The 115343-nt window shown below is 35.9% G+C and carries 96 protein-coding genes and 2 pseudogenes (2 of these 98 running past the window's edge); 61 read left to right on the top strand and 37 right to left on the bottom strand.

The window, feature by feature from the left end:
* Together DKL58_RS08640 and DKL58_RS08635 are read left to right on the top strand one after the other, a co-directional pair.
* Positions 1 to 1756, top strand: partial view of a beta-glucoside-specific PTS transporter subunit IIABC gene (locus DKL58_RS08640; protein WP_109586834.1) — the 3' portion only. Its footprint begins 218 nt before the window's first position; the window shows 1756 of its 1974 coding nt (coding positions 219-1974); its start codon lies beyond the left edge, outside the window; the stop codon is at positions 1754 to 1756.
* A 15-nt stretch (positions 1757 to 1771) separates the two neighbouring features.
* On the top strand, positions 1772 to 3217 hold the full coding sequence (locus DKL58_RS08635) for a glycoside hydrolase family 1 protein (protein WP_109586833.1): 1446 nt from the start codon (positions 1772 to 1774) through the stop codon (positions 3215 to 3217).
* A gap of 123 nt (positions 3218 to 3340) precedes the next feature.
* Here the strand turns inward: DKL58_RS08635 and DKL58_RS08630 are convergent, their stop codons facing one another.
* A complete protein-coding gene (locus DKL58_RS08630; protein ID WP_162542352.1) occupies positions 3341 to 5062 on the bottom strand; it encodes an ABC transporter ATP-binding protein in 1722 nt (573 codons plus the stop codon).
* A gap of 368 nt (positions 5063 to 5430) precedes the next feature.
* On the opposite strand from DKL58_RS08630, the gene DKL58_RS08625 reads away from it, so the two are divergent.
* Positions 5431 to 7578, top strand: coding sequence for a PTS sugar transporter subunit IIABC (locus tag DKL58_RS08625; RefSeq protein ID WP_109586831.1), 2148 nt, complete (start codon positions 5431 to 5433; stop codon positions 7576 to 7578).
* 327 nt (positions 7579 to 7905) lie between these two features.
* Here the strand turns inward: DKL58_RS08625 and DKL58_RS08620 are convergent, their stop codons facing one another.
* Positions 7906 to 8541 (bottom strand): hypothetical protein, encoded by a 636-nt coding sequence (locus tag DKL58_RS08620; protein WP_109586830.1) that lies wholly within the window; start codon positions 8539 to 8541, stop codon positions 7906 to 7908.
* Positions 8542 to 8736: 195 nt separating this feature from the next.
* Entirely contained in the window at positions 8737 to 9600 is an 864-nt protein-coding gene (locus DKL58_RS08615) for a helix-turn-helix domain-containing protein (RefSeq protein ID WP_109586829.1), read from the bottom strand.
* Between the two features lie 106 nt (positions 9601 to 9706).
* On the opposite strand from DKL58_RS08615, the gene DKL58_RS08610 reads away from it, so the two are divergent.
* The gene (locus DKL58_RS08610) at positions 9707 to 10951 is read left to right on the top strand and encodes an MFS transporter (RefSeq protein ID WP_109586828.1); all 1245 of its coding nucleotides are present in this window, start codon (positions 9707 to 9709) and stop codon (positions 10949 to 10951) included.
* A 570-nt stretch (positions 10952 to 11521) separates the two neighbouring features.
* Here the strand turns inward: DKL58_RS08610 and DKL58_RS08600 are convergent.
* The 3 genes from DKL58_RS08600 to DKL58_RS08590 all read right to left on the bottom strand — a co-directional run bounded on the left by DKL58_RS08600 (position 11522) and on the right by DKL58_RS08590 (position 13492).
* Positions 11522 to 11854 carry a type II toxin-antitoxin system PemK/MazF family toxin gene (locus DKL58_RS08600; protein WP_109586827.1) on the bottom strand — a complete coding sequence of 111 codons (333 nt, stop codon included), beginning with the start codon at positions 11852 to 11854 and terminating at the stop codon, positions 11522 to 11524.
* On the bottom strand, positions 11848 to 12099 hold the full coding sequence (locus tag DKL58_RS08595) for an AbrB/MazE/SpoVT family DNA-binding domain-containing protein (RefSeq protein ID WP_109586826.1): 252 nt from the start codon (positions 12097 to 12099) through the stop codon (positions 11848 to 11850). The genes DKL58_RS08600 and DKL58_RS08595 overlap by 7 nt, the downstream gene beginning before the upstream one ends.
* A 154-nt stretch (positions 12100 to 12253) precedes the next feature.
* Positions 12254 to 13492 carry an MFS transporter gene (locus DKL58_RS08590; protein ID WP_046332720.1) on the bottom strand — a complete coding sequence of 413 codons (1239 nt, stop codon included), beginning with the start codon at positions 13490 to 13492 and terminating at the stop codon, positions 12254 to 12256.
* 149 nt (positions 13493 to 13641) lie between these two features.
* Here DKL58_RS08590 and DKL58_RS08585 point away from each other — a divergent pair, with 149 nt between their 5' ends.
* Positions 13642 to 14559: a cytochrome C5 gene (locus DKL58_RS08585; protein ID WP_109586825.1), complete on the top strand. Its 918-nt coding sequence runs from the start codon at positions 13642 to 13644 to the stop codon at positions 14557 to 14559.
* A gap of 235 nt (positions 14560 to 14794) precedes the next feature.
* Entirely contained in the window at positions 14795 to 15118 is a 324-nt protein-coding gene (locus DKL58_RS08580) for a hypothetical protein (protein ID WP_109586824.1), read from the top strand.
* 111 nt (positions 15119 to 15229) lie between these two features.
* Here DKL58_RS08580 and DKL58_RS08575 read toward each other — a convergent pair whose 3' ends face one another.
* The 3 genes from DKL58_RS08575 to DKL58_RS08565 form a co-directional block, all read right to left on the bottom strand.
* Entirely contained in the window at positions 15230 to 15565 is a 336-nt protein-coding gene (locus DKL58_RS08575; protein ID WP_239386452.1) for a type II toxin-antitoxin system PemK/MazF family toxin, read from the bottom strand.
* A complete protein-coding gene (locus tag DKL58_RS08570; protein WP_109586822.1) occupies positions 15562 to 15840 on the bottom strand; it encodes an AbrB/MazE/SpoVT family DNA-binding domain-containing protein in 279 nt (92 codons plus the stop codon). The genes DKL58_RS08575 and DKL58_RS08570 overlap by 4 nt, the downstream gene beginning before the upstream one ends.
* Before the next feature lie 268 nt (positions 15841 to 16108).
* On the bottom strand, positions 16109 to 19096 hold the full coding sequence (locus DKL58_RS08565) for a TIM-barrel domain-containing protein (RefSeq protein WP_109586821.1): 2988 nt from the start codon (positions 19094 to 19096) through the stop codon (positions 16109 to 16111).
* 156 nt (positions 19097 to 19252) lie between these two features.
* Here DKL58_RS08565 and nagA point away from each other — a divergent pair, with 156 nt between their 5' ends.
* The 3 genes from nagA (at position 19253) to DKL58_RS08550 (ending at position 23238) form a co-directional block, all read left to right on the top strand.
* Positions 19253 to 20407: an N-acetylglucosamine-6-phosphate deacetylase gene (gene nagA, locus DKL58_RS08560; RefSeq protein ID WP_109586820.1), complete on the top strand. Its 1155-nt coding sequence runs from the start codon at positions 19253 to 19255 to the stop codon at positions 20405 to 20407.
* A gap of 215 nt (positions 20408 to 20622) precedes the next feature.
* Complete coding sequence (locus DKL58_RS08555; protein WP_109586819.1) at positions 20623 to 22266, top strand: malolactic enzyme; 1644 nt, start codon at positions 20623 to 20625, stop codon at positions 22264 to 22266.
* Between the two features lie 6 nt (positions 22267 to 22272).
* The gene (locus DKL58_RS08550) at positions 22273 to 23238 is read left to right on the top strand and encodes an AEC family transporter (RefSeq protein WP_109586818.1); all 966 of its coding nucleotides are present in this window, start codon (positions 22273 to 22275) and stop codon (positions 23236 to 23238) included.
* A gap of 102 nt (positions 23239 to 23340) precedes the next feature.
* On the opposite strand, the gene DKL58_RS08545 is transcribed toward DKL58_RS08550, so the two are convergent.
* A complete protein-coding gene (locus DKL58_RS08545; RefSeq protein WP_109586817.1) occupies positions 23341 to 23778 on the bottom strand; it encodes a GNAT family N-acetyltransferase in 438 nt (145 codons plus the stop codon).
* Positions 23779 to 24141: 363 nt separating this feature from the next.
* Between DKL58_RS08545 and DKL58_RS08540 the strand changes: the two genes are divergently transcribed.
* The 5 genes from DKL58_RS08540 (at position 24142) to DKL58_RS08520 (ending at position 27566) form a co-directional block, all read left to right on the top strand.
* A complete protein-coding gene (locus DKL58_RS08540) occupies positions 24142 to 24744 on the top strand; it encodes a rhodopsin (RefSeq protein ID WP_162542351.1) in 603 nt (200 codons plus the stop codon).
* A gap of 161 nt (positions 24745 to 24905) precedes the next feature.
* The gene (locus tag DKL58_RS08535; protein ID WP_109586815.1) at positions 24906 to 25610 is read left to right on the top strand and encodes a hypothetical protein; all 705 of its coding nucleotides are present in this window, start codon (positions 24906 to 24908) and stop codon (positions 25608 to 25610) included.
* A gap of 10 nt (positions 25611 to 25620) precedes the next feature.
* Positions 25621 to 26256, top strand: a complete 636-nt coding sequence (locus tag DKL58_RS08530; protein WP_109586814.1) for an ATP-binding cassette domain-containing protein — start codon at positions 25621 to 25623, stop codon at positions 26254 to 26256.
* Entirely contained in the window at positions 26246 to 26770 is a 525-nt protein-coding gene (locus DKL58_RS08525; protein ID WP_109586813.1) for a hypothetical protein, read from the top strand. Before DKL58_RS08530 ends, DKL58_RS08525 begins: the two co-directional genes overlap by 11 nt.
* A gap of 10 nt (positions 26771 to 26780) precedes the next feature.
* Complete coding sequence (locus DKL58_RS08520) at positions 26781 to 27566, top strand: hypothetical protein (protein WP_109586812.1); 786 nt, start codon at positions 26781 to 26783, stop codon at positions 27564 to 27566.
* A 48-nt stretch (positions 27567 to 27614) separates the two neighbouring features.
* Here DKL58_RS08520 and lepB read toward each other — a convergent pair whose 3' ends face one another.
* The gene (lepB, locus tag DKL58_RS08515; protein ID WP_034981125.1) at positions 27615 to 28271 is read right to left on the bottom strand and encodes a signal peptidase I; all 657 of its coding nucleotides are present in this window, start codon (positions 28269 to 28271) and stop codon (positions 27615 to 27617) included.
* A gap of 588 nt (positions 28272 to 28859) precedes the next feature.
* Between lepB and DKL58_RS09715 the strand changes: the two genes are divergently transcribed.
* From DKL58_RS09715 to DKL58_RS08495, 3 genes are all read left to right on the top strand, one after another.
* On the top strand, positions 28860 to 28949 hold the full coding sequence (locus DKL58_RS09715; RefSeq protein ID WP_081945396.1) for a putative holin-like toxin: 90 nt from the start codon (positions 28860 to 28862) through the stop codon (positions 28947 to 28949).
* A 1278-nt stretch (positions 28950 to 30227) separates the two neighbouring features.
* Positions 30228 to 31136: a hypothetical protein gene (locus DKL58_RS08500; protein ID WP_109586810.1), complete on the top strand. Its 909-nt coding sequence runs from the start codon at positions 30228 to 30230 to the stop codon at positions 31134 to 31136.
* Between the two features lie 562 nt (positions 31137 to 31698).
* A complete protein-coding gene (locus DKL58_RS08495) occupies positions 31699 to 33285 on the top strand; it encodes an ATP-binding cassette domain-containing protein (protein ID WP_109586809.1) in 1587 nt (528 codons plus the stop codon).
* 550 nt (positions 33286 to 33835) lie between these two features.
* Here the strand turns inward: DKL58_RS08495 and DKL58_RS08490 are convergent.
* Complete coding sequence (locus tag DKL58_RS08490; protein ID WP_109586808.1) at positions 33836 to 34516, bottom strand: hypothetical protein; 681 nt, start codon at positions 34514 to 34516, stop codon at positions 33836 to 33838.
* A 1077-nt stretch (positions 34517 to 35593) separates the two neighbouring features.
* Entirely contained in the window at positions 35594 to 36946 is a 1353-nt protein-coding gene (locus tag DKL58_RS08480; protein ID WP_109586806.1) for an FAD-dependent oxidoreductase, read from the bottom strand.
* A gap of 303 nt (positions 36947 to 37249) precedes the next feature.
* Here DKL58_RS08480 and DKL58_RS08475 point away from each other — a divergent pair, with 303 nt between their 5' ends.
* On the top strand, positions 37250 to 39559 hold the full coding sequence (locus tag DKL58_RS08475; protein WP_109586805.1) for a BspA family leucine-rich repeat surface protein: 2310 nt from the start codon (positions 37250 to 37252) through the stop codon (positions 39557 to 39559).
* A gap of 213 nt (positions 39560 to 39772) precedes the next feature.
* Here the strand turns inward: DKL58_RS08475 and DKL58_RS08470 are convergent, their stop codons facing one another.
* Both DKL58_RS08470 and DKL58_RS08465 read right to left on the bottom strand, forming a co-directional pair.
* Positions 39773 to 40153: a type II toxin-antitoxin system HicB family antitoxin gene (locus DKL58_RS08470; RefSeq protein WP_109586804.1), complete on the bottom strand. Its 381-nt coding sequence runs from the start codon at positions 40151 to 40153 to the stop codon at positions 39773 to 39775.
* A gap of 73 nt (positions 40154 to 40226) precedes the next feature.
* Positions 40227 to 40379 (bottom strand): type II toxin-antitoxin system HicA family toxin, encoded by a 153-nt coding sequence (locus tag DKL58_RS08465; RefSeq protein WP_338034151.1) that lies wholly within the window; start codon positions 40377 to 40379, stop codon positions 40227 to 40229.
* 261 nt (positions 40380 to 40640) lie between these two features.
* Here DKL58_RS08465 and DKL58_RS08460 point away from each other — a divergent pair, with 261 nt between their 5' ends.
* Complete coding sequence (locus DKL58_RS08460; protein WP_109586803.1) at positions 40641 to 41726, top strand: SLAP domain-containing protein; 1086 nt, start codon at positions 40641 to 40643, stop codon at positions 41724 to 41726.
* A 224-nt stretch (positions 41727 to 41950) separates the two neighbouring features.
* A complete protein-coding gene (locus DKL58_RS08455) occupies positions 41951 to 43060 on the top strand; it encodes an SLAP domain-containing protein (RefSeq protein WP_109586802.1) in 1110 nt (369 codons plus the stop codon).
* Between the two features lie 364 nt (positions 43061 to 43424).
* On the opposite strand, the pseudogene DKL58_RS08450 reads toward DKL58_RS08455, so the two are convergent.
* Both DKL58_RS08450 and DKL58_RS08445 read right to left on the bottom strand, forming a co-directional pair.
* A pseudogene (locus DKL58_RS08450) lies at positions 43425 to 43736 on the bottom strand (MazG nucleotide pyrophosphohydrolase domain-containing protein).
* A gap of 127 nt (positions 43737 to 43863) precedes the next feature.
* The gene (locus DKL58_RS08445) at positions 43864 to 44691 is read right to left on the bottom strand and encodes a helix-turn-helix domain-containing protein (RefSeq protein WP_109586801.1); all 828 of its coding nucleotides are present in this window, start codon (positions 44689 to 44691) and stop codon (positions 43864 to 43866) included.
* Between the two features lie 202 nt (positions 44692 to 44893).
* Here DKL58_RS08445 and DKL58_RS08440 point away from each other — a divergent pair, with 202 nt between their 5' ends.
* From DKL58_RS08440 to DKL58_RS08425, 4 genes are all read left to right on the top strand, one after another.
* Positions 44894 to 45157 (top strand): hypothetical protein, encoded by a 264-nt coding sequence (locus tag DKL58_RS08440; RefSeq protein ID WP_109586800.1) that lies wholly within the window; start codon positions 44894 to 44896, stop codon positions 45155 to 45157.
* Positions 45158 to 45184: 27 nt separating this feature from the next.
* A complete protein-coding gene (locus DKL58_RS08435; protein ID WP_109586799.1) occupies positions 45185 to 45439 on the top strand; it encodes a hypothetical protein in 255 nt (84 codons plus the stop codon).
* Positions 45440 to 45708: 269 nt separating this feature from the next.
* A complete protein-coding gene (locus tag DKL58_RS08430; RefSeq protein ID WP_109586798.1) occupies positions 45709 to 46335 on the top strand; it encodes an HNH endonuclease in 627 nt (208 codons plus the stop codon).
* A gap of 485 nt (positions 46336 to 46820) precedes the next feature.
* Positions 46821 to 47183, top strand: a complete 363-nt coding sequence (locus DKL58_RS08425; RefSeq protein WP_109586797.1) for a hypothetical protein — start codon at positions 46821 to 46823, stop codon at positions 47181 to 47183.
* A 59-nt stretch (positions 47184 to 47242) separates the two neighbouring features.
* On the opposite strand, the gene DKL58_RS08420 is transcribed toward DKL58_RS08425, so the two are convergent.
* Positions 47243 to 47521 (bottom strand): hypothetical protein, encoded by a 279-nt coding sequence (locus DKL58_RS08420; protein ID WP_046325577.1) that lies wholly within the window; start codon positions 47519 to 47521, stop codon positions 47243 to 47245.
* 214 nt (positions 47522 to 47735) lie between these two features.
* Here DKL58_RS08420 and DKL58_RS08415 point away from each other — a divergent pair, with 214 nt between their 5' ends.
* Positions 47736 to 49118: an MFS transporter gene (locus tag DKL58_RS08415; RefSeq protein WP_239386378.1), complete on the top strand. Its 1383-nt coding sequence runs from the start codon at positions 47736 to 47738 to the stop codon at positions 49116 to 49118.
* Positions 49119 to 49251: 133 nt separating this feature from the next.
* Here DKL58_RS08415 and DKL58_RS08410 read toward each other — a convergent pair whose 3' ends face one another.
* A complete protein-coding gene (locus DKL58_RS08410) occupies positions 49252 to 49590 on the bottom strand; it encodes a hypothetical protein (protein ID WP_109586795.1) in 339 nt (112 codons plus the stop codon).
* 171 nt (positions 49591 to 49761) lie between these two features.
* Here DKL58_RS08410 and DKL58_RS08405 point away from each other — a divergent pair, with 171 nt between their 5' ends.
* Both DKL58_RS08405 and DKL58_RS08400 read left to right on the top strand, forming a co-directional pair.
* Positions 49762 to 50427, top strand: coding sequence for a type 1 glutamine amidotransferase (locus DKL58_RS08405; protein WP_109586794.1), 666 nt, complete (start codon positions 49762 to 49764; stop codon positions 50425 to 50427).
* Between the two features lie 410 nt (positions 50428 to 50837).
* A complete protein-coding gene (locus tag DKL58_RS08400) occupies positions 50838 to 50930 on the top strand; it encodes a putative holin-like toxin (protein ID WP_081945322.1) in 93 nt (30 codons plus the stop codon).
* Positions 50931 to 51666: 736 nt separating this feature from the next.
* Here DKL58_RS08400 and DKL58_RS08395 read toward each other — a convergent pair.
* Both DKL58_RS08395 and DKL58_RS08390 read right to left on the bottom strand, forming a co-directional pair.
* Complete coding sequence (locus DKL58_RS08395; protein WP_109586793.1) at positions 51667 to 52143, bottom strand: nucleoside 2-deoxyribosyltransferase; 477 nt, start codon at positions 52141 to 52143, stop codon at positions 51667 to 51669.
* A gap of 23 nt (positions 52144 to 52166) precedes the next feature.
* Complete coding sequence (locus DKL58_RS08390) at positions 52167 to 52967, bottom strand: tyrosine-protein phosphatase (RefSeq protein WP_109586792.1); 801 nt, start codon at positions 52965 to 52967, stop codon at positions 52167 to 52169.
* Positions 52968 to 53108: 141 nt separating this feature from the next.
* On the opposite strand from DKL58_RS08390, the gene DKL58_RS08385 reads away from it, so the two are divergent.
* The 6 genes from DKL58_RS08385 to phnE (DKL58_RS08360) all read left to right on the top strand — a co-directional run bounded on the left by DKL58_RS08385 (position 53109) and on the right by phnE (DKL58_RS08360) (position 58713).
* Entirely contained in the window at positions 53109 to 53600 is a 492-nt protein-coding gene (locus tag DKL58_RS08385) for a universal stress protein (protein ID WP_046332660.1), read from the top strand.
* A 518-nt stretch (positions 53601 to 54118) separates the two neighbouring features.
* Positions 54119 to 55051 (top strand): phosphate/phosphite/phosphonate ABC transporter substrate-binding protein, encoded by a 933-nt coding sequence (locus DKL58_RS08380; protein WP_046332659.1) that lies wholly within the window; start codon positions 54119 to 54121, stop codon positions 55049 to 55051.
* A gap of 332 nt (positions 55052 to 55383) precedes the next feature.
* Entirely contained in the window at positions 55384 to 56310 is a 927-nt protein-coding gene (locus DKL58_RS08375; RefSeq protein ID WP_109586791.1) for a phosphate/phosphite/phosphonate ABC transporter substrate-binding protein, read from the top strand.
* 21 nt (positions 56311 to 56331) lie between these two features.
* Positions 56332 to 57105 (top strand): phosphonate ABC transporter ATP-binding protein, encoded by a 774-nt coding sequence (gene phnC / locus DKL58_RS08370; protein WP_045928672.1) that lies wholly within the window; start codon positions 56332 to 56334, stop codon positions 57103 to 57105.
* On the top strand, positions 57098 to 57901 hold the full coding sequence (gene phnE / locus DKL58_RS08365; RefSeq protein ID WP_109586790.1) for a phosphonate ABC transporter, permease protein PhnE: 804 nt from the start codon (positions 57098 to 57100) through the stop codon (positions 57899 to 57901). Before phnC ends, phnE (DKL58_RS08365) begins: the two co-directional genes overlap by 8 nt.
* Positions 57901 to 58713 (top strand): phosphonate ABC transporter, permease protein PhnE, encoded by an 813-nt coding sequence (gene phnE / locus DKL58_RS08360; RefSeq protein WP_045928670.1) that lies wholly within the window; start codon positions 57901 to 57903, stop codon positions 58711 to 58713. Before phnE (DKL58_RS08365) ends, phnE (DKL58_RS08360) begins: the two co-directional genes overlap by 1 nt.
* A gap of 59 nt (positions 58714 to 58772) precedes the next feature.
* Here the strand turns inward: phnE (DKL58_RS08360) and DKL58_RS08355 are convergent, their stop codons facing one another.
* Positions 58773 to 59339: a DNA-3-methyladenine glycosylase I gene (locus DKL58_RS08355; RefSeq protein ID WP_109586789.1), complete on the bottom strand. Its 567-nt coding sequence runs from the start codon at positions 59337 to 59339 to the stop codon at positions 58773 to 58775.
* A 200-nt stretch (positions 59340 to 59539) separates the two neighbouring features.
* Here DKL58_RS08355 and DKL58_RS08350 point away from each other — a divergent pair, with 200 nt between their 5' ends.
* From DKL58_RS08350 to DKL58_RS08315, 8 genes and pseudogenes are all read left to right on the top strand, one after another.
* Entirely contained in the window at positions 59540 to 60025 is a 486-nt protein-coding gene (locus DKL58_RS08350; protein WP_034978240.1) for a hypothetical protein, read from the top strand.
* Between the two features lie 52 nt (positions 60026 to 60077).
* Positions 60078 to 61475, top strand: coding sequence for a metallophosphoesterase (locus DKL58_RS08345; protein ID WP_109586788.1), 1398 nt, complete (start codon positions 60078 to 60080; stop codon positions 61473 to 61475).
* Between the two features lie 108 nt (positions 61476 to 61583).
* Positions 61584 to 63533 carry an asparagine synthase (glutamine-hydrolyzing) gene (asnB, locus tag DKL58_RS08340; RefSeq protein WP_109586787.1) on the top strand — a complete coding sequence of 650 codons (1950 nt, stop codon included), beginning with the start codon at positions 61584 to 61586 and terminating at the stop codon, positions 63531 to 63533.
* 19 nt (positions 63534 to 63552) lie between these two features.
* Positions 63553 to 64809 (top strand): carboxylate--amine ligase, encoded by a 1257-nt coding sequence (locus DKL58_RS08335; protein WP_109586786.1) that lies wholly within the window; start codon positions 63553 to 63555, stop codon positions 64807 to 64809.
* A gap of 188 nt (positions 64810 to 64997) precedes the next feature.
* Entirely contained in the window at positions 64998 to 66218 is a 1221-nt protein-coding gene (locus tag DKL58_RS08330; protein ID WP_045928664.1) for an MDR family MFS transporter, read from the top strand.
* A gap of 95 nt (positions 66219 to 66313) precedes the next feature.
* Positions 66314 to 68263: a M13 family metallopeptidase gene (locus DKL58_RS08325; protein WP_109586785.1), complete on the top strand. Its 1950-nt coding sequence runs from the start codon at positions 66314 to 66316 to the stop codon at positions 68261 to 68263.
* Positions 68264 to 68523: 260 nt separating this feature from the next.
* A complete protein-coding gene (locus DKL58_RS08320) occupies positions 68524 to 69801 on the top strand; it encodes a CPBP family intramembrane glutamic endopeptidase (RefSeq protein WP_109586784.1) in 1278 nt (425 codons plus the stop codon).
* Between the two features lie 216 nt (positions 69802 to 70017).
* Positions 70018 to 71410: pseudogene (locus tag DKL58_RS08315) on the top strand (IS3 family transposase).
* 132 nt (positions 71411 to 71542) lie between these two features.
* Here DKL58_RS08315 and DKL58_RS08310 read toward each other — a convergent pair.
* The 3 genes from DKL58_RS08310 to DKL58_RS08300 all read right to left on the bottom strand — a co-directional run bounded on the left by DKL58_RS08310 (position 71543) and on the right by DKL58_RS08300 (position 75245).
* Positions 71543 to 73573: a KUP/HAK/KT family potassium transporter gene (locus DKL58_RS08310; protein ID WP_109586783.1), complete on the bottom strand. Its 2031-nt coding sequence runs from the start codon at positions 73571 to 73573 to the stop codon at positions 71543 to 71545.
* A 121-nt stretch (positions 73574 to 73694) separates the two neighbouring features.
* Positions 73695 to 74141 (bottom strand): hypothetical protein, encoded by a 447-nt coding sequence (locus tag DKL58_RS08305; RefSeq protein ID WP_045928661.1) that lies wholly within the window; start codon positions 74139 to 74141, stop codon positions 73695 to 73697.
* 240 nt (positions 74142 to 74381) lie between these two features.
* Positions 74382 to 75245 (bottom strand): hypothetical protein, encoded by an 864-nt coding sequence (locus DKL58_RS08300; protein WP_109586782.1) that lies wholly within the window; start codon positions 75243 to 75245, stop codon positions 74382 to 74384.
* A 205-nt stretch (positions 75246 to 75450) separates the two neighbouring features.
* Here DKL58_RS08300 and DKL58_RS08295 point away from each other — a divergent pair, with 205 nt between their 5' ends.
* From DKL58_RS08295 to DKL58_RS08255, 9 genes are all read left to right on the top strand, one after another.
* Positions 75451 to 75669, top strand: a complete 219-nt coding sequence (locus DKL58_RS08295; protein WP_109586781.1) for a DUF1659 domain-containing protein — start codon at positions 75451 to 75453, stop codon at positions 75667 to 75669.
* Between the two features lie 43 nt (positions 75670 to 75712).
* Positions 75713 to 75961: a DUF2922 domain-containing protein gene (locus tag DKL58_RS08290; protein ID WP_109586780.1), complete on the top strand. Its 249-nt coding sequence runs from the start codon at positions 75713 to 75715 to the stop codon at positions 75959 to 75961.
* A gap of 528 nt (positions 75962 to 76489) precedes the next feature.
* Positions 76490 to 78385 (top strand): SLAP domain-containing protein, encoded by a 1896-nt coding sequence (locus DKL58_RS09540; protein WP_162542350.1) that lies wholly within the window; start codon positions 76490 to 76492, stop codon positions 78383 to 78385.
* Positions 78386 to 78527: 142 nt separating this feature from the next.
* Positions 78528 to 79370, top strand: a complete 843-nt coding sequence (locus tag DKL58_RS08280) for a hypothetical protein (RefSeq protein ID WP_109586779.1) — start codon at positions 78528 to 78530, stop codon at positions 79368 to 79370.
* A gap of 232 nt (positions 79371 to 79602) precedes the next feature.
* On the top strand, positions 79603 to 80094 hold the full coding sequence (locus DKL58_RS08275; RefSeq protein WP_109586778.1) for a sigma-70 RNA polymerase sigma factor region 4 domain-containing protein: 492 nt from the start codon (positions 79603 to 79605) through the stop codon (positions 80092 to 80094).
* A gap of 122 nt (positions 80095 to 80216) precedes the next feature.
* Positions 80217 to 81434 carry an SLAP domain-containing protein gene (locus DKL58_RS08270; protein ID WP_109586777.1) on the top strand — a complete coding sequence of 406 codons (1218 nt, stop codon included), beginning with the start codon at positions 80217 to 80219 and terminating at the stop codon, positions 81432 to 81434.
* A 44-nt stretch (positions 81435 to 81478) separates the two neighbouring features.
* Complete coding sequence (locus DKL58_RS08265; protein WP_109586776.1) at positions 81479 to 82663, top strand: SLAP domain-containing protein; 1185 nt, start codon at positions 81479 to 81481, stop codon at positions 82661 to 82663.
* A 162-nt stretch (positions 82664 to 82825) separates the two neighbouring features.
* Positions 82826 to 84655 (top strand): cation:proton antiporter family protein, encoded by a 1830-nt coding sequence (locus DKL58_RS08260; RefSeq protein ID WP_109586775.1) that lies wholly within the window; start codon positions 82826 to 82828, stop codon positions 84653 to 84655.
* Positions 84656 to 85033: 378 nt separating this feature from the next.
* The gene (locus tag DKL58_RS08255) at positions 85034 to 85822 is read left to right on the top strand and encodes an SLAP domain-containing protein (RefSeq protein ID WP_109586774.1); all 789 of its coding nucleotides are present in this window, start codon (positions 85034 to 85036) and stop codon (positions 85820 to 85822) included.
* A 196-nt stretch (positions 85823 to 86018) separates the two neighbouring features.
* Here the strand turns inward: DKL58_RS08255 and DKL58_RS08250 are convergent, their stop codons facing one another.
* Both DKL58_RS08250 and DKL58_RS08245 read right to left on the bottom strand, forming a co-directional pair.
* Positions 86019 to 86990, bottom strand: coding sequence for a Gfo/Idh/MocA family protein (locus tag DKL58_RS08250; RefSeq protein WP_109586773.1), 972 nt, complete (start codon positions 86988 to 86990; stop codon positions 86019 to 86021).
* Positions 86991 to 87140: 150 nt separating this feature from the next.
* Positions 87141 to 87911 carry a hypothetical protein gene (locus DKL58_RS08245; protein WP_109586772.1) on the bottom strand — a complete coding sequence of 257 codons (771 nt, stop codon included), beginning with the start codon at positions 87909 to 87911 and terminating at the stop codon, positions 87141 to 87143.
* A 500-nt stretch (positions 87912 to 88411) separates the two neighbouring features.
* Here DKL58_RS08245 and DKL58_RS08240 point away from each other — a divergent pair, with 500 nt between their 5' ends.
* Positions 88412 to 91582, top strand: coding sequence for a MucBP domain-containing protein (locus tag DKL58_RS08240; protein WP_109586771.1), 3171 nt, complete (start codon positions 88412 to 88414; stop codon positions 91580 to 91582).
* 100 nt (positions 91583 to 91682) lie between these two features.
* Here the strand turns inward: DKL58_RS08240 and DKL58_RS08235 are convergent, their stop codons facing one another.
* Positions 91683 to 92480, bottom strand: a complete 798-nt coding sequence (locus tag DKL58_RS08235) for a hypothetical protein (RefSeq protein WP_109586770.1) — start codon at positions 92478 to 92480, stop codon at positions 91683 to 91685.
* 158 nt (positions 92481 to 92638) lie between these two features.
* Between DKL58_RS08235 and DKL58_RS08230 the strand changes: the two genes are divergently transcribed.
* A complete protein-coding gene (locus tag DKL58_RS08230) occupies positions 92639 to 93331 on the top strand; it encodes a 2,3-diphosphoglycerate-dependent phosphoglycerate mutase (protein ID WP_046327646.1) in 693 nt (230 codons plus the stop codon).
* Between the two features lie 291 nt (positions 93332 to 93622).
* Here the strand turns inward: DKL58_RS08230 and lepA are convergent, their stop codons facing one another.
* The 4 genes from lepA to DKL58_RS08210 all read right to left on the bottom strand — a co-directional run bounded on the left by lepA (position 93623) and on the right by DKL58_RS08210 (position 97627).
* The gene (lepA, locus tag DKL58_RS08225; protein ID WP_109586769.1) at positions 93623 to 95437 is read right to left on the bottom strand and encodes a translation elongation factor 4; all 1815 of its coding nucleotides are present in this window, start codon (positions 95435 to 95437) and stop codon (positions 93623 to 93625) included.
* A gap of 1 nt (position 95438) precedes the next feature.
* A complete protein-coding gene (locus tag DKL58_RS08220) occupies positions 95439 to 96101 on the bottom strand; it encodes a TetR/AcrR family transcriptional regulator (protein ID WP_239386376.1) in 663 nt (220 codons plus the stop codon).
* A 123-nt stretch (positions 96102 to 96224) separates the two neighbouring features.
* Entirely contained in the window at positions 96225 to 97106 is an 882-nt protein-coding gene (locus tag DKL58_RS08215; protein WP_239386451.1) for an IS3 family transposase, read from the bottom strand.
* On the bottom strand, positions 97103 to 97627 hold the full coding sequence (locus DKL58_RS08210; protein WP_045929018.1) for a helix-turn-helix domain-containing protein: 525 nt from the start codon (positions 97625 to 97627) through the stop codon (positions 97103 to 97105). Before DKL58_RS08210 ends, DKL58_RS08215 begins: the two co-directional genes overlap by 4 nt.
* Before the next feature lie 71 nt (positions 97628 to 97698).
* Between DKL58_RS08210 and DKL58_RS08205 the strand changes: the two genes are divergently transcribed.
* Positions 97699 to 99104, top strand: a protein-coding gene (locus DKL58_RS08205; protein ID WP_369792500.1) for an IS3 family transposase whose coding sequence is annotated in 2 segments (ribosomal slippage) — positions 97699 to 98182 and positions 98182 to 99104 — 1407 coding nt in all. Because the reading frame shifts where the segments join, the coding sequence is not laid out codon by codon here.
* Positions 99105 to 99196: 92 nt separating this feature from the next.
* On the opposite strand, the gene DKL58_RS08200 is transcribed toward DKL58_RS08205, so the two are convergent.
* The 3 genes from DKL58_RS08200 to DKL58_RS08190 all read right to left on the bottom strand — a co-directional run bounded on the left by DKL58_RS08200 (position 99197) and on the right by DKL58_RS08190 (position 101070).
* Positions 99197 to 100165 (bottom strand): asparaginase, encoded by a 969-nt coding sequence (locus DKL58_RS08200; protein WP_109586767.1) that lies wholly within the window; start codon positions 100163 to 100165, stop codon positions 99197 to 99199.
* Positions 100166 to 100335: 170 nt separating this feature from the next.
* The gene (locus DKL58_RS08195) at positions 100336 to 100653 is read right to left on the bottom strand and encodes a carboxymuconolactone decarboxylase family protein (protein WP_045928645.1); all 318 of its coding nucleotides are present in this window, start codon (positions 100651 to 100653) and stop codon (positions 100336 to 100338) included.
* 3 nt (positions 100654 to 100656) lie between these two features.
* A complete protein-coding gene (locus DKL58_RS08190) occupies positions 100657 to 101070 on the bottom strand; it encodes a cupin domain-containing protein (RefSeq protein WP_045928644.1) in 414 nt (137 codons plus the stop codon).
* 198 nt (positions 101071 to 101268) lie between these two features.
* On the opposite strand from DKL58_RS08190, the gene DKL58_RS08185 reads away from it, so the two are divergent.
* The 8 genes from DKL58_RS08185 to DKL58_RS08150 all read left to right on the top strand — a co-directional run bounded on the left by DKL58_RS08185 (position 101269) and on the right by DKL58_RS08150 (position 113100).
* On the top strand, positions 101269 to 103071 hold the full coding sequence (locus DKL58_RS08185; protein WP_109586766.1) for an FAD-binding protein: 1803 nt from the start codon (positions 101269 to 101271) through the stop codon (positions 103069 to 103071).
* Positions 103072 to 103186: 115 nt separating this feature from the next.
* Complete coding sequence (locus DKL58_RS08180) at positions 103187 to 104077, top strand: LysR family transcriptional regulator (RefSeq protein ID WP_109586765.1); 891 nt, start codon at positions 103187 to 103189, stop codon at positions 104075 to 104077.
* A gap of 358 nt (positions 104078 to 104435) precedes the next feature.
* Complete coding sequence (locus DKL58_RS08175; protein WP_162542349.1) at positions 104436 to 105647, top strand: MFS transporter; 1212 nt, start codon at positions 104436 to 104438, stop codon at positions 105645 to 105647.
* Positions 105648 to 105842: 195 nt separating this feature from the next.
* On the top strand, positions 105843 to 106754 hold the full coding sequence (locus DKL58_RS08170; RefSeq protein ID WP_109586763.1) for a LysR family transcriptional regulator: 912 nt from the start codon (positions 105843 to 105845) through the stop codon (positions 106752 to 106754).
* Positions 106755 to 106958: 204 nt separating this feature from the next.
* Positions 106959 to 108443, top strand: a complete 1485-nt coding sequence (locus DKL58_RS08165) for an FAD-dependent oxidoreductase (RefSeq protein WP_045928638.1) — start codon at positions 106959 to 106961, stop codon at positions 108441 to 108443.
* Positions 108444 to 108473: 30 nt separating this feature from the next.
* Positions 108474 to 109694: an MFS transporter gene (locus DKL58_RS08160; protein WP_109586762.1), complete on the top strand. Its 1221-nt coding sequence runs from the start codon at positions 108474 to 108476 to the stop codon at positions 109692 to 109694.
* A 29-nt stretch (positions 109695 to 109723) separates the two neighbouring features.
* Positions 109724 to 111589 (top strand): FAD-dependent oxidoreductase, encoded by a 1866-nt coding sequence (locus DKL58_RS08155; protein ID WP_109586761.1) that lies wholly within the window; start codon positions 109724 to 109726, stop codon positions 111587 to 111589.
* A 65-nt stretch (positions 111590 to 111654) separates the two neighbouring features.
* Complete coding sequence (locus DKL58_RS08150; RefSeq protein ID WP_109586760.1) at positions 111655 to 113100, top strand: vinyl phenol reductase; 1446 nt, start codon at positions 111655 to 111657, stop codon at positions 113098 to 113100.
* A gap of 102 nt (positions 113101 to 113202) precedes the next feature.
* Here DKL58_RS08150 and add read toward each other — a convergent pair whose 3' ends face one another.
* Positions 113203 to 114222, bottom strand: a complete 1020-nt coding sequence (gene add / locus DKL58_RS08145; RefSeq protein ID WP_109586759.1) for an adenosine deaminase — start codon at positions 114220 to 114222, stop codon at positions 113203 to 113205.
* Positions 114223 to 114400: 178 nt separating this feature from the next.
* On the bottom strand, positions 114401 to 115343 hold the 3' portion of the coding sequence (locus DKL58_RS08140) for a threonine/serine exporter family protein (RefSeq protein ID WP_109586758.1). It continues 413 nt past the right edge of the window; the window shows 943 of its 1356 coding nt (coding positions 414-1356); its start codon lies off the right edge, out of view; it ends in the stop codon at positions 114401 to 114403.

Here is a 115343-nt window from a genome sequence, read left to right as displayed (position 1 = left end):
TGACACGCTGGTTAAAGTAGGCGGCTTTTCTGGTGGCGGCAGCGTGCCCGATGATTATGAAGATACCAGCAACATGAGTTTAGCAGATAAGTTTATTGATTTAATCTCTGGCATTTTCAATCCGATTTTAGGGCCAATGTGTGCTGCCGGTATGATCAAGGGCTTTAATGCCATGTTTCTGGCTTTTGGCTGGGAAGCACAAAATTCTGGTACTTACATTATTTTGAATGCCATTGGTGACAGTTTATTCTACTTCCTGCCAGTTATTTTAGGAATTTCAGCAGCTAAAAAGTTCGGCATGAACGGCTATCTAGGTGCAACAATTGGTGCTGCGCTTTGCTATCCTTCAATTGTCGCGATGGCTAGCAGTAAAACCACTCTGTTTACCGTATTTAAAGGCACTATTCTTCAAGCACCAATTCACATGACTTTTTTAGGAATTCCGGTAATTTCGATGAATTATACTTCATCAGTTATTCCGATTATCCTGTCAATTTGGTTTGCTTCTAAAGTGCAAAAATTGGCTAAAAAGATTATTCCTGATGTTGTCAAAACTTTCTTAGTGCCATTTATGGTTTTACTAATTACTATTCCTGTTACCTTTATTGTCATTGGTCCTGTTGCTACTTGGCTTGGTAATGCTATTGCAGCAGCTGTTAGTGGAGTTTACAACTTTAGTCCTGTTATAGCCGGCATTTTAATGGGCGCATTCTGGCAAGTATTTGTTATCTTTGGCGTTCACTGGGGTTTTGTGGCTGTCATGATGACCAATATTGCTGCTTTAGGTTATGATCCAATCTTAGGCTTATCTTTAGCAGCTTCATTTGCTCAAACGGGTGTCGTTTTAGCAATTATTTTCCAAACTAAAGATGAAAAAACCCGTAGTATTGCGATTCCAGCCTTTGTTTCTGGTATTTTCGGGGTTACTGAGCCAGCTATTTATGGTGTCACCCTCGAAAGAAAGAAGCCGTTTATTTTAAGTTGTATTGCCTCTGCAATTGGTGCCGGCATCATTGGCTTTTTCCAAGTAAAAGTATTCCAAATGGCCGGAATGGGAATCTTCTCAATTCCAGATGCAATTGGTAAAAACGGCTTTGATACTGGTGTTTATGGCTTAATTTTAGCAATGGTTATAGCAACAATTTTAGGCTTTGCTTTCCAAATGCTATTTGGTAAAAATAGCGTTGACGCACCGATAACTGAACAAGCTGCTTTAGCGACAGCTACAAATGCAGGTACAGATGATGCCGCAACAAACAATTCTGCAAGTTCCGCAAATGTAAAACCAGAAGTTTCATATAATAAAGAAGAAAAATTAGTAGCTCCCTTAAACGGACAGGTTGTGCCATTAAGCGAGGTTAAAGATGAAGTCTTTTCCAGTGGTTCAATGGGCAAAGGCGTTGCGATTGAACCACAAGAAGGCAAAGTTTGTTCACCTCTTGATGGTGAAGTGGTAATGGTTTTCCCTACCGGTCACGCAATTGGTCTTAAATCGACTAGTGGCGCCGAAGTAATGATTCATATTGGTATGGATACTGTTGAGCTTGATGGCAAAGGCTTTACTACTTTAGTTAAAAAAGGCCAGAGTATCAAAAAGGGCGAATCTCTTATTAAATTTGACCTTGAGGCTATTAAAAAAGCTGGCTTTGAAACTACTACACCAGTAATTGTTACTAATTCTAATAGTTACCATGAAGTTAATGCAGTTGCGAATGGTACAATAACTATCGGGGATCCATTATTAGACCTGAAATAACGAAAGGAGATAACAATGACTACAAATAATTTTCCTAAAGGATTTTTATGGGGCGGCGCTACTGCCGCCAACCAATTAGAGGGTGCTTACCAAGAGGGAGGTAAGGGCTTATCTTTGCCAGATGTTATGCCTGGCGGTAAAGACCGAATGAAAATCATTGCTTCACCTGATTTTGATTTTAAGATTAAGCCAGATTATGTTTATCCTAATCATATTGGCATTGATCACTATCATCATTATAAAGAAGACATTGCACTTTTTGCCGAAATGGGCTTTAAGTGCTACCGCTTTTCAATTGCCTGGTCCAGAATTTTTCCTAATGGGGATGAAGAAACTCCTAACGAAGAGGGACTTAAGTTTTATGACTCACTAATTGATGAATGTTTAAAGCATGATATTGAGCCTGTAATTACTATTTCTCACTATGAATTACCTCTTCATTTAATTACAGAATATGGCAGCTGGAAGAACAAGAAGCTGATTGACTTCTACGAGCGTTTTGCCCGCACTGTTTTAACCCGCTACCAAGACAAGGTTAAATATTGGATGACTTTCAACGAAATTAACAGTGCCGCTCACTTTCCAATTATGAGTCAAGGCTTAACGACAAGTAATGGCGCAGACGATAAGAAAAATATTTACCAGTCATGGCATAACCAATTTGTTGCTAGTGCAAAAGCTGTTAAAATTGGTCATGAACTTAATCCTGATATGAAAATTGGCTGCATGATTTTATACGCTACCACTTACAGCTATGACTCAAATCCTAAGAACCAGTTGGCTACCCTGCAAGATAATCAGGCTAATAACTTTTTCTGTGCTGATGTTCAAGTCAGAGGACATTATCCTGCCTATACTAAGAGTTTATTAGCTCGTCAAGGCGTGCAATTATCTGACATTGATTACACAGATGGTGAATTGGCATTGCTAGCTCAATACCCAGTTGACTATATTGGTTTTAGCTACTACATGTCATCTGTAGTTGATGTTACTCATGAAAACCAAGAAACTGCTGACGGCAATATGATAGGCGGCGTTAAGAACCCATTTTTAAAGAGCAGTGACTGGGGCTGGCAAATTGATCCGACTGGATTAAGAATTGCATTAAACCAATTGTCCGATCGCTACCAAAAACCTGTTTTTGTTGTTGAAAACGGTCTGGGTGCAGTAGACAAACCTGACGAAAATCATTATGTGGCTGATGATTACCGAATTGATTACTTGCGTGAACATATCGAAGCTATTTCCCAGGCAATAGACGATGGCGTTGATGTTATGGGTTATACTCCTTGGGGTTGTATTGATTTGGTCAGTGCCTCAACTGGTGAAATGTCCAAGCGCTACGGTTTTATCTATGTTGATGAAGATGATGAAGGCCACGGAACCTTTAAGCGCTACAAGAAAAAGTCTTTTGACTGGTACAAGAAGGTTATTTCCACTAACGGTGCTGATTTAGCGTAAATCTTGGCAAAGATAAGACTCGGCTCATGTGAGCAAAATAAACAAGAAAAAGCGTGCTATTAAGCACGCTTTTTGCTATGTCAATTTCTATTGCAATTTTTTCAAAACATTGATTGCTATAAACTAATTAGTCATAGTTAGGCTGCATAGATTATATAAATCACCTTTTTGCTTCATTAATTCTTCATAAGAACCTTCTTCAGTAATAGTGCCGTCTTTCATAAAAATTATCGCATCATATTTTTGTAATAAGTTGGGATTCAATTTATGTGTTACCACAATTGATGTTAAATCCTTTATTTCTAAAATGGCATTTTCAATTGCAGTAGTATTTTTTTGATCTAAAGATGACGTTGCTTCATCCATTAATAAAATAGGTGTTTTTCTAATTAATGCTCGCGCTATAGAAATTCTCTGCTTTTGGCCACCAGATAAAGCTTTGCCATTTTCGCCAACATTCAGATCAACGCCCTTAGAATTGCCGTCTACTAGCTTTCTTAAACCAGCCTTATTTATAGCATAATTCAGTTCTTTATCTGTAAAAGATTTCCCTAGCATTATATTATACGCAAGAGAATTATCAAAAATATAGACGTCCTGTTGGACAATATTTATTAGTTTATAAAGCGATGACAAATTAATGTTATTGATATTTACGTTATCTATACTGATGTTGCCATCCTTAGTCAATTTGTAATATCTCATTAGTAACTTTAATAATGTTGTCTTACCGTTGCCCGACATACCTACAAGCGCGTATTTTTTGCCTTTTTCTATTTGTAAATTGATGTGTGAAAGTACCCTCTTTCCCGTTTCACCATGCTGGGGATAGGAAAAACTAACGTTGGTCAATTTGATCTCATTTTCAAATCTGTTCAATTTCAAATAGTTGCTGTTATCTTTTACCGGATTATGCACTTTCTCCAGCAACTGATTCAAAGTTTTGCTGGCGGCTAAGCCAGCCTTTTTGTTATTCATTTCCAAGCCCAATTTGCTCAGTGGCATTACAATAAAATTAACTAATTGCACAATTGCTGTAACTCCACCAATACTGGTGTTTCCATTAATTACCATAAACATACCGAGTCCGTATGCAACCAGAAAAACTAAATAGCCAGAGAAATTCGAAATTGATACCGAAATATTATTAAGTTCTGACAGAGAAAACTCGCTATCAGCCCGTTTATCGTTACCGTTCTGAAATTCTTTGCTAATTTGCTTTTCAATATTAAAGCTTTTAATTACTAAAAAGCCTGAAAATGCGTCTTTTACCTTGGAGACATAGGCATTTTGTTGCGTCAAAGCCAGATTCTGTTTTGCCTGCATTTTCCCACCCAACAAACTCATAACAATAATTGGCACTAAACTTACTATTAGCACTGCTATTGACAGCTGCCAGTTAATCATAAACATCCCTATAATCGAGAAAAGCAATAATGACGAGTTAGACACAATACTAAAGAAAGATTTGATATATTTTTCCTCAATTGTCGAGACAGTATTGGTCATTGTTGCTAAAAAATCTCCGGTACTATTGTTGCTGAATTCATTTAGGTCACTTGCAATAATTTCATTAAAAATATGCATGCGATATTTTTTACTAAAATTATTAACAAACCTATTTTGGGTTAGTTCACTGGTAAAAACAGCAGCTGCCAAAAATATACATACTAATAAACAAACAAATATTGCATTTTTTAATTCATAAACATTCCTGGCAATCCCTGAGTCAATTAATCTTTTTAACACCAAAGCAAGCAGTAAGTTTACAAGGGGATAAACTATTCCCGAAAAAAAGAGCGCAAGATAATAATTTAACTTATCATATTTTTTATACTTTTCCATTAATATAAACATCCTTTCTATTCTAAAAAACGTAAGTAAAAGTATTTAATTATTTTAAATTCTTCTACGTCTTCTCACTATACGCTAAACATTTTATAATCTAAAGAACTATTTTAAAATAAAGTTATATTTTTTAAAATTATAAAATAATAGTTATTTTGATAGTTCTGCGTGAAAAATTATAGAAAGTTTTTTTAAAGATAGGCAGGTCAAGTTAGTATTAATTTGAAGGATATTAAGCATAGAAAAAAGTATTTCATTATAAATACAGAAAAAAATAGTTTTTACGAATCACAAAGGATTGTTTATATTTTGTCTTAATGAGAACATCTAATCTGGAGTATTTAAATAGATACAGGAGGAAAATAATGAAAGGAAAAATTTATGCTAAGGCGCAACAGGTTGGCAAGACATTCATGTTGCCAATTTCGTTGCTTCCGATAGCGGGATTATTTCTAGGATTGGGTGCTTCTTTTACCGGTCCGACTTTTATAAAGTTGTATCACTTGGAGAGCATTTTATCGCCAGGGATGCCGTTAAACAGGTTTTTAAGCATTTTAAATGACTGTGGCTCTGTAGTCTTTGACAATCTAGGCTTGCTATTTGCTGTCTCTATAGCGTTGGGAATGGCAAAAAGTGAAAAAGGGGTCGCTGCGCTTTCTGCGGTTGTAGGCTACTTTTTAATGTACGCTTCCTTAACCAGTTCAATTAAAAATCTCAGAAATTTAAATCAGCTCAAACAAGTTAATGGCTTAATTACAAATGTGTTGGGTTTTAACAACACAATGAACCTGGGAGTATTCGGGGGAATTATTATTGGGTTGATAGTCGTATGGCTACACAATAAGTACTACAATATTAAACTGCCAGATGTAATTTCATTTTTTGGCGGGACTCACTTTCCGCCAATAGCCGCCGCGGTTTCTGGCGTAATATTAGGAATTTTGCTTTCATATATTTGGCCTTATTTTGCTGCTGGAATTTCTGCTTTGGGCTTCTTTATTGCTAAATCAGGGGTAGTTGGTTCCTTTCTATACGGATTAATCTACAGAATGTTGATACCCTTTGGTTTACACCACATTTTCTACTTGCCATTTTGGCAAACAGCGGTAGGTGGAACGGCTGTTGTTGCTGGTCATACCGTGCAAGGTGCCCAAAATATTGTCTTTGCACAATTAGCTGCCGGCGGGAAAATTTCGTATGAAGCTGCCAGATTCTTTTCATTTCAGTTCCCAGAAATGATTTTTGGCTTGCCAGCTGCTGCCCTTGCAATGTACTCTGTAGCTCGTAAAGATAAAAGGAGTGAAATTAAAGGACTTTTAGTATCCTCTGCGGTAACTTCCATTTTAACTGGAATTACCGAACCACTTGAATTTACTATTTTATTTGCTTCACCATTTTTGTATTTTGGCGTTCACTGTGTACTTTTTGCTTTTTCTGCAGTCTTTGTAACATTGCTAAAAGTAGGAGTAGGCTTTACCTTTTCCGGTGGCTTAATAGACTTTATTCTTTATGGTGTGTTACCCGGAAATGCCAGAACTAATTGGGTTCCAATCATCTTCTTAGGTATTGCTTATTTCGTTGTTTACTATTTCTTGTTTAGATTTGTAATTACTAAGTTCGATCTCAATACGCCTGGTCGTAAAGATGATACTACTTTAAAAACCAAGAAAGATTATGTTGATAATAAGAAATTTACTGCTCTAACTAAAGATGAGCAAGTAGCTTATGAAATAGTAGCAGCTCTAGGCGGAACTGATAATTTAGTGAATGTTGACAACTGTGCCACAAGGCTGCGGGTGACAGTTAAAGACGGCAATTTAGTAGATAAAGAAACCTTAACCTCAACGGGAGCAGCCGGAACAGTAGTTAACGGTGCGTCTGTCCAGGTAATTTATGGCACTACTGTCGGCAACATTAAAACAAATGTAATGGATCTGATTAATAGCGGCAAAGCACCAAAAACTGTTGCAAATTCTGTTAAGCCAGCAAATAGTTCGAAGTTAGATTCAGAGGATAAAAAAGTTCAAAAGTCAGTTGAAACGGGTCCGAGTCAAAAAATTGCATTGTTTGCACCTGCTGATGGACAGCTGGAATCATTGCAAACCTTAAATGATGGGGTCTTTTCCAAAGAGATGGTAGGTAAAGGCTTTGCGATCTTACCAGAAAATGACAATATTTATGCTCCAGTTAATGGCACTATAACAACAATTTTTCCGACTAAACATGCAATTGGCATAAAAGATGAAAATGGCATTGAGTATCTTTTGCATATGGGATTAGATACTGTTGAACTTAAGGGCAAAGGCTTTAAGATTCTTTGCTCTGAAAAAGAACAAGTCCATCAGGGTGACAAGCTGGCAGAGATGCATATAACAGAAATTAAATCTGCTGGAAAGGCAACTGATGTTATCTTTGTAGCTACTCTGTCTGACCGATTATTAGATGTCAAAATTGCTGATAATGATAGAGTTACTGCTAATGATCAAGTAGCCGAGTTGTTGGTTAAAAAATAAACAGCTATAATGCCAGATTTCTATGTTAGAACATATTGCTTCAGCCAATTGCTGCAAGTAAAAAAGCCAAGCTTTTCGTTTAGAAAGCCTGGTTTTTTTTTACTCAAAAATTAAATTGATGGCAAATTTGAAATAGGGTTTAGTTGCCAATTTGCTTACGCTATATTTATTCACATTTTATTTTTACTGTCATAGATTCAACAAAAAATCGACTTTTTGTGGACAATACAATTGTGCATTGTCTACTTATGCAGAATCGTCTACTAACATTTTTTGCATATTTCAACAAAAAATTAAACAAGCTGTGCCTTTTTATCTATGATGCCACTATAGTGATGCCCACTTACCATTGTGAAAATGATTAAATAAATTTTTATTCTCTTTAAGCAGCCAAACTATCTGTTGTCTATCATAAACAGCTATTCCATGATTATTAAGTATAGTGACAATTTCTATTAAATCTTTTGCTTGAATATTTCCTAATTCTAATTGAATAACTTTTTTATTCACAGTCAAATTTAGTTTAAAAAAGTATGGGTTAAAATCAAGTGGACTGATTCGAACTTTTTTACGATATGTAATTTCAGCATTAGTGATATTCTCGAATAAATATGATTTTGTATATATTTTTTTGATATGTAACAGCTGCATAAGTTTCATTGCATCATTTGAACTATAACTCACTACAGTAATTCCATTTTTATCGATCAGCCAATATCCACTAAAACATGTTGGTAAAGTAATAAAAATTCCTGCCAAAATTGTGAATCCCAGTACCCACCATGGTTGATAGCCAAATCCAGTCATAAATAATGACACTAAAATGACTAAAATTATTCCTGTGATTACATGCAGAATGTTTACTTTATGTCCAACAGTCACACTTTTATTGGAGTTAGTAAAACCTGAATTATTTGAAGGATAGAGTTGTTGTCCTTCAATCATTTCTTCGTTTGACTTCATGATATTTACACTTTCACAACTTAGCAGTAACTGCTTTATTTTCATTTAATTATACTACGTCTTAGCTTTAGAAAACGTTTTTCTTGGCAGCAACGGAAAATTTTTGCTTTTTGTTGATCCCTAGACTATAGGAGTGTCTTAATCAAATTGATAATAAAAAGCTGGTTACCAGTGAATGCTGGAACCGGCTTCTATTTATACTAAATTGCCACCGGTCTTTTCTTGCACAATTTTTTGCAACTGCTTACTATATTCAGTCATGCCGATTAAGGCAAACTCTTCTATTTGCCTTGCGCAATTATCCAGATAAACCTGTTGGGGATCAAAATGATAGTCAATAATGTTTTCCAAAAATAATAGAGTCATCTTATTAAAGCAGGTTAGTGGCTGGGTGTGAATCTCATAGGATTTTTCCACCAACTGCTTTGCTTCCTGGTACTTGTCTTTTTCCAGACACATAATAATCATATTGATTAATATTCCCAACACTATAAATTGTATATTGTCATTATCGCTATCTTTAAATTGTTGAAAAATTTTATTAGTAATGATCATATCACTGGCAAAATCATAAAAAACCATGCAGTTCAGGAAAATTTTGATAGTTTTCCAGTCAAAATTCTCTTCATTAAAGAATTTATTTTTTAGTTGCTGGATTTCCGCAGCGCTCAATTTCTCTTTAGTACCATCTATAATAGCCAGGATCGAGTTCACACGTAGCGTTAACTCATTTTTACTAGCAAGCTGGCTACCTGCGATAGTCTGTTTGATTTCTTTTAGGCGCTTAATATCAAAATTATAATAAGCGTCTGTCATTTGGGCAACAATCTTCTTTTTGAGATTATCTTCACTTTCAGCCTGGTAATCAAGTTGCTTAAAAAAAGTAGCAATTTTCACGTGATTTTGCCGTAATAGTTCAATTAGGTCTGCCGCTGAAATACGGGTCAGATCTTTTTCTACTTTAGAATAAAAAGAGGGGCTGATAACGTCGCCAATCCATGCGCGTTGAGTTTTGCCAGCTTCTAAACGGTATTGTCTAAGTAATGCACCGATAGTCATAATTTAACCTCATTAAATTTTTTTGTTTCATATATGACACTTTTCTTTTCTCAATTTTAGCTCAAGTACAATTGAAAATAAAGAAAGCTAAAAAGGAGAAAAAATTATGACTATCTTTTTTAAAAATAAAGAATATCGCAAGTTTTCAATTGCCAGTATTTTATCCAGTGCTGGAGATATTTTATTCTATTTAGCGCTGATGACTTACGCTAGTCGGCTCAAAAACTATTCGCTGGCCTTATCATTAATTGCTATTTCGGAGTCAGTTCCCCGGCTGTTTTCCAGTGTTGGTGGCTATCTAGCTGACCGGACGCAGAACAAATTTCAAAAAATAGTCTGGATGGCCATGATCAGAGGTGCGCTTTATTTACTGGTTGGTTTTCTTTTTAGCCAGAATATTGCGGGTTGGAATCTGGTAATTATGGTGATTATCATCAACTTTATTTCTGATACGGCCGGAACTTATTCTGGCGGACTGACCACACCATTAATTATTAGTCTGGTTAAAAAGGATGAGATTGCTGAAGCTGAAGGTTTTACTAGCGGTGTTTCGCAAGTAATCACTTTGATTAGTCAGTTTGTTGGATCAGGACTTTTGTTATTCATGTCATATTCTGCGCTGGCTGTAATTAACGGTCTGACTTTCGTTGTGGCAGGGTTGATCTATTGCAATATTGCCAGGAGTAAACGAAAAAAGGGCATTTCAACTGTCACACAAGAAGTCGATGATCGTGGCTTTTGGTCCACCTTGGCCTTAGCATTAAAGCAAGTTAAAAAGGCTAGTGGCTTAATTACTACCTTACTGGTAATCGCCGTTTTAAACGGAGTTCTCAGCACGATAGAGCCCCTGATTTCTATTGTAATTGCGGGCAATCGTCAGGTGATGGTCATTGGAACCTATAGTTTTACAATTGCGTTAATCGGCGCTATGGCAGGAATCGGCGCTGCCTTAGGCAGCATTTTTGGTACTAATCTATTTAAAAATGTTAGCCTTTATATCATCATTATGTTTGCTTATATTGCTGGAGCAAGTGTCATAATTGCTATTTTAAGTAAACAAATTTGGTTCTGTTTAATAACTTATTGTATCCTAGGCTTCTTTGCAGGAACTGCTACTCCAAAATTAACCCAATGGATGGTAGGTGCAGTTGATCGTAAAATTTTGGCGTCCTCTGTTGGTCTGATTAATACGATTTTATTAATTGCCAGTCCCTTAATGACAACTGCTTTTACTACCTTATCGGCTGTGACAAGCGTCATCTATTCTCTTTGGGGTCTGTTTATCGTCAGTATTCTGCTCTTTGTAATTACCTTATTGGTGATGAGAAAATCCGCACAAAAAGCGCAATAAATAGCCATTTAGCTGGTAAACTTGCAGTTGCTTTTTGCCAGCATTTTTCTAAGCCAGATATAAAAAGCCACCAAGATAATGGTGTGAATCCCAAAATTAGAACACTTTATGGTTGTTAACTGAGAACTAATTGCCCTTATTTGATCGGAGTTAGTTCTTTTAGTTTGGTCTTAATTTGATAATTATGCCAAAGCTGATAGATTATAATTTTATCTTGTTTAGATAATTTAGACATAAAAAAGCCCCAAAAGTTGGATAATTTTTGAGGTTCAGCACAGTTTTTGTTTTTTAAAAAAATTGAACTTAAATTTTTCAAATTTTTTCATATTAGCTTCGTCTAATCTTACTTTGATATTACCTTTCATTCTCACAGTTGGATCTATTGCCCTAACATGCTGTAGTAAGGCTGCAGCATAGATTTCATCTAATAAATAAAGGTGATTTAACAAACTTTTCTGCTACTCTATATTTCTTTGGTGAAGATATAGGAACTATTAAAACCGTGTTAAAAAAAGGACCAATCATAGCTTCACAACATATCATTGAATTATCTACAGAAAGACTGCTTGGCTAATCTTTCTGAAAAACTACTTTTACAATTTTGAGTATCTTTTCCATATAGTCATCAGGTAGTTGCTCTAAATATTGAAATGATTGATTATGATAATCGATTGTAACTAGCTGATCTAGCATGACTACGCCTTTTGTTTGAGATGCAGCAGGTAATTCTTGATATAAGGGGTAGCGTCTTTTAGTAGTTGATATAGGAGCAAACACAGCAATATGAGCGTATTTTTCAACCCCTTTATAGCTTAAATATAAATAAGGTCGTTTGCCAGATTGTTCATGCCCCTGTTTAGGACTTAAATCCATTAATAGAATAGATCCTTGCTTAATTACCATTTTTCATTTCCTTTTCTCTCATCTGGTAACTTAATTTCGGTATCAAATTCTTCACCTGAATAATCTTTAAAAAGTTCTTCAAAAGTTAAATCAGGTGTATCATCTTGCTTTGACATTATTACTTTGTTGTCCTCAATTATAAAGTTTAACTGATCTCCTATAGTAGCGTTTAATGCTTGCAAGACTGCTTGGTTTAATCGGATGCCTTTAGAATTACCCCATTTAGATATAGTAGCCCGAATCATAATTTTCCCCCTATAAAAAAACAATGTATATCCTGAAATGTAATAAAATTATACAATGTTTATCTACGGAGATCAAGCAAAACAAAAAAGCATCCTGAACGAAATATGATGTGACCACCAAAATTAAGATACTTTATTAGTTGTAAGTTAGTTTTTATTTATTAGGACTTTTTCTCAAACTGAAAAAGATAATCAGAATAAAGTTAATCAGTAGAGTGAAGCCTGTAGTCCAGAAAACTGTAGCATAGTTGAACAGACCGGAAATGGTGGAACCCATAAGTGAACCAAACACAGAGCCAACTGCTTGGAAAGACTGATTGTAGCTAAAGATACGACCAAAACTTTCGGCCGGAGTGTTCAGTGTCAAAACAGTCTGTGCTGCCGGTAACATTGCAGCACTGGCAATTCCCAGCAGAAAACGCAATCCTGCCAGTACCCAAGGCGAATGAGTTAAGGCCATAGGTACGAAGAGAATCGCACCTACTATTAAACCTAGGCGTAATATTTTTAGTGGTCCAATTTCATCCATTTTGTGTCCGATTTTGGAAGCAGCCAGCAGCGTTCCGAGACCTGGAGTTGCGGCTACGATCCCCGCCACAAATGCGATGTTTTTGCTATTAGGCATCATTGATTTAACGTATAAAGAAACAATTGGATCAATTGACATATTGGCAGCCTGAACTAAGAGTGTGGTAAAGAACATGACCACAATTAATTTAACATTGGGTAGAGAGTGCATGATCTCTTTCATAGGCTTCATTTCTTCGCGGGAAATTGGGGTAAAGTTTTCATGAACTAAGAATGTCGACCCTAAGAAGACGAGCACCATCAAAAAGCCGGTGATGAAGAATGGAATCCGGTAGCCCCAGACGCCACCAAGCCAATTGCCGAAGAAATTTGACAAAACACCACCTAAAAGTGGTCCAACTAAGTTTCCTGCCGTACCGGCAGTCATCATTTGGCTCATTACCCAGCCACTTTTTCTGTGGGGAGTTTCTCCGGCGATGAGGGCGGTAGCATTGTTAATGTAGCCGGAAAAAGCACCCTGAATAAAACGCATGACAATTATGTAAATAGCATTAGGGGCAAAACCTGTAGCAGTAATAGTTAAAGCCATGACCCCAGATGCCCGCATGCACATTAATTTACGACCCTTGCGGTCAGCCAAGTTGCCCCAATAAGGTGAAACAATTGCCTGAGCAATAAATGTCATGGCAAATGCAAGACCGGAATACATACTAATCTGCAACTTGCTGTAGTGCCCCAGATCAGCGATAAATAGTGAGATAAAGGGCATTGTCATGGAATAGCCCATACCTGTGATAAAGCAGCCTAGCCATAAAGTGACAAAAGCTTTATGCCAGCCAGCCGGAAATTTTTCGGAAACTGTCAAAACGTCCTCGCTTTCTTTTTTAATGTTTTTCTAAAAAATATGATATCTTTTTTATTTTAGCACAATAAATTTGCTAAGAATTTGCTAAATAGATGATATTTTCATATTAAACATGTTAGGATATTATTTCTGAAAGGAAGGGTGTTGGTATGGGAAGAGATTCGCACTTAACTAGGCAGGAATACCGCCAAAAATCCCAGTCGCACACAAACAAGGTGCCAAAGGCAACGATTAGAGAAAATAATACTTCTCAAACTCGTGCTGACTATCGCCATTTAAAGTTAAATTTCTGGGATATATTTGCTGATCGACCATATGTTGCAGTGGCCATTGTTGTTTTGGCAATTTTCTTAGTTATGGCTAAACTCTGGTGGCTTCTTGCTGCACTGGCAATTGTGGTCGCAATTGGCATCTTTGTGATTGGCCGCAGTCATCATCCTAACCGTGTACTTAGCCTTGAATTTAAAATGAAGTCATCCCGGAAATTAAGCATGTTACGAGCTTTGCAATTTGGTGGCTCGATTATCATGTTTCTGGCCACTTATATGAAAAAAGTGGTAACAGTTAATTTTTCCACAGCTGGTTCGACTGATGGCTTGCAAGTCGTTCAGGGCATCCTGTCTAATCGTGGTGGCGTCTATGGTCAACAGGGATCATACTTCTTGAGTTTATTGAATACCCTAACTGGTGGACAGCTGTGGGGCAAATATCGTTATGCGGCTAACAGTGCGCAAATGATGAACAGTGGTGCAGGACGTTTGATTATTATGTGGGTTCTGCTCTTAATGATTGCACCAGCATTTTGCGTTTTAGCACAATTTTTTCGGGAACCATATTCGCGCAATACGGCTTTGGCTGCTTCAATCATTGCTACTGTCAGCTTTGTATTAACTCCTCGTTTATTGAGTAAGTGGATTGTAGAATACGCTGTCGAAAATCGTATGGCCAGTAGTCAAGCTCAGGCTGCTATTAGTGTCGGACCTATGGCCTATGTGGCAATGCTTTGCGCAATTTTAGTTTTAGTTATTTCAGTTTACCGGGTAATTAAAAAGGACAGATTCGTTTAAAAACCAGAAAAAGTTTTAAATCATAAACCAGCTTTTTGTGCTATAAGCTGGTTTTTTATTATTTTAAAAACTGCTTTGAAAAAGCAGTTTATTATATTTTGCATAGCAAATTTATTTTTACTTAATATTGTAAAAGTATAGGTTTGTCTTTAAAATTAAGTTAAACAGTAAATAATAAAATATCATCTGTTTAAAAATTTTTTTGACTTAAATTGTAAATAGGAGGGGATTATTTATGCTTAATGATATTGTTTTGATTTTGCTAATAGTTGATGCTATTTACTTAATATATCTAGTTTGCGTCAGATTAACACACAAAACACCGCAGAATTCTAAACTTATACAATTTTATCAGCACCAACATTTAAGGTGGACTAAAGTTAAGTACTTCTTCCTCGTAGTTCCTATTGTTTTATTTCTTCTACCATATGATAATAGCTGGAATAATTATGTAACATCCTTGTTTGTGCGCATTATTGGAATTGTTTTGTGGACGTTGATATTTGTGATTGGTGACTTTCTCGATGGGAAAATGTATCACTGGTTTTTCAAAAAATAATACGGATAAGTAAAAAAAACATAAGCACCTCAGGTTAAACCTGAGGTGCTTTTAAAGTGAAACTATTTTTATTATTTGAGTGACTAGAATTAAGCAACATTTTGATAAAAATTAACGCTTATCTAAAATTTGATATGCTTTAGATAGCAGGTTATCCAAGTCTTTATCACTAACATGTCCAACAATTTTACCATTTCGACCGGAAAAATCATAATTAGGCATTTGAAAAGTAACTACACTACCAGATATTCCACTGCTGATATCAGCAAGACGATAGTATAGACCACGATTATCTTTTTTAAGATCATGGGCAAGGAGCATACAGATAACGAATCTAGTTTTTTGATTATATGCATTATTTGATATAACTATCGCTGGTCTTTGAATATTGCTAGACTGAAAACTATGACCGTCTTCTTCTCGTCCTGCATGTGGTTCAGCATTTATCCGAATAATGTCTCTTGATTAGATGCTACATTTTCCTTACCAACCTGCATAGTATCAGGGTTACCTACTTGTTCAATTTCTTTTTTAAAACCAATATCGTCATATTCTCCATTAAACCACGGGTTAGAATCAATAGCCTTATAGATTAAAGTATCGTTATCTTCTTGTATCAATTCAAATCGTTGTCCAGGTTTAAATCCAGCCATACTCGGGACCGTGAGTGCTATAGAATTACCAACTTTTCTAGCAACAAAGTTACCCAGTTTCTTTTTCATTAATATTAGCTCCCTAATTTATGTTAGTACAAGTATACACCGCGCCCAAGGCGATTTCGATTTTAAGCAGCAATATAGTCTTAACAGCTATTTAGCATAAATAATAGAAGTCATAATCATATTTTCAATGCGATAAAGCCTTAAGACTAAAATATATAGACAAATCATGAGTCAAAAGCTTAATTATATGTCTAATATAATTTTTAAATAAAAGAGCCCCAAGTTATGACAACTTTTAAAGGCTCAGTACATATTGTGTTTATATTTATTATCTTTTTGCTCTGAAAAAGATAATTTCTCTTGCAGCAATGATCGGACCGGATGATTGATAGATAGTCAAATGCACTTTTTTTGCACGGACATCTCGCAGACCAACCACCTTGTTTTTCGTGTCAGCTTTCCACTGCAAGTGGTCTGCATAGGTAGTATATTGCTCGCCATCCGTTGAAACAGCAATTGAAACGACAAGAGGATCACCATTATGATCAATATTTCGTGGCACATAGACCATTCTGCTTAATTTCTCAACTTTTTCAAAAGTAAAGGTTAGTTCCAGTGGTTGTTCAGGTGAAATTGATTGATCCGTTTGCCATTCGCTTGCCAGTTTAAGATCAGTTAAATAAGACAGGGGATGATTTTCTTTGCTGGTATAGTTGCTAGTCACATCAATGTTTTCAATAGCATAATCTTTAGCAGCGTGCTTGGTAATAACGCCGAAAAGATCAGACCATTCAGAAACTTTATTTCCTATTACATACCGCATTCTAATGATATAGCGAGTATTGGGAGTTAATTCGTGAAAAGTGAAATTTTTGCCGGTAATGCCCACATAAAGAAGATTATTAACTTCTATCTGAACTGCACTTTCATGAGGCCAGGCAAGCTCGAACGAATGAGCTGAAATTTTACTTGAATCAACGGCCGGCAATTTAGGTGAAGGCAATACGCCACTGGTAATTTCATGTACTAAAACTTTCTTGCCATAATTAAAATTGTGCACTGTAATTTCTATTTTAGTTGTGGTAACGTCTCGACTTGCTAATTTTATTTGCAGGGCAGTTTGCGTGTTCTTGTGATATTGTTTAAATTCATCCAAGCCATAATTAGTATTGTAAAAAATGCCTTCACGAGCATGATTGAAAGCGTCAAGCGATCCGTATTCTTCCACTGGGACAACTTGATCGTTAATTTTAATAGTGATGCGATCAGGGTAAGAATCACACATAATAGTCATTTTAGTAGGCTGTTCAACATCTTGGCTTTCCCAGTTGCCTGCAACTGGTGGAATAGTTACCAGCAACGTTTCATTTTCAGTTTTATTGAAAATTTTTGTAGTGGAATTATTGGATTCAGCGGCTTGAGAGTTATCGTTGTAAATAGCTGTCTCACTTTGGTCCTGTGGGTAAAGCAGAAAATCACGATTGCCCCAGTCAAAAGTACTGCCTCCACGAACAAAGACTGGCAGGTGCCATAATGGAAAAGATAAATTGTTGTAGACCTTGCCACCGGCATATTTTTTACCTGTAAAAAGATCAATCCACATTGTCTTCTTCCCGGGTAAATACAGATTATCTTTGCGTGAATCTCCGTTTTCATCTTCGCGGCCATTAGTAATTGGTGCAATTAACAGATCGGAACCTAACATGAATTCATTTCCAAACTGTGCTGTGTAATTAGCCGGCTCGTCTGGAAAGTCGCTGAAAAGGGGACGCATGATTAAAGCACCATTTTCTGCCTGTTCATTTAGTGTATATAGGTAGTTAGTCAAATGCTGGCGTAATTTGAGGTAAGCCAAATTAATGTCGGTTATTTTCCTATTATAAGCAAACGGGTTTTTACTGAAGTTGCCCTGATCATCGAAGTTAAAGAGCAGTGGGGTAAAACATTTCCATTCAAAATCACGGACATTGATTTGTGCATTGCCACCGCCTTCTAGTCCATCAACCGCTGCACCAACTAAAGGTTGACCTGAAAGATTTGCTCCGAGCATACCAGCTACTTGTGTAGCAACATTGCCCCAGTTGCCGCCAACATCACCGAAGATCAGTGCGGCGTTTTTTTGCATGCCTGTACTGCCGCTATCAGCAAGCACTAGTGAACGCTTTGTTTGTGAATCACTTTGAAGCTGTGCTTTATCTTTAGTCGCTATTTCATTAGTAGTAAAAGTAAAAGCAGTTTTTTCCGGTAATTCAACTTCGCTTTGGTGCCAAAATCCGGGATGAACGTCTTGGTTTAACGCATATTCATTAAAGAAACTAAGAGCTTGTTGATTGTTGGCTTGAACACCATAATTGGGCACAAACCAGCTCAAAGGAAAATGCATGGCGTGATAGCGATCAATTAGTGCCCGCGCGGAAAACTGGTAGTTTTCTTCACCGTTAAGCGAAGCTTTGCCCGATGCGGCTTTTTCATCTTTTGTACGAGTATAATAATTATTGCCAATTTTACTGGCATTACGCTCTTTAGCCTGACTTGGCTGCCATAAGGTTGTACAGAAATTGCCGATATGACCCAGACCTAAGGCATATTTTGGCAATAACATCGGTTTGCCAGTCAAAGTATAGTAGCGCTGCAAAATTTCCTGAGGATTGGTGCCAAGAAGGTAAAATGCATCAAAGACTGCATCTTGGTGGGTGAGAACAGTGACTCCTCTCTTGGTTTTGCCAAAATCATAAGTTCCTGCTGCAGTAGTGTTTCTTAATTCGCCATAACCAGCATTCGACCAGAAAAAGGGAACAGGCATAATGACCCCGCCTTTACCGGTTATTTGATCATGCTTAATTGCGATTTTGTGTCCTCTGTGACTAAAGTAGCCATTTTGCAAGCCACCACCATAAAAAAATTCATTTTTATTTTCTGTTAAAAACTCACGGGTTTTGGTTGAACTAAGTTCAAGTGGCTGAGATTGGTGCATCCTGTTGTGGTGCAATGATTCATCAAAAATACTTATAACAGCTGGATTTTGCCCAAAAATAATTTGGTAATTGCCAGTATGAATAATTAAGGAATCATTGGTGGCTCTGACCTGCGACTTTGCAAAGGCAGAATTATCAAACTGGGTTAATTGAATAGTTTCCGTTCGATTTTCAGTAAAATTTTGCTCGGGATCAATTAAAAGACGAAAAATGCCGTCAGCTAAGACGTAAAAGTGCGCAATTTCGCCCGTAGCAAAATGTAATTCGTAATAGTGGTCACACTTGCTGGCACCAGTAAGTGCTCCTAGTTGATGTTGATTTGTTTGCGTATTTTGAATCATATTTCTTGTTTCCTAATTAGTTACCTATACCACTATTATAACTAAAAAATAAAAAGTTTCTGTACTATTTGAAATTGAACTGGTAAATACCAGTTGATTAAGCTAAAATTAAGCTATAAATACGAGTTTTATTTTAAAAAGAAAGGCAAAAATATTATGACTTATTATATTCATGCAGATAAATTCTTTCTTGAAAATGTGACAGAACAAGGTGGTTACCTAGAAGTTCAAGATGACGGCAAATTTGGCTTTTACTATACTGAAGATCAAAAACCTGAAGGCAAAATAGTAGACTATAAAGGCAAATGGATTGCACCAGGACTGGTTGACACGCATGTACACGGTTCACTAAAAGAAGACGTGATGAAAAGTGATTGGGCAGGAATCAACCGCCTGTCAGAAGGCTTTTTACGGTCCGGCGTTACCAGCTGGCTGCCAACGACTTATACTGCCGGTGCAGATACATTAAGCAAAATTTGCCAAATGTTTGGTGCTCATAAGGGTGAAGAAACTGGTGCGAAAATTCAAGGGTTGCATTTTGAAGGACCATACTTTACTGCAGAACATGCTGGTGCAGAAAACCCTAAATATTTGATTGATCCTGATATTAATCAATTTAATGAGTGGCGTGAAGAATCTAAAGGACTGCTAAATAAAATATCTCTTGCACCTGAAAGAAAAGGTGCCCGGGAATTTATCCGTGCTGTTGTCAATGAGGGCGTAGTTGTTTCTTTGGGACACTCCAGTGCTAACTTTGAGGAAGCTAAAGCCGGTGTTGAAGCTGGTGCAACCATGTTTACTCATACTTTTAACGGGATGCCTGATCCTTCACACCACGATACATCAATTTCCAACGCTGCGATGGCTCTGCATAATGTGACAGATGAGCTAATCTGTGACGGTCACCATGTTCAAAAAGAAATGGTGCGGGCATTGGTTCAGCTTAAAGGTGCTGAACACATTTGTTTAATCACAGATTGTATGGAAGCTGGCATGATGCCTGACGGTGACTATATGTTAGGTGAATTGCCTGTTTATGTTAAAGAGGGCATGGCTCGTTTGAAAGGTGGCAATAATTTAGCCGGCAGTATTTTGCAATTAAAGACTGCGGTCAAGAATGTTGTTGACTGGAACGTTGCTACTCCTGAAGAAGCTGTTATGATGGCTTCTTATGTTCCGGCTAAGAGTGCGCACGTACTCGATAAATGTGGTTCAATTGCACCTGATAAAGACGCCGATTTCTTAGTATTAAACCCTGACATGACTTTAAGTGAAACTTATTTAAATGGTGAGTCACGCTACCAGGAATAAAGCAGCTTATTAATTATTATATAGAATAAAAAGCCAATTCATTAACTTGAACTGGTTTTTTATTTGCACAATTTTTAATAAAAACTATATTTAATCACATATTATATACTATATGCTGTTAATATAAGCTTAATTTATTGCACTTTTTACATGCTGGTTATAGTCTAATCATATAGTACGTGCTAATAATAATTAAATAGACGGAGAGTGAAAAAATGGCTAAAACAGGACAAGATAGGTTGAATGACCCATTTTTGAATAAAGGGACTGCTTTTACAGAAGAGCAGCGAGAAAAGTATCAGCTGGCAGGGATGTTACCTCCTAAGGTGCAGTCATTAGAAGAGCAGGCGCGGGAAGTTTACCTGCAGTATCAGGAAAAATCAACTAATTTGGAAAAGCGCATTTTTTTGATGACCGTTTTTAATACTAATAGAGTACTGTTTTTTAAGGTCTTCAGTGAGCATGTTACCGAATTTATGCCGATTGTGTATGACCCGACGATAGCTGAAACTATCGAAAATTACAGTCATTTGTTTGTAAATCCACAATATGCCGCATTTTTGTCAATTAATGAACCTGATCAAATTGAAGATAGTTTGAAAAATGCAGCTGATGGCCGTGATATAAAACTAATAGTGGTTACTGACGGTGAAGAAATTTTAGGAATTGGTGACTGGGGTACACAGGGAGTTGACATTTCTGTTGGCAAGTTGATGGTTTATACTGCTGCAGCTGGTGTTGACCCGGCGTGTGTATTGCCAGTAGTGCTGGATGTTGGCACTAATAATGACAAATTACTTAATGATTCGCTCTACTTAGGCAACCATCAGCGTCGCGTAAATGGTGAACCATATTATCAATTTGTTGATCGCTTTGTGCAAGCTGTAGAAAAATTATTTCCGGGACTATATTTACATTTTGAAGATTTTGGTCGAGATAATGCTGATAATATTTTAAAACACTATCGTGATCATATTTTAACCTTTAATGATGATATTCAAGGTACCGGTGTCATTGTTTTGGCAGGTATCTTGGGAGCATTGAAGATTAGTGGTCAGAAATTAACAGATCAAAAGTATGTCTGTTTTGGTGCAGGAACAGCTGGCACAGGAATCGTGGAGCAAGTCTATGCCGAGATGCTGCAAGCAGGTTTACAACCTGATGAAGCACGCAAGCACTTTTACTTAGTTGACAAACAAGGTCTGCTCTTTGAAGACACCCCCGACTTAACACCAGCGCAGAAACCATTTGTTAGAAAACGCTCAGAATTCAGTAATGCTGACCAGCTTAAAGATTTAAAGAGTGTTGTACAAGCAGTTCATCCTGATATTTTAGTGGGAACTTCAACTCGTTCAGGTGCTTTCACTCAAGATATTGTGACGGAAATGGCAACCCATACCGAGCGGCCAATTATTTTCCCGTTGTCAAACCCAACTCAATTAGCGGAGGCAAAAGCAGAAGATTTAATTCATTGGACTAAAGGCAAGGCTTTAGTAGCTACTGGTATTCCTGCTGATCCAGTTGATTATGAGGGCACTAAGTATGAAATTGGACAAGCTAACAATGCTTTGGTCTACCCAGGACTTGGTCTTGGTGCTCTGGCAGTTAATGCTAAGATTTTAAGTGATGAAATGATTAGTGTAGCGGCCCACTCACTTGGCGGCATTGTTGATTCAAGTAAACCAGGCGCAGCAGTTTTGCCACCAGTTGAAAAACTAAATGTCTTTTCTCAAACTGTAGCAAAAGCTGTGGCTAACAAGGCAATTGCCGATCATCTTAACCAAAATGACTTTCAAGATGGTGACAAGGCAGTGGCTGCGCTTCGCTGGGCACCTGAATATAAAGATGAGCAGGAGTGAGAATAAATGCAAGCCTTTATTACTTCATTAACTAGCGTTGTTGAACTGTTGATTGTAATTGCTTTAGGGTATTGGCTGCGCACCAGTGGCAAGCTGGGCGATCAGTTTAAAGGTAATATTTCCTATTTAATTATGAATATTGCTTTACCAGCTTCAATTTTTGTTTCCGTCTTAAAATATTTAAACAGGCAAAAATTATTTGGCTTAACAGGTGGTCTGATCTATGCCATTGTCTGTTTTGCCCTAAGTTATTTGTTCGCATGGATATTATGTAAGGTTTTGCGGATCCGCAAAGGTCGCCGAGGTACTTTTATTAACGCCATTACGAATGCCAATACCATTTTTATTGGGCTGCCTTTAAACATTGCCTTATTTGGGCAAAAAAGTATGCCGTACTTTTTAATTTATTATGTGTTAAATACGGTTTCTACCTGGGCAATTGGTGTCTTCTTCATTTCTAGCGATGACCCAACTGAACAAAAAGGAAAACAGCAAAAATTCAACTGGAAAAAATTGTTGCCAGCACCATTAGTTGGTTTTCTAATTGCCTTAATTTGCTTATTAGTTGAAGTACCAATTCCTAGTTGGATTACGGCTGTGTTAAGTATGGTTGGTGGCATCGTCACACCGATGTCACTGATCTATATTGGTATTATATTGGCAGATGCTGGTTTGAAGTCAATTCACCTTGACCGTGATACTATTTGGGCATTGCTTGGCCGCTTTATCTTAGTACCGGCTTTAATGATGATTTTAATTGTTGTTGGTGCAAATTGGCTGCCATCCTTGACAGGTCTAGCTAAACAAACCTTAGTTGTGCAATCTGCTACTCCTGCTTTGGCAGTTTTGCCAATCTTAGTGGGTGAATCGCACGGGGATGTGCAATACGCTACCAACGTTGTGACTACCTCAACAGTTTTATTCGTAATAGTTGTACCAGTAGTTTTGGAAATCACGCAAATGCTAATATAATTAATAAAAATTCATGTTATAAAAACCCGTCTTTGATCATGTAGATAAGGCGGGTTTTTGTTTGGAAAATATTTTAAATTAAAGTGCTATATTATTAAGTTGTTAATCCAACTTTTTACCAAATCGTTTTTGCATTTTATTGCTGGTATAGCCCAGTTTTTCGTAAAATTTATGAGCACCTAAACGTGATTCTCCTGAATTTAACCTAATTTCTTTCATGCCTAAATTTTTAGCCTGTTTTTCCAAAGTATGCATAAGTTGACTGCCAATGCCTTTCTTTTGCACAGAAGAATCTACTGCTAAAGCTAAAACGTTGAACATGGGGTCAAAATAGGTTTCTTCAAAAACTTCTGCATGCAAATAACCTTCAACTTTTTTGGTACTATCATCTTCAAAGACCCAGAGATAATGATGCTCAGGATCATTTAGCAGCCTTTTAATGTTGGCAGCCGTTTTTTCTACAGGATAATCATAACCTAGTTCAATTTGATTGATTTTTTGAATAGCTGGACTGTCAGCAACTTCACATTTTCTAATCATGAAAATTCCTTTCTTATATTTATTGCTTTATGAGTTAAAGTTATTTTAGCGCTCTCAATAATAATTAGGAAGCTCTTTTGTATGTCTAGACATAATAAAAGCACTATTAAAGTTGTACTGCCAAATTTAATAGTGTTTTTTTAATTCTGAACAAGTGGTATCATTAGTGTAAGCTTTTTCATTTTTGACTAGTGCGAGTGTAAACAAATAAGGAGAGAACAATTGCATTCTAAAGCGGTAGACTCAAAAGCATCTCTTGTAAATTTATTTTGGGACCAATTTTTATTTTTGTGGCAACTAATAAAATCGCGCTTTCTTTTTTGGTTAGGCTTAATAAGCTTTGTAATACTGATGTTGAAATTAATGCCGAATTCTGCTATAGTTCCTATTTTTTTCATGGGTGTTGATTTTAACGCTGTTAAATCACGCCAAGTTATTTTGCCTGTTTTTTGGTTTGTTTATTTTGTAGTACCGCTATTAATAGTCTTAAGCGGTTTTAAACAATTGTGGCAAGCAAGGGGAATGCAATTGCGAGGACTCAGATACTCTTCTTTAGGTTTCGCTGCAGTTAACGTTGGATTAATGGGATTAATCACCATCATCTATGTGGTACTAACAGAAGGAATTATGGCTTTAGTGACTGATTATTCCTGGCTAAGAAATTTTAAGCTATTACAATTTCACGGATTACCAGCTTTATTAGTATTGTTTATTATCAATTTTTTAGGAATATTTCTGTTGTTGATAATTCAGGCCACTATCGGTCGCTTCAATGCTCCACTGGGCATAATTATTCCTTTTAGTTGGCTTATAATGACTGTTTACACCACTTGGAAATATAATCCGCTCAATAGTTTAATGTTGTTGCGGGTCAATAAGAACAATATTCTGCTGTTATTAGCTACAACGCTATTAATGCTAATTGTCTATTTAATTACTGACCGTTACAGTGAACCGGATTATTAAAAGTCTAATTCTACTATTTTTAATAATTCTAAAATGGTACTATGAACGTATAGAATTAAACGATAATTAAAAACTAAGAAACAAAAACTGGCTATTTATAATAGTCAAATTAATTTATCTTTATTGTTGCGGCTGTCCTCACTCTTAAAAAGAAGGTCTTTATGAAACGTCTGTTTTGGAATCAGTTACTATATTTATGGCAAATAATCCGCTTCCGTTTTATTTGCTGGCTAAGTTTGATCTGCTTTTCAATTATTTTTCTCAGTGCGCAGCTAATTAACAGTTCAAATACTTCTATATTTAATCTCTTCTTTGCCGATACCAGTCAAGGTGCATCTTTTAATTTTATTTTGTGGCTGGTCTATTTCTTAATACCGCTGCTTATTGTATTAAATAGCTTTAAACAGCTTTGGCAAACTACCATTATGCACCTAAGAGGATTACAAATTCCACCGAAAAATTTTACTGTTGTCACTATGTTGTTAATGGGAGTAATAGCTTTTGCCTATGTGTTTGTTACACTTTTAGTTATGTTGCTTGTTACGGCTTTACTTAAATTGCCCTCTTTGTCTTTTTTTAATTTAACTGACTGGCAGGCGATCCCACTACTTTTCATCAACAATTTTTTTGGAATATATCTGACGCTTCTTTTGCAAGGTACAATTGGAAAGTTTAATTCGGCATTGGGTCTGATTATTCCAGCTTCACTTTTGATAATGACATCTCTTTTAAAGTGGCAAGTAAATCCTTTGAATTGCTTGATAATTATGAGATTTAATTTCCCTGGTTTTTTATTATTATTGCTGGCAACTTTGATTATGGTGATTGTTTATAGGATTATTGACCATTTTTTTAGTGTAGAGTAAGGAGCAAACAATGAGTTTTATTGAATTAAATGAAGTAGGAAAAGTAGTGAAAAGACGGCCACTATTGCATGATGTTAGTGCAGATATTCCAGAAGGCAGTATCACTGTTTTAGAAGGAATAAATGGTTCCGGTAAAACGTTAATCTTAAAAGCAATTTTAGGCTTAATAAATACCAGTGGGGAAGTCATAGTTAATGGTAAGAAGATGAAGGTCCAAGAGCCTTATCCTATTAAAGCGGGAATTTTAATTGAAAATCCCAGTTTAATAGAAGAATTTACTGCTCATAAAAATTTAGAACTACTAGCGAAATTAGATCCAGATATTCAAGAAAAGCAGATTAATGATTTATTGGCATACTTTGATTTAACCAGGTTCCCTAAACAAAAAGTTAAGAAATTTTCACTGGGGATGAAGCAGAAATTAGGAATTGCACAGGCCTTTCTTGGAGCCTATCCGTTAATTGTTTTGGATGAACCCACCAATGCGCTGGATCATGAAAGTATTGGTAAATTAATCAGACTGATTGATGGGTATAACCATAAAGGTTCAACCTTTGTTATTGCTTCGCATGATCATGAATTTGTGAACAAAGTCGCCACGCAAAAGCTATATGTACAAGAAGGAACAATTAATCATGAAAAATAAAAAATTGCTATGGAGCTTCTTCGTGGTAATAATAATTGTAGTTGGGTGTGGGGGCTTTTATCGCTACCGCCAGGTAAACGCCCATCCTCAGCAGTATGGTGTGACTAAAGAACAGCTTTTTCACAAAAATGAATTGGTAAAAGCCTATCACGTTAACTTTATTGTTCATGAAGCTGCAGTTAAGAAAAGTAAAGATGTTGTACAAGCCAAAGTCAAATTTCATATACGTCAAACTGGCCGGCCATTCTATGGCGAGAGAAAAAACAATCCTAATTTTAGAGAAAATATGTATCTAAATAATCCTTATGGTACAAGCAGTCCCTCAATAAAATTGTATGACAAAAGTCACCACAGTATTAATCCTGATAAAGCATTAGCGCACGGCAAGCAGCCTTTTACAATATTTTTTACCATTCCGCGTTATTCATATGACATGCGCAATCAAAAATTACGTTTCAGTTTCTTGGTACCAACTAAGAAGCACTATGTCAAATATTCGCTTCTGCTAGAATAGGGAGAATAAAATGAAATTTTTGTGGTCACGTTTGAATAAATTATGGTTATTTTTAGCATTGGCAATAGGGTTAAGTATTAGCGTTGTACAATGTGCTGTTTCTGTGTCTAAAAATATTCCTGCGGCAAACTCACCTTATACTATGTGGATATCAATAGATGGATTTACTTTTGTACCTACTATATTTTTTATCTTGTTACCTTTAATAGCAAGTTTACCTGCCAGTACATTATTGAAAGAAGATTTTACCAACGGCTATTTTTATAAATTAAAGATGGAGAAGTCCATTAAACAAATCTTGTTAAGATACCTAGAAATCGCATTTATGACAGGTTTTATTGTAATTGCTGTTCCCTTACTGTTTAACTTTTTCTCTTGGTTTATGATATTACCTAATGTTAAGCCCGATAATTTACTTAATATCAATATTGGTGCTAGGAATTTTACTATGCTGTTTGTCTCCCTTTATTATTTCCATCCGTTTGTCCACGCTATTTTGTCAATTATATTTTCTTCTCTTTGGGGAGGATTGTTCGCTGTATTCGCAATGGTTACTTCTTTGTGGATTAAAAATAAGTTTGCTGCCATGTGTACAGGTTTAGTTTTGCAAATAGTTTTATTATTAATGAATGCAACTATCCATTTGCCATATTTTATAAGTTATTCACCTGCTGATTTCTTACGTGAACTCCCTGGAACTGCTAACATTTATGTGGTGGTGTTTATGACTGCAATATTATTACTTTATTGCATGATTATGTTTCATGTAGATGAAAAACGATTAGCAGAGTTATAAAAGGTGAAAGTAAAAAGGATTAAGTCCAAATGTAGAACTTAATCCTTTTTAATATGCTTTGATTCTGTTAAGTGGCCAATAGCGATACTTGACAACACCTTCAATTTTACTTCTAGGAATTGCTCCTATATAACGACTATCTTTTGAAACGCTCCTATGATCCCCCATTACAAAATACGAGCCTTTGGGAACTTTGTTAGTACTTTTCATTTCTTTTAATTGAGAAGGGGAATAAATACTTTTATATTCTTTTGTTCTTGCTAAAGAACGAATTGAAAAGTCAGCAGTGTAAGAATATTTTGTACCATAAAAACCGTCTTCATTATCCGTCAGCTTAAATCCTGGCTTTAAATAGTCTTGATTTATTTTTTTGCCATTAACATAAATCTTATTATTTTTTCCAGTAACAGTTTCACCCGGTAATCCTATAATTCTTTTTATATAAAAGGAATTACGTTCATCCGGAGCCTTTAAAATGACAATTTCATTTCGTTTCAATTTGCTATTGCGATTAGCTATAACTCTTTCTTGGTTTTCAAAAGTTGGTTGCATCGAGATACCAGACACGGAACATTTAACTATCAAATATTTTGTCAATAAAAAATTAATTAAAATAAAAATCGCAAATAAGACTATTGTATATTTTAAAAAATCATAAAATTGTTTTGTCTTCTCATTTTTTTCGTTATTCTGATTATTTGCCATAAGTAAGTCCTTACAAATAAAATTACATATTAATATAACTAGCCTGTGGTTAATAGATAAATTATAGGCAGATAAATAATTAAAAGTCAAAATAATCTAAAAACCAACCTAAAATTAAACAAATAACCTATTTAGATGATACAAACTTCTCCTAATTTTTGAGATCATAAGGCTATTTCTGTTTTTATTGTAGATAGCAAGTGATAGTTATAAAAAGTCTCAGTTAAAATGAACTCGAACAAAACAAAAAGGACTAGCTTCGTTAAATATCGGAAGTTAATCCTTAATTGAAATTTATTAAACAGAGTAAAAAGTATTTAGAATGGTTTCGTTAAAGCCAACTCACTATTAACTTTTAATTCATCAGCTGGAAGAAACCAACTATTCTGTTGCTTCTTTAAGGTGAGTGAAAGTTATTTACACCAAGCCGTTTAGTTAATTATCTGGCTCTTCTTTTATTCAATATGCAAACAGTATTTGTTATAATTAATTTAGAATTCAAGCAAATTGTTTTGAGGGCGGTTGGCTGTTGATCTGGAAAGGAGATGGTGCCTATGGCACGAAATCTTTTAGAAAGAGAAGCAGTCAATGAGCGTTTACCAGGCATTACAAATAATGTTGGCATTCGCCACGTTTATTATTGTGTTGTTGGATTATATCAATAATCACAAGAAATAAAAAAGACCGTCCCAATCATACTTTAGCAAGTTGGGGATAGTCTTCTATCTCTCACACAGCTAACCGCCTTTAGAGCGGCTGCTTGTTTTCAAAGAGGTCTTGTTAGCGCAAGGCCTCTTTTCTTTACAATTACATTATATCATGACTGAATTAATTTTGCACAACGGGCTGAGTAAAGGATTGCATGTTGCCATTTATAATCTTCTTTTTGACAGTTACAAAATAAGATTAAGAAAAAAAAGAATTCTAACGGGAAATTGTTCAGTATAAAATTAAAAGAAAATCAAAAAAATCGACTTGCTAATAAAGCCGCAAGGCAGTAAATATGCAACTGCTTCAGATACTTTCCAATCCTTGCAATTGACTGATGCTGGAGTTAGTCAGGGTAAACAGAAAATTTTTGCCAATGTTAACCTAAAAATTGATTCTGGGAAAAAGTTCTATTGCAAGCTCCATCAGGTTGGGGGAAATCAACTTTACTGAATGTCTTAATGGTTATGCTATCAATTAAGTAAAAAATAGAGTAGTTTGCGGGTATTGAATCTAACGTTCAAAACTATAGAGAACATGTTCATAGTAAATATAAATTAACTAAACGGGTTTGTCCCAATTTTTACTTCAGAAGAAAATCCAAAACGAAATGGTTTTTAAAAATTTTGGCACTCGTTTAATTTTGTTTTAAAATTAGTATTTTCTATTAGTTTAAATATTTTTTGCAGTAATGAAACAAAATATATAATAATTAATGAAATAAATCAATTGTTAAATTCATGCAAGAACATTAGTAAAGATGCCAATTAATACGAAAAAAGGCACATTATTTATGATGAACTATTAAAAATTTCACAATAACTAATTGAGAAAGTAGGAAATGCTTCTTATTAGATCAGGAAATTTGATAGATAAAATATTAATTTATAAAAAATATAAGCAAGTTTTTAATATATTTTTTATTATATATTTAATTATTAAAAACTATTTTTAAGTTAAAATGCTTTATTTGATAGAGATAGACAAATTTCTGATCGACCTTTTGACTAAAATTATAGTTAAATTAATTTTGTACGTGTCTTATTTTTACCACTTATTATTTTTAATACAAAATTAGAGATAAATTACTGTCAGTATATTTAATGAAAATTACATTTATTTGTATAGTCTTAATACTTTAATAAAATTTCGTTATTATGATATATTTATACTGTAGAATGTCGGTTCAAAATAGTTAAAATAATCAAATAATATACGATTAGTCATAATAAATGAAGGTTAAAGATTATGATCAAAAAAAAATCAGAATTTATTAAAATAGTTTATGCATTTATATATATATTTATCGTGTTATCAATTTCTTTTTTTCTTGTTTGGCTTTTGTATAAGTCTTTTATTTGGCTTTTGTATAAGTGTAAAGAATTAATCATAATTGCAATAATTGTATTATTAATTTATTTTTTTTATTACTTTTTTAAGAATTTATTAAAAATAAAGAATGTTATAAAAAGGCACAAAATAGTAGTGAGTTTCTTGTGCTTATTTATAGTAGGTTTTGTTTTGTTTCTATTTTACTCTGGTTTTTATAATAAAAGTACTATTATTAATTATATACGAGTATTATCTATAGCAATGCTAGTTTATTTATTAACATTGAATTTTTTGATGTTTTTAATTAGAGAAGTATTTATAAAAGGATTTGAGAGTATACCTAAATTTAGAATTGATGAATTTAATATGGTATTTTTTTCATATTCATTATTGATACTTTATCTGGTTGCAATATTATTATGGCAAATTTTTAAAAACTTTTTAAAATCTCCTTCAGAAACATTGGAAACAAATTTAACAATTTATATGTTTTCCGTCACCCTAACAATATGGCCTTGGTTTTTTAATTGCTGTTTCTGGAAATGCAAATCAGGTATTCTCTATAAAAAAATATCACCCAAATTTTGGACAAAATTGATTAAAGCTATACTTGTTGCAATTATAGCCTTTGTACTTGTACAAACTAATATTAGCGAAAATATACGAAGCTTTCCGTATCCGAAAAATGTTAATTTGTTATATTCAAATCGTTTTGCTAGAGAATTACTTTATGTTATTGCCTATGTCCTTAGTGGCACAGCAACTTTGTATTATCCTATGATAGATATGTATGAATATACTCGTAATGAACTTGATAAAGATTAAATAACTATTTCAGATTATAAAAAATAATAATTTTTTATTTTAGGGAAAAGTGCTAAGTCATATTTCTTATAATCCCCTATAGAAAACATTGAGGTTAGATTATTATTATACAAAAACTATCTAAGAAAAATATGGAAGAAAAAGCTATTGATTGTATTTAGGTAATCTTGTAGAACAAAGTTTAAAATATTTTAGTACTTGACTTACTCTTAAGATTTTTAAAAAGCTAGTTATTGGTTTCACTTTAAAAAATGTTGACTTTTTTATTAACCTGAAAAATTTTCTTGAAAATATATTTTCTCGAAGTTTTGAACTAAACAATTCCTAATTGCTTCTGCTAGTTAAATTTATTTTTAATGGCGGAAGCTTTTTAGTAATAACCACTTAGACACATAAAAATACCTCTTAGAAAATAAATATATACTTTAAAATAAAATTATGATTAAATTAAAAGAACAAATAGTAACGGAAAAAATTTAAACAAGATAAATCATATTGCTTCTATGGAGTTAAGGCCATTTTAGCAAAATATGTTAAATATAAGTGAAAGGTAAAAACAATTATGAAAAAATATTTTGATAACAAAAGCATAATCCTATGTTTTTTGTTGACCCTGATCGTAGGTCTTGCTACTCCTTTTAATACCTGGTCTTATTCGCAAATCTTTGCCATGGTTGAAGCTGGTGATAAAAGACGAGTAGTTCTAGAAGTCTGTTTGATTGTTCTGATTATTTTCTTATTAACCGTTGCCCGCTACTTTTACGAGAGGACGCTAAATCGGAACATCTACCTCTTCAATAAGAACGTGCGCAGTGATCTGCTATCTTCTGATTTTGTTAAACAACAAGGACCAGTTTCTGATAAGTTGTCATTTGTCACCAATGATTTAGAGTTGGTAGAAAATAATTACGTCAAAGAAGTATTTAATTTAATCACTTCTATTGTTAACCTGCTGCTATGTTTGGCTATGGCTATCAATGCGAACTTTATCCTGACTCTTGTTTTTATGCTTTTCTCAGTTATTTCAGCAATTGCTCCAAAAATTATGGCCAAACGGGTTATGGAAAGTTCTAAAGCCTGGAGTGCTAGTGTTGGCAAATACACAGGATTTATGTCGGATTATCTCAAGCACATTGACCTAATCTTGGATTATAATGCGATGCCGTTCTTTTTACTGAAAGGTAAGAAGGCAATTACTGAAACAGCTGAAGCGAAGCAGAAACGGGAAAATACGATTGCCATGAGCAATTTACTGGCTGGTATTTTGGCTTATACCTTATCATTTCTGCCCATTGGGATTGGTATTTTATTTGTTTTAGACAAGCGCTTGCCTCTTTCTTCCTTTATTATGGTTCAGTATTCCAGTTCTTGGATCGTAAATTCTATCTTGGCCATCAACCGGTCAATGACAACGATTAACTCGGCTAAACCTTTGTTAACAAAACTGACTAATATCAAGGAATTACCGCAGTCTACTCTCAGTGACGAGATGACGACAATAGATTTCAAAGACTTGCAACTCAATGGTGTGACTTTTGGCTATCAGGATAAGACTATTATTCAAAATGCCAGCTTGACGGTTAATCGTGGTGATAAAATTCTGCTGACTGGTCGCAGCGGACAGGGTAAGAGCACATTGCTCAGATTAATGGCAAATATTATCCAACCAAACAAGGGAACAGTGGAATTAGTTGAACCAAATGGTAAGGCTGTTTCTCCTCAGCCTGATTACTTTGGCGAAGTCAATCAGGATTCGAATATTTTTCATGATACCTTGCGCTTTAACCTGACTTTGGGACGGGACTTTTCAGACCAAGAGATTGAGCATGCCATTCAAGAAGCGGGTTTAACGCCATTAATGCAAAAGATTGGCCTTGACGCCGTAATTCAAGAAGACGGAACTAACTTGTCAGGTGGTGAAAAGAAACGTATAGAAATTGCTCGTGCCCTTTTATATAATCGCAACTTTTTATTAATTGATGAAGGCACCGCATCATTAGACCCACAAACTGCTCATGAAATTCATGAAATGATTTTGTCTTCCAACTTGACAGTGGTTGAGATTGATCATCATATTCCAGAGGACTTGCAAAGTAAGTTCACCCATGCCTACAAATTAGAAGATAAGCAGCTAATACCAATTAGTTAAAAGTTCAGAAATAAAATGATACCTGATTTTGATTGCTAATGCTGAAGAATTAAAAATTAGTCTTAAAAAACTTTCAAGCATGACCTGAATTCAAATATTTAAGATGAGCTTTTTAATAGTTAAATTCAACTTTCTTTAACTATTATGAAACATTTTTCTGAAATTGGTTAAATGATCGTTGAATCCCAAGAAACTATATACTTTAAAACAAAATTATTACTAAATTATGATAATAATGATTTGTGAGCATGATATCTAAATTTTTAGCCTTTGAAATTGATTTTAAAAGTCAAAAACATGCTATTTCTTCAAAATATAAAGAAAATATAAAGAAAAATTATGCGTGCTTTTTTATACCAGACGGAGAAATTTTACATATAACTAAAATTTTTGTGACTAGTCTATAAAGCATATTTAAAATTTAGGTAAATTGTAAAATGAAGTTGAACACTTGCCCTGATTAGAAAATGAAAAAAGTCCATTGGACTTCTCTGATAGAATGTAATTACCCAAAATTCTAGAAAGAAGTTACCAATGAACTCCCTTAATTCTACCATATCTGTTCACCAAAAGGGCCAACATCTTGCTTTGCAAGCTTTAACATTGCTGATTTTATTTTCTGATCTTTTTCAAATTCTGAAACATCTCTGCAGTAGTCATATCTATCGCAACTTCCGAGTTTATAGAACAATAGTGGGGGATTTGTCTTGGATTTGAAGAGAAGTGTCGCTCTTAGCTTGTATGCTTGTTCTTTAATGGCTCTTAACATGTGATGAGGTTTCAGTTTATATTTTCTACATCCATCAATAAAGTAGTAGAAAACTAGGGCAAGATTCCTTTCTTTATTGTCTTTTAAGGAAAAGATCTGATCATCGTCATTATAGAAAAGCATGTAATGGCCGTACTCACCATAATTTGTAACTTCATCTAAACCTTTAGCTAATCTATTTGCTTCTTTGTTTATTCTTTTGCCCAAAAGCAAATTGGGGAGTTTTACGGTTGAAATTGGCGCAAGGTTTATAGAATCAAAGTCAAACTTTTCTGTAGGGAAACTAGATACGTTGTCAATCTGCTTGCTAATCATATCGAAGATTACATCAGGACTAATAAAAGTGTCATCCTTTAAATGCTTATACGATTCTTGAATGATTAAGTTAAATATAAGCTTGGCAAAACTTTTAGAATCATTGTCTGATGATTCTATTCTGTATTGGCGATAATCATCGGCCATTATCCCTAAAACATAATCTTTAGCATCAACGGCTTTTGCTTTTTTAAAAAAACATCGAAAACCATAATTAGAACCTTTCTTCTAATCCATTTCTTTATCTTTTTGATCCTAGTCTTAATCAATATTTCTAAATACCTTTTGTCGAAAACCAAACTTATATTTAAGCCTAATTTTGGTTCACAGCTTTTATTGTAGATCAGCAAATGCTTAGTTTAAAAAGTGAGTAACTCGATTACGACATTATTAATTTTCTTTTTCTGATTCTTATGTTTGTGAATCTTAAATCGAGTATAATGCACAAGCTATAAAGCTTTATTTTATCAGCGTTTGGACGTATTTTATATGTTATAATTGTATTAACCAGAAAAGTTAATATGAGCGGTGGCACTTCAAAGGAAGGTGATGCCTATGGAAGTTTTAAATTCCTACGCAGATCTTACAATACTGAGGTGCAATTTACGTTGTGGCGTGGCTGACTGCTATCATGCTTGCTCTGCTTTCGCTTCTGTGGTTTGGTTACGAAAGCATTGTTGTGATGACAAAGATCACCAAGCAGGCTCAGAAGCTTATAAAGTCTTACCGCAAGCTGCGCAAAATGCTACACAAACATAAGTAAACAAAAACCGCTTTAACTTTTGGCGAGGTTAGCGGGTTTTGTAATCTATTAATATTAGCCACCGCTCTTAAAAGCGGCTCTGGGCAGGCGCTGTTTGCAGACAGCGCCTTTTTGTTTATACAAATTATATCACATCTTTGAGATTTTTGAGCAAATTCCACTTGTTCAGAGTAGTTTTTGATTCCGTTCAATAGGCTAAAGCCTGATTCCAACAAGTCTGGGGTGGCTTATTTTTTGTGTAAATTTATGTTTTAAAAACCGATTTATATTCGATAATATGTCACAAAGCTTGATAAATCAACAAATATTTTTGTTTTATTTTTGCAAAATATAGTTGACTTTTGTTTTGCCGAAAATTGCAATTTTAAGTTGAACACCCTACTTGATCTGATAGATGCAATCTAATCTTCTTTCATATAGTTCATCGGGTGTGTGGTAGGCTTAGTAATATCCAAAATTAATTAAAACTTGTGTAAACCTAACGCATGTTGTGCGGCTAAGTTTAAAATATTCCATTGCCGATCAAAACTTGGTGAGAAGAAGAAGTCTTGCTCAGCTAAATCTTCTAATGTTAATTTATGACCAATTGCTAAACTTAAGACATTGCCTTGAGCGGTGATATCATGCTTGGACATAACTGCACCTCCCAGAATCTGATGAGTATCCTTATTATAAGTTAAGGAAATATATCCTAACGGATTATCATCTGCAGGAATAAAGTCTGGACGCAAATGATCGATGTAGATGCTAGTTGCAGCATTAATGCCGGCAAATTCAGCAGATTTTTGTGGGAGGCCGCTAACTACCGCATGTACATCACCAAATTCTAGTAATTGTCCACCCACTAAACCTGGGAATGGGCGGCTTGGTTTTTCTTCAAACAAATGTTGTACTAAATAATTTGCTTCATGGCGAGCAGCAACTGCCGATGGAATCGGCATTCTTTTATTAGCCGGGATTGATAGTGGCCAAATAGCGTCACCCAAAGCATAAACGTCTTTTTGATTAGTCCTCAAATATTCATCTGTTTCAATATAACCCCGTTGGTTTAAATTAATAGTATCTTTAAGCCAGTCTGTATTAGCAACAATGCCTGCAGCAACGATGACTAAATCGGCTTTAATATCACCATGATCAGTTTGGACTAGGTGGTCATTGGTAAAGCCAATAACTTTTGTATCAAGCTTTAAATCGACTCCCTTGTCTCGCATTTCTTGTTCAAAAACATCGGTAAAGTCTTTTGAAAAATAATTAGCCAAAATATGGTTGCTGGCATCAACCAAAGTCATGTGTTTACCAGCTAAAACACCAGCTTCAACGGCAGCAATTCCGTTACCAGCACCCACCACAACGATATTTTTAATTTCATCATTATGAAGAGCTTCATTGATCTTTTTAGCCCAACTGTAGCCCCGCATTAAATAAACATAATCTAAATCTGCCCCTGGAATTGGTAATTGGAGTGGATCAACTCCTGGAGACAAGATTAATTTGTCATAATTAACTTCTTCAGTCTGACCAGTTTGGGTATTTTTAATTGTAACTTGCTTGTTTGCCGGATTTAAAGCAACTGCTTGCGAATTATTAATGACCTTACCACCTAATTTTTCCAAATCAGCAGGTGAAAAATTGCGTACATTGTCTTGTCCGGTAGTTTTTTCTTCTAAAAAGAGCTTCATTCCGCAAGACATAAATGAAACAAAGTCACTTGCTTCATAAATAGTGACATCAAGATCTTGATATCTGTCTAATAACTCGATAGCTGCTTCATGACCCGGATGGGAAGCACCAATGATAACTACTTTTTGATTCATAGAAAAAATCCCCTTTTTATCAGTATCTGAAAGCGTTTGTAGCACTTTCATTGTATTCTATGGTAACACAAGAAATGGATTAGTTATACAAAGATGCACTAGTATAGCTAACGCATTTATATAATAATTTTTTAAAACAGATTAAATGTTCCAGTATAAGTTAGTCCTTGAAATTTAACTTAGTACATAAATCTACTAAAAACAATAAATTACATATATATTTCTACAAATATATTTTATATTAAAGGTTATTTATGCTACACTTTGGTTAAGTAGAAGTATATTGCTTAAAGGAGACAAATAATGAATAAACACCATTTTAGGATTAAACTTACAACGTACTTAGCTATTATTGCTATGACTGTGGTAGGTTTAAGTATTATTAAACCGCAAACAATATTTGCATCGGCTTCACCTCCTGCAAATTCAGCAAAAGAAACGAAAATTGCAACAAGAGAAACTAAGACAGTTCCATGGGTCAGTACTGATATTGATGATAATAGTGAACTGTCACTTAGCTATGATTCGACCAGTAAAACGTTAACTATTCCTGGTAACTCCACAGCTTTTAATGACCCGAAACCGCTGGCAAATGCTTTATATAATGTAAGGCTTGATCCTGAAAATGTTAACCATATTGTTATTCAGGGTTCCTTGGCACTTAGCGGGTCAGTCAGGTATCTATTTAAAGGCTTTACTTATCTAACTAATATAGACGGCTTGGACAAGCTTGATACTAGTCAAATTACTGATATGACAAGCATGTTTTCATCATGTTATCGTTTGAGCGATGTTAATCTAAAAAACTTTAATACTGCCAATGTTACCACAATGTCAAGCATGTTTTATTCTTGCGTAAGTCTTAAAAATATTGATGTCAGTTCCTTTAATACCGAAAATGTTTCGGAATTAAGTGGCATGTTCGAAGAATGCAGAAGTTTAAATGCAATTGATTTAAGCAGCTTTAAAACTAGTAAGGTGACTAATACCAGTACTATGTTCCAGAATTGCTGGTCACTAAAAAGTATTAAGTTTGGTAAAGATTTCAAAACTGATAATGTCACTGATATGAACGGGATGTTTAACAATTGCTTTGTCTTAACTGACCTAGATGTTAGCGGCTTTTCAACTGCTAACGTTAAGACTATGTCATATATGTTTGGGGCCTGCCAAAGCTTAACAAAAATTGATGTTAGCAACTTTAATACTGATAAAGTAACTGTAATGAATAACATGTTTATGGACTGCGAGAATATTACAGAGCTTGATCTCAGTAAATTTAATACCGCGAATGTTTTTAATATGAAAGAGATGTTTCAGTATGATTTTCGGTTGCAAAGGCTTGATATTAGCGGTTTTGATATGAGCAAAATTATATACATTTCCGATATGCTAAATGATTTGCAAAGTTTAAACTTGTTAAAACTAGGAAAAGATAATATTGTCAAGGGTACTGGATTTGATGCTGATGGCACTTGGCGCAATGTTGCTGATGGTACACTTAATGATCCTAAAGGCAAAAATAGGTGGAGCTCAAAAGAGTTAATGACAAATTATGATCCAACTAAAGATGCCGATACTTATGTTCGCGAGGGTACACACTTTGATGAGCCTAAGCCACCAGTCAATCCGCCAACACCACCAACACCGCCGACTCCAACGCCAACACCACCAAGTCATTCATCTGGTACTATAGAGCCGATTGCAGGAGCTGAGGTCAGAGTTCAGTATAAAGATAAAAATGGCCTTAAATTGGCACCTGATAAAATCTTGAATGGTAATGTTGGAGATGGGTACATTACCCAAGAACTGAAATTTGCTGGTTATTTATTAAAGGCAAGGCCTTATAATGCGACAGGTTTCTTCAGCTACCAGCCTCAGACTGTAACTTTTACTTACCTTAAAGGGACTGAAAGAATGGTAATGCATAATTCGTATCTCTATGATATTGATGGTAAGCGGTTACCAGGCGAATTTATGTCAGGCCAGATAATTACTACCTATGATACCGAAAACATAAACGGTAAGAAGTATTATTTTTTAGGTAATAATACGTTTGTGAAGGCCAATAATATTACAGGCCAAAAGCGTAAGTTAAAGCACAAGGCTCTGATCTATAATCAAAAAGTAAAGAAAATAAGACATGCCATTCTGAAACGTGGACGCAAAGTTACAACATATGGCGGTGCAGTAAAGCGAAAAGGTCGCTATTACTATATCATCGGATTGAACCGCTACGTGAAGAAAGCTAACTTTAACGGGACTGAAAGAACGGTAATGCATAATTCTTATCTTTATGATATTAATGGTAAGCGGAAACCAGGCGAATTTATGTCAGGCCAGATAATTATTACTTATGGTACCGAAAACATAAAAGGTAAGAAGTATTATCTTTTAGGTAATAATACGTTTGTGAAGGCTACTAATATTACAGGCCAAAAGCGTAAGTTAAAGCACAAGGCTCTGATCTATAATCAAAAAGTAAAGAAAATAAGACATGCCATTCTGAAGCGTGGACGCAAAGTTAGAACATTTGGTGGTGCAGTAAAACGGAAAGGTCGTTATTATTACATCACCGGATTGAAGCGATATGTAAAGAAAGCTAACTTTTAGAATTTTTGGTTAAGATGCTCAGTAGTACAGTATAAATATGTTTATAACTGCTAAGTAAGAACGATTAAGAGAAAAATTCATAACTTAAATGCACCTAATAGTAAAAATCAGCTATTAGGTGCATTTATTTTGTATTATGCTATTTAACAATTAGTCCAAAAATTGTAAAAAGGTCCCGAAAGTTAATTAACTTCCAGAACTTATTTTTTCTAGTTATAAATTTAATTCTGTTTTTAAGGCTTTAGTTAGTACAGCAGAAAAATTTAAATTTTTCTCTTTGCCCATTTTTACCAGATATTCTGGTACAGTTACTGTTTTGCGGATTGTCTTGGAATTATTGCGTCTATAATCATCCATATCAATGGCAACAATAGTTTTAATATCATTGTCAGCAACATGGATACTTTCTAACTTAGATGGTTTAGGATAATTAGTCGTGTTTTCCAACATTAATCCAATCATATCAGAGGCCATTTCCAAAGCATTAGTTAAATCTTCGCCCTGAGTAAAACCACCTGTAATATCTGGAACTTCGACAGTATAGCCAGTGTCTTCAGGGTGAAGTATAACAGGGTATACTAAAAGCTTAGACATATTAATTCCTCCTAACATGTAAAAATTAGCTGAAAAATTCATTTTAATCCAGCTTCTTTTAGAATTCTTTGTTCTAATCCTTTTTTATTTCTTTCGAATGAATGAGAACAGGAATAGTAACATTTGTAATGGGGTTATACATTTTTAGCTGGGATCCGTTTTGAGACTTTTTCATAAAGCCTTGCTTTTTTAAAATCTTGATAATTTCTCTTGGCGTCTTCGCCACAAAGTAAACCTTCCATGTTTCTTATTATACGTATAAATACATATAAATTCAGCGAAGAAAGTTTAGAATTAAGTATTCCCCCTATATATTAAGATATTTGCCTAATTAAGCCCACCATTTTTTACCTTCATTAATTACTGAGAAAGGTTCAGAATTAATTATAGCCAGTATGTTTGCGCTATCATTTGTTTTGCATTTTTATAAAATAAGAGCGATGCAGTAACAACAGTGCCTGTCTTAAGAGAAAGGAGTAAAAATTATATGACTAAAAAGCCTTTTCGTTATTTAGCAGTTGCTATATTGGGCATTTCTGCAAGTCTGGTGCTTAACCAACAAACTAATACTGTAGAAGCTAAAAGTATTGTTAAAACCGTAATGCACGATGCCCATGCTTATGATTTATACGGTGATAAAGTAAAAGGAAAATATGCAGCTTACACTCAGGTTAAGTTAGATGATCAACCAATTCCATTTTCTTTTAAGCCGTTTGCACCCGCATATCAAATTAAAGGTAAAAAGCAATATATCAAGGCAAGTAACATTGACGGTGTTAAACGCAAGGTCAAACGAAACTCTTATGTATACGCTACAAGCTCTCGGAGGGCTGACTCCCGTTTGCTTAAAAAGGGCAAGACAATAACAACTTATGGCAATTCCTTCAAATTTAAGAACGGGCAACGTTACTACCGCATTGGTGGACCAAAAAAGCAATATGTGAAAGCCAGCAACTTAAGTAAGATTATTAGTTCTAATACAGAAGAAACAACTGTAAAAGTAACTGCAAAAGAAGGAGCTGGACTTTATGATTTTATTAAAGACGATACTTATTCCAAGAAAGCCAAAAGGGGTACAAAATTTACGGTAGACTATGCTGAAAATAATGGAGGGGATGAAGATGATCCCCAAATATTTACTTATCATATTAAGGGTACAAAATATTGGTTACTGAGCAGTGAAGTTAGAGCCAAAAAGAAAATGCCTGTACATTACTATGATTCTGAACATTATTCTTACATTAAGTTTTATAAAAATACAGATGTTTACAATGCAGACGGTACTATGCAAGATCATCACGGACAAAAGATCAGAAAACAAGGTGGGTTTTTAAAGGTAAATAAATTGCTTTATATTTGGGTACCAGCTGAAAAGAAAGCTGAATTATTTTACCACTTGAAGGGCCATGAATTTTACGCCTCTGCCTCACGAGACGGAGGAACTTCTGTAATAGATGTTGGTGATGGCTATGTTAAGCAAAAAGATGTTAGATTTATTGACGGCGTAAAACTAAGTCCGATCAATACAGCTGAAGAAGCAAGTCAAGCTGCTAAGCAAAAAACGACCAAATAAATTATTTTAAGAGAACTAAATAATTTAAATGCACCTAATAGTAAAAGCCAGCTATTGGATGCATTTTTTATTAAGATATTTGCCTAATTTAATTCACCATTTTTTACCTTCATTATTCCCTAAGAAAGGTACAGAATGAAATTATATAATTTCTTGTTTTGATTGCAGAAATTAGAGAATCAAAAATAGAGATAGCATTTTTTTGAGAAGAGAGGTTAAAACATATGAATAAGAAACTTACTCATTATTTAGCAGCTGGTTTTTTAGGACTTACTGCAATTTGGACATTTAATCATCAAGCCTATACTGTTCAGGCAAAGATTCCCAGCACTATAAGAACCGTTATGTATACATCACAAGCATACGATGAGGATGGACAAAAGGTAGACGCTAAATATCCAGCTTTTCGCCGGATTGAAGTTGATAAAAAGCCATTAATCCTAACTTTCAAGCCCTATGCCCCATACTATAAAATTAGCGGTAAAAAGCAATATATCAAGGCTAATAACATCGATGGCGTTAAACGTGAAGTTAAACATAATTCCTATGTTTACGCTACCAGTTCACGCAGGGCTGACTATCGTTTAATTAGAAAAGGAACCTCAATTACAACTTATGGTGGCACCGTCAAGTTTAAGAATGGTTTGCGCTACTACCGTATTGGTGGTCCCGCAAAGCAATATGTGAGAGCCAGCAACTTGGGCAAAATCACTGCTTCAAACACTGAAGAAACTATTGCAACAGTGACAAAAGACGGTGGGACTCCAATTTATGAGATCAATAATGGTCTCAAAACTACTAAAAAGGCTAAAAAAGGTACTACTTTTATAGTCGACCGAGCTCAAGAAGAAGGATATGCCGACGATATAACCAATATGGCTATACCAAATGCAGTTATTTATCGTATTAAAGGGACGAATAATTGGCTCAATTGCCTAGACGTTAAAGTTAAAAAAGAGCTTCCACATCATTTTTATAACTCTGAGCATTATTCTTATATTAGATTTTATCAAGATACAGACGTCTATAATGCCGATGGCACCAAGAAAGATATTAATGGACAAAGAATTAGGAAACAAGGCGGTAATATAAAGGTAGATAAATTGCTTTATATTTGGGTGCCAGCCGAAAATAAAGCCGAACTGTTTTATCATATGAAGGGTCATTGGTTTTATGCCACTAATAAGCCAGACGGAAGTGGCGGTAGTGAAGTAGATTTTGGCGATAGCTATGTCAAAGCAAGTGATGTTAGATTTATTGACGGCGTAAAACTAAGCCCGATCAACACAGCTGAAGAAGCAAGTCAAGTTGCTAAGCAAAAAACTGTCAAATAAATAATTTTTTAGAAATTAAATTTACAATAAAATGCACCTAATAGTAAAAGTCAACTATTGGGTGCATTTTTGTATTATAAAAAGGTTCCGAAATTGAGAAAATTTAGGACCTTTATCAAGTCAAGATTGTATTTTTCCAAAATAGCTATTTTTGAGTATTTCATTCGGTAAATATAAGAATACCAGACCAGCTTCCAGAGAAATAAGATCTAAACCGTTTTTAGGCTAATATATAAGTTCCATTAAAGTCATAAAAAGCATAACAAAACCTATTCAAAAATATCTGCCTATTCCTCAACTTTTGCAAGAATTGAATAAATAGCTGATAGTTTGACCATGCTGTTATTAAGCCAAAGCTATCGTTCTATTTATCTGTATTAGCAGGACCAAGTTTAACGCCATTTTTGTATATTCTTTTTTCGTTTATTTTCATTTTATTAACAATGTCTTCGCCCAAATCACTGTCAAGCATTTCCGCAATGCCTAATAAGAATATTCCCACATCCGCTAATTCTTCATTGATGTTTTATTTATCATTTTTGCGCCAGGCTTCAAATAGCTCGTTAGCTTCTCCATGTAATCGCAATAATTCAAACTCAATATCTGTGGTATTGAAACCGTGTTTTTTCTTATTTTCCATGACTGCTTTTTGCAGTTTCTTAGTGTCTATGATCAATTTGGACTCCTAAATAATGATTTTATTCTATTTTATATTTAATTTGTAAATAGGTACAATATCAATATCTGGTCAAGTTATAAAACTTTTATTGTGTATTTTTGATAACTTTAATTAAAAATAATTATTATTTAAAAAATTCTGCGATTTCCTGTTTTAAATGCCTTGCTAAATTATCAGCACCAATTTTTTCTAATAAACTAATCTGTTCTAGTGCTTCTAATTTGTGCTTTTGACAAATTGCAATTCGAGCATTAACAACAAGTAATTTCTCATACTGTCTTAGACTCTTTAATAAAGGTTTTAAACTATTTAAAGTAGTGACAGCTAACTTAAATTTGTGATGCGTCATTTGTATTATTGCCTGATTAATTAGCGTATTGGTTTTCAGAGTTTTCATAAACGGATAATGACTGTCTATATTTGCAATAATCTTGGCAATAATTTCGTTTGCTGTTCGATAATCAAAAGCAAATAAGATGGAATTAAGGATTGTAATATCTGTAACTGTGAAAACTTGGAGATCACTAAGGGAGTCGAACCAGATTGGTTGAACAAGTTCTTGTGCATGAGTAAATCCCTTTGGTTTATCAACTAATAATAGAGATTTAAGGATAATGGCAATACGTTTAATATCATTATCGTTTTTGACCCAAAGGCAATCCTCTAGCAAAGTTTTTATTTCGTCTTGATCAATGCTGCCGTCAAGGTTTAAAAAACGATGCAATAGCTGATTTTTGGTACTAATATGATAACCATTACTAATATATTCAAACTCATTAGGGTTTAGACCCAGTCGTTCTATTAATTTAAGTTCATTTTCGTAAGTCGTTGATAATTCAGCATTTTCAATTTTAGAAATTGTGCTGCGGTCAAACAAATCCTGTGCTAATTCTTGCTGGGTCATTTTACGTGTAGTTCTAAGTTTATGAATTGTTTTGCCAAAATTACTCATGGTTGCACTCTGTTTATACTTATTTATTCTTAGAATAATGTGCTGATTTTGCACATTATTAATAATGATTTAATGTTATTCTTAGTTTAGAAATAAATCAATAATTATATTTGGTTTATTTCGCTGATTAAAAAGTCGTTATCTTACATATAACGACGTAAGAATATGTCTTTTATACATTTATTTGGAAGGAGGATAATACATGACTGAAATTATAGCAACTACAGCTTTGATCATTTCATGTTGGTGTTTGGGTAAAATTTATGAAGATAAACCAATAATCAAATTTCTTAGAACTAATCGCGGAATGGTGTTGATATTAACCTCCGTTGCCTTATTAGCCTATGACTTAGTAATACATAATTTTCAATTTGGCAAAATTATACCGTCTTTTTATTCTCTAATAGTTTTGCTTATTCTGTTAGGCTTCTTTTATATGTTTAAAGATCGTCGATCAACAAAATAAACGATAAAGTATTTATGAGGTAAAAAAATGTTGTGGATTATGGTTTTACTTCTTGTATTATTTGCTGGAATGGAATATACAGGAAGAGAGCAACTGCAAGCTCTTAACAAAATTTTTGCGGGTGTAGCGGTTGCAATTATTGTTATACCCCCAGTTGTATCTTACTTGCTATTTAAGAATTTCACTGCTTTAAACAGTGTCAGCATTCTTCTTGGAGTAGTTCAGGTATGTGCACTAGCAGCAATATATTTTATATTCAGAAAAGTTGCTTTGAACGATTAGTTATTAAAAGCATAAAATAATTTGTAATAAGAATTTTAACGTTAAAGTGCTTCTATTAATAGATTAGTAATCTAATTATAAGAAGCATTTTTTTATGATAAAAATAAAGCTATTTAACTTTGATAAAAAATCAAAATAAGCGTTTTGAATACATGTATAGTAATAATATGCTATTATAAAAGTGAAAAAATAATAATCCAAATTTAAGAACAGGTGATAGCCATGATTCAGTGCAATAAAAAATTAATTTACTACACAAATTAAGGAATATGTCTTTTTCGAGTTTACCTTGTAGCAAGATTAAAGAAATTAATGACATTGACTTAACAAAATTTAATGCAATTGGCTATATGGGGAGGAATTCTTCTTATTTATATTCCACTCATAATGGCGAAATATTATGCACGAAATCCAGTAAAAGTCAAACTGCATCTCATGTAAAGCAAGTATTTGAAGATATTCAAGACTTTTCTACCAAAGCAGATTGTAAACTTCTTATTGTTGTTGAAGAGGATTACGTCTTAAAAGATATGCAAAAAGCAGACTTTGAAAATCAAAATACGATTCTCAATAGAATGAAAGAAAATGGCTGCAAAATTATTGGGGCAGCAGAATATCACAGCAGGTTTGGTTTTAAAGTTCCTAATAATACCCCGCCTTTAAATGAACAAGAAAAAAGAATTGTTTATTACTTATATGACGGAAAATGTGCTTATTGTAGTAAAGATCTTTGTTTTACTGATAGTCAAATAGATCACATTGTCCCTAAAAAAGAGGGCGGCAATGATTATTATAAAAACTGGGCATTAGTTTGTGAGCCTTGCAACGAAAAAAAGTCTAATAGGATTTTTGGCGATCCTGAGGAATATATCGGGGAGAAAGAAAAAAATACATAAGAAGGTTAAGTGAGTGCTATCACTTTTATAAAGCAAAAATAGATAATGACGAAAGATATAGCTTAGTTAGAGAGCAAAAAAATTTTGGCTTTAGAAAATACTTTACCATATATAAAAAAGTAAATAATAAATATGTAAATAGGGATAATAAAAACGGTGGGTATCAGTTCATTATAAATATAGTTAACAAAGATAATCTTGAGAAAATAAAAGAAAATGGGAACGAAATATCTGGAAAAGAAATAGAAAACGCGCTGGATCCTAACGGAACGGATATGTGTGGAACATCTAAGATAGATAATTGGCTGAGTTAAATTTGAAATTAATAAAATTTAAAGGAAATTTTTCTACTAATTAGAATAGCTTATCAATATATAGCTAAGGACTGGTTATCATTATGCAAATGATAGCCAGTCATTTTTATATGTTGCTTTTTTAATAAAATGAATTATTATTTGTTCAACATTATAAATGAGGTACCGACTATGACTAGAAAAGTAAAATTTGTTATATTCGCGTGCATTGTTGCCGTTTGTCTTTTTTTATTTTACTATTGGGCATCAGATGACTATGTACCTGACGTAGCACAATACCAGGTTAATCACATAATAAGAAATCACGATACCCGAGAAATTAACCAAGTAGCAACTAATAGGAAAACAGCGAAATTTTTACATTCTCTTAAAACTAGTGATCGTTGCCAGAAAATTAGCGAGTTTCAAGGTGGAACTGAAGAATGTGGCTATTATGTTGCAAGTATTAAAAATAAACCTGTTGGGATTTATATGCAAAAAAAATCCAATTCGTTTTGGAATTGGAAATTAAAAAGTATCATATGTTTTGATTGAGCTAACCCTATAAAAACGTAGGCTACTTCATATATCTATAAATAACAGGTTGCGAATTATTAAGATTTAGGCAACATTTTTACCAGATCACTTAAATCCAATCCGTAGTTTCTAATACAAATTTGAAACTCTAATTCAGGCTCAGGTAAATACGAGGTACTAAAAAAAGCACCTATTGCTCCAAGTAGTCCTAAAGCCCTGCGGAAATCCTCTTTCGTAAAAACTGATAAGTAAATGTTATCATCATAATCATCTACTCTAGCAGTGTATTCTGTTTCTAAATTTTTTAGAGTGCTTTTGAAAAGCTTCATTAAATTTTCTTGTTTTGTTTTTTCCATGATAATTGCAACTCCAATTTATGGTTATTGATCTGGCTAAAGTATAATTAAAAAATTATTCCTTGCTTTTTATGCTAGTTGACAAAATTTTGTATCATAAAATAATGTTCTATTCAATTACTTTTTCTTAACCAATACAACATATTAAGGTAGTATATTTATATTCGCTATATGTTGTATGCAAAAATAAAGACAAAAGAAATCGAGGATTTTAATGGTTAAAAATGGCAGACTCATCAAATCAATATTGGCAGTTGGAATACTTAGTTTTTTAGGGATTGTGATTGAAACGGCACTCAATATCGCATTCCCCCAGTTAATGATAGATTTTAATATGTCTGCCAGAACGATTCAATGGCTAACAACAGGTTATATGTTAGTATCTACAATTATTATTCCTTTTGGATCATATTTACAAAAGAGATTTAAAACTATTTCATTGTTTAGGATGGCCGTTTCATGCTTTTTACTAGGAACAATTTTGGCAGGAATTTCAGTAAATTTTAGTCTGTTATTGATTGGACGTCTTTTACAAGGAGTTGCTGCTGGCATTGGTTTACCGCTAATGTTCACGATCATATTAGAACAGTCACCTAAAGAACAGGTAGGCATGTATATGGGACTTGGCACTTTGGTTATTGCCTTTGCTCCTGCAGTTGGTCCGGTATATGGTGGAATAGTTTTAAAATTATTTCAATGGCAGACTTTATTTCTACTTATCATTCCAGTAATTATTTTGACCTGGATATTAGGTGAACATAGTATTAGCCAAACTAGTAAAACTCAAAAAATTCCTTTTGATTTTCAGGGTGGACTACTTTTAATTGTATTTCTAATGTCAGCTTTATTTTTGCTTTTAGGCTTTACAAGTGGCAACAACATTTATGTACAACTAATACTAACACTGATCACTATTATTACTGGATTCTTCTTTACTTTGGTTGAAAAGCATAGCAATCATGCAGTTTTAAAAGTTAGTTTATTTAAAAATTGGCAGTTTACTTTCTTTTTGCTGGCATTTTTTCTGTTGCAATTAATGTCACTTAGCATGTCATTTTTGATACCCAACGTCTTACAAACTGCTTTTGAACAAACAACGGCTACAGCTGGGTTACTGGTTTTGCCGGCTGCCATTATAGATGCTCTTGTCTCTGCGTTTGCTGGAATAATTTATGATAAGGTTAATCAAAAATTACCAATAATATTTGGAGTAGCAATAATTCTTCTTACCTTTATAATTGCTAATTTTTTGAATCCAAGTACTGCCAACATGGCCTTTATTTATATCAGCTTTATGTTTGGTTTGGGACTTAGCTATAGTAATATCATGACTTTCTGTTTATCTAATATCACTACTGATTTAAAAAATGATGGGAATGTCATTTTTATGACTGCCCAATCATATTCCGGGGCGATAGGTACGGCATTAACCGCTTCGTTACTAACATTAGCGCAAACAGGTCTAAAAAATAAGAAGTTAGCGGCCTTGAAAGGTCTAAAATTAAATTATGATGTGTTACTGGCTCTTTCTTTCATCGTAATTGTTTGCATTTTAGTATGCTTTATTTTTACTAGATTAAAAAATAAAGCATACTAAAATTTGTTTTAATTTTCAGAAACTTTTTTAATTCAGCACAATAATTACGATTATCGTTCAATGTACGCCTTCCAATATTAAAAATGAACATTGGCCTACTTTTTATCTACTACTTTTCCTGGAACCATGAGGGTCAAAAAATAATAAGAAATAAAGTTATATCAATTTGTGTAATATACGAAGTTCGATTAGTCCCATCAAAAAGTATTGCTAGCAGGTAAAATGCCAAAGTTGCTAAAAATAAGCACTTGAGAAACTTTTCTCCGCCATCCATATTAACCTTTTGAATAATTTTTACAGGGTTGGTGGTTTTAATGAAAATAGCGCCTAGCAGTAATATCATACCAAAGAAAAAATAAGTATATATAGTTATTTTATTTTTGTGATAATAAATAAGAAGAATACCAACTAAAAATTGTAAAATACCCATTAAGAATAACGCGATTTTTGGATTAAGTTTATATTTCAGCATGATTTGAACCTTTCAAATTAAATTTAATAAGGCTAAGCAATAAAAAATTAATCTTTTTACTGTATAGACTTAAATTTTATTTTATCATTAAATTATAATAATATTAAATTATTATTTGAATATTTTAGAAAAAATATTGTGGAGATGAATCATTTTAAAAGGAGCAAAATAATGAGAATTAATGTATTGCAACACACGCCAAACGAAGGCCCTGGTTCAATTCAGGAATGGTCTGACCTACATCACCATGACTTTTATGTATATCATCCCTACCAATTTGGCATTTTGCCTACTGCTGCCACAACAGATTTACTAGTTATTTTAGGCGGTCCTATGAGTCCAAATGATGATCTGCCATGGATTAAGCAGGAGCGCCAGCTAATTAAGCAACTACTTCAAGAAAAAAAGCCTGTTTTAGGAGTATGCTTTGGCGCACAACAAATTGTTAAAACTTTAGGCTATCAGGTTAAAAAGGCCCCAGTTAAAGAAGTGGGCTGGGGTCCGGTCAAGTTGCAGTCCAAATTAATTAGCGGTTTGCCTGAAAGTTTAGAAGTATTACATTGGCATGAAGAGATGTTTGAAATACCAGAAGAAGCTGAGGTCTTATTTGCCAATGATAATTTACAAAATCAGGGTTTTGTCTTAGGCGATCAAGCTGTTGGTTTGCAGTTTCATTTAGAACCAGAAACAGATAATATCAAAGAAATTGTGGTCAACGACGCGCAATATCTATCCGGTTCGGTGTTTAAACAAACAGCTAAGCAAATTATTGAGCATCCTGTTCCTAAGGAAAATAAAAGGGCAATGTTTCGCATTTTAGATTATTTGACAGAATAAATAATTTAGATATAGAAAATTTGTTTTAAAGAGTGTCGCTTTATTTGTTCCCATAACTTTAATTGCTATACTACGAGAAACGAACTATCTGCTGGGGCAGACCCTACTTCAAAATTATAAACGGCAGATACCATGGCAGAGGCATGATTAGCATTTGGGGCGTACATTAATTAGGTATTGTAACTACTGAAATAACCTTCAAAATAAAAACCAAGCCATTTTAATGGCGTGGTGTATATGATTATAGGTAATTTTCCTAAAATCCGGTTAATATTTGAGATTGGTTTGTTATAATTTAATTAGCGTAGAAAAGTTAAAAGGACGGTAGCTGCCGCTTTCATGAAGGAAGTGAGGCCTATGAACAATTTTTATTCATACTTCAGTCTCCCAAAAGAAAGGAGCAGCAGTTGATGAGCACTGCCGAAGCGTTAAGTTTAATGCTTAACTTTGGTATGTTTATCTTGACCTTGTTAATGTTTATTGACAAGCATCATGATAAATGAGCAAATCAAAAACCGTCCTAGATACTAGCTGGGCGGTTTATAAATTTAAAAAATTATAACTATAAGCGCAGTTACCGTCCTTTGTGGCGGCTCTACGTGAGGAAGACTTATTGGCGTAAGTCTTCCTTTTTCTTACACCTGTATTTTAGCATGAATGCTTTTATGGTGCAATTAAGTATTATAGAGCAGAATTCATAGCGCTAAAGTATATAAGGCATTTTTAAATTTCAAAACTAGCATTAATTTAACAACATGCAGTTAATTTTACGCACTAAGCTAAACTGCCTTGAACAGTCATATCTTGCTCACACAAAAACTGTTTCAACAGAAACAGTTTTTATTGACAAGCATCATGATAAATGAGCAAACCAAAAACCGTCCTAGAAACTAGCTGGGCGGTTTTTAATATTAAACAAAAAATATTATAAGCGCAGCTACCGTCCTTTGTGGCGGCTCTACGTGAGGAAGACTTATTGGCGTAAGTCTTCCTTTTTCTTACACCTGTATTTTAGCATGAATGCTTTTATGGTGCAATTAAGTATTATAGAGCAGAATTCATAGCGTAAAAGAATACAAGGCATTTTAATTTGCAAAGCTAGAGCTAATTTAGCAATATGCAGTTAATTTACGCACTAGGCTAAACCGCCCTGAAGAATCATAACTTGCTCACACAAAAACCGTCTCAATGGAAACGGTTTTTTGTCATATTTAGTTTTGCTTCGACAAAATGTTATTTTTAATAAACAGCACCATCATAAAAGCCAAAGCGAGGCTTATTAAAATCAAAATCTTTTAATTCGCTCACTTTAAGAGCAATGTCGCAAACGCCCCAGCTCATTAAATTAATTGGTTTGCCGTAGTCTTCATCAGGGATGACCAACACAATGTATTTTCCTTGTGATAAAGCATAGCCTAGTTCCATACCAAGACCTACGTCTTCTTCATCAGGCAGATATACCCCGATCATAACATCACTGGCTTTAATACCGGTTAAATCGCCACGGTAAGTTGCAGTTTCCCATTCACGATCACGCAGATATTCAGGATTTTCCTCAACGCTAATATTTTTATATTGATGATCCAAAGGAACATAACTGTTTTCCAGGTCAATGGTTGGGTTTTCTTCTAAAGCTTTCATTGCCTTTTTGTAAGCATCGTTTTGCTTATCGTTAAACCAACCGGCACCAAAATAAACAGTTTTTGTTTTAGTCATAAAATTTCTCCTTACCATTAAACCTAATTTAAATAAATTTCACGCAACTTACTGATTTCATCATCAGTTAATCTCATAATATCACGTAAGTAGTTTTCAACGCTACCATAATTTTTATTTATAGTTGTAAGCACAAAGTCAATGTATTCAGAATGCACAGTCTGCAAGTCTTTTAAGATGTTTAGGGTTGCGTCATTTGCCCCTTCATCTTTAGCTTTTTGTAAAAAATTATGAACAAAGTCTTTGGTGGCAACGTTTGTTAAAAGATAATCTTTTTTGATTGTTTCAAATGGTACGCCAAGAACTGATAAAATTAATAATGCCGCAAAACCAGTCCGGTCTTTGCCGGCAGTACAATGAAAAATTATACTTTGATTTTCCTGGTCATTAGCCAGCAACACGTCAAAAAAGTGGCGGTAAGCTCTTTGGGCAGACTCACTTTTAATCATGTCATCATAGGCTAAAAACATGTGATCAAATCCAGCTTTAGGATCTTGATGCTTTTCGCTAAGAATTTCGTCAATTCCCTTTGAGGATTCGGTCAAATCTTCGCTAAATACCGGATCAAAGCTATAAATAGCACCCTCAGGTACACGATCAGGTTCTCGGTCAACTTCGTCCTTGCTTCTAAAGTCAACAACGTATTTTACGCCGTAGTCTTGTAAAAACTTCAGGTCAGTCTTATTAAGGGTTGCCAAATTAGCGGTTCTAAGCAATTTGTGCATTTTGACGGCTTTGCCATCTCTAGTTTGATAGCCACCAAGCTCGCGAAAATTACGGCCACTTTTTACGCCAATTAATTGATTTTTTAGTTTTTGGGTCATGATACCTCCACCTTTGCGTTTGACAATTACACCTAATTTTAGCAATAAACAAGTATATAAACAATTATAAAAAAAGCCAAGAGTATATCGAAATTATGGTAAAATAAACAAAAGAACAATATATTTCAAAAGGGTGAGAACATGGAAACGAAAAAAGCTAGTATTTTAGTTCCAGTCGATGGTTCAGAGTCGGCAGAAAGATCCTTTGATAAAGCAGTTAAAATTGCAATGACGGAAAATGCTCACATTGATGTCTTAAGCGTAATTGATACCAGACAGTTTTTAGGTGAGATGCAAGATACGCTGATTACAGGCGACACCGTTTATCAGATGACGCAAGATTCAGAAAAATACCTCAAGAGTTTAAAGGAATGGGCTCATGACAATTTGGGCTTTGATGATATTGATTACCACATTCGTTATGGCAGCCCGAAAGCAATTATTTCCTATGACTTTATTAAAGACCATCATAATAATTTGATTATTATGGGTGCAACTGGTTTAAATGCAGTTGAGAGAATGTTGATGGGTTCTGTTACAGAATATGTTAATCAACATGCTTTGGCTGATGTCCTAATTGTCAGAACGGATATTGACAATAATCCAATCAAGCCAGAACGTAAAAATAAATAGAGTTCTAAAATGAAAAGACATACGATAAATAATTCGTGTGTCTTTTTTATGCAAAATAAGGAACCTTAAAAAATATTATATTATTGATGTTCGTAAAATTAACTTTCATAATACAATAACAAAATAAAATCCGATATTTACTTGCGTAATTGCGAATATTTATGGTATTATCAGTATGAAATGAACGTAATTATACTGTTTGGAAGGTTGAGGGCAATGAAAGTAACAGGAAAAACCAATAATTTATTTTCCTATTTAAATACTTTACAATTATCTTCGTTAACCGTTCGTTTTTCTTTCAGAATAACTACTTGGGCATGATATGCAGTAGGCATATTTTGCCTTTTTTATTTGCTTAATTTCGGGAGGATGTTAATGGAAAATAGAAGCAGAAGTTAATTCAGATCGATTTTATTTGGATATTTACATGAATGTATTGCCATGAAAGTGACAACAATGTTTATGCTTAAGCAAAATGAAGTTATGGTAAATGTATTTATTAGGAGTGTAAAAAACAAATGACCAAAATCAAAAAGTTTCTGATAGCATGTTTCGTACTGTTATTAACAGTTGGTGCTACAGCATGTTCCAATTCAAGTAAGAAGTCTAGTTCAAGTAGTAATACGCCAAAATCACTCAACGTTCAGTTCGTACCGAGTGTAGCTGCCAATAAGCTGGAAGCAAGGGCTAAGCCGATGGAAAAACTATTGTCCAAACGCCTTGGTATCCCAGTCCATGTTTCAATGTCAACTGACTACAATGGCTTAGTTGAAGCTATGAAGTCAAAGAAAGTTGATGTCGGCTTTTTGCCTTCAGACGCTTACATTATGGCTCACAAGCAAAAAGCAGCTGATCTGCTTTTACAATCAGTTCGTTATGGCATTAAACAGCCAAATGGTGTTCAAACCAAAGAATTAGTCAACTCATATCGTGGTGAAATCCTGGTTAAGAAGGGTTCAAAAATTAAGAGCTGGAAGGACTTAAAAGGCAAGTCAATTTCTGTTCAAGACATCACTTCTGACTCTGGTTATGTATTCCCTGTTGCTGAATTGAAGCAAAAGGGATTAGATGTAACCAAGAGTTGCAAGACTGTATCTGTTAAGGGTGCCGATCAAGGTGTCTTAAACGTTTTAAACGGTGATACTGACGCAGCTTTCGTATTTGAAGATGCTCGTAATAATGTTAAGAATGATGATCCGAAGATTATGAGCAAGGTAGTGCCAATCTACTTCACCAAGCGTATTCCTAACGATACTATTTCGGTTATTCCAAGTTTGCCAAAATCCTTCCAGAAGAAGTTGGCTAAAGCATTTATTGCTATTGGCAAATCTAAAGAAGGTAAGAAGATTATTGAAAATGTTTATAACCAAGAAGGCTATACTTACGCAAAAGACAGCGACTATGACATTATTCGTCAATACAATAAAGTAATTGCTTCTACTAAGAAATAGTTTTCCCAATATTTCAAAAATCTAAAAAAGCCGCATAATAGGAATTAAATAAACTTTCTTAAACAAAATAAGATTTCTAGTCAATTCTCTTTTCTAAATAAAACATTTCTGCTATTATTTGATAGAATAAATACAGTATGTCGAAAGGAGAGTGAAGGTAATGCAAAAATATCAACGGCGCCTAGCGTTCATTGAAGTTTTTGCAAAAAAGCCTTTTCGTTCCTTTCAAAAAGGTATTGTTCGCTTTTTTAGTAAAAGTGTTATTGAAAGACTTAGTTTAATTCACGTTTGTGTTTTTAGCTAAAGTCTTTTTTTATGTCTGGGAGGGCATGATGAGAAAATTTAGAAAAATATTAGCTTGTGCTGCTGTTTTTTTAGTAGCCTTAATGGCAACTGCCTGCTCAAATAAGGAAAAGAGCAAAGATAGTGGCACGCCCAAATCTTTGAATGTGCAATTCGTTCCTAGTCAGGCAGCCACAAAGCTGGAGTCTCGTGCAAAGCCACTGGAAAAGATGCTGTCAGACCGTTTAGGTATTCCAGTTCACGTTTCAATGTCTACTGATTACAACACAGTGGTCGAAGCCATGAAGTCTAAGAAAGTTGATGTAGGTTTCTTGCCACCAAATGGGTATATTTTAGCTCACAAGCAAGGTGCGGCAGATGTATTGCTTCAAGCACAAAGATATGGAGTTAAACAACCAAACGGACGTCCAACAAAGGAACTCGTTAACTTCTATCGTGCTGAGATTGTAGCTAAGAAAAATTCTAAAATTAAGAGTTGGAAAGATTTAAAAGGAAAGTCAATTTCTATTCAAAGCCCAACCTCTTCAGCCGGCTACGTTTTCCCGATTGCTGAGTTGAAGGAAAAAGGCCTTGATGTACGCAAGAGTTGCAAGTTAGTCACTGTGACTGGTCAGGACCAAGCTGTTTTGAATGTCCTCAATGGTGACACAGATGCCGCATTTGTATTTGAAGATGCGCGGACAATTGTGAAAGACGATAATCCTAAAATCATGAGTCAAGTAGTACCAATTTACTTTACTAAGCCTATTCCCAACGATACGATTTCCGTTGTTCCCAGCATGTCTGATTCATTCAGAAAGAAGCTGGCCAAGGCATTTATCGATATTGGCAAGTCTAAGAAGGGTAAAAAAGTCATCGAGAGTATTTATACTCATGAAGGATACGTTCACACTAAAGACAGTGACTTTAACGTTGTGCGTAAATATGAAAAAATTATCGAATCGACCAAAAAATAAGGAATACAAAGGAAGTTTATAATGGCAGATTCTGCAGTTAAGCCAATAATCGAATTAAAAAACGTTAAAAAAGTTTATGGCAAAGATGTTGTTGGTTTAAAAGACGTCAATTTAACTATCAATAAAGGTGAATTTGTCGTTATTGTTGGTCTATCTGGCGCCGGCAAATCAACGCTTTTGCGGTCGATTAACCGTTTAATTGATATTACCGAAGGTGATATTTTAATCAATGGTGAATCTATTACTAAGGCCAAAGGTAAAAAGTTAAGAACTTTGCGTCGTCATATTGGGATGATTTTCCAAAGCTTTAACTTGGTAAAGCGCTCAAGTGTGATGCGTAACGTTTTAACTGGCAGAGTGGGATATTATCCCACTTGGAAATCCACTCTAAACCTTTTTACTAAAGAAGATAAACAACGCGCCTATGACGCCTTGCAACAAGTTGATCTTGAAGACAAAGTTTACTCTCGGGCTGATGAATTGTCCGGTGGACAGCAGCAGCGGGTAGCTATTGCGCGTGTCTTGACTCAAAACCCGGATATTATTCTGGCAGATGAGCCAACAGCTTCGCTTGACCCGCAGACTTCACGCCGGGTGATGAAAGACTTGCAGATGCTTAACGAAAAGCATGGCATGACAGTTGTCATTAACCTGCACAGCGTGCAACTGGCACAGGAATTTGGCAAGCGGGTCATTGGCGTTCGTGCTGGTGAAATTATCTATGACGGCAAGATGTCTGATACCCCGGCAACAACGTTTGATCAGATCTATTCCGGTGGTGATGAAGATGAGTAGCACAGAGCAAGAAAAGCTGAAGGCTTTGCCTAAGAAAAAGTTTAAAATCTTAAATTTGCTTTGGGTATTGCTTTTTATTGCCGGATTATTCATTTCTACTAATGAAACCAAAACTGACTTAGGCGCCTTGTTTGCCAACTTTGGGCAATTTGCTGACATTTTCTTGCAAATGCTGCATCCTGACTGGTCTTATCTGGGCACAGTAGTACCTCTTTTGCTGGAAACTATTAAGATGGCGATCTTGGGTACTGCAATCGGTTCTGTAATTGCTTTTATTTACTCTTTGCTTATTGCGCGCAATATTGTAAAAAATAAAGCACTTACTGGAATATTGCGGATTATTATGAATATCATCAGAACTGTTCCTGACCTGCTTTTGGGTGCTATCTTCGTAGCTATTGTCGGTATAGGGCCAGTAGCTGGTGTTTTAGCCTTGGCTATCTGTACGTTCGGGATTGTGGTCAAACTGTTTTACGAAGCAATTGAAACTATTGATCCGGGTCCGATTGAAGCCTTGACTGCTGTTGGTGCCAACAAATTGCAAATCATTGTCTTTGCGGTTTTGCCTCAGGTTATGACCTATTTTATTTCCTATTGTTTGTATGCATTTGAAATTAACGTGCGTGCTTCAACCGTTTTAGGTTATATCGGTGCCGGTGGTATTGGTTTGTATCTGCAACAGACACTGCAAATCTTTGATTATCCTAAGACAGGAACAATTATTATTGTGATCATTATAGTAGTGGTACTAATTGATTATGTTTCATCTAAATCACGGGAGGCGTTGATGCAATAATGGATACAAGTATGAAAAAATTGCCTCCTAGGCCCATAGATGTCAAAAAACGTGTTTTGCACTGGCTAATAGCAGTTGTCACTGCGGCTTTAGTGGTTTGGTCATGCACAGGAATCGATTTTGGCGGAATCAAAGAAACAGCCGGACAAATTGCCGGTGCGATCTTTTCTGGCATTTTTCATCCTGATTGGTCTTATGTCTATAACGGCTCAGGTGAAGACTTACTGTCGCAATTATGGGAAACTGTCTGCATTGCCTTTTTAGGAACATTCATTTCTGCCATTATTTCATTACCCTTTGCTTTTTGGGCCGCAAATACTAAGCACAAGCACTGGTATGTCTCACGGTCAGGCAAGATTGTGCTGGCAATAATCAGATCATTTCCAGAAATTGTTTTAGCCTTAATGTTTATTAAAGCTGTTGGACCAGGTTCTGCTGCGGGTGTTTTGGCACTAGGCTTTCACTCAGTGGGAATGCTTGCCAAGCTCTTTTCTGAAGCAATTGAAAACCTGGAGGATGGTCCTAACGAAGCGGTTACCGCTGTTGGTGGTTCAAAGACAAATATTATTATGTTTTCTACTTTGCCTAATTTAATGCCGGCTTTAATTTCAAACACGTTATACCGGTTTGATGTTTCGATTCGGTCTGCTTCTATCTTAGGTTTAGTTGGAGCCGGTGGTATTGGTTACCCGTTAATCATTGCACTGCAGTACCGTCAATGGAACCGAGTTGGTATCATTTTACTCGGAATCATCATTATGGTTGTGATCATTGACTGGATTTCGGGCTGGATCCGTAAAAAATTAGTCTAAAAACGAAAATATCTGAATATAGTGAATCAAGTATGTAAATTTCAGCTTGATTCACTTTTTTAGCCGTGATATTTAAAGGGACAATTTTCTAAATGATCGTTGATTAGGCCAACGCTCTGCAGGAATGAGTATAGAATTACTGGCCCCACAAAAGTAAAACCGTCTTGTTTCATCTGCCTTGCTAGTTTTTGGGCAATCTTGTTTGTCGTTGGTACCTCATCACTTGTCTGAGGATGATGAATAATAGGAGTGGGAATAAATTTTTGTAAATAATGGGCAAAATTGCCGTATTTGGCATCAATAATTAATAGTGCGCGTGCGTTGGTAATTGCAGCGGCAATTTTTCTTTGATTGCGAATGATTCCTTTGTCTTGCAATAAGCGCGCCTTATCCTGTTCGGTCATTTGCGCAACTTCTTCGGGAACAAATTTGCAAAAAGCCTGGCGAAAATTTTGCCGTTTATGCAAAACTGTAGACCAACTGAGACCAGACTGAAACAGTTCCAGCACCAGCATTTCAAATAAGTAACGTTCATCTAAGTTTAATTTGCCCCATTCGTGGTCGTGGTAATCCTTAAGTAAGGAATCATTATGGTCACTCCAAGGACAACGAGTAATATTATTCATTTTTATTCTCCTTAAATATATATTAACGTTCATAAATAAATACGCCAAAAGATTTTTATTCTTTTAAAAACAATTTTTCCCAGTTATTGTGCTGAAATTTTTAATTATTTTCTTTTTGCTTAAATATCAGAAACTTTTCCTTCAAAAAGTGCAATAGCTGTTTTTTTGGTATAATATATAATGAACTTTAGGAGGATACCATGGAGAAGTTAGAAATAATAACTTTGGCCGATGACTTGGCCGCAAATCAAGAAAGTATTTTAAATAAAGAAACAGATTTTGATGCCGAGGCAGTTTATCGTGTAATTGATAATTTGCACGTTTTGCATAAGCCAATAAAAGAATACTTCGGCATGAGTCAAGAGCAGTATTATGACACTGAAAGTGATCATAAACTGACTTTAATTAAGTTATCGGAGCAATTAACCGATTTGCAGGATCGGATTTTGACTAACCATGTTGATGGTTTTGTTGATAAAAATGAAATTAATCTAACTTATAATCATGAGAATCCATATGAAGACGGGTTTTACAACAACCTGGTAGATTTTCATGTCGTTAGTTACAGTTTAAAAGTAATTGGAGCCGTTGAAGAAGTAGCGCCAAAAACATTACAAGGGGTTTTGTCTAAAGATGCACTTCTGTCAATTGGTTTAGCGGCACACGCTTTAGAAAAAAGCTTATAATTTTAGAGCTGAATGTGTGTTCAGCTCTTTTTCTTTCTGCTTGAGGCAAAATATGGGTGTTTTAAAGTATACTAAAGGGCTAGCTGATAAGATAAACGGGGCTAGGTTACGTTCTTTATTTAAGAAAAAAGATGCACAGCTTGATCCTATGCAAAATTATTTAACGGTAGGAGAATATCACGTTGATGGTGAACAGGGTACACCTAACGATCAGCCGTATACTCTGACAGTTTACCAGGATGAAGAAAAAATTTTGCATCAAGCTCTTAGCCTTGAAAGTACAGATAAATTAGAACCTGAATATGTGCGCAGATTCAGTCCCGAACTGCAGCGCTACCGTGCTTTTGTCAACCGCAAAACTGGCAGACGCTACGTTGTAGAAGAATATTTGGATCGCTTTGTTGAAAGAGTCAAAGGCCACATTCGCACAGGAAAAAATTCTGTTAATGTCAGTGTTATTACTGATACTCATTATAAAGATCGTAATAGTATGGACTTTTATGGCTGGAACGGCTTAACTCACGTTAACGAATTTTCTTATCTTGATGACTCAGGATTGTTAAGTTTAAAAGTTCATTTGGGTGACTGGATTGATGGTTCCGATACCGGCTTTTTGGGCGAAAGTGAATTAACCAAGTTGCGTGATTCATTTGTTTCCGACAAAGTGCCTTATATGCTGATTAAAGGCAATCATGATGAAAATGATAAATTTGATGAACACCATGATTTAAGTGCTTCCTTTCCTGAAAATGAGTTTGAAGGGATTATGTGGCCTGCTTTGTATAAGCAAAAGGGTGTCCATTATATTTCGCGGCAACACGGGGTTTGTTACTATGATGTGGATGACTTGCGCTTTATTTCCGTTAATACTTCTGATTTGCCTTACTATTTGGATGCCCAAGGCAGAAAAAAGTATGATGTGAAACTTACTTTGGCTGTGAGAGAAGATCAAATTGAAGAAATTATTGAAATACTGGAGCAGTCATCAAATAAGCAAATTATCTTTATGAGTCATGCTAATCCGATTAATCGTAAGGGTTCAAATGCTTTGAAGTATAATGGTCGTTCTCTGCACGAGCTGCTAGTTGCTTTTAATCAGGGTGAAAAAGGACAGATGCATTCCAGCCACGGAATTCCACCGGAGTTTCGTTTAGCTAATGACTTTGATTTTACTAATGTGAAAAATGCGCGTATTATTGCCTACTTTTGCGGTCATAGACACAGGGAAGACCAGTACCGGATTAACGGAATTCAGTATATCTTATTTAACTGTTCGGCACTGATGGGTCCTAATCATGCTTTAACTACTAAATATAACAAGAATTGGAAAAGACAAATTGATCATCAAACCGAATTTGCGGGTTATATTGTGAATATTGACATACAGAGGCATTATATTCAGGCTTTTGGTTATGGTGCTGCCAGCAAACGCAGAATTTTTTATATTTAGTAAAGTCGCGACGGGCAATTTGGAAATTGCCCGGCTTTTAGCATATAATAGTAAAGTTAAATTAAAGACAAAAATATACAAAGTAACATAATTAAGGGAAGATAAGCAATGTGCGGAATTGTTGCATTTTATAATCCAGAAATAAATGATAAACAAGCCGCTATCGGTAAAATGATGGCGGCAATTATGCATCGTGGTCCTGATTCAGATGGTTTTTATACCAACGATAAAGTTGCTTTAGGGTTTAGAAGATTATCAATCATTGATTTGCGTGGTGGCAGTCAACCAATTTACAACGAAGATAAAACAATGGCCATTATCTTCAATGGTGAAATCTACAACTTCCAGCCATTGAGAGATGAATTAATTGCTGCGGGTCATACTTTTACCACTAAGTCCGATACAGAAGTTCTTCTGCATGGCTTTGAAGAGTGGGGCATGGATGGCTTGCTCAAGCGTGTTCGTGGCATGTTTGCTTTTGCGATTTGGGATGACAATACCCAGACGTTGTATGGTGCGCGCGATTTCTTTGGTATTAAGCCACTTTATTACAGTGATGAGAATGGTCAATTAACGATAGGCTCAGAAATCAAAAGCTTTTTGGCAATGCCTGGTTTTAAAAGACGTTTAAACATTGAAGCGGTTAAACCATACTTGATGAACCAGTATAATGATTTGCATGAAACTTTTTTTAAGGGAATTTATAGATTTCCTGCCGGTCACTGGTTCGAATATAAAGATGGTGAAATGAAAACCCATCAGTACTGGGATGCAGAATATAAGGCCAATACTTTAAGTTTTGAAGAAACCGTCAATAAAATTGACGAAGATTTACACGAGTCAGTTAAATTGCACCATATTGCCGATGTTCCGGTTGGTGCCTTCTTATCAGAAGGAGTAGATTCAAGTTACATCACTAGTATATTAAATCCGGATGATGTATTCTCAATTTCTTTTGATGATGCAACTTATGATGAAGCTTCAAAGGCCAGAGCTTTAGCTGATATGAAGGGCTGGCATTTCTTTTCTGATAAGGTTAAAGCAGATGAGGCAATGCATGACTTCCCGGAAATGCAATACCATATGGATGAGCCGGATGCAAACCCGTCAATAATTCCATTATGGTATTTATGCAAGATGGCACGTAAACATGTGACAGTTGCTTTGTCCGGCGAAGGTGCGGACGAATTATTTGCAGGTTATGTTAACTACGGAATGCACACGCACAACAGCATTATTAAAGTTTTTACTTCCCAATGCAAAAAGTTGCCGAAGAAGACCAGGGTTAAACTGGCACACAGAATTAAAAAAATGCCGAACTTCCCTGGTAAGGTTCATTTATATACCAATTTAGCTGAACCAAGTGAATTTTACGTTGGTCAATCAGTTATCTATGACATGGATTATCCGACTATCTTTACCTCTGAAGATGCTAACAGTGTTTTAAAGCCTTCTTATCGGAATAAATTAACTGTCAACGGTATTTACCAAAGTGACTTTAAAAAAGTAAAAGATCTCGATAATGTCCGGCAGATGCAGTACATTGATCTGCACCACTTTATGCTAAATGATATTGAACAAAAAGCGGATAAAATTTCTATGGCTCATTCTCTGGAGTTAAGGGTGCCATACCTTGATAAAAAGGTTGCAGAAAGAGCCAATTCAATTCCGACTGATTACTTAGTGAACAAGCATGACACTAAGTATGCTTTGCGCAAGGCTTCAGAAAAGGTTTTACCGGATGAATGGGCTAAACGACCAAAATTAGGCTTCCCAACCCCAATCAAAGAATGGTTGCAAGAACCCCGTTTTTATAAACAAGTGCGCGAATTATTCAGTGAAGACTTTGTACAAGACGTTTTTGAGCAGGATAAAATTTTGGCTCTGCTTGATGAAAACTACAAGGGTGACGGTTCCCATCGTCGACAAATTTGGACAATTTATACATTTTTGGTATGGTATAAATTATTCTTTGTTGATTATGACGGCACAGTTGCCAAATACCAGCATGTTCAACCAGAAGTTGCCAGCTTGATTAAGCAGGGCAAGCTGGTTTAATGAGGAGAACAATTTATTAATGAAACGAAACTTTACGCCAATTTTACTTGGCAGTGACATTAATGTTTACGGCATGGCCCGATCGTTTAACGAGGCATACGGTATTAGCGTAAAGGCGCTGGCTGACAGTCAGCTGGCGGCAACACGTTATTCTAAAATTGTCAGGGTGGAATTACATCATGGCTTCAGCGAGGATCCTACTTTTATTGAAGTTATGCGTGAGCAAATGAAAATTTACCAGGATCATGAAGAACCGGTAATTTTGATTTCGTGTGGAGACGGCTATTCTGAATTGCTTGCAAAGCATAAGGCAGAATTGGAACAAGTTTTTGTAGTTCCCTATGTTGACTACGATTTATTACAAAAACTAATTTCAAAAGAAAACTTTTACCAGATAGCTGAAGAATGTGGTCTGCCATACCCTAAAACCAAGATTGTGACGATGGCTGATTACAAGGCAGAAAATTATCTGGAACTTCCCTTTGGCTATCCTATGGAACTCAAGCCGGAAGATCCTGTTTCCTGGCTTGATGTGCAGTTTGAGGGTCGTAAAAAAGCTTTTACCATTCATAATGAAACTGAATTGCGTGATATTGTCACCAAAATTTATGAAAATGGCTATCATGAAGACTTGATCTTGCAAGATTTTATTCCTGGCGATGATTCCAACATGCGTGTATTAAACGCTTATGTTGATAAGGAACATCATATCAAGATGATGTGTATGGGTCACCCATTGCTGGAGGATCCGACACCTCAATCAATTGGTAATTATATGGCAATTTTGCCTGATTATGACGAAAAGCTATACGAGCAAGTTGAATCATTCTTGGAAAAAATCAATTATACGGGGATGGCCAACTTTGACATCAAGTATGATACGCGAGATGGTAAATATAAATTCTTTGAAATCAATCTGCGCCAAGGACGTTCAAGCTTTTATGTAACACTTAATGGTTATAACCTGGCGAAATGGTATGTGGATGACTATGTTTATGACAGCTTAAACGATAAGGAGCCGGTTTACTGCAATAAGTTAAAGTCAAAGCATAAATTGTGGCTGGGCATACCTGTCAATGTGTTTAAGCAATACGCTGTTGATAATGAAGCCAAAAGAATGGCTGAAGAGTTAATCCATGAAGGACGTTATGGTACAACAGTCTTTTATGATCAGGATCGCAATTTTAAGCGGTGGCTACTGTTGAAATATATGTTCCATAATTATAAAGGACGTTATCAAAAGTATTATCAGGAGAATAAGGGTCAATTCTTTTAGGCTCTGGATTAATTAAACAGCAATAAAGATGATTGCAGCAAATCGCTGGTGGTCATCTTTTTTCTCTAAGAATAAAATTATTATTTTGTATGCAAAATACCAGTTCAGCTATTTTAAATGGGGGTGTTCTTTTTTAATACTTCTTGCTAAACTGGTAAATGGAAACTAAAAAAGAAAGGACTGAATAAATGAAACTTAAACATGGATCTCATGAAGAAACTGAAATTAAGTTACGCTGGCTATTACTGGGGGAGCTGGCCACGTGGATCGGGTCGAGTTTTGTTTGGCCCTTGACTTCGGTTTATTTAAACAAGCAATTACACATCAGCCTTTCTGTGATAGGGGTTGTTTTATTTTGCAATTGTGCCAGCAATGTATTGGGTTCGCTTTTAGCTGGACGCTTATATGACCGTCTGAACCCATACCCATTAATTGTTACAGGATTAGGACTGGATGCCTTTGTTTTGTTCATGATGGCTTTTTTCCATGGCTGGCCGCAATATTGGTTTTGGCTTATTCTTACCGGTTGCATCAGTGGTTGGAATGGCACCTTAATTAACTCAATAGCAACAAGTTTGCGTAAATATTCAGGGCGTTATGTTTTTAATCTGATTTATTTTGCCCAAAATGTCGGTACTGTCACAGGAACGCTGCTGGTAGGATATCTTTACGACTTTTCAATTGAGTTCTTATTTATTTTAGCGGCTTCACTATTTGCCATAGCCTGCGTTAATGCAGCGATTCATTATCGTCCAATTAATACTTTTCACCAAAATCGTAAAAAGAACGGTATTAAAAAAGGCGCGAAGCAAAAAGTTGATCCTATGCCCAAATACAACGTGATGTTAATGGTAGGATTCTTGATTTCCTTGGCTGTGACATGGCTAATGTACATGAATTGGGAGTCTAACCTGTCAGTTTACATGGTTTCATTAGGAATACCTTTCCATTTGTATAGCTTGTTATGGACCCTAAATGGTGCTGTAATAGTCATTATTCAAGTGATTTTGGCACGCTATCCTAATTTGTTTAAGAACTTGTTTCAGCAAATTATTTTTGGAACGCTCATGTTTGCAATTTCTTTTGCCACGTTGATTTTTGCCAAAGATTTTGCCCACTTTGCACTATCAATGTTTATCCTGACTATGGGTGAAGCGACTGCATTTCCAGCTGTTCCGGCATACATTAACGATTTATCTCCAGCAAACAGCAAGGGCAAATATCAGGGTGAAATTAATGTTGCCCGTGGCATTGGTCAGGCTTTTGGTCCATTATTTGGCGGCATGATAATTGATCGTGCGGGTTACATTCCATTCTTTATTATTGCTGCCTGTGGTATTTTTCTGATGGTACTGCTCTTATTGCCATTGCACGCAAAATTGCACAAGCATATCACGCTTTATAAGTAATTTTGTAAAATTTTTTTAATGTTAAGGGTATAATTAGAATGATAATATTAATTTAGTCTATTTTTAATTTAGATAAAAAAGGGAGGACTCTCTGAATGAATAAAAACTTCGCAGTTCGAGGCGGTAGTGGTAATATCATCGAACCTAAGCTTGATGCACGCCCGCAGGACAACCTATACCTTGCTGTTAACTCAGAATGGATTGAAAAAACCAAGATTCCAGAAGACCGGTCACGAATGGCCTCATTTGATGGTATTGATGTTGACGTTGAAAAGCATTTGATGCAGGATTTTGCTGATTTTGCTGCTGGAAAAAAAGAATTACCAAATGTACCTGATTTTGATGAAGCCGTTAAGTTATACAAATTAGCTAGAGATTTCGATAAAAGAAACGCTGATGGAGCTGCACCAATTAAGTCAGACTTGGAACTTCTTGATGGCATTAAGGACTTTTCTGACTACAACTTAAATGCGCCTGACTTAGCAACTTTTGCCATACTTCCATTTAGCTTTGGCGTTTCGCCTGACATGAAGAATACCAAAGTTAATGCTTTGTATTTTTCTGGTCCTGGAACTTTCTTGCCTGACACTACAACTTATCAAACTCCTGATGCACCAAAACTATTAGACATTTTGCAAAAGCAATCGGTTAAGCTTTTAACCATGGCTGGTATTGATCAAGCTAAAGCAGAAAAATATGCAGAAGATGCTATTAAATTTGATGCTAAGCTATCTAAGATCGTTAAGTCTACAGAAGAGTGGGCAGATTATCCTGCTACTTACAATCCAATGAAGATTGCTGACTTTGAAGCTAAGTTTGATCAGTTTAAGATTGCTTACTACTTGAAAGAAGCAATTGGCGAAGAACCAGAACGAATTATTGTTGAAGAACCACGCTACTTGGATCACATTAACGAAATTATCAATGAAGAAAACTTTGATGAAATCAAAGGCTGGATGTTGGTTAACTTTATTAACGCGGCTGCTGACTCCTTGTCACAAGAATTTCGTGAAGCAGCGTTTCCATTTAGTCAGGCTCTTAGTGGTCAACCTCAATTGACAAGTGGTGAGAAACAAGCTTACTACATAGCAAATGATTCATTTAGCGAAGTAGTTGGCGTTTATTATGGTCAAACCTACTTTGGTAAAGAAGCTAAAGAAGACGTTGAAGACATGATTCACCGTATGCTTGAGGTTTACAAGGAACGTTTGCAGAATAACGATTGGCTTTCTGAACAAACTAAGAAACGTGCAATTATTAAACTTGATGCTTTGGTATTAAAGATTGGTTATCCAGATAAAATCGAAGAAATTTACAATCGTTTGAAGGTAATTCCAGCTAATGAGGGTGGCAGCCTCTATTCAAATGAACGTGCATTTACTATTGTGCAGCAAAAGTACAACATTGAACAATTGCACAAGGAAGTTGATCGAACAGTTTGGGCAATGCCTGGTAACCTAGTCAATGCCTGTTATGACCCTCAAAGAAATGATCTGACTTTCCCTGCAGCAATTTTGCAGAAGCCATTTTATGATTTGAAACAAGACAGAGCGGCCAACTTTGGCGGAATCGGTTCCGTAATTGCTCATGAAGTTTCCCATGCCTTTGATAACAATGGTGCTCAGTTTGATGAATTAGGCAATATGACTAATTGGTGGACTGATGAAGATTATGCTGAATTTAAGAAACGGACACAAGCTGAAATTGACTTGTTTGACGGTATAGAATATGGACCAGTTAAACTCAATGGTAAGCAAATAGTTTCTGAAAATATTGCTGATCAGGGTGGCTTGACTGCTGCTGTTGAAGCTGCCAAGAACGAAAATGATGATTTGAAGAAACTGTTTGAAAACTTTGCACGCATTTGGGCTAATAAGCAACTGACTGAATCAATTAAGAGTCAAACTGCTGTTGATGTTCATGCGCCCGGTCCACTGCGGGCTAATGTTCAAAGTCAATGCCAAGATGACTTTTACAAAGTTTTCGATGTTAAACCGGAAGACGGCATGTGGCTCGACCCAGAGAAACGAGTACATATTTGGTAATTAGTATTAAAAATAAAAACATTGTTCTAATCAGAACAATGTTTTTTGTTGGTAAAGATAGATATTAGTCATTAAATACAAAAAATCTTGATTGTTTTGTGATAACAAAAAAAGATTATATCTTTTCTGAGTGAAAAGAGGCTCAAGAGTTAACTATGTAATTAGGTTCTTGGTCATTCGAATAGTATAATCTGCCAAATTTTAAACACACTATAAATATATATTGAAAATAATTTTATATATTATATAATATAGTTATTATGAAGTGTTTAAATCAAAATGCTGAAACAGCAGGTTCATTAAAAACAATAAGAATATTTCATTTAGCTCAAACTGTGGGACAGCTCGGGATATTAGTGATTTGCTTTTATTTTGGTTTACGTAATGCAAAACTTTTTGCTCCAAAGGAATGTAATGCTATTTTATCTTCTTTTATTTTAGTTTGTTTTTTTATTTTAGTTTGTTTACAATTTTCTTTATTACAGACTGAAGCTGAAAAGCCAAACGGACTGCAATTGTTTAACCATTACTTTGAAACCATTACAATTTGTTGCACTTTGCCTCAATGTTTAGCTTTGCTAACAAAATTACTGAATTACTATCATTTGATCAATGGCACTTTCTGGATGCTTTTGGTTACTTTTTATTCCTTTTTCATGTATATCCCAATGGCTAAATTAGCTTTAAGTCGAGTAAACAATAATTGGGGAAGAATTTTGCTGTTTCTGTTTATTGTCTATAGTCAAATAATGTGGACTGCAAGGAATATTGCTGTACCTTTAGACTCACACTACAACAAGGTATTGCGGCAAATAAATAATGCGGGTTTGTCTGGCATTCCTATCTTAATTATCATTACTGTCATGATAATGTCTAGTTGGAAAATACAAAGGCCACACTTTACATTTAGTCGGAATGATTCGATTCTGTTTTCTACCTTAATAACTTTGCTTTTAGTTGGACGCTTACTTTTACTTGCTATACCTCAATTGGTCAAAGGTGTTAACATTGCCGGTACTTTGAATTCCTATTTTAATCAAATCAATCTCGGTATAATCGGTAGAGCAGTAAGGGTAGGTATTGCTGAAGAGTGGCTATGTCGTTTTGTCGTTATTTCTCTTCTTGCGCAAATCTTTTATAACAATAAGTATCGTATATACTTAATCGTTTTATTTGATGGCATATTATTTGGTCTTTGGCATTTACTTAATCTTAGGAGCGACTTTAAAAATACTTTGCCTGTTTTAAAACAAGTTATTGAAGTGACTGGTTGGGCATTTGTAGTTGCTGCTGTTTATCTTTACACGCATTCACTACTGTTAACTATGACTTATCATAGTTTATATGATTTGATTGTATTTCTGTTCTACGGTAGTATAACCAAATATGGTAATACTACTAAATCTGTAGTACAACCTACTATAGTTGATTGGCAAGGTGCTTTTCTTTGGTTGGCGATTTATGCAGTTATCGCCTTAGTTATTATTTGGACTAAAAGGAGACAAAAAGTAATCGAACAAAATCTGGCTCAAATCTAATATTTTAAATAGCATATGATGACTAATTGATATGTTGTGTAAAAATAATTTTGCTTACCAGTTTAAGGCAAGAAGATTCTATAAAAAGATAATTAGTCTTTGATCTGAATTATTTCTAATCTCTTTACATAATAAAAAGACTAAAGATAGCATAAAAAAAGCATATCTTTTTATGAAGTGACCCCCAAATTTAGGACAAATTTGGGGGTCATTTTTATGTCTAAATTATCTAAACAAGATAAAGTTGAAATCTATCATCTTTGGCACGATTATCAAATCAGCCCTGCTGAGCTAAGTCAGCGTTATCGGGTTGGCAAGACTAATATTAATTACTTGTTAGCTTTAATTGGCCGTCACGGTCTAGCTATTTTAGATCAGCCTTTCACTGCTTATACAAGTGATTTTAAGGAGCAGGCCCTTAGGCGAATCATAGTTGAACATGAGCCTGCCCGTCGAGTATCTCTTGACTTGGGCTTAAAAAGTAGTGGCATGTTGTCCAATTGGCTGCACGAATACCGTAAAAATGGGTATAATATCGTTAACAAGCAGAGAGGACGACCGCCCCATGACCAAAAGAGAACAGCTGATCAAACAGGAAAATCATCGGCTCAAGCAAGAGAACGAACGCTTACACCAGCAGAACATAAAGCTGAAAATCGAGAACGAATTCGTAAAAAAATTGAGCGCCTTAGTCGACCAGCGGACCAAGAACCGCAAGCCGCGGAAATAGCCCAGGCAGTTACCCAACTAAGGCGCGAGCTTAAAGTCAGCGTAACTTTTATTCTTGATGCCATTAATGCCAATCCCAATCTGCCCCATCTATCCCGCAGCAATTACTACTACACTTTAAAGAAGAAGGACAAAGAGCGGGACAATCGAGAAATAATGGCTGAAATCAAAGCTATCTATGAAGAACACAAGCACCGCTATGGCTATCGCCGCATTACTGCAGAGCTTAGGCGTCGCGGTTTATTAGTCAATCATAAAAGGTGCAGCGCTTAATGAACAAGCTGAAATTGTTTGGCATAGTCAGTAAACGTTGGCACAAATACAGCAGCTATCGCGGCACTCAGGGTCCGATTAAGCCTGACCTGATTAAACGCAGCTTCAGTGCGGTTTATCCCAATCACAAATGGTATCAGATGTGACGGAGTTTAAGTTCAAGGGGCAAAAGACCTATTTATCACCGATCATTGACGGCTGCACCCAAGAGATTGTTTCCTATACCATTTCCCGCAGCCCTAATCTTAAGCAGACCATGGATATGTTAAGAAAGGCCTGGGACAAGCATCCGGCACTGAATGGCTTGATCTTCCACACTGATCAAGGCTGGCAATACCAAAATGCCCAGTTTCAAGCGTGGCTCAAAAATCATGGCATTAGCCAGTCAATGTCACGCAAGGGCAATTCGCTTGATGATGGGTTAATGGCAGGCTTCTTCGGGATACTCAAGCGAGAAATGTTTTATGGCTTTGAAAAGCAGTTTAAGAATCTCACTGAACTGGAAGATGCGATTAGAGACTACATTGAGTATTACAATCAGAAAAGAATCAAGATCAAACTAAAAGGACTAACTCCGCTTGAATATCGGCAATTAGTCCTTAGTTAGCTAATATAAAGTGTCCTAATTTTAGGGTTCCAATCAGAACAATGTTTTTTGTTAACTTAATTATAGAGAATAGAAAAATCGCTTTAACTAAAAATAGCACCTGTGAAATTAATTCACAGATGCTATTTTATATTATTCAAATTCTTTATTCTTTAGATTGGAATAGTCACGAGGTGCAACTCTCTTAATATGCAGGTTATGTCTTGGTTTACCTAAAATGAGTGGTACTTCCTCGACTACAGTGTCAGTGTATTCCAACCCAAACCATGAAGCTGGATTAGAAGAGAGGTTTTGTAACCAAACTCGTGCCTTTAACATAACTTTTTCAAAGCCTTTAAGTCGGGTTAAAGGACTGACAACTTCATTAACAATTACAAATGAGAAGTCACCTACTTTACGACCGGGAGTTGTAGTGTACTCCTGCGGTTGTGCTTCGATAGTACCATCTTTAATTAAATCATGGACAATTTGGCGCAGATAAACGTTAACGCTGGTTTGTTTCTTGAACCCAAGATATAGCTGAACGTTAATGACATTCTTAGTACCAAAAGTATTAACAGCGTATCTGGCTGTGAAAGGTTCATTCGTGATGTTAACTGTCACAAACCAATAGGCCTGAGCACGTTTAGGTCTTTTATCCAAGATGGAGTACATAATTTCACGTTTGATAAATTTATTGTATTTAACTTTAGCCATGTAAACTAAGTTAGTGGCATAAGTGGGATAATCATCATCGTGGCTTAAATCCGTCAGCATATCAGTGTATTCATCCAAACGGACATAGGTATGAGCACCTTCATGCTTGTCACGAACTTTATTGCCAAAGTACCAGATGAACATAATAACGCCAATGAAACCGGCAATTAAGACGGTGACGTAGCCACCATGCATAAACTTGGTCAAACTGGAAATCAAGAACATGCCTTCAATAAAGCCAAAGGCTATTAAAAAGCAAAGGCGTAAAATTAATGGATGATGCTTTGAACCTAAGTATTCAAAGAGCAGCAGGGTAGTCATTAACATTGTGACTGTGATTGACAGACCATAAGCTGCTTCCATATGTTCTGAAGTCCGGAAGAAAATTACGATAGCGATAGTTGCCACGCAAATCATTTTGTTTACGGAAGGAATGTAAATTTGTCCATGCTTAGTAGTAGGATAATTAATATTCATCCGTGGTAAAAATTTCAGACCACTAGCTTCAGATACTAATGTAAATGAACCGGTAATCAGTGCCTGAGATGCAATAATTGCGGCAACCGTAGCCAAAATGATGGCAAAAAGTCGTAAATCTCCAGGTACAGCTTCAAAGAATGGATTTAGTTCACCACCATTTGTTTGATAATGTGGATTTTGCAGAATCCAAACTCCCTGACCAAGATAATTTAAAGACAGGCAGAGAAAAACATAAGGCCATGATCCGCGAATGTTTTCTTTACCAACATGACCGACATCAGAATATAGTGCTTCTGCACCGGTAGTGGCCAGAAAGATAGAACCTAAAATGAAGATGCCGGCTTTATTAGAGGGACTAAAAAGAACTTTAATAGCCCAAACGGGATTCAGTGCTTCTAAAATTGACCAGTCATTAGCCATATTATAGAGACCGATAACGCCTAAAAATGTAAACCAGACAAACATAATAGGACCAAATGCTTTACCAATGCTGCTGGTGCCTAGCATTTGAATTGAAAATAGTACCAGCAGGATAGCGATCGTAATAATGATGACGGCATTCTGATTAGGAACGGGAACGTGGGAACCAAAGTGCATGTTCTTCAGTCCCTCGATCGAAGTCGTGACTGTCACAGCTGGAGTCAATGTCCCATCAGCTAATAGGGCTGCTCCACCAATCAGTGCCGGCATAACAAGCCATTTGGCTCGTTTACGTACCAGAGCGTATAATGCAAAAATACCACCTTCACCACGGTTGGTAGCTCTGAGCGCAATCATGACGTATTTAACGGTGGTAAGTAGTGTGACTGTCCAGAAAATGAGCGAAATTGATCCTAAAATCAGTTCACGATCAACATTGGCAATGCCACCGTTGCCTGTAACGATTGACTTCATTACATAGAGCGGACTAGTTCCGATATCACCATAAACGATACCGATGGTAATTAATAGACCGGCAGCTGAAATCCGCTTCGTCTTTTTATCCATAGTAATTATGTACTCCCATAGACAATATTGAAATATTCATTCTTAAGTAAAAAAGAATGTCAGTGTGGCATTCTCATTCAAGTATCTATTTTGTTCTTTTTTTTGCTTTAGTACAAGTAAATTATGATAAAGAAGTTGAAATTTTACTGCGACGTTCTTCGTACCAGTTATCCCAATCTTTATATGTTGTCATTTTTTCTGCATCAACACCATCTTTAGCAGCAATTTCGTCAATCATGCTTTGGAAATTCTGAGCATGGTATTGCAAAACATGTTTAACTAATTCTTTGCGAGTGAATTTAATGTTATTAAGCAGATAGTGGTTGATGTCAACCATGTTGGAATTGGTATCATATAAGTTCATGATTTCCAAATCGCGCTGGTTAAACTGAGCAATGTAAAAGTCAGCGAAAACTTTAAGGTAATCCGGTTGCTCTGCAAACTCTTCTTCTGGCATGGTTGTCCATTCAGCGTCAGGCATCACAACCTTGATTTCTTCTTCTTTATCCTTTTTTTCTTGTTCTTTTTCGTTATCTTTTTCTTTGCTATTATTTTCTTTTTCAGTCAAAGCAGACACTCCTTTAATAAAAATAGGAAACGTGAAAGTCAATAGTCATTTTACAGAGTTTAGACTATAAAAGCAACTATTGGAGCAATTTAACCTCTATATATGGTCGTTTTTAATAATATTAATAAAATTATAGCATTTTGCACAACTGCAATAAAATAGATAAACCGGCTAAATAAAAACCGTCCCATGTAGCAAACGGGACGGTTCAGCATATTAAGTTTAGCCTATTACTGTTTGTTACGGTTTAAGATAGTTTTGAATATCTTGTTTGGTAATTTTGCTTGGTTTAGTTCGACCAGACTTTCTGTAAAGATCAATCAAATCCTGCGGACTCCAAGACATTGAGTCATAGCCAAACTTGCCTACACGTTTACGCAGCTGTGCTATTTGCTTATTAGTAACTGTTTTACCATGTACCTTGTGGTTGCCCATGGAACCCTCACCGGTTTTACCAGCATTGCCAGTATCTGGTCCTTTACCTGAAATTGAATTGTAGCTTTGACTTGAAGAGCCATTATTATTTTCTTTAGCAGCTTTTTGGTTATCTTTGAGACCTTTTTCTGCTTTTGTCTTGTACTGACTGTAATATTGTTCATCAATATAAGGCAGGTCCAGCACTTTTTGGTATTGGTCAGCTGCTTTAAGATATTGCTTAGCTAATTCCGCTTGGGATGCAGCGAGGAAGATTGGTTGAATTTCATGTTCATAATTATCTTGAACATCTTCGATAGTAGTCTTTAATTTTTTACCTTGTTTTACTAAAACTGCATAGCCGTTTTTTCTTTGAATTACATTGGCAGTTTCGTTTAACGCATCATTATATTTGCCTTTTTTAGTTGCGTTAATTGCGGAAATCATATTATCCGACTGGTTTTTATAAGCTTTAGCCTGGTCAGTCTTTTTGATACTGAAAGCTTTGGCAAATGCAGAGCTTGCTTCTGAATAGTCCTTATCAGCCACCGCATTTTTACCAGTAGTCATAGCACTATTATAGGAAGCTTCAACTTTATCATTATTGGATTTTTGTGTTGCGTAAAAAACGCCACCACCAATAGCGATAATTACTACTGCTACAATCGTACCAATTGTCGTTTTTTTCATAATAGGAATTTATCCTCCTTACTAATACTTAGTTTAATTATAGATGGTTTAAGCAGATTTGACTACTCAATGGTGTTTTTTCACCTTTACGTGACCATTTTTTAAGAAAAAATGTTACATTTTGCCGCCCATTTTCGTTAGTAATAGTGTAAGACATCTGGCGCGCGGGTTGATTACACTATTAAGAAAAGGAAGAAAAAATAATATGAATTTTGCATTATTAGAACAATCAGTCCAATACACATTTTTAAATTCTAAATACAGCAAAGACGGTACTAAATCACGAATTTTAAAGAACGTTAGAGAAGGAGCAACAGCTGGCAATTTGGCTAAAGTGGGTGCAGCTTTAGCACAGCTTCAAGGTGATGATCTGGGTGCAGCGACTTTAATTCAAAGACAGGGTATCCCTATTGGTGATGAATAATAAAATTTCGCAACTAAAAATGATTAAGACAGGAGCAAATAATATGGTAACTAAGACCAAAACTTTACAATTAGTATTTCTAAACGGTGCAAACAAAAAGGTTAATTTGTCTTTACCAGATGCTGCCGCTAATTTGGCAGGCACAGAGGTAAAGAAAGCAATGGAAACAATAGCAAATGCAAAAGCATTTGCACAAGAAGGAGTGGATCTGTATAAAACTCCACAATCTGCTTCATATGTTGAACGAACTGTTACTAGTTTGTTCGATAATACTCAGGGTCAGTCAATGTAACCTGCAGTTTTTGGAGACAATTAGAGAAACGATAATTAAAATCAAACAATTTTGCGGGAAAAATAATTAGTAAAGATAGGAAATCACGTCAAGGCAAGTTTGGCGTGATTTTTACTTTATTCCAAATTATTTTGTTATTATTTTGTAAAATTTAATAGAAAATAAAATAACTTTATTAACTTTGTTAGCGGCAAAAAACTTTGAATGTAGTGCTGTTAGGGGTTTAAATAATTTTTGCAAAATAAAAAATAAGCTGTAAAGCTGTAAGCGTTTGTTACAAAAGTATGTTAAATAACTACATGTCTTGCAATTTGAGCAAAAGGTAGGTACAATAAGAAATGTGGTAAGTAATAGCTATGCTTCAGGTTCGAATGCCTGTACGCATGCGCGTTCTTCAGCTCGAAAGCTACCTCATAAGAGTTATAAACTTATGAATTCGGCTTGAAGGGTGTTGTAACAATGTAGGCTCATCACGACTGAACCTATAGCCTATTACTATTTTGTATATACACAAGGAGGAAAGACCACATGAAGAAAAATTTAAGAATTGTTAGTGCTGCTGCAGCTGCTTTATTAGCTGTTGCTCCAGTTGCTGCAACCGGTGTATCAACAGTGTTTGCTGATACTAATGTTACTGTTGCTGGTGGACCAGATCAAAGTACTACCAACACAGCTACTTTGAAGTTATCCATCACCAATGCACTTTCATTGAACGGTGGAGACTCAGCTACCAAGGCTGCTGCAAGTTTATCAACACCTACTTTACCAGCAGGTGCTAGTGTACAAGTATCACAAGCTAGACTTTACAATAAGGAAGATGTTACTGGCGTTACTGATGGTGCTGTTACATTTGCTTCTGGCAAAGATAAAGATAGTAATGTCCCTTCAGTAGTAAGTGGTGGCCATTATGTTGCTATAGCTTATGTTACTATTATTGGCTTAAAGCCAAATACTCAATATACAGTTAACAAGTCAAGTGCTAATGCAGCTTCAGCAAAATCAGATAACACTGGTACTATTGCCAACTTTGCTGTAGCTAGTGATGAATTTGTAGTTTCTAATACAAACTTGGCTGGTGCCCCATATGTTAGAGAAAAGGGCAAGGGCGATGAAGCTCCTGCACTTGCTTCTGGTTCTGTTAATTTAACTACAGGTGATTACAGTGTTAGTGCTCTTGCTAAAAAGATCACTGACACTTATGAACCTGCAGTAACAACTAACAAAACAAACAGCTCTACTGATAGTGTAAATGCAAGTGCTAAGTTTGCTGATGCTGAAGCAGATGTTCGTACTTCACTTAAGGCAGCTGGTATTACTACAAAGGGTTCTAACGAAAGCTTTGACAAGCCAGCAGCTGCGTTTGTAGTAACTTTGAACGTTGTTGCAACAAATGGTCAGAAGACTACTTTCCCTGTAACAGTTGATCCAAATGCTACTGTTGCTGATAAGACATTCCCAGTACTTACTTACTATGTAAAAGGTGTAAAAACTGAGTTTCCAAATGTAAACAAGGGTGACAAGACTTCTTCTACAACCATTGACAGCGTAGATGACCTTACATTTAAAGAAACAGCTACTCCTGCAGATAGTGATTACATTAACTTTAACTATGTTCCAGTAAATGGTGTAGTTGATACTGCTTCTATCAAGAAGGCTTTCGGTGCTCGTGTAAACACTGACAATTCAAATGTATTAGACGTTAACGTAGATACTTCTAAAGTTAACACCAAGGTTGCCGGTAAATACCCAGTAGTTGTTAGCGCAACTAATGCTGAAAAGAAGACTACTAAAGTTACCTTCATGTTAACTGTTGGTGTTAAGGGAGCTACTTATAAGACTGTTCAATCAGATGGTGACGTTCCAGTTTACAAGATTGACGGTAACAACGTAACTGACTCAAAGACTACTGTTAAGAATGGTGACACTATTGCTGTCTTTGGTGAACCAATCAAGGTTGGCGAGAAGTCATACACTCGTATTAACAGTGCTGACTCAGACCTTTACGTAGAAAGCAAGTATGTTGACGGTTCATTCAAACCTGCAGACAAGGTTAAGAAGACTGTTATGCACAACTCATACATCTACGACAAAGATCACAAGCGTGTTGGTACTAACATGTTACGTGCTTACTCCACTGTTGAAGTAATCGGTGCAGCTACTAAGCTTGCTGACGGCAGCTTGGTTTACAGCATTGGTGACAACCAATACGTAATGGCTGACAACATTGATGGTACTTCACGTACATTAAGCCACAACGCTTATGTATATAAGACCAGCAAGAAGCGTGCTAACAGAAAAGTATTGAAGGCTGGCTCACAAGTTACTACTTTTGGTTCACCTTACACATTCAAGAATGGTAAGGCTTACTACAGAATTGGTGGACCTGCTAAGCAATACGTTAAGGTTGCAAACTTTGCTAAATAATTAGTTTTATAGCTAATTTAGAAACAGGAGCGATTATATCGCTCTTGTTTTTTTTGCTTTTTTACCTTTGATTGATCTATGCAAGCGATAACATTTCCGATATAATAGTATTCGTCTACTTTAATTAAAGGAGAGGAATGAATTGTCAAAAAAAGAAAGTGATATCTGGAACCTGCCTAGTGGACATAAATATCGTTTTTGGTCGCAAAAGCTTTTACGTCAAAGAATTGGCATAGATCAGGAAATAGATAAATACTTGATTGAAGATGAATTTTATTGTGTAAATCCTGCAACTATTGCTTTATACCAGTTTCAGAAACAACCCCTTTTAGGCAAGTACAAAAGCGTAATTTTTGACTGTGATCAAGGGATTGTTTTAAGTTGTCGCAGCACTCAAGCCCACCTAACATCTTTTGCTCAGAATTGCCTGTTGGCAGGCCTGGAATTTCAAAGAGAATTTGCACGCAAGATTAATTTAGTTGGTCACAACGTGATTGCCACAGGACGCTTAGCGTATTTTTCCTTGCGTAGCTACAATACTGGTAATATTGACTGGATTGCTTTGCATAATATGGCAAGTTTTTCGTCATTGCGAAATAATGTAACTGCTTTTGAATCCGTGACAGTTAATCGCTTTAGCTATATTTTCACGTATGATAACTGCAGCCGTCATATTCCCCGCAAAGTTAGCGATAGTTTATTTTTTAATCACGCACTTTACCTTCTGGGTACAGTACATTTAAAAAGTAATTTAGGCTGGCGGGTCAAAAGTTCTGTAGGAGATTCTCTTATTGACCAGTCTTCTTACTTTCATCCGCACCAATCTCTTGAAGAAATATCATTAAAAAAAGTAATGACCGAATTATTAGATAAAAAGCATGCTCGGTATGGCAATTTATTAGCTGATTATTATGAATTACCGTTAATTTCTGATGCTCACAAGTCTGCTTATTTAAACAGTAAACGACCAGATACTCTTTTTTAAGAAAATGCACGATCTTTATGAAGTTCGTGTATTTTTTTGCTCTTTTTTCACCCGTAGATTTATTGTAATTATGATATATGAGACAAGCCTAAGAAAACTAAAAGCAAAAGTTAAATGTTTATTAATCTAAAGGCCAAAAGCTTAATATTATGTTTTTTAAATTTTAAGCAAAATTGCTAATCTATAAGAGCACAAGCGCTTGTGACATATTTGAAACAGAGGAATGTCACAAATGAAGATTAGTAGAGAAGCATTTATCACTGCATGGCAGAATCAAAAATTAGTCAGAGGCGCATTGAAGTACGCCCACGTCAGAATGGACTATACTAATTACGAAGACTTTTTGCAGGAAGGTATAATAATTTACGCAGAAATGTTAACGCGATTAGCAGGCAGAACAAGAACTGAAGTTGATCGGCTTAGTTTTCGCAAAATTATCTGGCATACTTTGGACTTATTGCGTAAGCAAAAGCGAATAACTGAGCAAGAAATTGGTTTTGACTCTGCTGAACAGGTAGGATTGCTCGATAACTGGAATAATCATTTGGCACTTGAAAAAGAGCTAGCGCAAATGACGCAGACAGAACTTATATTGTTCTTTGAACATTTGCTGGATGGACAGACAATCAGTGCTTTAGCTGAAAAGACAGGTATTAATCGAGTACAACTTCAAAGATCAAAACGAGATCTTTTGTATCATTTACGGGAAGTCTTAGACAAATAAATTACTATTTGTAATATTAAAACTGACAATATTACTTTTTGACTACAAATAAGCGGATTCTATTGTTAATACTTTAATTGCTCGATACAATAAAGATGTCGGTTAAGGAGGAAATTTTATTTATGAAGAAAAAACTAATCACTGGTTTTTCAGCAGCGGTGCTTGGTGCAGCGCTCTTGATGCCGGTTACCAACAACTTAATTGCCACTTCTCCAGCAAAAGCTGAGACAGTATCTGCAACTAATGCAGATGAAACAACATTTTTAAATACTGCTGTTAAGCAGGCGCAAAAAGTTTCTAAAAAATATGGGTTATACCCTTCAGTTATGATTGCGCAGGCAATTGTGGAATCTAACTGGGGCAAATCAGGTTTGGCCGTTAATGCCAATAATTTATTCGGAATGAAGGCTGATGATAGCTGGCAAGGAGCAACCTATTCTTCTAAAACACGTGAAGAAGATAAAAATGGCAAGAGCTACTACGTGACAGCTAAGTTTAGAAAATATGATACCTACAAGGATTCATTTGATGATAATGGTAAAAAACTTCGTTTAGGTGTTACCTGGCAGCCAGAGCGCTACAAAGGAGCATGGCTTGAAAATGCTGCTTCGTATGCAGATGCCACCAAGGCTCTAACTGGTACATACGCTACTGCTAATAATTACAACATTATTTTAAACACCAGAATAACCACTTCGAACTTAACGCAATACGATCCTAAGATTTCGAACACCAGTAAATCTTATGTTGTTAAAAAAGCAGGTGCCACTTATGCTTGGCCAACTGACCACTCAGTATCTGCCAAAACCGATTCAGTTGCTAAAGGCGATGCAGTTACTGTAACTAAGACCATTACTTTTTATAATGGTAAAAAGCGCTTGTACATTGCCGGTAAGGGCTGGGTTAACGATACTATTTTAAATATGGGCAGTGCTCTTCCACCGGCTTCTCAAGCTCCAAAGGGTGAGAAAAAAGTTAACAAGACTTTGATGCATAACGCTTATGTTTATAATTCCAAAGGCAAACGAGTAAAAAAGGTCAGGGCAATTAAAGTAGGCAATACCGGCAAGGTGATTGCTACCTATGGCACTAAAACTATTAACGGTAAAAAGTACTATCGCATTGGTGAAAATCAGTACATTGCCAGTGGCAATATTGACGGCACTATGAGACTTCTCAAGAAAAATGCTTTTGTTTACAACGACTATGGCAATCGTGACAATAAAAAGGTGTTAAAGAAGGGTCAATCCATTGCAACCTACGGTGGAGCAATTTCAATATACGGACTTAAATATTATCGGGTAGGCATTCACCAGTATGTTAAGAAAGGCAATTTTTAGACAAAGGTAATTTCTCACAAACGAAATAAGGAATGAAAATTTAGATGAAGATAAAGAAACTAATAACTACTGTTGCTATCGGAGTAGGTTTAGTTGCACCTATTTTTAACGTTAGTCAATCTCAGGCGGTAGAGGCTGCCTCCATTAACTCGATTGCTAAACAAAACAGCTATGTTGACGTTACTTTTTTATATAAAATGCTCCAGACACAGAACATTAAGTATAACAAATTTTACGCTCATGGCAATAAGATTAAGTACAGAAAAGGAAAGCCGGAAGGTATTGTAATTCACGAAACTGCAACTCCCGGGGCATCCGCTTATAATGAAGCCATTTACTTCAACCGTGAATGGAAAAATATGTACTCTTATGTCCACGCTTTTGTTGATCACAAGCAGGTTATCCAGATGATGACTCCAGGATATGGTGTCTGGGGTGCTGGAGCAATAGCCAACAACCGCTTTATTCAAATTGAACTTTGTCAAGAAACTACCAGAAATAAATTTGCCAAAAGTGTCAATAACGATGCCATTTATGCGGCAAAGTTGTTGCACCGCTATAACATCAAGCCCTCTAATGCCTCTAATACTGGTAAAGGAACAGTCTGGTCCCATCATGCAGTATCGCGCTTTTTAGGAGGTACTAACCATACCGATCCTGATGGCTACTTCAAAAAATGGGGTTATTCGATGAATGACTTTTACTCACTTTTGAAGTACTATTACGATTTGCAGGCAGCAGAAACCGTAACTTCTACTACTCCTGATGACAGCACAGTTACCGACGATTCATCAAATCCAGCAAATGCAACTGACCCAACTGAATCAACGAATACTCCTGCAACAGGTTCTGATCCTGTTTCTCAAGCGCCTACTGGTAAGAAAACTTTGATGCATGATGCTTATACATATGATGCTCAAGGTAAACGTACTAATGCGGCATTAAAAACTGCGGGGACAGTTGTAACCGTGGCACAAGAAAAGATGATAAATGGTAAAAAATATTTGCAAATTGGTAAAAATGAATACGTTGTAGCCAGTAACATCGTTGGTTCTAAGCGTGTATTAACTCATAATGCCTATATTTACGATACTACCGGAATTCGTATTGGCACTACCAAGCTTTTGCAGGGCAAATCCGTTCGGACATATGGTGGTCGTGTTAATATTAATGGTAATAAGTACTATTCAATTGATACTAATCGCTTTGTTAAAGCAGCCAATTTTTAATTAAAGAAACAGGTCATGATAATTATCGTGACCTGTTTTTATGTGCAGCAGAATTTTAATTAATTGATTTTTGAAAGCTATGAATACTTGCTACCCTTTTTATTTTCTCTGCTCGTCAATATTTTGTATAATCGATTAAGAATAAATGAGGAGGTAATCCTGGTGGCACAGTTGTCTTTATTCCTAGTTGTTTTGTTTGCCTTAATTGTTCCTATTTTAATGGCACGATTAAAGGTAAATGCTGTTCCTACAGCCGTTGCAGAAATTATCATTGGTATTATTCTAGGTGCCAGTGGCTTTAACATTGTACAACCAACGCATGACCTAGCGTTTTTATCAAATTTGGGCGTCATTTTGTTATTGTTTTTGTCGGGGATGGAAATCAACTTTGATTTGCTGAAACCAAAGCATAAACAAGAAAAAAAGCCGGATCATATATCTCCCTTTAAAATTGCTTTAGAAGCATTTTTAGGTGTGGCTCTTTTATCTGTTTGCCTGGCATTAGTTTTAAAATGGTTTGGCTTATTTGGCGATACGATGCTTGCAACCATTATTTTCATGACTATTGCACTGGGAGTAGTAATTGCGACCTTAAAAGAAAAAGACATTTTAAATAGACCGATAGGTCAGACGATTTTATTAACTGCGGTTTTGGGAGAAGTAATTCCATTAATGCTGCTGACGGTTTATGCTGCGATTAATGGTGGCAATACCAGACAATTGTGGCTTATTATTTTGCTCTTTGGCGTGGCTATTTTACTGTTGTGGCACTTTAAGCAGCCTTATCTGTGGTTTGTTAAAGTAACCAAGTCAACTACGCAGTTAGATGTTCGTTTAGCCTTTTTTCTAATTTTCGCATTGGTAACAGTTGCTGAAAGGGTCGGAGTAGAAAATATTTTAGGAGCCTTTTTAGCTGGCATTGTAATGAAATTGCTGGAGCCTAGTCAGGAAACTGCTGATAAATTGACTTCAATTGGTTACGGCTTCTTTATTCCTATTTTCTTTATTATGACGGGAGTTAAACTCAATTTAAAATCACTTTTGGCACATCCCAGCTCATTAATTCTGTTACCAATATTAGTTCTGTTTTTATTTCTGGCAAAATTGCCTGTTGCATTAGTTTATGCCAGAAAGTTTGGTTTAAGAAATGGTTTTGCGGGTGGTTTTTTGACCGCTACTACGATCACCATTGTTTTACCGACTTTAGCGGTAGCCAGAAAACTAAATGTTATTACGCGCTTGCAATCTGATGTTTTTATTCTGGCCGCTGTGATAGTTTGCATTTTTTGTCCGATACTTTTTAATGCAATATTTAAGTTAAAAGCAGAGGATCGTATCAAGGAAAAAGTGGTAATTATAGGCACTAATGCTTTAACAGTTCCAGTCATGCTTGATTTGCATGATAATTGGTATTCAGTTCAAATGTATACTACCAGTAGTGAACACTATAATATTTATAAGAGCCGTGTGCCAGATTTAAAATTATTACCTAAGCTGGATGAAGAAAATTTGAGACAATCTGACGCTTTTGCCGGAAATATTTTTGTTGCGGCTATGAGATCTGACGAAACTAATTTGCGACTGGGGCAATTGGCAAAATCTAAGGGCAATTTTAAACGGATTATTATTTGTCAAAAGCGTGCTGACATTGCCAAGGTCGGACAATTGCGCAGCAGTGGCATGGAAGTTTTTGATTTAAGCAATGTTACTTCATCACTGCTGCGAGCACTGATAGAATCGCCCGCTGTTTATAATGTGATGAGCGATACCAAAAATGCTGTCTATTCTGTTGTTGTCCGCAATGGGCAGTATTCAGGTCGTCAATTGATGGATTGGGATATAGCAAGTGATATCACCGTCAGCCGTATTCATCGTGGACAAGAATGGCTGGTTCCACATGGGCATACAGTTATTGAAATGGGAGACGAATTGATATTTACTTCTAAATATCAGGTTGCTGACCGTATTCGCAGGGTTGTAGGCAATAAGTAATTTTGTTAATTAAAAAAGCAGTTTGCCGATATGACACTTTATTAGAATTTAACTAAGGACTAACTTTCTTACGATAGGAGCTAGTCCTTTTTGTGTGTCACATTTTGATAAATTGTAAAAGTATAGGAGATAATTTGATATTATTAAAAAGCAGACCGTTTAATTGCAATATACAAAATGTTTGCTGTAAAAATAGCAAAAATTAGAAAAATTTTTGCGAGCGCGTATGACAAAAAATAATAATTTATTAAAACTATAGTCTTTTTTTTGGGTGTTTATAGTGCTAAAATAACTTCTATGTAACTCTATATGAGTTATAGCGCTCTGGTTTTTAACTAAGGACGTCGGAAATTGTCAATCGAAAAAGGAAGGCTCAAAATGAGTAAAAATAGTTTTTATAGGAAAATGATTGTTTCAGTTGCAGGTGCAACTTTATTAGCTGTTGGTGTTAATCAATTACCAACCAGTGCTTTAAGCAGTGCTGCAACTGAGGTCAGTGCAGCTAAAAAGGCTACCAAGACCAAAAAAGTCGGCGCCAATTCTGCTGTTTACAAGCAAAAGGGCAAGAAGTTAGTTAAAACCAAGAAGACAGTAAAAGTAGGTCAAAAAGTTAACGTTCTTGGCAAAAAGACTGTTAAAGGCAAGGTATATTACAAGATTGGTAAGAACCAATTTGTTAAGGCTGTCAATCTTGATGGTAAAGTCGTTACAGTAGCTGAGAACACTGTTTTGGTTACTAGAAGCGGCAAAGCTTTGAAGAACGGCAAAGTTAAAACGGGCCAAGAACTTAAAGTCTATGGTGGTACTGTTACTATCAAGGGCAAGAAGTATTATTCAACTTTAGCTGGATACGTTAAAGTTAGTGCTTTAGCTAAGAAGGAGACTCCAGTAGATCCAATTTCTAATGGTTCAACTAGTTCAAATGGTTCAAACGGTTCAGCTGGTTCAACCAGCTCAACTGGCTCTAACGGTTCAGCCGGTTCAACCAGCTCAACTGGTTCAAACGGCTCAACCAGTTCAACTGGTTCAACCAGTTCTAACGGTTCAGGTAGTTCTAATGGTTCAACAGGATCAGATAGTTCAAATGGTTCTGCTGGTTCAGGCAGCTCTAACGGTTCAACCAATTCATCCAGTTCAGCTAGCTCAACTGCTCCATCAAAGAACTAGTACAGAGTAAAATAAAGTTTTGTTTTCTACAATTAAGTAACTAAATATAACTGAAAAAAGATCAGGTTTATCTTCTTAGTAAATAACTCCAAGAAATTTTTTGAAGTCTGAATAAGAAGTTCCTGGTCTTTTTTGTAAATAAAAAACGCGGCTCTCTCATCGTGTGAGATAAAGCTGCGCTTTTTAAATAGTTCTTTTACTGGTTTGAAACAGATTCTTTTGCTTTTGCTAAAACTGTCATAACAGCAATACTGTGATTATAAAGCTCGTTTGCTTTTTGAACGTCATGACTATCAATAATTTTCACAAAGTCTGTAAACTCGCTAGCCATTCTGTGATCAAATTCATTAAAATTAAATTCGCTGTTGTCGCCGTCTTTGTGTTCAACCGTAAAGCTTGCTATTACTCCCGTAGAACCATCAAAATAGATAGTACCTTTTTCACCTTCAATAAACGAACGTGGGGTGGTGTAACTGTCTTTAGCTGCAATTAATACTGCTTGCTTGTCCGGGTATACGAGATTGAGTATGCCGGAAGTGTCAATTTGTTTTTGCATTACCGGATAATACTGCACTTTTTCAGGTTCACCAAATAGACCAACGCATAAATGAATATTATAAATATTTAAGTCCATTAGAGTTCCGCCGTCTTTAGCCGGATCAAATACAGGTGCGATTTTACCTTGCAAGAAATCATCATAGCGACTGGAATACTGCGTGTAATTAAGAGAAATAATATGAATAGGGGCGATTTCAGCTAATTGACGCTTGATTGCTTTATAATTTGGCAAATGAATATTCGTAATAGCTTCAACGATAATGACATTATTCCTGTCAGCTAATTGCTTCAGTTCTTTTGCCTGAGCAACAGTTTCAACGTAGGGCTTCTCACAAATAACATTTTTGCCTGCTGCAATAGCTTTTTTAACCACCTCATAATGCAAGGAGTTGGGTACTGCGACATAAACAGTGTCTACGTTATCGTCATGACATAACTGATCGTTATCAGCAAATACCTCTTTGATACCATACTGCTTAGCCAAATCTGCAGCAATATGCTGGCTACGCTTTGTAGTTGAGATTGCCGTCAATTCCAGATCTTCAATTTTAGCGGCAGTTGTTAAAAAATCATGGACAATTTTACCACTACCAACAATTCCTAATTTCATATCTAGACCTCCGATTACTAATGAAAATATTTAAACAACTCTATAGTCATTTTATCTCATTAAGTAACCTAAAAGCACCATAATTATGATAGTTAAATATTTACTAAAAATAGTTGTTTTCATATAAAGACCTTTACTTTATTGTTCAAATTAGTTTGCAGGAGCGGGAGTGGCATTTTTTACTTCATCAGGTAACGTTAACGTATCGAACTGACCGAAATGACTTTTTCTCATTTTAACAGCTACCTGTGTTGATTTTGCTAAGGTTGCCTTAAGGGCATATTTAGAATCAATTATCTTCTGGTCTTTAATAGTGTATACGAAGGTGCACTTGCTGAATTTAAAGTTCTTGTGTAAATAAGAAGTATCTACTTTATTTGAGCCCATTAATTTTAGCATCGCATCGAGCATTTTTTGACCCTTCAAAGTGCCTTTGACAGTATAAGTACCATTTTTACTGGTGATTTTGGCTTTTTTACTCATTTCTTGGTAAATACTCTTGTTAAACTTCTGCAAAGACTTGCCATTTTTTAAGTTGTTTAGCTCTTTAACCAAATAGTCAGGCAGTTTATCGTATTGCCACTTGCCGTCTTGAATTGAATAAATGCGCTTGCTGTTTAAATCAACCCATTCATCCAATTGTTGAGTTTTTTTACCACTTTTAGCTGTGCTGATACTATGCAATACACCAGTTTGACCGCTAAAAATGGACTTTGTTTTTATGGTTGTTTTTTGTTTTCTGTATTTAGTTGTTGATATTTGGTCAGTTTGTGAACTAGTTGGTGTTTGTTCTTCTTTTTTGATAATAGAAATAGCCTGCTTTTTGCTTAAGGCAGCATCAACTGATTGAGTATGAGCTAAGCCACCGCCAACTAAAGTGGCAGACAATAACATAGCCGTCAAAAATTTCTTCAATTTCATAATTAATTTCTCCTATATTATTAAAAAATGGTTTACAAATTGTTTTGAATAAAGAGAAAAAGTCTAACTCTGTGTTTTTTAATTATTTCAGTAGATTCTAGGGTACATTTAACCTTGTCCAGATATGATCTCAGCCACCGCCAACTGATGTAGCAGATATCAATAAACCAAAATAAATTTCTTGAGTCTAATTCTTAAAATCTCCTTTTCTTTAATAACTTTATTGTATATTAAAAAAATAAAATGTGTATCTTTTTCTTTTATTTTTTATTAATAATTTGTCGGAATTAAAAAATATAATAAATTTGTTATTTTATCTTAGTACTTTCAGCTAATTTAGACGTTGATTTTACTAGGGGCTTCTGCTACAATTACGTTAATCCGTGTCATTTAATATACCGCGGAAAATAAACACTAGTGAATACATAAAATTACTTTTAAAAACATAAAATATTTAAATAATCCTAGATTTAAGTATTTTTTAAGAGAAAGGAACATTTATGTATAAAAAAAGAATAGTTGCTTTTTTTCTAGGTATATTATTATTTTTATTCTATGGAAATGTAAATACTACATATGCAGATACAAATAGTAGTCCTTATATTATAGTTGATAAAGATAGTTTTAATGACTATTTTAATTTGAATGGATCTGCATCTTATGATCAAAATGCAGGTGTAGTAACTTTAACACCTGCCTCAAAAAATCAAGTAGGATCCTTTACTTTAAATAGTAAAATTGATCTAAATACCAGTTTTTCATTGTTAGGATACATTAACCTTGGGGAAAATCCTAATGGAGGAGACGGTTTGGGTTTTGCTTTTCATGGCGGTAACTCATCTGACCTTGGTAATGCAGGTGGCAATTTGGGAATTGCCGGCTTGCAAAATGCTATTGGCTTTAAGATAGATACTTTCCTTAATAAATTTGTGGCTCCAGAAAGTGATCTGAAAGGGTCAATGGTTAATCAAGCTGATTCTTTTGGCTTTGGCTTAAATCCAGATTCAGGCAACCCACCATATGGTGCGTTTGTTACCACGAGCAAAAAGCAGTTGAAATCCAAGAATGGAGTCCTTGTAGATAGATGGTGGGCTGAGGATGTGCCTGATAGTGCACAATCTCTTTCCAGTTCTGACATTGATGGTGAATTTCATAAATTTAATGTTAATTATGATGGTAGAAGCAGGCTTCTAACTATTAGTTTCACTCAAACAAACGATAATGTACTAAGGTGGACTAAACAGATAGATGATAGCTATTCTACAATGTCCCTCACAGTGACCGGATCAACCGGATCACTTATTAATGAACAACAATTTAAGATAACCAGTTTTTCATTTCAAGAAGCTGCTACTGTTGATGTAAAATATGTAGATACATTTGGTAAAACTTTGGCACAGGGAAAAGTAGATTATCCTTCAGGTGCTTATGTTAATGGCACATATAATACTGAAAAAATGGAAATCAAGGGATATACTTTCCAGAATATGGATGATGGAACTGTTACTGAAGAAAAAAGCCTGCCTGCTACAGGTACTTTGAAGAAAAATGGTAATAATGGAAGCATTATCTACGTATACAAAGCTAATAACTATCGCGTAAAGTTTGATCCCAATCAAGGTATCAACACAATGCCAGACCAACTTTTTACATATAATGTGGCTCAACTTTTAAATAAAAACATTTTTGTAAGAGATAACTTTGTTTTTAATAACTGGAATACTGCACCGGATGCTTCTGGAGTTACGTATACAGATGGTCAAAATGTCTTTAATTTAACAGATACTGCTAATGGCGTCATTACTTTATATGCACAATGGAAAAAGGCTAATTGTGCTGTAATAACCAAATACGTTGATGAGACAGGTAAAGAAATACATGATCCAGTCACTGAAACTGGTATAATTGGCACAAAATATGTGACAAAAAAGCTTGCTATTGAAGGTTATACATTAGATGAAAGTAAAATACCTGCTAATGCGACAGGAAAATATAGTGAAAACGATATAGTTGTAACCTATGTATACAAGAAGGACCCTCCTGCGCCAACTGTAGGTAAAGTGACAACCAAATACGTTGATGAGACAGGTAAAGAAATACATGATCCAGTCACTGAAACTGGTGTAGTTGGCGCAGAATATGTGACAAAAAAGCTTGCTATTGAAGGTTATACTTTAGATGAAAGTAAAATACCTGCTAATGCGACAGGAAAATATAGTGAAAACGATATAGTTGTAACCTATGTATACAAAAAAGACCCTCCTGCGCCAACTGTAGGTAAAGTGACAACCAAATACGTTGATGAGACAGGTAAAGAAATACATGATCCAGTCACTGAAACTGGTATAGTTGGCACAGCATATGTGACAAAAAAGCTTGCTATTGAAGGTTATACTTTAGATGAAAGTAAAATACCTGCTAATGCGACAGGAAAATATAGTGAAAACGATATAGTTGTAACCTATGTATACAAAAAAGACCCTCCTGCGCCAACTGTAGGTAAAGTGACAACCAAATACGTTGATGAGACAGGTAAAGAAATACATGATCCAGTCACTGAAACTGGTATAGTTGGCACAGCATATGTGACAAAAAAGCTTGCTATTGAAGGTTATACTTTAGATGAAAGTAAAATACCTGCTAATGCGACAGGAAAATATAGTGAAAACGATATAGTTGTAACCTATGTATACAAAAAAGACCCTCCTGCGCCAACTGTAGGTAAAGTGACAACCAAATACGTTGATGAGACAGGTAAAGAAATACATGATCCAGTCACTGAAACTGGTATAGTTGGCACAGCATATGTGACAAAAAAGCTTGCTATTGAAGGTTATACTTTAGATGAAAGTAAAATACCTGCTAATGCGACAGGAAAATATAGTGAAAACGATATAGTTGTAACCTATGTATACAAAAAAGACTCTCCTGCGCCAACTGTGGGTAAAGTGACAACCAAATACGTTGATGAGGCAGGTAACGAAATACATGATCCAGTCACTGAAACTGGTGTAGTTGGCGCAGAATATGTGGCAAAAAAGCTTGCTATTGAAGGTTATACTTTAGATGAAAGTAAAATACCTGCTAATGCGACAGGAAAATATAGTGAAAACGATATAGTTGTAACCTATGTATACAAAAAAGACTCTCCTGCGCCAACTGTAGGTAAAGTGATAACCAAGTTTGTTGATGAGGCAGGTAACGAAATACATAAACCGGTTGAGCAAACTGGTGTGGTAGGATCTAGTTATACTACTGCAAAATTAGGAATTTCTGGTTATACATTAGATGAAAGTAAATTACCGAATAATAGAGATGGAAAATTTATTCAGGGGGACATCATTGTAACTTATGTTTACAGCATGAACAAACCTCAAGTGAATGATACACCTACTGCAGAACAAGATAAAAATAATTATGGTGATAATAATGATTCTAATAAGCAAAATGATGTAAATGGAACGAATCATGATTTTGCCAAAACTGTTTCAAATAATAAAACTGCTAAAAAGCAAGAAGTAAGTCAAAAGCCAACTGCATTAAAATCTAAAAAAGCAAGTTTGCCTAAGACTGGAGCTAAAGAGCAAAAATATTTACTAGTCTTTGGTACACTTTTATTATTATTTATAGTTTATATTACACTTGATACAAACAAGCATCACGATTATTAGACGTGTAAGTCTTAAAAATAGCTATAAAAAGGTTGAAATAAACTCTCTAGATTAGAGTGAAATCTATCTAGAGAGTTTTTATATTGAAAAATAATATTAACTATTTTTTCTTCTTGTCAGCTTTAGGTAGTGGGTGGGCATTAAGTGCATTGTTAGGGATCTTTAAGAAGTCTTGCTTACCCATATTGCCATAACTTTGTCCTGCACTAAAGCGCATTAGTTTGTTAACTTTGATTTTTACTAAGTATTGAAAAGAGTATAGTTTCTTGTTTTTGACTACTAATTTTGCAGTCATGCCTTGAATTTTACCCATTTTAACTAATTTATTGTAAATTGTTTTTTGCTTGGGACTTTGTGTATTAGTAGTAAAAATTGGATCAAGCGCATCTTTCATTGTGTGCTGATCCTTGATTTTGGCATTTAAGGTATAAGTATGACCTTTGCGGGTCATTTTATAAGCTTTAGTAAGAACGGCAGGTGGATCCATCAACATCGCGTTATTAGTGAATGAGTCGAGTAGATCAGCATAAGAATGACCTGTCAGTTTGTTAAAATCGGCTTTGTACCACTTACTCTGCCCGTTAATATAAACGTGATTGGCACTATCCACCCATTCTTGTGAGGACTGGGTTTTACCCTTAGATTGTGTTTCGTAATTAAGCTGAAAAACAGTTGGGTTGCCACCGAAAAGAGCGGTAGTAGCAACCACCTGCTTAGATGTATCCGTGCCTAAAGTCACTGTTTGCTTAGCTTGTCCGCTCTTAAATGATTTCTGTGAACATTTGATTACTTGGCTTTTAGTTAGAATTGGTTCGCTTTGTTTTTTCGGCTTGGAGCAACCACCCACAACTAGCGCTGCAGCAATACTCAAGCCTAAAATTAGTTTTTTAAATTTCATAGTGAGTTAGATTATCTCTTTTCTTATAATCATTATTATAACTATTGTATCGTAAAATATAAATTTAAAAAATGATTTTTAGTCCTAAACCCTATGAAAACAAAATGTAAATGTGTAAAATAATAAGTGAAACATTTAATTTGCAAAGGAGATATTTCATGTCAAAATTAGTTTTGATCCGTCACGGACAAAGTGAATGGAACCTTGAAAATAAATTTACTGGTTGGATTGATGTAGATTTATCAGAAAAAGGCGTTGAAGAAGCAAAGAATGCAGGTAAGTTAATTAAAGAACACGGTCTTAAATTTGACCAAGCCTATACTTCAGTTTTGACTCGTGCTATTAAGACTTTACACTATGCTTTGGCAGAAAGCGACCAACTTTGGGTTCCCGAAACTAAGAGCTGGAGATTAAACGAGCGTCATTACGGCGGTTTACAAGGTTTAAATAAGAAGGCTACTGCCGATAAGTACGGTGATGAACAAGTTCACATTTGGCGTCGTTCATACGATGTTTTGCCACCAAAGATTGAGGATGACTCAAAATACAGCCAAGTTCATGATCGTCGTTACGCTGATCTTGATCCACACATTATTCCACGGACTGAGAACTTAAAAGTTTGTTTGGAAAGAGTTATGCCATTTTGGGAAGATCACATTGCGCCAGACTTATTAGCTGGTAAGAATGTCATTATTGCCGCTCATGGTAACTCACTTCGTGCCTTGACTAAATACATCGAAAACATTTCTGACGCTGATATTATGAACTTGGAAATGAAGACTGGTGAACCAGTAGTTTACACCTTTGATGAAAAGTTGAATGTCACTAACAAAGAAAAGTTAGACGACTAATTTTAAGTTAAAAAATAAAAGAGTCTGGGAAAAAACTCTAACTTAACTAAAAAGGCTGACAAATCACGTCAATAAAACGTTGATTTGTCAGTCTTTTTAAATTGTGAAATTTTTTAATTTAACTTCAAAGAGCACTTTTTTCCCACACACTTTTTTTAGTACTGGCAACTAAGTTGTTACTTGTTACAAAATGTTAAGTGCTGTCACTATCACTCAGTATATTTTGATGAAACTTTAATCTATAGAAAACCAGAAAGATATATCTTCTCGCCTTTTATTTGCCTCAAGTTCTTAATCCGGTTCATTAATGTTTAAAATGGCATCGAAGACGCTTTGGGGTAGCTTAATATCGCTTTTAACAGCTTGTCGTTTATTTAAGCTTTGTCTACGCAAAAGTTGTTGTTTCTTCGAAATACTCCGTTTTTCGCCATTAACAGCCGCATTTTTACGCAAAGGCGGTACGTCAACTCTGGCAATTGACTTGTTTTCCACCATTGCTTGCACAGGCATGGGGTATAAACGACGCGGCACAGTATATTTCAATTTTTTAACTAATTTATGGGCAATCAAATCGGCTTTTTGCCGCGGCACAATAATGTCGAGAGCATCAACAGCGGCATAGTTAATCTGAATTTGAATTTTAACTACATCCACCAGTTCGTAGTCCAGAAATTCAGTGTCAAGAGTCGCAAAACCATGAGTAATTGATTTTAAGCTGTTGAAAAAGTCATAGGCAATTTCAGAAACAGGCAGTTTGTATGTTAATGTGACTATATCTTGTTGATTGTCTAAGTCAACCATTTCCCCAAAATGCTGGTCACATAATTTCATGACTGCTCCTAAATATTCATTGGGAGTGGTAATAACTGCTTTGACATAAGATTCTGTGACGTAATCGATTTCAGAAAAGTCAGGAAATTTCGCTGGATTGGTGATAGTGAGGTATTCCTGCTTAGGCTGAGGCTGCTTGAGATAAACGTGATAGGTTGCATTCGGTGCAGTGGTTAATACTTCCACATGATATTCATCCCGCAGTCGTTCCTGGATTATTTGCAAGTGAAAAATGCCTAAGAAACCGCAGCGAAAGCCGGCATCAAGAGCTTCAGACAGTTCAGGAGCGTAATGAAAAGCGGAATCATTGAGAGCCAGCTTACTAATAGCTTGTTTTAAGGCTTCATAACTGGTATCTCCCTTAGGATAAAAACCGGCATAAACCATTGATTGCGCTGGCTTAAAGTGGGGAATGGCATTTTTAGTAGGATTTTCTGCAGTGGTTAAGGTATCGCCAACCTGGACACTGGCAACATCTTTAATTCCAGTCACAATATAGCCGACTTCTCCCGCATTTAATTCCTTTACCGGCTGCATGTTTGGGGTGAAAATCCCTATTGCTTGCGCATTAAACTTGCTACCGCCCTGCATTAGCTGCAATTTTTGCTGGTTCTTTAACTGACCATCAATTAGTCTGACATCCGCGATAATTCCCTGATATGAATCATACTGTGAGTCAAAAATCAGTGCCTTAAGTGCTGCATCGGGTTTTCCCTGAGGGGCTGGAATTTTTTGATAAATTGCTTCTAATACTTGATGAACATTTTTTCCTGTTTTAGCAGAAATTTTTAAAATATCCGCGTCTGCAAATTCTGGTCTTAAGGCACGTATTTGTGCCTCCGTTGCCTCTACGTCTGCCGCTGCATTGTCAATTTTGTTAATCACCGGAATGATAGTCAGATTATGTTTTAAAGCTAAACGCAAATTGGCTACGGTTTGTGCTTGTACACCCTGAGTTGCGTCGACCAGTAAAATAGCACCATCACTGGCAGCCAGACTTTTAGAAACTTCGTAAGAAAAATCAACGTGCCCTGGGGTATCGATTAAATTGTATTCGTATTCCTGACCGTTATCTGCTTGATAAAAGTTACGCACTGATCTTGATTTGACTGTTACGCCATGCGCCTGCTCAACTTCCATGCTGTCCAAAAGTTGGTCACTTAACTGCCTTTTGCTCACAGTATCAGTTTGTTCCATAATTCTGTCAGCTAATGTTGATTTACCATGATCAATGTGAGCAATAATGGCAAAATTTCTAATATTAGCAAGTTTCATTTTATTTTGCTCCTTCCAGTTTTTGCTCTAAGCCTTGTAAATAAAAGAGCATTAATTGATTTGCTTCTTGTTCGAGGTCGATTTGAAAAACTTTAAAATCGACGGGCAATTGATCGTGGTGAAATTCGTCCAGATTCATCATATTCATTAAGCCGCTAATAATGGCACTTTGAATGATGAAAAGGTGGCTGGCTTGCTTAACGCTAAGCAGTGAAATTCTCTCGGCTATTGCTTGTCCCAATTTCCTGTTTATTTCATAGAGTTTTTTGCGACCAGCCAATGTCTGTTCTCTGTCAGCGGCAGTTTCTAAAATTGGACCACGTAACGCGTTAAGACGTAATAAATCAGTCCTCTGACTAATTAACAAATGGTTTTGCTCTAAAATAAAAGAGGAAAAATCAGCCCAAGAAGTGATATTTTCAGTTTTTTGAAAACGCTGAAGAACTTCCGTGAGGTAATCTTGGTAACCAGAAAGCAATAAGTACATAAAGATATTTTCTTTAGTTTTAAAATAATTAAATAGTGTGCCTTTGGCAACGCCAGATTCATGGGCAATTTGCGCCATAGATATTTGGTTAAAATCATTTTTTTGAAATAACTTGCTGGCAGCAGCTGCAATGAGCTGTTTTTTTGCTTCTTTTTCTTTGGGAGTCAAGACATACATAATGGCAGATATACTCCTTTCATTCAATAATGACCAACGGTCATTTTACAAATAATCGCCAATTTTTGCAAGAAAAAACCATCTTTATATGATGAAGCTAACCCCTAAAACTGGACGTTAGTTTTATATCATTTTACTTAAGGCTTGATTCCGATATTGAATCGGAGTTAAGCCTTTTAGTTTGTGCCGAATTCTATCTTCATTGTAATAACTTATCCATTCTTTCATCGCCTTAACCAATTGTTTCTTAGTATCAAAGTGATGTGAAAAATAATTCATTTCAACTTTCATAATGTGAAAGAAACTTTCCATAGCTGCATTATCATGACATGTAGCTCTTCGTGACATGCTTTGAAATACTTTATGTTTTCGTAAAGCATGTCGATATGGATTAGATTGATATTGAATTCCTTGATCACTATGGATTGTCATTCGATAATTTAATAGCTTTGGTCTTGCAGTAAACACTCCCTCTAATCCTTCTAGAACATATCTTGTTAATGGACGATCGGTGATCGTATAACTAATAATTTCACCGCTGAATAAGTCCTTAAATGGCGATAAATATACACGATCACGGATAGTCATGTTCCCATATCTAAATTCACTAATATCAGTTACGACCTTTTGATATGGTCTATCAGTCTTAAACTTTTGATGGAACCGATTCTTAGCTTTCTTATTTTGTGGACCCTTTGAAGAATCATATTTACCGGCTCTCAGATTATATTTATTAGCTCCTAAATTGTTCTCACGCATTAAGCGTTGAACACGTTTATGATTAACCATTAGGCGATAAGTCATCCTCAGAGTATCAGTTACAGGCCAGTATCCATAACTGGCATGATGCTTCTTTATCATTTTGATAATTGAAACAAGTGCTTTATCACTGATCAGCTTCTTTTTTGGATGAGGATGGTACTCGAATGTACTTTTAGACAAACTTGTGCAGGGTAATATTTCTTTTAATTTAAAGCCAAATTCTTGCCTTAGTTCATTAACTATAGATCTTTCTTCGTCCGATGTCCGCGTTTCTGAACTAAGGCATCTAGTTTTTTTAGATATTCATTTTCTACATGTAATGCACGATTCTCTAAACGTAGACGTTCAAGTTCAGTTAACTCTTGAGAAGTATATTTATGCTTCTTTGCTTTAATTTTCTTTTTATGCATTAATGGTCGTCCTTGCTTAATAAATAAAGCATCAACACCGCCTTCATTTAATTTTCTTTGCCAATTCGCAATAGTGGAATGTTGTTTAATATTAAAATGATTGGCAGTAATTTGATAGCTGGCACTATGTTCTTTTCTCCAGTTTAAGACTTCTAATTTAAATTGACCACTATATCTTGTCTTAGAAAAGCTTTTTTCCAGGCCTCTGTTACCATACTGTTGATAATTATTGATCCAACCATCAATAGATCTACGTGATGTGATATGTAATTTCTCTTGAATTTCTTTTGTACTAAATCCTCTTTGATACAAATCTACTGCTTCTAATTTTGTTTTTAGTAAATATTTAGACATAAGAAAACCCCCGAATTTGAAGTGCTCCATAATAGTTAGACATTAATCTGACTATTAGGAGCACTTTTTTCATGACTAAATATTCAACTACTTTGAAAATGGAAATTTGCAGTAAATACTTATCCCACCAAACCTCTTTAGCTAAACTAGAACGCGAATACGGCATTGATCATACCGAGATTAGGGCCTGGGCAGAACGTGCCCGTAAACATGGCTTAGCCGCTTTAAAGGTTACTCACACCCGACAAACTTATTTGCCTGAATTCAAGCTAAATGTGGTACGCTTCTATCATGAACATCACATGGGAGTACTCCAGGTAGCTGCAGTTTTTAATCTTTCGCGGTCAGTAGTAAGACAATGGCTGGCGGCTTATCAGGCTGCAGGCTACTCTGGGCTGCTCCCAAAATCCAAGGGGAGACCACCAACCATGACTAAAAAGAAGCGTCAGAAGAAGCTTAAACCCACTAAGAAGCTAACCGAAGTAGAACAATTGCGTCGTCAGGTTGCTGAGCTAGAGGCACAAAAAGCCGACTTAGAATTGGATAACTTAATCCTAAAAAAAGTGGCTGCCCGATATCCACGCTCACCAACCGGCAAAAAACCAGAATAGTCGTGGAGATTCGGGCTGAGCGACCTGAGGTGCCGTTAAAGCTTTTGCTTGCCAAGCTGCACCTTAACCGCAAAACTTATTACGACAACCGCAGTCACCGATTGAACCGATTAGATAAATACGCTGCTGTTAAAGGCGTAATCAAGTCTATCTTCTACCAAGAAAGTGATGAGACTTACGGTTATCGACGTATGCATGGTGCACTCTTAGATCAAGGCTTTAGCTATGCGCCCAATACCGTGCGCAAGCTGATGCGGCAGCTGGGACTAAAGACCAGAGTCTACAGTAGGCGCACTGCACGCTACAGTTCTTATGCGGGCCCTGCAGGCGTAATCAAGGAAAACATTTTAAAGCAGCGGTTTAATGAAACCAGACCCTACCACGTCTTACACACGGATATTACTGAATACAAGCTGACCACAGGCAAAAAGGTTTATATTTCACCGGTCATTGATGAGGCCTCACTGGAAATACTGGCTTGTCAAGTCAGCTATTCGCCTAACATGAAGCTGGTTTATGATATGCTGGCAGAGCTTAAGCACAAGCTGCCTAAAACAGCCCAGCCTATTTTGCATTCAGATCAGGGTTTTCAATACCGCCACAGCGGCTATCAGACCAAACTAAGACAGATGAAGATTAAGCAAAGCATGTCGCGCAAGGGTAATTGCCACGATAATGCACCGGGAGAAACCATCTTCAACCTAATGAAACGGGAGAAGCTCAACCGCATTAAGATCAGTTCACTAGCAGAAATGCGGGAAGTACTGCATGATTACGTTTACTGGTTCAATCATATTAGAAGATCAAACAAACTAAAATACACGACCCCGATCAAATATCGAAATCGTGCATTGAGTCTTGCGTAATATTAAAATGTCTAACTTTTTAGTTGCACTTCAATTGGAATCTTTGTCCAATTCCGGGGGTTAACTTCATGAAGATGGTTTTTATTGCTGATTTAATTATTAATGTATTTCTTTAATTGCTCATTTTTCAGACCAGCACTTAAACCAACTAAGAGCTTAATTCTGGCTTTTTGTCCATTGAGACCGCGGCAGAAGATAATGCCCATTTTGGCTAAGCCAACACCGCCACCTTGATAATCATAAACTGGTTCAGCGATACCGTTAAAGCAGCGTGAAACCAGAACTAGCGGAATATTATTATCGAGCAATTTTTGCAGTGCTGGCAGTGTTTGTGGCGGCATGTTGCCAGCACCTAAAGCTTCAATTACTATGCCGTTTGTTGATGGCTTGTTTAGAGCTTGAAAGATCTCGGGTCCCATTCCTGCATAGGCCTTTACTAAATAAACATTTGCAATAATGTGGTCAATTGGTAAGTGTTGCTGGGGATTGATAGTTTGCACGTAATTAACGTGACCTTCAGATACAACGCCTATAGGACCAAATGTAGCGGTGCGAAAAGTAGCAACATTTGTAGTATGGGTCTTCGTAACATAACGGGCGGGATGAATTTCATCATTCATCACAACTACAACACCTTTGCCAATAGAAGCATCAGAACTGGCGACCATGATTGCGGTTCTAAAATTGTACAACCCGTCGCTGCCAATTTCATTAGAAGAGCGCATAGCTCCGGTTACTACCACAGGCATTTTACTGGAAATGGTTAAATCTAAAAATAAAGCTGTTTCTTCCAGAGTGTCTGTGCCGTGAGTCACGACTGCCCCGAAAAAGCCTTCAGCTTCTGCTTGGCGGATCCGCAAAGAAAGTTGCAACATGCGCTCTGGTGTCATATGAGGAGAAGGCAAGTTGAAAATTTCTTCAGTAACTATCTGGACATCATCATTAACGTTTAAAGAGAGGTCAGCCAAGGGATTTTGACTGTTAGGCTTAATTTTGCCATTTTCATCTTCTGACATTGAAATGGTGCCACCAGTATGTAAGATCAGAATTTTTTTACTCATAATAGGTTTTTGCTCCTGTAATTTCTTTAATTAATACTTCTACAGGTTAGCATAAAATTAGGGATGCAGAAACCGTTAAAGACCATAGATTTTAGACATAAAATAGCCCCCAAATTTGTCCTAAATTTGGGTGTCACTTCAAAAAGGCCAGCTGCTTTAAATTAAAGGTTTTAATCAGTGAAAATTTCTTTTGCTAAATCAAAAGCAGACCAAGCCTTCGGCCAGCCGCAATAAAATGCCAAATGAGTAATCAGTTCGACCATTTCGTCTTTCGTAATGCCGTTCTTTTTGCCAATAATCATATGTGATTTAAGTTGAGGAAAAGCTCCTTGTGCCATTAATGCGGCACAAGTAATTAAACTACGGTCATGAGCAGACAACTTGTCCTCTCTTGACCAGACTTCACCAAATAAAACATCATCATTCAATTCTGCAAATTTAGGTGCAAAATCACCTAAGTTATCTCTACCAGCTGTTTGCTTTTTCATTTTTTAATCCTCCAATTTTCCATATTCTTCATCTGTGACTGGTTCGAGCCACTTGGGTGTTCCCGCAGTGATAGCAATATGCGCAAACCAACTGTCTTTAGTTGCGCCATGCCAATGTTTAACACTGTCATGAACGACCACTACATCACCAGGATGCAATTTACGAGGCGCTTTGCCTTCTTCTTGATACCAGCCCGTACCAGCTGTTGCTAACAAAATCTGAAAGCCGCCAATATGCTGGTGCCAGTTGTTGCGACAACCCGGTTCAAAACTAACGTTTGAGACGCTGACATTAATATCAGGATCACTGACTAAACTTTGCTGGTAGCTTTGACCCTTAAAATATTTTTGATAAGCAGTATTTTTGGCACCTAAAGCAAAAATACCATCTTGCACATCACTTTTATGATCGTCCATTTTTTTAACTCCTTTATATTTGATTTAATAAGATTACTTTAATCCTTAACGTGAACTTTAAGTCAAGTTGTTTTAACAGATGAGTTCAATGAGTTTTATTAATAAAGATTATTTTTTTTCGAATAGTATATATTGGAAAAATATAATGTGATAAAATTAATTTGATAAATGAAAGCGATTTATACAAAGGAGATTTATATGATTTATCATAAAGATTTTGCATGGGATGCAAATTATGATGTTGTTGTTTTAGGATTTGGCGGTGCTGGTGCCATTGCTGCTCAGTTTGCGGCTGATCATGACGCTAAAGTGCTGCTGGTTGATGCAGCTCCTGAAGGGCACGAAGGTGGTAATACCCGGTATTCTGCCCAATTAATTGGTACGAGTAATGACTTTAATGAGTTGAAAAAGTATTATCAGAAACTAACAGCGCCAATGGAACTTGACGAAGAGATGATTGATACTTATGTCGATGGGATGGTGCACATTCCTGAATTTGTTTCAAAATATTTGGGTGTTAAACCAAAGAGCGCTAAAGAATATGCCCCTGACAGAATTAGTGCTATCAGGGAATTCCCGGAATTTCCAGGTTCAGAGTCCTACGATTATACCACTGTAACTAAACATTGGTTTGATGCTTCCTTATGGCAGATTTTAAAAGAGCAAGTAGTGAAACGGCAAGACAAAATAGATGTTTTGTACAGCACACCTGCAGAAGAACTAATTCAAGATCCGGAAACTAAAAAGATTTACGGCGTAGTGATTAAGCGTGACGGTAAGCTGCTCAAAGTTCAGGCTAAAAATGGTGTTGTCATGACTACCGGTGGTTTTGAAAATAATCAAAGAATGATTGAAGACTTTATTGGCGCCAAAAGACTGGCACCTTTAGGCACCCTTTACAACAAAGGTGATGGTCTGAGAATGGCCCAGGAAGTTGGCGCTGATTTTTGGCATTTACATAATTATGAATCTTTAGGTATGCTTCATGGCATGGCTTTTGCGGTACCAGCAGGACAACGCGGTCGCTTAATGTTAGGGCCTCAAAATGAAGCTGTTTCTAGCGGTAGTGCCTTTGTTGTAGGTGATGACGGTACCAGATACTTTAATGAAGCAGAAGAAAACCGCCACGGCCATATCAAGAATCATGGTCAATGGAAAGTGCCGCTAAATCAAGAGCACCCATACTTGATTTTTGATGAAACTAAAAAGCATGAATTAGATAGCGATAAAATTATTGGCGATTACAAACCATATACAGAAAATGTTATCAAGGCTGACTCTGCTGCTGAATTAGCCGATAAAATTGGTGTTGAACCGGCAGTTTTGTCTGACACTCTCAGTCGTTTCAATCAAGCTTGTCAAGAACAAGACGATCCCGAATTTAGAAGAGATCCAGCAACTTTACGTGCATTTACTGGTAACACAATTTATGCTGTCAAACTAGAACAAACTATGCTTAATACGCAAGGTGGTCCTAGAAGAAATAAGAATGCCGAAATTTTAGATACCAGAGGTAAAGCAATTCCTAATCTTTATTCTGCTGGTGAACTTGGCGGTATCTGTGCTAACCAATATCAAGGTGGCAATAACTTGGCTGAATGCTTAATTTGGGGCAAGATTGCAGGGGAAAATGCTGCTAAGCCAAAAGCTGCTGCAACTACTGATGCAGCAAGTGGTGCTACTATGCCTGAAAAGCACTTAACTTCAGATCTTAAACACGAAACCTATGAAACAGGAGAGAACCAATATATTGGTAAATCAACTAAAGGCATGGGTGATGAAATAGTTGTCCGGGTAACTGTTGATGAACAAAAGAACTTAAAGAATATTGAAGTTTTGAAGCAAGCTGAATCAGATGACTATGGCTTGAAAGCTATCAAGACTTTACCTGCCAAAATGGTTCAGGAAAATACCGTTGATGTTGATGCGGTCAGCGGTGCCTCAAGCTCATCACGCGGTCTCAAAGACGCAGTTAGGGATGCGCTAAGTAAAATAAAATAGTAAGTTTTAAAATTTGTTTCAACTCTTTCAAAAAATTTGGTATAAAGATATTTTTGTATATTATAATTGCAATTAAGAGAATTAAAGTGATTAATATAAGTATCAGGAAGCCAACATGAACTTTACACAATTACGATGTTTTATCAAGGCTGTTGATAATTCCAGCTTTACACTTGCTGCTAGAGAATTAAACTTTACTCAACCTGCAATTTCAAAAAATATTAGAGATTTAGAAAATGAGTTGGAAATTACCCTTATAATTCGGGAGCATCATCGCATTACTCTTACCAAAGGTGGCAGGTATTTTTATAAAATTGCACGTAACATGGTCGATGACATGGACAACACAACTGAATTTCTGAAAAGTCAAAAAGGTAGGATTGGAAGTTCATTAAGAATAGGTGTTTGTGAAATACCATTAGAAGAAGAGATATTACCAGCAGTTTTGCGTAAATTACGTGCATATGATAGCAATCTTGATATCCAGTTTATCAATGTAGAAGAGACTTCAATTTCTGAAATTTTAAATCATCATGTAGATATCTGCTTGGTTTCATATGATACTGTGGCAGCAATCCAAAATATTCAGTTTGTAAAATTAATTACCGGTAAATTTTTGGTTGCTTGTCCTGTCAATTCCGCTTTAAGTAAACAGCAAATGATTACTTTATCAGATTTGCAAAAGCAAAGAGTCTTTTTGTTTGATCCAAACAGTACACTCAATTTTAAAACGCAGAATGATTTAATATCGGGAATAGGTGTTAAACACATTAAATTTGTCCGTGATTTTTTCAAAATGAAACTGTATGTCAAAGCCGGCTGGGGCTACGGTGTTATACCAAATTTTGCTAAAGATTATGATAAAACAGCTATTAAATACGTTACTTTAGATTATCCGGCCATTTCACCTTATGGCATTGCCTATATCAATTCGTCAGTCCAAGACATGGATGTTGCAAAAGTAATCAATACTTTTAAGCGAGTCTGTGTCCACGTGTTAGAGTAAAAAATACAAAAATATGTTGATAAGTCACAAAAGTCAATCACTTTTGTGGCTTTTTTAGCATTCCATTTAGTTATTCTTAATTCTAATGGTCTTGTCTCAATAAGTTTTCTAAATGTTACTTTGAGAAGAGTAAGAACTTGAACTAGAAGGGATGAAATTTAATGGGAAAAAGTTTTTGTGAAAGCAATTACTTATTTTGTACGTGTGAATATTCTACATAGAAAAATACTGACGTAAGAAAAAATAATATTTTATTTAGTAATTATATTTATGAGTATAGATTTGCTTCAAATTTTTAATGAATAATAGTCTAACTTTAGATAAATTTGTGAAAAGTATTCATGAAAGGACTTTTAAGATGGATAAAGAACAACTACCTAAACTATCGAATTATAGATGGGTAATTTTGGCAATTGCCGCTTTAATGGATGTCATTAGTAATTATGTGCAGTTTCAAATTTCCGCGCTGGCTACACAGATCATGCCGGCTTTGCACATTACGCCTCCGCAATTTTCCAGTTTACTTATGGCACCAATGTTAATTGCAGTTTTTTTAAGTATACCAGCTGGTTCACTTGCTGATAAGTTTGGGGCAAAAAGGGTAGTAAGTATAGGTTGTATTATATCGGTAATCGGTGCCTTTGGCAGATTATTTGCTAAAGATTTTTGGTCAATGATGATCATGTTATTGATGTTTGGTGTATACATGTCATTATTAAACGCAAATACAATAAAAATTTTTGGTATCTGGTTTAAACAGGATACTAACATGGCTATGGGAGTTTTCTTTGCTTCCGCTGGAGTGGGTGCCGCTCTTTCGCAAATTACGGGTTCATTTTTCCCAAGTGTCAATGCAGCATATATCTTTTCATCAATAGTTTTATTAATTTTAGCTATTTGCTGGATTGTGTTTGTTAAAGATGCCCCTAAAGGAGAAAGCATTCAAAAAAAGCAAACTGTTGATTCTGAATCAACGATAAAATACTTTGAAGTTGCCGCTAAAAGTAAAAAAACGTGGTTAATTGCAATTTGTGGCGGCCTAGGTTCTGCTGCTTCGACAGCATTTTCCGGTATACTGCCTCAAGCATTTGCTGCTAGAGGGATGTCAGACTCAACTGCAGGAATTATTGCTTCAGTTGCCTCTTTTGGCAGTCTTTTCGGTGCTTTAATGGGGCCAGCCATTATTGCTAAGCTTAAAAAGGCAAAAGGATTTATGATTTCCGTAACTTTAGTTTCAGCAATTTTAATGGCAATAACTTGGTTTGTTCCTGCCGGATTGCCATTAGTTATAAGCTTAGTTGCTGGAGGCTTGTTCGGGTCAATGACTGGACCGATTATGCAGGCTATGCCTATTCAATTTCCTGAAATTGGTCCAAAATATGCTGGTTCTGCAGGTGGCTTAATAGGAACAGTAACTTTATTACTTGCTTATGTAGTTCCAATTCTTATTTCCTTAATTGCTGGACGTAGTTATATTTTTACTTTCTTCATTCAAGGTATTGTTATTGCTTTAACAGCAATTTTCATTGCTATACTACCTGATGCTAATAATGTTAATAAACGTAGGTGATTTTTAATCAAAAAAGTGTAAGATTCTCTAAAGCATAAATAGAATTTTGCTTTTTTTATCCTCATCGGCAAAAATAATAGTAGTAACAAGTAAATCAAGTATGGATTCTACTTTTGGCAAATTTATTTTTACGAAAAATTTTTAGTATAATATACACAGAAAGAAAATTTTTTGTTAATTTGATGAGGTAATAAAATGAATTTCACTCAATTACGCTGTTTTATTAAGGCCATAGATAATTCCAGTTTTACTATTGCAGCTGAGCGCTTAAATTTCTCCCAGTCGGCAGTTTCTAAAAATATTAAGGATCTTGAGGATACACTGGGGGTAACTTTAATCAATCGTGCTCATCACCGTATTTCCTTAACAAGCGCTGGCAAGTACTTCTACCGTGTTGCGCGCAATGTGGTAGATGATATGGATTACACGGTAGCATACTTGCAAAGCAAAAAGAATGACCCTGAAACGCTTTTAAGAATAGGAGTCTGTGATACACCGTTTGAACAAAAAATTCTGCCCATTTTTTTGCGCAAATTGCGTGAATCTGGGAGTAATTTGAACATCCAGTTTGTCTTTGTACTCAACAATTCTATTGGTGAGCTTCTTAACCATCATGTTGATTTGTGTGCAATTGCACGAGAAGATGTTGATGTTGTTGAAGATATTCACTTCGAACCAATGGTTCAGGGTAAAGTGGTAGTAGCTTGTCAAAAAGGTTCTCCTTTAGCAGAAAAATCTAAGATCTCTATTTCAGATTTAATTGATCGTGACGTATTTTTACTTGATCCTAACAGTTCTTTAAATGTACAGTTGAATTTTCAAACTACTTTGATCAATAAATTAGGAATGGAACATATCAAATTTGTACAAGATTTTTTGGCCATGGATATTTATGTTAGAGGTGGCTGGGGCTATGGCATTTTGCCCAACTTCATTGCAGATTATCAATCGGAGGGAATTAAATATATTCCTATTGATTATCATGATATTTCACCATATGGAATTGCATACATGGAAAGCTTTACTAACGACTCTGTACTTGAAAAAGTGGCCAGTACATTAAAAAAAGCAATAAACGAATATTTATCTGAGGATAAAAATAAGTAATGCACAAATAAAAGTTGTTTTTGGAATGCTTGTAGTCAGCGCTTAAACGTTGATCTTACAAGCATTTTTATTTTGCCTTTTTAAATTGTTATGTTCTGTATTCCATTTAGTAATTTTTAATTCTAAATATGGTGCATAAATTCACTTGATTCATAGTATTATGAAAACGGTTAAAGGATTTGTTTAAAGAAGTGAGGTATAAAAATGGAAAATACTTATGATGTCATTATTGCAGGTGCAAGCAATTCTGGCGCTATGGCAGCTTGTGCCGCTGCTGAAAAGGGAGCAAAAGTTCTCCTGATTGATAAGCAAGGAAGTTCAAGATTTTTGTTCCGTTCATTCTTTGCTGCGCTGGACAGTAACGCCCAAAGAAGAGCAGGAATTAAAGTTGATAAAGCTAAACTAATGAACTTTTTAACTTTGTTCTTCCAAGATAACGTTGATGAACGTTTACTTTGGACTTGGGCAAATCATGCAGATGAAACTGCCAATTGGCTGGAAGATAACATTTTGAAACCAAATGGCGGTGTTTTGAGACCACAAAAAGATGCCCACTATGAAACTGTTGTTAATACAGCTTTCAATACTGAGTTAGCAATTGCAACACCTGACAACGGCTGGGCTCATTATGGCGATTGGGTAATTGATAAGGTCAAAGAACTAGGAGTAACCCTTAAATACAACACTAAATTAGAAGAATTAGTGACAGATGATAGTGGTGCAGTAACCGGTGTAATTACCAGTGATCGTGAAAGTGGCGAAAAGACTGAGTATAAAGCTAATAAGGGTGTCATCATTTGTACTGGCGGTTACGGTGCCAATGTTGAATTGATGAAGAAATGGGATCCACTTGGCTACAAGAAGAATGTTTATTCAGATGGACCTCGTGATGATGGTTCAGGTATTCTTGCTGGCCTTAAAGTCGGTGCTGCCCGCGATGAAGAACCAGCTGAAATCATTTTTGACCGTGGTGCAGTTCCTGTTGGCACTAAGGCTGAAGACCATTATGTCATTGACTTTAAGGATCCAGGCTACTTCTGGATGGGTGCTTACCCACTACTAAAAGTTAACTTAAAAGGTGAGCGTTTCGGCAACGAAAGTGTACCTTACCAATTTGATATTAATGCAATGGCTAAGCAACCAGGCTACCTGGAAGCACAAATTTGGTCTGAAGATACTATGGATCATTTGGCACAATTTGATACTCAAGGTTGTTCTCGTTTAGGCTGGCCTGGTATTTACAATACTGAGGAAAACAAAGAAGAAATTCAACGCAGGATTGATGATGGCTTAGTCAAGAAAGCAGATACCATTGAAGAATTAGCTGAAAAATTGAATTTGCCAAAAGATAACTTAGTTAACAGTGTTAAACGCTATAACGAAATGTGTGAAAAAGGCGTAGATACCGACTTTGGTAAAGAAAAGTTCAGATTATTCCCAGTAGATAAAGCGCCATACTATGGTGTCATCATGGGCGGACGTTTGCTTGCTACTCTGGATGGTTTACGGATCAATACTAAGATGGAAGTTATTGACCAGAATGGTGATCCAATTCCTCACCTTTACGCAGCCGGTAACGCCAGTGGTGGTTTCTTCTGGGGCAGTTATCCAGATAGAATTCCTGGCCTTACTTGCAGTCACGCCCAGACCTTTGGTCGTCTAGCCGGACAATATGCTGCTGAAAATTAGTTTTTATCATAAAAGGAGTTTTTATATATCATGGATGAAAAACAGTTACCTAAGCTTTCAAATTATAGGTGGGTAATCTTAGCAATAGCTGCTTTGCTTGATGCAATTAGTAGTTACATTCAATTTCAGATCTCTGCTTTAGCTGTCCAAATTATGCCAGCACTGCATATTTCACCAGCGCAATTCCAAAGTTTGCTTATGGCACCAATGCTTATTGCAGTTTTCTTAAGTATTCCTGCCGGCTCTCTTGCTGATAAGTTCGGAGCTAAGAAAATCGTTTCTGTTGGTTTAGTTATCTCAGTACTAGGTGCGTATGGTCGCCTTTTTGCTAATAACTTTATCACAATGTTTATTACCCTGTTACTTTTCGGAGTTTATATGGCTCTGCTAAATGCTAATACTCTGAAAATCTTTGGTACCTGGTTTAAACAAGATACTAACACAGCTATGGGTGTCTTCTTTGCTTCAGCCAGTGTCGGAATTATGCTATCCCAAGCTACCAGTTCGTTGTTCCCAACTGTTGAAAAGGCATATATCTTTTCATCGACTGTACTATTGGTTCTAGCTGTTTGCTGGGTGATCTTTGTTAAAGACACTCCAAAAGGTGAAGAAGTCCCACAACCCCAAACAGAACAAGGCAAATCTGAATCATCATTTGAATTCTTCAAGGCTGCTGCCAAAAGTAAGAAAACTTGGTACGTTGCTTTAGCCGTTGGCTTTGGTATGGGTGCTAGTGAAGCCTTCTCAGGCATTTTGCCCCAAGCATTTGCTGCTAGGGGAATGACTCCTGCAGCTGCTGGTGTGGTTGCTTCTGTCGCTACTATTGGTAGTTTAGCTGGTTCACTCTTTGGTCCAGCTGTTATTAATAAGGCTAAAAAGGCCAAACCAATGATGATTGTCATTACTGCTCTTGGTGGTCTTTTGATGGCCGTAACCTGGTATATTCCATTAGGAATGCCATTAAGCATTGCACTAATCCTTGGTGGCGTATTTGGCGCTATGACTGGCCCAATTATGCAGGCTATGCCAATTACATTCCCAGAGATCGGTCCTAAGAATGCTGGTAGTGCTGGTGGACTCGTTGGGACAGTATCACTGCTCTTATCATTCTTCTTGCCCGTTATTATTTCTTCAGTTGCTGGTAAGAACTATGCATTAACCTTTATTATTCAAGGCCTTGTCTTTGTAGTCCAAATTATCGTATTGGCAGTTTTACCAGACGCAAATGCTGCTCGTCGTCATGCTGAATAAGATTTTTTAAAGTGAAAGGGGTCATTTATATGGCAAAAAAAATAACCGAGAACCCAGGAAAGTATACCGGTTCTGGTCAAGGTAAGGAAAGTCAAATCAACCTTGAAGTCGAGGTTGACTCAGACAAGATAGTAAATGTTAAACCGTTAGATAAATATACTCCCGACAGTTTGGCTGATAACGCATTTAAGAAAATGGCACAAAAAATTGTGGATCAGCAATCAGTCGATGTTGATGTTGTTTCTGGTGCTTCTGAAACTTCACACGGTATTATTGAAGGCGTTAAAGAAGCCTTGAATAAGGCAGGGGTTGACTTTGATGCCCTTAAAGAAAATGGTGGCCAAACTGCTGGCAAGAAGGAAGAAACTATTGATGTTGATGTCGCAGTAGTTGGTGCTGGTGGTGCAGGCGTAGCAGCCGCTTTAGCAGCTCGTCAACATGGTGCAAGTGTAGCTTTGCTTGAAAAAACCATTTCTCCACTTGGTGCGACTACTTTTGCTGGTGGTATGTTTGCCGGCGACAGTCAACAACAAAAAGATCAAAATGCGGTTGTTTCTAAGAAATGGCTTTATGACGAATACATGGATGCCTCCCAAGGCTACATGAACTCAATTCTTGTGCGCCGCATTATCGACGAATCAGGTAAGACGGTTGACTGGTTAAATGAAAACGGCGCAATTATGAAATTGGTTGATGCTGGTACTGGTGGCAGTTACGATCACATTGGTATGCCAGCCACTCTTCATGGCTATCAAGAAGGTGGCACTAAGGCCGTAACCAAACTAATTGAAAAATTCAAGTCAATCGGTGGCAAGATGTACTTTGGCTTTGCAGGTAAAAAATTGTTGCAAGATAGTGCAGGTAAAGTCACTGGTTTAATTGCCGAAGGTGATGACAAAACACTACATGTTAATGCTAAAAAAGTCGTTATTGCAACTGGTGGCTTTGGCGGCAGTCCTGAAATGCGCAAAAAGTATCTTGGCGACGTCAGCACACAAGGTCAAGTTTTGCAAAATACCGGTGATGGTTTGAATATGGCCTGGGATGCTGGTACTGCTCACCACATTAATGGTTCTACTCACTACTTCTGGCAAACTTTTAGTGATAAAGATATTGGCGAAATGGCTAAACTTGTTGGTCCAAACTGGATGCCTGTCAATGCCCTAGCTGATTTTCCGAACTTGCGTGTTAATAATCGTGGTCAACGTTATGCTAGTGAAACCCATGCACTAGATTTCGCTGTTCACGGTGCAGAATTGTCAGAACAACCACAACAAACTGAATTCGTTGTCTTTGATCAGGCAATGCTGGATAAGATTAAAGAAGGCGGAACAGTTGCAATTGAAGACCACTATGGCAAGTGGAAAAATCGCCATCAGTTTTACATGGAATTTAACTTCCCAACGGATACTGATGAAAATATCAAGCACGAACACGAGAAGACTGACTTTACTTCATTACTGAATAAACTGGCTTCAACCAATGTTATTTTTGTTGCAGACACTATCGAAGAATTGGCTGAAAAGATGGGTGTCGACAAAGATAATTTGGCCAAATCAGTTGCGCAATACAACAATGCTAAGAAGAAAGGTGAGGACGACTTGTTCTTCTCTGATACGAAGAGAATGATTCCAGTAGAGCAGGGTCCATTTTACGCTGTGAAATTCATCGCCCGTAACCTAGGCACTCTTGGTGGTGCAACCATTGATGAAAAAATGCACGCCTTAGCTCCAAATGGTGAACCAGTACCAAACCTTTACGTAGCTGGTGCCGATGCATCAGGAATGTATGGCAAAGCTTACGTTGATTTTGAAGGTGGTACTTTAGGTTTTGCTTATATTTCTGGTAGACTAGCCGGAATTGATGCGGCTGAAACTGCTAAAGCCGGTAAGTAGATTATGGCAAAAATCATATATGAATTAATTGATTTGTACATGATTTTTTACTAGAGGAATAAATTATGACACAAGAAAAATATGATGTAGTAATTGTGGGAGCAGGACTTGCAGGCTTTGCTGCTGCAGATGAAGCTGTTGATAATAATTTAAAGACCTTGCTGGTTGAAAAAGGTAAAACAACAGGCGGTACTGGTAATTATGTTGAGGGAGTTTTTGCTGCTGATTCCGAAATGCAAAAAAAGGATAATGCAACTCTTGATAAAGATGATTTACTCAAAGAAGAGTTAACATATTCGCACTACAAAGCAGACGGCAAGATGTGGCAAAAATACATTGCCAATGCCGGCAAAAATGTTTCCTGGCTTGAGGATCATGGTGCTGAAATTGAAATGGTAGCAAATTTAGGTTCTGGAGCTAGAACTTGGCACTTGTTTAAAGGCAAGGGTCATGATGCCATTCACAACGGTTTGGAACCATATGCTAAGAAGAAGGGCATCACCATAGCTACCCTAACTAGAGTGACGGACTTAAAGCAAAATTCTGACCACACTTTTGATGTCACACTGACCAATGTGGCTGAAAAAGTTACCAAAATAGTCACTGCTAAAAATGTTGTGCTTGCTACCGGTGGTTATTTAAATGACCAAAAGTTATTAGAAAGTACTCCTCACCAAAATCCAGACAACATTATTCCAGTTAACTCTGGTAAAAATACGGGAGACGGTTTGAGATTGGCCTGGAAGTTGGGCGCTAAGAAGTACTTTACCGGAATGGCGATGATGTTTGGCGGTCAATTGAAAGATAAGACAGTCCCATCATTTAAATTGTGGGGTACTGCTATCTGGAGTTCAGTTTGTGATCAACCGCAAATGTGGGTTAACGAACTAGGTGAACGTTTTGTCGATGAAAGTGCAGCTGTAGTCAACTGGGCTAATGAAGGCAATTCAATGAACCGTCAAGACCGCGTCTTCTGCATTTTTAGCCAAAAGATCTTGGATGATTTCACTGACAAGTCTTATCCGAGATCCATGAAGCCATTTGTTCCAGAAGATAGATATCCCACTTTGCGTGATGATATTGCCAAAGCAGAAAAAGAAGGTCGCGAATACCTGCATAAAGCTGCAACGCTGGAAGAATTAGCTCGAGAAATTGATACCCCTAACCTAGTGGCATATGTCAAGCACTATAATGAAATGGCTGCCAACGGTGAAGATACTGATTTTCATAAACCGGCTAAATACATGTTGCCAGTAGATGGTGACGGTCCATTCTATGCTATCGAATTAGGTGTAGGTGCATACACTACAGGTGATGGACTACGCGTAAACACCAATAACGAAGTTTTGAATACAAAGGGCAGACCTATTGAGGGTTTGTATGCTATTGGTGGCGATGGCTCTGCAGTTCTTTATGGTGACACTTACGGTGTTAATATTCCGGGGACACATGCAGGATATTGCATCTTTTCAGGACGTAATGCAATCAAAGCAATTGCAGCTCAGAAGTAAAATAATCAAAAAAATAATTTCTAAGAGATAAAATAAAACACTATACCAGCGAAAAAGCCAACTCATTTAATATGAGCTGGCCTTTTTGTTTGTATTTTTAAGTTATGAGTTTGCTTTTACAAATTGATCAATTTCATCTAAATATAATTGCTTTTGTCGTTGACTTATCCAAGAAGTTTCAAAAGAATTTTTAGCAAGTTGCACTATTTGATCTTTGCTAAGATCAAATTTTTGCGCTAAAGCATAGTAATTGTCGCTAATATAGCCTTTAAAGTAGGCAGGATCATCCGAGTTAATTGATACTTTGACTCCTGCATTCAAAAGGTCAATTACTTCTTTACCCTTCATCTCTGGTGACACAAAACTATTAGACAGAGGACAAGATGTTAAGCCAATCTGTCTTTTGGCTGCTAATTCTACCAAATCTGGATCTTCCACGATATTGGTACCGTGATCAAGACGTTCAACCTCCATAATTTCTAAAGCTTGACGGATATGTTCGATTGAATCTTTTTGATCAATATCACAGTGAGTGGTGATATGAAGTCCAGCAGCTGCTGCATCTTCAAATTGCCGGGCGAACTTTAGCGGGGGATTATTGTGTTCATCAGAATCAAGTCCAATGCCAATAATTTTATCCTTGTATTTCAGACCTTCTTGCAGAGTTTTTCTAGCTGATTCCTTTGAAAAATCACGTAAAAAGCACATGATCAGATGAGCATCGACATTTAAAGCTCTGGCATCAATCGTAGCTTGATAAAGACCATTGAGTACGACTTCAAAGGGAATGCCACGGCTGGTATGAGCTTGGGGATCAAAAAAGAGTTCGACGTGCCGTACATTATTGGCAGCAGCCTTAGTTAAGTAGTCCCAAGCCAAGTCATAAAAGTCTTCTTCAGTTTGTAAAACATTCATTGCTGGATAATACACAGCTAGAAATGACGCTAAATCATGATAATTGTATGTCTTTTGGACATCTGCGATGGTAGTCTGACCTATATCAACATGATTGCGTTTAGCTAATTTTAATTTCAATTCAGGTTCTAAAGTACCTTCAATATGCAAGTGCAATTCGGCTTTAGGCAGGCCACGGGTAAATTCTGGTGTAACAACTGAACTCATGTAATCCTCCTTGATAATGTTCTTGTATTTAACTTATTATCTTAGTTTAGCATAATTTTAATAACAATAATAGATCAAAAAACGAACAAATTAAAGAATTATAGCATATATGTTCCTAATGAAATACTTAACTAAAAATCTAGTTAGGTAAAATAATTAAAAATTCCAGTTAAGTATTTTAGTCGCAATGGCGCCATTTTGCGTCCGTTAAAATGCGAGCAGTAAGTAAACCGATTGGCAGAGCAGTAATAATCATTAAAGCATCCATAATCCAATAAGCACCAACGTTGATATTGGTGATACCAAAATTAAAGACAGCGCGATACATGTATAAACCGGGAACCATGATAACAATTGCGGGAACCGTGATTGCAATACGGGGGAAACCAACTTTATCCCGCACAAAACTGGCAATTAGTCCTGCTAATAATGCTCCGGTGAATGCTGCTAAGGCGGCCGGAACGTGGTTAAATTCAACTAGACTTAAACGCAGGGTATTTGCTAACGCACCAATGACTGCTGCTACTGTCGCCATTGATACTTTGGCATTAAACATGATCGAAAATCCAAAAACACCGCAGAAACTGGCAATTATTCTGCAAACTGTTAATAAAGTTGGGCTAAGATTTAATTTGGGCATGGCACCTGGCGATAAGTTGAGCATAGTAGCCATGCCCCAGCCTACCATTGCTGCAATCATGACCACTAGTATTGCGTAGGCTAATCTTTCAAGGCCTGATCGCATATCAAGCTTTGACATATCAAGGCCAGAAGTAATAAAAGGGAATCCAGGTATGACATAAAGCATCGAACCGATGTAACCATAAGCATGATTGTTACTCCAGCCACAAATTAATGTGCCTAATCTAAAACAGATGAAATAAACGGCGCAGGAAATCGCTACGCCAACAGTTATTTTGGCGACCAAAGTAACTTTTTTCTTCCCTAATAATTGGCGCAAATAGTTCCCAATAAAGGCTCCAAAAAATGTGCAAAACATTTCCGGTATTCCTCCACCAAGTAGAAAAATAAAACTAGCACACGCCAGACCGGCACTCAAAGCAGAAATGATTAGAGGATAGTTTTGAGTATGGCGTTCAATTTGATTCAGTTTGTGGTGA

Origin of the sequence: Lactobacillus kullabergensis (assembly GCF_003151025.1) — a bacterium.
Lineage (GTDB): Bacteria > Bacillota > Bacilli > Lactobacillales > Lactobacillaceae > Lactobacillus > Lactobacillus kullabergensis.
Note: the sequence above shows the minus strand (reverse complement) of the source record. Positions and strands in the feature narration are given on the sequence as shown.

Bases quoted from the DNA above. Each gene is read 5' to 3' on its own strand.
- DKL58_RS08270 (WP_109586777.1), top strand. From the start codon at position 80,217: ATGAAGAAAAAACTAATCACTGGTTTTTCAGCAGCGGTGCTTGGTGCA.
- DKL58_RS09540 (WP_162542350.1), top strand. From the start codon at position 76,490: ATGAAGAAAAATTTAAGAATTGTTAGTGCTGCTGCAGCTGCTTTATTA.
- DKL58_RS08250 (WP_109586773.1), bottom strand. From the start codon at position 86,990: ATGAAATTAGGAATTGTTGGTAGTGGTAAAATTGTCCATGATTTTTTA.
- DKL58_RS08565 (WP_109586821.1), bottom strand. From the start codon at position 19,096: ATGATTCAAAATACGCAAACAAATCAACATCAACTAGGAGCACTTACT.
- DKL58_RS08185 (WP_109586766.1), top strand. From the start codon at position 101,269: ATGATTTATCATAAAGATTTTGCATGGGATGCAAATTATGATGTTGTT.
- DKL58_RS08620 (WP_109586830.1), bottom strand. From the start codon at position 8,541: ATGAAGTCAAACGAAGAAATGATTGAAGGACAACAACTCTATCCTTCA.
- DKL58_RS08530 (WP_109586814.1), top strand. From the start codon at position 25,621: ATGAGTTTTATTGAATTAAATGAAGTAGGAAAAGTAGTGAAAAGACGG.
- DKL58_RS08520 (WP_109586812.1), top strand. From the start codon at position 26,781: ATGAAATTTTTGTGGTCACGTTTGAATAAATTATGGTTATTTTTAGCA.
- DKL58_RS08610 (WP_109586828.1), top strand. From the start codon at position 9,707: ATGACTATCTTTTTTAAAAATAAAGAATATCGCAAGTTTTCAATTGCC.
- DKL58_RS08345 (WP_109586788.1), top strand. From the start codon at position 60,078: ATGGGTGTTTTAAAGTATACTAAAGGGCTAGCTGATAAGATAAACGGG.
- DKL58_RS08630 (WP_162542352.1), bottom strand. From the start codon at position 5,062: ATGGAAAAGTATAAAAAATATGATAAGTTAAATTATTATCTTGCGCTC.
- DKL58_RS08585 (WP_109586825.1), top strand. From the start codon at position 13,642: ATGGGAAGAGATTCGCACTTAACTAGGCAGGAATACCGCCAAAAATCC.
- DKL58_RS08475 (WP_109586805.1), top strand. From the start codon at position 37,250: ATGAATAAACACCATTTTAGGATTAAACTTACAACGTACTTAGCTATT.
- DKL58_RS08175 (WP_162542349.1), top strand. From the start codon at position 104,436: ATGGATAAAGAACAACTACCTAAACTATCGAATTATAGATGGGTAATT.
- DKL58_RS08635 (WP_109586833.1), top strand. From the start codon at position 1,772: ATGACTACAAATAATTTTCCTAAAGGATTTTTATGGGGCGGCGCTACT.
- DKL58_RS08380 (WP_046332659.1), top strand. From the start codon at position 54,119: ATGACCAAAATCAAAAAGTTTCTGATAGCATGTTTCGTACTGTTATTA.
- DKL58_RS08320 (WP_109586784.1), top strand. From the start codon at position 68,524: ATGAAGTGTTTAAATCAAAATGCTGAAACAGCAGGTTCATTAAAAACA.
- DKL58_RS08405 (WP_109586794.1), top strand. From the start codon at position 49,762: ATGAGAATTAATGTATTGCAACACACGCCAAACGAAGGCCCTGGTTCA.
- DKL58_RS08240 (WP_109586771.1), top strand. From the start codon at position 88,412: ATGTATAAAAAAAGAATAGTTGCTTTTTTTCTAGGTATATTATTATTT.
- phnC (WP_045928672.1), top strand. From the start codon at position 56,332: ATGGCAGATTCTGCAGTTAAGCCAATAATCGAATTAAAAAACGTTAAA.
- DKL58_RS08435 (WP_109586799.1), top strand. From the start codon at position 45,185: ATGTTGTGGATTATGGTTTTACTTCTTGTATTATTTGCTGGAATGGAA.
- lepA (WP_109586769.1), bottom strand. From the start codon at position 95,437: ATGAAACTTGCTAATATTAGAAATTTTGCCATTATTGCTCACATTGAT.
- DKL58_RS08170 (WP_109586763.1), top strand. From the start codon at position 105,843: ATGAATTTCACTCAATTACGCTGTTTTATTAAGGCCATAGATAATTCC.
- DKL58_RS08580 (WP_109586824.1), top strand. From the start codon at position 14,795: ATGCTTAATGATATTGTTTTGATTTTGCTAATAGTTGATGCTATTTAC.
- DKL58_RS08335 (WP_109586786.1), top strand. From the start codon at position 63,553: ATGAAACGAAACTTTACGCCAATTTTACTTGGCAGTGACATTAATGTT.
- DKL58_RS08390 (WP_109586792.1), bottom strand. From the start codon at position 52,967: ATGACCCAAAAACTAAAAAATCAATTAATTGGCGTAAAAAGTGGCCGT.
- DKL58_RS08265 (WP_109586776.1), top strand. From the start codon at position 81,479: ATGAAGATAAAGAAACTAATAACTACTGTTGCTATCGGAGTAGGTTTA.
- DKL58_RS08425 (WP_109586797.1), top strand. From the start codon at position 46,821: ATGACTAGAAAAGTAAAATTTGTTATATTCGCGTGCATTGTTGCCGTT.
- DKL58_RS08150 (WP_109586760.1), top strand. From the start codon at position 111,655: ATGACACAAGAAAAATATGATGTAGTAATTGTGGGAGCAGGACTTGCA.
- DKL58_RS08325 (WP_109586785.1), top strand. From the start codon at position 66,314: ATGAATAAAAACTTCGCAGTTCGAGGCGGTAGTGGTAATATCATCGAA.
- DKL58_RS08490 (WP_109586808.1), bottom strand. From the start codon at position 34,516: ATGGCCGATGATTATCGCCAATACAGAATAGAATCATCAGACAATGAT.
- DKL58_RS08195 (WP_045928645.1), bottom strand. From the start codon at position 100,653: ATGAAAAAGCAAACAGCTGGTAGAGATAACTTAGGTGATTTTGCACCT.
- DKL58_RS08495 (WP_109586809.1), top strand. From the start codon at position 31,699: ATGAAAAAATATTTTGATAACAAAAGCATAATCCTATGTTTTTTGTTG.
- DKL58_RS08410 (WP_109586795.1), bottom strand. From the start codon at position 49,590: ATGCTGAAATATAAACTTAATCCAAAAATCGCGTTATTCTTAATGGGT.
- DKL58_RS08535 (WP_109586815.1), top strand. From the start codon at position 24,906: ATGAAACGTCTGTTTTGGAATCAGTTACTATATTTATGGCAAATAATC.
- DKL58_RS08355 (WP_109586789.1), bottom strand. From the start codon at position 59,339: ATGAATAATATTACTCGTTGTCCTTGGAGTGACCATAATGATTCCTTA.
- DKL58_RS08165 (WP_045928638.1), top strand. From the start codon at position 106,959: ATGGAAAATACTTATGATGTCATTATTGCAGGTGCAAGCAATTCTGGC.
- DKL58_RS08470 (WP_109586804.1), bottom strand. From the start codon at position 40,153: ATGTCTAAGCTTTTAGTATACCCTGTTATACTTCACCCTGAAGACACT.
- DKL58_RS08310 (WP_109586783.1), bottom strand. From the start codon at position 73,573: ATGGATAAAAAGACGAAGCGGATTTCAGCTGCCGGTCTATTAATTACC.
- DKL58_RS08235 (WP_109586770.1), bottom strand. From the start codon at position 92,480: ATGAAATTTAAAAAACTAATTTTAGGCTTGAGTATTGCTGCAGCGCTA.
- DKL58_RS08230 (WP_046327646.1), top strand. From the start codon at position 92,639: ATGTCAAAATTAGTTTTGATCCGTCACGGACAAAGTGAATGGAACCTT.
- DKL58_RS08455 (WP_109586802.1), top strand. From the start codon at position 41,951: ATGAATAAGAAACTTACTCATTATTTAGCAGCTGGTTTTTTAGGACTT.
- DKL58_RS08190 (WP_045928644.1), bottom strand. From the start codon at position 101,070: ATGGACGATCATAAAAGTGATGTGCAAGATGGTATTTTTGCTTTAGGT.
- phnE (WP_045928670.1), top strand. From the start codon at position 57,901: ATGGATACAAGTATGAAAAAATTGCCTCCTAGGCCCATAGATGTCAAA.
- nagA (WP_109586820.1), top strand. From the start codon at position 19,253: ATGACTTATTATATTCATGCAGATAAATTCTTTCTTGAAAATGTGACA.
- DKL58_RS08395 (WP_109586793.1), bottom strand. From the start codon at position 52,143: ATGACTAAAACAAAAACTGTTTATTTTGGTGCCGGTTGGTTTAACGAT.
- DKL58_RS08545 (WP_109586817.1), bottom strand. From the start codon at position 23,778: ATGATTAGAAAATGTGAAGTTGCTGACAGTCCAGCTATTCAAAAAATC.
- DKL58_RS08430 (WP_109586798.1), top strand. From the start codon at position 45,709: ATGTCTTTTTCGAGTTTACCTTGTAGCAAGATTAAAGAAATTAATGAC.
- DKL58_RS08220 (WP_239386376.1), bottom strand. From the start codon at position 96,101: ATGTATGTCTTGACTCCCAAAGAAAAAGAAGCAAAAAAACAGCTCATT.
- DKL58_RS08420 (WP_046325577.1), bottom strand. From the start codon at position 47,521: ATGGAAAAAACAAAACAAGAAAATTTAATGAAGCTTTTCAAAAGCACT.
- DKL58_RS08625 (WP_109586831.1), top strand. From the start codon at position 5,431: ATGAAAGGAAAAATTTATGCTAAGGCGCAACAGGTTGGCAAGACATTC.
- DKL58_RS08445 (WP_109586801.1), bottom strand. From the start codon at position 44,691: ATGAGTAATTTTGGCAAAACAATTCATAAACTTAGAACTACACGTAAA.
- DKL58_RS08615 (WP_109586829.1), bottom strand. From the start codon at position 9,600: ATGACTATCGGTGCATTACTTAGACAATACCGTTTAGAAGCTGGCAAA.
- DKL58_RS08295 (WP_109586781.1), top strand. From the start codon at position 75,451: ATGAATTTTGCATTATTAGAACAATCAGTCCAATACACATTTTTAAAT.
- DKL58_RS08400 (WP_081945322.1), top strand. From the start codon at position 50,838: ATGAGCACTGCCGAAGCGTTAAGTTTAATGCTTAACTTTGGTATGTTT.
- DKL58_RS08155 (WP_109586761.1), top strand. From the start codon at position 109,724: ATGGCAAAAAAAATAACCGAGAACCCAGGAAAGTATACCGGTTCTGGT.
- DKL58_RS08480 (WP_109586806.1), bottom strand. From the start codon at position 36,946: ATGAATCAAAAAGTAGTTATCATTGGTGCTTCCCATCCGGGTCATGAA.
- DKL58_RS08550 (WP_109586818.1), top strand. From the start codon at position 22,273: ATGCAAGCCTTTATTACTTCATTAACTAGCGTTGTTGAACTGTTGATT.
- DKL58_RS08350 (WP_034978240.1), top strand. From the start codon at position 59,540: ATGGAGAAGTTAGAAATAATAACTTTGGCCGATGACTTGGCCGCAAAT.
- DKL58_RS08245 (WP_109586772.1), bottom strand. From the start codon at position 87,911: ATGAAATTGAAGAAATTTTTGACGGCTATGTTATTGTCTGCCACTTTA.
- DKL58_RS08525 (WP_109586813.1), top strand. From the start codon at position 26,246: ATGAAAAATAAAAAATTGCTATGGAGCTTCTTCGTGGTAATAATAATT.
- DKL58_RS08255 (WP_109586774.1), top strand. From the start codon at position 85,034: ATGAGTAAAAATAGTTTTTATAGGAAAATGATTGTTTCAGTTGCAGGT.
- add (WP_109586759.1), bottom strand. From the start codon at position 114,222: ATGAGTTCAGTTGTTACACCAGAATTTACCCGTGGCCTGCCTAAAGCC.
- DKL58_RS08290 (WP_109586780.1), top strand. From the start codon at position 75,713: ATGGTAACTAAGACCAAAACTTTACAATTAGTATTTCTAAACGGTGCA.
- phnE (WP_109586790.1), top strand. From the start codon at position 57,098: ATGAGTAGCACAGAGCAAGAAAAGCTGAAGGCTTTGCCTAAGAAAAAG.
- DKL58_RS08595 (WP_109586826.1), bottom strand. From the start codon at position 12,099: ATGATTCGGGCTACTATATCTAAATGGGGTAATTCTAAAGGCATCCGA.
- DKL58_RS08330 (WP_045928664.1), top strand. From the start codon at position 64,998: ATGAAACTTAAACATGGATCTCATGAAGAAACTGAAATTAAGTTACGC.
- DKL58_RS08440 (WP_109586800.1), top strand. From the start codon at position 44,894: ATGACTGAAATTATAGCAACTACAGCTTTGATCATTTCATGTTGGTGT.
- asnB (WP_109586787.1), top strand. From the start codon at position 61,584: ATGTGCGGAATTGTTGCATTTTATAATCCAGAAATAAATGATAAACAA.
- DKL58_RS08210 (WP_045929018.1), bottom strand. From the start codon at position 97,627: ATGTCTAAATATTTACTAAAAACAAAATTAGAAGCAGTAGATTTGTAT.
- DKL58_RS08460 (WP_109586803.1), top strand. From the start codon at position 40,641: ATGACTAAAAAGCCTTTTCGTTATTTAGCAGTTGCTATATTGGGCATT.
- DKL58_RS08385 (WP_046332660.1), top strand. From the start codon at position 53,109: ATGGAAACGAAAAAAGCTAGTATTTTAGTTCCAGTCGATGGTTCAGAG.
- DKL58_RS08555 (WP_109586819.1), top strand. From the start codon at position 20,623: ATGGCTAAAACAGGACAAGATAGGTTGAATGACCCATTTTTGAATAAA.
- DKL58_RS08600 (WP_109586827.1), bottom strand. From the start codon at position 11,854: ATGGTAATTAAGCAAGGATCTATTCTATTAATGGATTTAAGTCCTAAA.
- DKL58_RS08375 (WP_109586791.1), top strand. From the start codon at position 55,384: ATGAGAAAATTTAGAAAAATATTAGCTTGTGCTGCTGTTTTTTTAGTA.
- lepB (WP_034981125.1), bottom strand. From the start codon at position 28,271: ATGGCAAATAATCAGAATAACGAAAAAAATGAGAAGACAAAACAATTT.
- DKL58_RS08415 (WP_239386378.1), top strand. From the start codon at position 47,736: ATGGTTAAAAATGGCAGACTCATCAAATCAATATTGGCAGTTGGAATA.
- DKL58_RS09715 (WP_081945396.1), top strand. From the start codon at position 28,860: ATGAGCGTTTACCAGGCATTACAAATAATGTTGGCATTCGCCACGTTT.
- DKL58_RS08180 (WP_109586765.1), top strand. From the start codon at position 103,187: ATGAACTTTACACAATTACGATGTTTTATCAAGGCTGTTGATAATTCC.
- DKL58_RS08500 (WP_109586810.1), top strand. From the start codon at position 30,228: ATGATCAAAAAAAAATCAGAATTTATTAAAATAGTTTATGCATTTATA.
- DKL58_RS08570 (WP_109586822.1), bottom strand. From the start codon at position 15,840: ATGAAAAAGAAACTGGGTAACTTTGTTGCTAGAAAAGTTGGTAATTCT.
- DKL58_RS08275 (WP_109586778.1), top strand. From the start codon at position 79,603: ATGAAGATTAGTAGAGAAGCATTTATCACTGCATGGCAGAATCAAAAA.
- DKL58_RS08300 (WP_109586782.1), bottom strand. From the start codon at position 75,245: ATGAAAAAAACGACAATTGGTACGATTGTAGCAGTAGTAATTATCGCT.
- DKL58_RS08200 (WP_109586767.1), bottom strand. From the start codon at position 100,165: ATGAGTAAAAAAATTCTGATCTTACATACTGGTGGCACCATTTCAATG.
- DKL58_RS08540 (WP_162542351.1), top strand. From the start codon at position 24,142: ATGCCGAATTCTGCTATAGTTCCTATTTTTTTCATGGGTGTTGATTTT.
- DKL58_RS08160 (WP_109586762.1), top strand. From the start codon at position 108,474: ATGGATGAAAAACAGTTACCTAAGCTTTCAAATTATAGGTGGGTAATC.